Origin of the sequence: Providencia sp. M-27, from assembly GCF_011077905.1 — a bacterium.
GTDB classification, from domain to species: domain Bacteria; phylum Pseudomonadota; class Gammaproteobacteria; order Enterobacterales; family Enterobacteriaceae; genus Providencia; species Providencia huaxiensis.
Window position 1 is genome coordinate 402,135 of the sequence record NZ_JAALBT010000001.1, and the last position, 115,343, is coordinate 517,477.

The window sequence follows — 115,343 nt, forward strand, 5'->3', positions numbered from 1 at the left end:
GACTTAGGTGGCGCTGGTATGGGCGGCATGGGTGGAATGGGCGGTATGATGTAAGCCTTTGGCGACATCAAGCTCAAGTAGTTACTAACCCAGTTAGGACTACCCACCATAAGACCGGTATCGTTAGTGTTCCTAGCGGTGCCGGTTTTTTATTGGTTTTTAATAAATATATAACTATTAATTATTGATGAATGTATTTCCTCGAAACGATGTACAATTAATGCGTTATACGATTTATTTTTGCGTCAACGTTGCTTCGCGGGTTATATTTAACGTAAGGTAAATGGTTTGAATTCGCAAAGAATAGAGCAGGTTTTTGGTTAATTTGTGATAGACTCTATTCGGCTGGTGGTTTGCGGCAATGATGGTGCTGCATGTTAATCACCTCCTAGGTATTTCAATCAATAGGCTATTGGAACTAAAGCGATTTTCAAGCCAGCTGCAAAAACACAATGAAAAATGAGGGAAAACATGCGAATTAAAGTCTTGCTTGGTGCTGCTGCATTATTGCTTTTAGCTGGTTGTTCAACAACAACTAATTTGACTGCGGCAGGCTCACAAGTTCGTTTTGTTGAGAATCAACCTGGAAGTGATTGCCAACTTCTCGGTCAGGTTGCAGGGACTCAAAGCAACTGGTTGAGTGGAGTAAATAATGAATCTAGCTCAATGCGCAGCGCAGCAAATGATTTACGTAATAAAGCCGCGGCAATGGGCGGTAACGTGATTTTTGGTGCATCAAGCCCAAGTGAAACCGTGTTATCTAGCTTCATCCCATTAGATAGCAAAATGGTTGGCCAAGTTTATAAGTGCCCCTAAAATGAATTCATAGCGCCCAAATGGTTATTTGGGCGTTTTGCTTTCTAGTTCTGCCTTAAGTTCAGGTCAAGCAGCGTTTTACTTGGCTCTCCCCCAATTTCCCGAGCGAGCTTAGGCACAAGGTACCCTGAGACCTTACTTAATAATTGCTGTATTAATTGTCTAGCTTCAATATCACTCACTAAAAAGTGAGCAGCACCTTGGACTTTATCTAATACATGCAAGTAATAAGGTAAAATACCCGCGTCAAATAGAGCATTACTTAAATTCATCAGAGCTGTCACGTTGTCATTAACTTGGCGCAGTAATACGCTTTGGTTTAATAATGTCACACCTGATAACTTTAGTTTTTGCATTGCTGCGGTGAATGGTTCGTCGATTTCGTTAGCATGGTTAACGTGTGTCACCATAATGACTTGTAACCTTGAGCTAGCAAGGCGTTTACAGAGAGCTTCAGTGATACGTTCTGGTATCACTACAGGCAAACGAGTATGAATTCTAAGGCGCTTTATATGTGGGATTGCCTCTAATTGGCTGATAAGCCAATCGAGTTCATGGTCTTTTGCCATTAATGGATCACCACCTGAGAAGATGATTTCATTGAGTTCGGTGTGGTTTTTTATATAATCCACAGCCATCAACCAGTTATTTTTATTTCCTTTGTTGTCTTCATAAGGAAAATGCCGGCGAAAACAGTAGCGACAGTTGACTGCACAGCCACCTTTTACCAGCAGTAATGCGCGGTTGTGGTATTTATGCAGTAAACTTGGAATTTCATTATCCTGCTCTTCTAGTGGGTCAGTAGAAAAACCTGGATGTATATCAAACTCTGCTTTTGCGGTTAATACCTGCAATAACAGAGGGTCTAGTGGATCGCCTTTCTTCATGCGGGAAATAAAGGGCATTGGAACGCGTAAAGGAAATAATTTGCGTGCCTCACTGCCTTCTTTCGATGAAAGGTGGTTTTCTAGGTTAAGTATTTGCAGCAATTCATCTGGATTAGTGATTGCTTCTGCAAGTTGTTGTATCCAGACTTCTCTGGATGAGGTATTTTGAGTTACAATATCGACCATTTTTTGGCTATGCCATTTTTAGTTTATAAATTAGAGGATCACCATGGCTACTTATAGTACCAATGAATTCCGCTCAGGTCTTAAAATCATGTTAGATGGCGAGCCTTGTGTCGTTTTAGAAAGTGAATTCGTCAAACCGGGTAAAGGTCAAGCGTTCGCACGTGTGCGTATTCGTAAACTGATTTCTAACAAACTGTTGGAAAAAACATTTAAGTCTACTGACTCTGTTGACGGTGCAGATGTCATGGATATGAACTTAACTTACCTGTACAACGACGGTGAGTTCTGGCATTTCATGAACAACGAAACTTTCGAACAGTTAGCAGCGGACGAAAAAACCGTTGGCGATAACGCGAAATGGTTAGTTGACCAAGCAGAATGTATTTTAACACTGTGGGACGGCCGTCCTATCGCAGTCACTCCACCTAACTTTGTTGAGTTAGAAATTACTGATACTGACCCTGGCCTGAAAGGTGATACCGCAGGTACAGGTGGTAAACCTGCAACACTGAGCACTGGCGCAGTGGTTAAGGTTCCTCTGTTTGTTCAGATCGGTGAAGTGATCCGTGTTGATACTCGTTCTGGTGAGTATGTTTCACGCGTAAAATAACGGTTGATCCTATACTGAATCGTTAGAAATAAAAAGCCGTGGTCGAGTGCCACGGCTTTTTTTTGTCTATTTTTTAAGGCTTAACAGCACTTAAACCCACCTTTACCACCGTAGCGTGCATCTTGGCGCTCTTTGAAAAACTCTTCATAGGTCATGGGAGTTTGGTCAGGGTGTGTTTTTTGCATATGAGCGACGTAGTTGTCGTAATCGGGGACGCCGACCATCATTTTTGCCGCTTGGCCTAGGTAGCGGGCTGCTTTTCCCAGTTCTCCAAACATTTCTTTCTCCTTACATACTTCGCGCTACAGCGTTGTTGACTGCTCTCGGCCACCCAAGTCACATACTGTTATGTATGCTCCTAGTTTCTCCTTCATACTTCACGCTGTTGCTGCGTTGGCTTCATTCGCTAACCCTAGTCACATACTGGAGTATGCTCCTAGGGATTATCTTCTTTGCCGCCTTGCTCCAACGTGAATTATTTTGGAGAAAGAGTATATGCCCTAAACAGTGACAAGCTTTTTCCGCGAAAATCAATGATGGCGCGTATTTGCCACGATTTCTTCATAGTTGGCTGGCATTGGCTCGTAGGGTACTTCATTCGCAGTTGGTTGGTCAGATTTTAATGCCTTCAACGCAGTGCGGATGGAGAATAGAGCCAGTAATACCACAACAATCATAAAGAAAATAGTTAATCCTGCATCTAAGCGGTTATTGAAAATTAACTGAGTTAATTGAGATTCCGTATATTGAACAGGAATATTACCGCTATCAATCATTGCTTGGAATTTATTTGCGACAGCTAAGAAACCAACACGGGCATCTTCACTGAAGGTTTTCTCCCAGCCAGCAGTCATGGTACAGATTAACAACCATGCAGTTGGGACTAAAGCGACCCATGCGTATCTTTGGCGCTTCATTTTGAACAGTACCACAGCACACAGCATTAATGCCATACCCGCCAACATTTGGTTCGCGATACCAAACAGTGGCCATAAGGTGTTAATACCACCAAGCGGGTCGACAACACCTTGGTGGAGGAAATAACCCCAAGCTAGCACACACAGGGCAGTTGCTATCAAGTTTGCGGGTAACGAATCGGTGCGTTTTAAGGAGGGAGAAACCACACCCAGTAAATCTTGCAGCATAAAGCGTGCTGCTCGAGTTCCTGCATCCACTGCGGTTAAAATAAATAATGCTTCAAATAAAATGGCGAAGTGGTACCAGAAGGCAACATTCATTAGGCCGCCAAGGGCACCGTGGAGAATATACGCCATCCCAACAGCCAGTGTTGGAGCACCGCCGGCACGTGAAATAATACTGGTTTCACCCACATCATTAGCAATACTGTTGAGCTGTTCAGGGGTGATCTGGAAGCCCCAACTACTGACGACTTGGGCAGCTGAAGCGACGACATCTTGCGTACCCGCAGGCGCTAACATTGCCATAGGGCTATTCATGGCGAAATAAACACCCGGGTCAATCACACAAGCGGCAACTAACGCCATAATCGCCACAAAGGACTCCATCAGCATGCCACCATAACCGATAAAACAAGCTTGGTTTTCATTCGCCAACATTTTTGGTGTGGTGCCTGATGAAATCAGTGCGTGGAAACCGGATACTGCACCACAAGCAATGGTGATAAATAGGAATGGGAACAGATCCCCTGCCCAGACAGGCCCTGTACCATCAATATATTTCGTCAGTGATGGCATTTGTAGATTTGGATTGAGGATTAAAATACCAATTGCTAAACCAATAATAGTCCCAATTTTTAAGAAGGTTGATAGGTAGTCACGTGGTGCAAGTAGCAACCAAACGGGTAAAACGGCAGCAACAAAGCCGTATCCCACTAACATCCAAGTGAGTTGAACACCGGTATAGTCAAAATAAGGTGCCCAAGTTTCGCTTTCAGCAACCCAACCCCCAGAGATAATGGCAAATACGAGGAAAACTAGCCCTATAATAGAAACTTCACCAATGCGTCCTGGGCGTATATAACGGGTATAAATACCCATAAAAATAGCCAATGGGATAGTAAAGGCAACGGTGTAAGTTCCCCATGGGCTGTGAGTGAGGGCTTTTACGACAATCATGGCTAGTACCGCTAAGATGATCACCATAATCATAAAACAAGCGATTAAAGCCAACACCCCTGCGGTATTGCCCATTTCTTCTTTAACTAATTCACCCAGTGAGCGGCCGTCTCGACGTGTTGAAACAAACAGCACCATAAAGTCTTGTACGGCACCAGCTAGGACAACCCCGGCAAGTAGCCAAAGCATACCAGGTAAATAGCCCATTTGCGCCGCAAGCACAGGGCCGACAAGAGGGCCTGCTCCTGCAATGGCGGCAAAGTGGTGGCCAAATAATACTTTTTTGTCTGTTGGTACGTAATCTAAGCCATCGTTATGACGAATTGCTGGTGTCATACGAGTTGCATCAACTTGGAGTACTTTTTTAGCAATAAAAAGCCCGTAATATCGGTATGCAATCAGATAAATACACACGGCGGAAACAACGATCCACAGGGCATTAATCTGTTCACCTCGATTTAAGGCGATGTAACCCAGTGAAAAAGCACCAAGTAATGCGAGCACAATCCATATTAATTGTTTACCCATAGCCATCCCCATCTGTTCAGTTGATTACTTTTTGTTATTTGTTTAAGTAAAACTGAGAAAGATATAGCCATACTTAAGTTAAAGAAAAAGTAGCTAAAACGAGACACCTAATTGAAATTTGAGATAAATTTAATAATTGTTGCCAATATCACTAATTTAGGATGATTTATTGGATTTTATCTGGTTTTGAACTAGCAGTTATCGGCTTAATTGGTTTTTTATCTTAAATTGTTATTTATTTTGGAATTAATAACTGTTGGGGTGTTTTTGCTGATAAGGGCGAGGGTAAAAGGTTCGGGGAATAATCGGAAGGTAAAAAACTTCCGATTATTCATTGGCTAACTAGGCTCGCCTTAATTTTTGAATCATTTTTTTGCCAAAAAGCGTCGTAATTAGGCCAAGCATGATTAAAACGAGGCCAGCAACTTGTACGCCATTTATGTGCTCTCCAAGGAATAAAGCACTACTGCTTAAGCCAAAGACAGGAACCAACAATGAAAAAGGAGCAACTCGCCACGCTTCATAGCGACCAAGTAACACTCCCCAGATCCCATAGCCGACAAATGTTGATAAATAAGCTAAATAGATAATGACACCAAAGACTGACCAGTTAAAACTGGATAGCCCTTCTGTAATCGCTTCTTCACCTTCTAATATCCATGAACTAATTAAAAACGGGATAATTGGGATCAGTGCGCTCCAACTGACCAAAGATAGGGCACTGCATTTTTCAGCGCCTTCCTGTTTCATAATAATTCTATTGGTAATATTTCCACAAGCCCATGATAACCCAGCAATTAGTGTAAAAACCAACCCGAGTAATGGAATATCATCTAGTCCACCGGCGGTGGCACCATTGGCTAGCACAGTTAGCCCTGCAATCGCGATAAACATACCAATAAAGTGTGTCGGCTGTAATGATTCTTTTAAAATCATTGCGCCAAGTAATAGGGTAAAGAAAGCTTGGGATTGCAATATGACAGAGGTTATACCCGCAGGCATTCCAACTCGAATAGCACAAAATAAGAAGGCGAATTGACCAAAGCTAATCGTTAGCCCATAGAGAAGCAATAATTTGAATGGAATTTTAGGGCGCTTAAAAATAAAAATAGCGGGAAAGGCCACAAACATGAAGCGTAAGGCACCTAATAATAACGGTGGAAGTGCGGTCACACCGAGTTTAATGATAACGAAGTTAACTCCCCAAATGATTACCACACAAAGGGCGAGTAAGATGTCTCTGAGACTCATGCTATTTTCTCGATGTACTTGTCAGATAAGAGACCTACTTTACCTGCGTATAATTTTGAGTGCGATGGTTATGATGCTTAATTATAAAAAACGGTATAAAAAGGTTAAATATTATTGTTAATTTGCACTTATTTGTTATTTTTCGTTGTTTGAGTCTGGGTTTGTAAATGTTTATAATGTGTTCTCACATCACACGTATTCAGGACGACCTGAAATAACGTCATTTAAATATGGGGACGACCCCGATGAATTAACGGGAGCAACCAGCCATGGCTTGGGTAGTCCTTTTATTTGCAGGTTTATTAGAAGTGGTATGGGCTGTAGGGTTAAAATACAGCCATGGTTTTACCCGCTTAACGCCAAGTATCATCACTATTATCGCTATTATTGCGAGTATGGGGCTATTGGCTTATGCCATGCGTGATTTGCCTGTCGGCACCGCTTATGCAATTTGGACAGGTATTGGTGCAGTGGGTACGGCAATTGTTGGGATTATTTTCCTTGGGGAATCAGCGAATATGTTTCGCTTATTAAGCCTTGCCTTGATTATTACAGGGCTAATTGGCTTAAAAGTATCAAGTTAGCTTTCAAATTAAGTGTTTTTTAATTAAAAATAAATAATAAGCGGGTAGCAGAGAAAGTTACCCGCATTTTTTGATATTTTGGGCATAGAGAAAACTATTTTTATATTATTTTTCGTTATAACGCGATGGCCAAATTTCAGATGCCGGTATATCCAAAAATTCAGCAATAATTCTTTCTCCTTTAGGCCAACGTCTTGAAAGGGCATTATTTAATGTTGATGAGTTTAATCCTGCTTGCCGTGATATTTGAGAAAGAGAAGAGCCTTTTTTCTTTATCGCTGCAATAATATCAGCTGAATGCCAATCTTTTTTCATTTTATCTCCAATTATTGTTTGTTTAATAATTTAATTTGAATTTTTATTTCATATTAATATAAAGTTATCAGCCCTACATTTAATAGTCTCATTAAATAATACTTTGAATGTTTTTCATCCTATGATAAAGATACGTCTCTTGATGTTAATCATTTTTAAACTTAAAAGGATTTATTATGGATGTTAAGAATGTTTTTTTAGAAAAATCTTGTGCTGATTTGAAAGATATATTCTCTAATTATTTTGACTGGAATGATATTGATCTTTCTTTTTCTAGGGTTGATGTTAGTAATAAAAAGGTTAACATTATTTCGAATAACTATGAATGGCTATTGGTTTATTGGGATGCTGATTTAGATAAACTAATGAGTGAGCGGTTATCATCAGGGATACAATATTGGAATAATTACTCTAAAGCTTATATGGAAACTTTATTGAGAACGAAAAAGAATGAGTTGAAGGTGGATTTTTGTACCAAATATGGAAGTGTGTATGAAATAACCTCAATTAATTCAAAAAGAAAACTTTCAGTAAAGGAGATGCTCGCAATATATAAATGTCGTCCTACAATTGCTGATTACGCACATGGTATATGGAAATCAAATGATGATTATTTACCACTAAGAGAGAATATAGAGCTATTGGTAGAAAACAATCTGGATGATAATGAAAAAGAAACCGAGATTTTAGATATGCATCAATACATGCGGTTTGGGAATATTCGTTTCACCCGAAAAGAGGTTGTTACTATTAGGTTATTATTATCACATTGTAAAGTAAAAGAAATTAGCTATATACAAGGTTGTTCTGAAGTGTGTGAACATAAGAGAATTCAAAGAATTAAAGAAAAACTTGGTTGTCCACATGCTTCTTCTAGTGGTCTATTTATGGCATTAAAGGAAAATGGAATTACACTAGCCTGTTTAGAAACCTTAGTAAGCTATCCTTAAATTTAAATATATATTTAAATAATTAAAATACTTTATCATTTTTAAATGGATGTAAATATCAAAATGAAATGGAAATTTAGATTTGGTGCAGTCGCTGGTAATGCTTTGGAATACTATGATATTGCTGTTTTTGCAGCTATATCCACTTATTTAAGTATGGAATTAACTAAATTAGGTTATTCCCAAGCAACGGAAATGGTATGGGGGATTTTTGCATTACGTTTTTTAATTCGCCCATTAGGAGGGTATGTTATCGGCCGGTACGCTGATACGGTAGGAAAAAAATCTGCTTTGATATTAACAAGTATGATAACCGGCACGGCAACATTAATGATGGCACTGTTACCCATTGAATTATTAGGAGACTATACGCCACTAGCAATATTAATTTTACAATTGGCTCTTTCTTTTAGTTTCGCAGGTGAGTTTCCTTCTCTAATTACGTATTTATTTAAGGATTTAGATGGAAATATTCAATCTAGAGTTTCGTCAATTATTGTTGGTAGCTCTTTATGTGGGGTCATTGCATCATTAGTTATCGTTTTCATTCTAAAGAATACGTTATCTGAAGATACTATGCAGTCAATTGGGTGGAGGATCCCATTATTAATTGGTTTAATTAATATTTTAATTAGCTTTTGGTTTAGAGCTAAATTACCAGATTATAAAAATGATTTGAACAAAAAAATAATGTTCAGCTGGTACCATGTTTTTTGGGTGTTTTTATTTACCATCCCTGGGACTGTCACTTTTTACTCTCAAAATTTGTCAACTTCACTAATTATTCAACAATTAAAGATAGACGAGATAAAAAATTTTTATGAAATATTCTCATCCGGTTTATTGTTAGTTTTTATGATGATATGTGGTTGGTTAACAGATAAGTATAGTTCGGCTAAATCTGTTTTTAATATGGGAGTTATTGGGATGGTACTGTTTTCAGTACCCCTTTATTTTTTACTACAAATAGATAATTTACTTCTGGTTTTTTTAGCTCAAGTTGTTATGTCCACATATTCAGCAATGATATTATGTAATTTATCAGCAGTGCTGATGGATAAATCTAATGGGCAGGCAACAATATTAGGAGTGGGTTATAACAGTGCAGCTGCATCTATCGGTGGGATCACCCCTCTGATTGTTAGTTATTTAAGTCATTTTAACTTAGGCTATGTTGGGTTATTTATTGCGGGTTGTGGGCTTTCTTACTTTATTTCGACTTGGTTGCCAAAACCAAATCCTGTTTAGTGTCAGTCATGATTTAATCCCCCCCTTAGGGGGATTAAATCTTCATAAATGATAGGTCTACAGTAGGTAGAATGGCAGTAATAAAATATAAGATGTCTGCTCTATTAGCTATACAAATGTTTTGCGGATAAAAAGTAGCAATAAGAAGTACTAACAATGAAAAGTGTTACTTGATCAACTGGCTAAAACGTTGGTATAGGATTTCACCCAGAGTCTGTTGATTATACTCGGTACTATTGGCTAAATTATCAACAGCAGCATGCATGGAGTGGTAAATCATTGTCGCCATCAATTCTTGGGGCAATTCTGACCACGCTTTGTTTTGTTCACCGAAAGCTAGAATAGCTTTAATTTGTTCAACTGCACGGGTTTCATGGTCATTACTGCGCCCGTGGTATTCGTCGTGAAATAGCATGTCGTGAATGTTTTGTTTTTCAACATAGTATTTGACGCTATTTTCACACCATGATTTGAGTTTGGCAGATGCACTTTTTTGTGAGTCTACAGCGGATTGAATGTGGCCTAAATACCAGTCCATATAGCGAGAGCGTAAGGCTTCCATAATGTCATTTTTTGACTGGAAATAGTGATAAAAAGTCCCTTTTGCAACATCGGCAGATAAGACAATTTCGCTGACAGTTGTATTAACAAATCCTTTGGAAAGAAAGAGTTTTTCTGCTGCATTCATCAGGTCATCTAGCCTTTCTTCCGCAGGTTTCGTTCTTGGCTTTTTAGGTTGTATTGTCATTGAAATATCTCTTAACGTCATGTTCCAAAAGCAAATCTGATAAGGGTATCATAGCACTTAATATTGATATGCTAAAACTTAACTCCCCGATAGTTTTGCTGTTTCAACTATCGAGTTGTCGCTTTTATGAAAAGATAAACTAAATGCGATCAAGAAAACATACATTGTTGCTCCAATTAGCCACACCCAGCCATCCCAGTTTGCCAGTGTAAGGCCAAAAATAAAGCTAAATAATAATGGACCAATTACCCCCGTAGTATTGGTTAGACTCACCAATATTCCTTGTAGTTTGCCTTGGTTAGCTTGATTAACTTGAGCGGACATTAACCCTTGTAGCGCGGGTAACGCAATACTGCCACCGGCGAGCAAAATTAATGTAGGGAAAATCATCCAACCCTCTGTGAGTAATGACAAAATAATGAATGCGGTGCCATCTGCGATAAAACCGACAATAATTGTCACTTTTTCATTGAATTTTTTGGCTATCGCCCCGGCAATAAAGGCTTGAAATAGGGCATGCATGACGCCTAAACCCGCCAGAGATAACCCAACTTGCATACTGTCCCATTGAAAGCGACTTTCGGTAAATAACACCCAAGTTGTTGCAGGGATCTGGCCAATTAGCTGCGCCATAAAAAAGACAAAAAGGAGCATAATGACAGGTTTTATCAGCCGTATGAAGGAAACCGGCTGCTCTACAGTTTCATTTTGATCATTCTGTATAGCACGTCTGTTTTGATCTTTAAAAATAAGCAAGATCACGACAAAAGAGCACGCGTTCAAGGCGGCTGCAATAACAAAAGGTAAGTGTGGAGAGAATTGCCCTGCAAAGCCGCCAATCGCAGGGCCAGCGATTAGGCCAACACCAAATGCTGCACCTAGTCGCCCAAACCATTTTGTACGCTCTTGCGGGGCAGTGTTGTCAGCAATAATAGAAGCGGCAACAGCGCCTGTTGCCCCAGTGATCCCTGAAATTAAGCGGCCTAAATACAGTATCCAAAGTGAGCTGGATAAAGCCAGTAAAGTATAGTCGAGAGCGGCTCCCGCAAGGGAAAGCAGTAAGATAGCTCTGCGACCGAATTTATCGGACCATTTTCCCAGTATTGGAGCAAAAAACACCTGCATGACGGCATACAGGGCCAATAAGATGCCGTAGTGGTTTGCCAAATGTTCTATTGTTACATACTCACGAAGTAAGGCTGGCAAAACAGGCATGATTAAGCCGATCCCCATGGCATCTAGGGCGGTGATCGTTAAAGCGGTGATCGCAAACTTATTCATAATTGATTTCTCTATCAGTGATAGAGTTGGAATATATCCCTATCAGTGATAGAGTGTCAATAAAAATAGGGGAGCAATATGGCAAGGCTGGATAGAGAAACCATTATTAGTGCCGCATTAGATTTGCTGAATGAAGTGGGAATGGAAGGGCTGACAACTCGAAAATTGGCCCAAAAACTGGGCGTTGAGCAGCCTACACTGTATTGGCATGTGAAGAATAAGCGCACACTGTTAGATGCATTATCGGTTGAAATGCTAAAACGGCACCATGACCACCCATTACCTGCCGAGGGGGAAACGTGGCAGGAATTTTTGCGTCATAATGCATTAAGTTTTCGCCGTGCCTTACTTAGCTATCGTGATGGGGCAAAGGTACATTTGGGGACTCGCCCAAGTTCAGAGCAATATGCAACTGTGGAAAAACAATTACAGTTTATGGTTGATAACGGTTTTTCATTACAAAACGGTTTATATGCAATTAGCGCGGTGGGGCATTTTACGTTAGGTTCGGTGCTAGAACAGCAAGAACATATTGCCGCAATTAGTGAGCGGGATGTAGGACAAGATAGCTCAATGCCGTTGTTATTAAAGCAGGCGATACACATCATGGATAATGATGATGGAACGGCCGCTTTTTTATTTGGTTTAGAATCACTTATTCGAGGCTTTAAGCAATAGTTTTTAAGCTCTAAAAAAGAAAAGGTATGGCCATTGCTGCCATACCTTGTATTAAAATAATGTGTGATTGAATTATTTACAGTGTGAATACACCGATAATTGCAATAACGCTGATGATTGCTGAGCCGCCATAGAAAACCCATTTTGTCGCTGGGACATGGATTTTAAAGTCGTGCAAAGTATGGTGGATACGGTGCATACCACACCATACTGGCAAAATAATCATCAGTAATAAGAATACGCGGCCGATAAAGCTTTGGCTAAATGCCATAATACGCTCATAGCTCAGCATTTCTGGTGCAACGCCGAGAGGAATTAAAATCCCTAACAGAATGATAATAGCAGGGCCAATCACGGCACTCCACATACCACCAGCACCAAATAACCCCCAGAAAATCGGCTCATCGGAACGTTTAGGCGTTAGATTCATCAGATTCTCCTTAGATTAAAATAACAATGCGATTGCTAAGATTGCCGCAGTAACAACAATCGTGAGAGCCCAGAAGACTTTAACAATAGGCTCATCAGACATTTTCTTATCTTTTACAATAATACTGACGGCTTTTGGTGCAAGATTGAACCACGTAGTGGTGTGCAATAGTGTTGCCGCCAAAGTAATAATGTTAATGATAAGAATGATTGGGTTACTTAAGAACCCAACAAAACCTGCCCATGATTCAGGGCCACTTTTCAGCGCAAATACCCCATACAGGACTAAAATACTGAACCAAACTTGAAGGACTGAAGTACTTTCACGCATGATGTAAAAGCGGTAAAAACCCAACTTTTGCCACCAGTCGCCCTTCATTTCCCTAACATAGGGTTTACGTTTCGTTGTCATGACTTCAATTCTCCTTATCGTGGCTTCAGCATGGCGATAACAAAGTCTTGCGCACTGGCAACTTTACCTTGTTGGATCGCGCCCGCAGGGTCGACATGCTTAGGACAGACTTCAGAGCAGTAGCCTACAAACGTACAGCTCCAGACACCATTGTCACCATTTAACAAGGTCATGCGTTCTTTCGCACCATGGTCTCGGTTATCTAAATTGTAGCGCTCTGCCAATGTGATAGCGGCTGGACCGATGAATTCTGGATTCAGTCCAAATTGTGGGCAAGCTGCATAGCACAGACCACAGTTGATACAGCCTGAGAACTGATGGTATTTCGCCATCTGGGCAGGCGTTTGCTTATTCGGGCCTTCAGAAGGTTTACGGTCATTACCGATAATATACGGTTTGATCGCTTCTAAACGCTCGATAAAGTGAGTCATATCAACAACAAGGTCGCGCTCGATTGGGAAGTTACCTAATGGCTCAACTTTCATGCCTTGCGGGTATTCACGCAGGAATGTTTTACAAGCCAGTTTAGGTACTTTATCGACCATCATGCCACAAGAACCACAAATCGCCATACGACAAGACCAGCGGTAAGACAGGTCTGGAGCGAGGTTATCTTTGATATAGCCTAACGCATCTAACAAAGAAGTTTGCTCGTCGTAAGGGACATCATACGTCACCAAATGGGGCTCACTATCCGTTTCTGGATTGTAACGCATGATCTCCATTTTTAGGTGTTTCATATCATCCATTAGCTTGCTCCTTCTTCGCCTTATCTTGAGCTTCAGCTTCGGCACCGTAAACACGTTTAGCTGGCTGAGATTTCGTGATTTTCACGTCACTGTATTCTAAACGAGGGGAGCCCTCTGGGTTATAGAATGCCAAAGTATGTTTAAGGAAATTCACATCATCACGCTCAGTACAGCCTTCATCGAGACGTTGGTGTGCACCACGTGATTCTTTACGGTTGATTGCAGAGTGAGCCATACATTCAGCCACATCAAGGCCAAAGCCTAATTCAATGGTGTACAGTAGGTCAGTATTAAATACGCTGCTATGGTCGGTAATTTCGACGTGTTTGAAGCGTTCTTTCAGTTCAGCAATTTTATCAACGGTTTTTTGCATTAATTCAGGAGTACGGTAGATACCGCAGCCTTCTTCCATTGAAATACCCATCTCATCACGGATTTTCGACCAGCTCTCTTTCCCTTTTTGGTTCATGAGTTTACTAAGGTCAGCTTCGATATCACGGGTACGGGCTTCGATAGCATTTGCATTAGCTGGTGTTGCTTCAGCAGCATGGCGAGCGGCTTCTTCACCTGCTAGGCGACCAAATACCACTAATTCAGCTAATGAGTTAGAACCTAAACGGTTTGCACCGTGCAAGCCAACAGAAGAACATTCACCGACAGCAAATAGGCCTTTGATACGTGTTTCTGTGCGTTGATCCGTTTCGATACCACCCATGGTGTAGTGGGCGGTTGGGCGAACAGGAATTGGGTCTGTTACTGGGTCAACCCCCACGTAGGCTTTCGCCAACTCACAAATAAATGGTAAACGTTCATGCAGTTTTTCTGCGCCAAGGTGGCGAAGATCTAAGTAAACAACATCACCGCGGTGGGTACTGATAGTGCGGCCTGCACGCCATTCGTGCCAGAACGCTTGGGAAACTTTGTCACGTGGACCCAGTTCCATATATTTATTTTCAGGTTTACCCAGTGGCGTTTCAGGTCCCATTCCGTAGTCTTGCAGATAGCGATAGCCGTCTTTATTGACAAGGATCCCGCCCTCACCACGGCAACCTTCGGTCATTAAGATACCAGAGCCAGGAAGACCTGTTGGGTGATACTGAACGAATTCCATGTCACGTAAAGGAACACCATGACGGAATGCCATTCCCATCCCATCACCGGTTACAATACCGCCATTGGTATTATAGCGATAAACACGTCCAGCACCGCCCGTCGCCATGACGATAGAATTCGCACGGATCTGGACTTTTGTTCCTTCCATCATATTTAACGCGACAAGACCACGGACTTGGCCTTCATCAACAATGATATCGAGGACAAAGTGTTCGTCAAAACGTTGAATTTGTGGATATTTTAATGAAGTTTGGAACAGGGTATGGAGCATGTGGAAGCCAGTTTTATCAGCAGCAAACCACGTACGCTCAATTTTCATCCCACCAAAGCGGCGAACGTTAACTGAACCATCTGGTTTACGGCTCCACGGGCAGCCCCATAGTTCTAGTTGGGTCATTTCTGTTGGGCAGTGTTCGACGAAATAATCGACGACATCTTGCTCACACAGCCAGTCCCCACCAGCTACAGTATCATTAAAATGATAGTCATAGGAGTCATGAGCCTGAGTAACTGCTGCTGATCCCCCCTCTGCGGCCACGGTGTGACTACGCATTGGGTATACTTTTGAGACCAGAGCAATCTTGATATTGGGATTTGCTTCAGCGGCAGCAATTGCTGCACGTAAGCCTGCGCCCCCGGCCCCGATAATCGCTAAATCGGCATTGAAGGTTTGCACTGCGCTTCTCCATTGTTCAAGTGTAAAATTGATAAATTCTTTTAAATACTTTTGATAATTAGCTATGTCATTTTCAGTTCAACTTAAAGCTAAACTCCGAAATATCTGTTTTTTAATAGTAAATAATATAATAGCTAATAATGACTTATCATGCTGTGAATTATAGCGAATAGTACTCAAGATAAATTTGATATAGAGGGGGGTTTTGGCCAAATTTAGCTATAAAGTGTGAGGTGGATCTTCTTTTTGTAAATTGTTTTTACATTACTCGATTTTCTAGGCTGTTAACATCGAATAAAAAGGAATTTCAAATAATTATCATTAAATTTACATAAAATCTTAGCGTATAAAACCAAGGGAATTAGTCAGGTTTTACCAATAATAAGTGAATAATACTATTATTATAGCTGAAGGGTTTCATTCATATTGAATGCTAATTTGCGAGGAGTCTCACTGTTTATTTTTAGAGGAAGTTCAATTTCGAAGAGAAAATTTTAAAATAGATTGAGAAAGCGAATCGTTTCGCTTTTTTAGTAACAGCTATGTCACATAATATAAGAAATAATCATGTTTTAGGCTGTTTTATTTACGTCTTCCCATCAGCTTATGTAAAGCTAAAAGCAAAGGCTTTGCCTAATCGTATAAAGCAAGGGATAATCAGGCTATCCCTACTTACTCATTATGTCGACAGTTACAAGCGCTGACGCTCAGATAAATGCGCTTTATCAGTGTAAATGCATTGTGTGTTGCAAGTGAGGTGGGTACACTGCACGACTAAGTTTATTTTGGAGTCATCTTAATGAGTGATATAGCGAATTGGCAGCCAACCGCCCCCATCGCTAACCTGTTACAGCGCGCAAAAATAATTGCGGAAATCAGACGTTTTTTTACTGATCGCTGTGTACTTGAAGTCGAAACCCCCGCAATGAGTCAGGCTACAGTCACTGACGTTCATCTTGTTCCATTTGCAACGCGTTTTGTGGGCCCAGGTGCGGCACAAGGCATTAATTTATATTTAATGACTAGCCCTGAATACCACATGAAACGTTTATTAGCAGCAGGTAGTGGGCCTATCTATCAGCTAGGTCGTAGCTTTAGAAATGAAGAAGCAGGGCGGCATCATAATCCTGAATTTACCATGTTAGAGTGGTACCGTCCGCATTTTGATATGTATCGCTTGATTAATGAAGTGGATGACTTACTGCAACAAGTCTTAGAGTGCGAGAGTGCGGAGCTACTTTCTTATCAGCAAGCGTTTTTACGCTATTTGGATATTGACCCATTGTCTGCTGAGAAAAGTGAATTACGTGAGGTTGCTGCTCGTTTAGATTTAAGCAATATCGCGGATCACGAAGAAGATAAAGATACCTTGCTACAGCTGTTATTTACCATGGGTGTTGAGCCTCATATCGGTAAAGAAAAGCCTGTGGTGGTGTATCATTTCCCTGCGACCCAAGCTTCTCTTGCTGTAATTAGCTCGGAAGATCATCGTGTTGCTGAGCGTTTTGAGGTGTATTATAAAGGAATGGAACTGGCGAATGGTTTCCATGAACTCACCGATGCAAGCGAACAGCGCCAGCGATTTGAACAAGACAACCGTAAACGCGTGACAATGGGGTTACCTACTGCACCTATTGATGAGCACTTACTTGCGGCTTTAGAGCATGGTTTACCTGATTGTTCTGGTGTCGCTGTTGGGGTTGATAGATTGATTATGATTGCTTTAAATGCAGATAAAATCAGTGATGTGATCGCATTCCCTGTCACTATCGCTTAACTAATACGCCTAACTTGAAAATAATGCAGCCATTTGGCTGCATTATTGTTTTTGGTGCAGAAAACTATTTTTGTTTCTGTTGTTCTAAGAACTTAACACCTAAGTCAGGGAAGTCTGTAAAGGCGCCATCGACATCAGCTTGGTTATAAATGATGTCATAAAGCTGTTGCCCATCTTTGGCGTATTTTGGCAGCTTATCAACACGAATAGTGAACGGGTGAACCGCCATTTTATTTTCATGGGCTTCTTTGACCATGCCATTCACTTTGATGTTAGTTGGCGTAGATTCTTCACTAATTAGCATATGATAATCAGGGCCAATACCATCTGCATAGGTTGCAATTTCTTTCATGGCACCCGGTTTCATCATCCAATCGTAATTGTAGTTAACCCAAGTTCCGTCAGGTTTTTGCTCTTGAGTTTCGTTCCAATCGGTGTAAGCAATCAACTGAATTAATTTAAGATCCATTCCCATTTCAGGCATCAAGGTATTTTTAATACGTTTTAGATCATTTGGGTCAAATGATTGTAGATAAACGTTGGAATCCTTGGTGGTGTAACCATATTCTTTAAGAACTTCGAGTGTTTTCTTGGTGATATCTTTGCCTTCTTGCTGGTGGAACCAAGGGGCTTTAATTTCTGGGTAGATACCAATATTTTTACCTGTTGATTTGTTTAATCCTTGAACAAATTCAATCTCTTCTTGGAAAGTATGAACGCGGAAATCTGATTTGCCCATCGGGAAGCGGTTCGGATAGCTTTGGACTTTTTTACCATCAACAATATCAAATCCTTCTGTAAAATTGAGTGATTTGATTTCATCAAGGGTAAAGTCAATCGCATAATAACGGCCATCTTTATGCGCGCGGTCAGGGAAACGTTCAGCAACATCAGTCACGCGATCGAGATAATGGTCATGTAAGACCACGAGCTCGTTATCTTTCGTCATAACTAAATCTTGCTCAAGAAAATCAGCACCTTGTGCGTAAGCCATTGCTTTTGCAGGTAAGGTATGTTCCGGTAAGTAACCACTTGCACCACGATGTGCAATGACAACTTTACTTGAAGCTTGAGCTACAGCAGACACTGACATCACTAAAACCATACTAGCCACCAATGTTTTTAATGGAAAGCTCATGATTATATCTCCTTGGCACTTTATTTGGGTAAAAAAATGGGCTACATCATTTTTTGATATAGCCCACGAGTCTAGCGATTAACAATGAACATTTAATGAATGTTTATTGTGAGTTTGCTAATTCACGTTTATGTTTGCTTTCGCTCAACATGACGATAAACAGTAGAACAACAGCCAATGCTGAACCACCGATCATGACTGCGAAGCCACCGTCCCAACCGAAGTAGTCTACGGTATAACCAACGATAGCACTTGCTGCGACAGAACCACCGAGGTAGCCGAACAAGCCTGTGAATCCTGCGGCGGTACCTGCTGCTTTTTTCGGTGCAAGTTCAAGAGCGTGTAAACCAATCAACATAACAGGACCATAGATTAAGAAACCGATGATCAACATACATGCCATATCAACATTTGGGTTACCGGCTGGGTTCATCCAGAACACGATAGTTGCGATGGTTACCAGAACCATGAAGAACACACCAGTGGCTCCACGGTTACCGCGGAAGACTTTATCCGACATCCAACCACACAGTAACGTACCTGGGATACCTGCGTATTCATATAAGAAGTAAGCCCATGAAGATTTGTCCATTGCGAAGTGTTTAACTTCACGCAGGTAAGTTGGAGACCAGTCCAAAACACCATAACGCAGTAAGTAAACGAACACGTTCGCAATCGCAATCATCCATAACAGTTTGTTAGGGAAAACATACTTCATGAAGATTTCTTTTGCAGTTAATTCTTCTTCATCGGATGCTTTATAGTCTGTTGGATAGTCGTTTTTGTATTCTTCAATTGGAGGAAGACCACAAGATTGCGGGGTATCGCGCATTAACGCAAATGCAATGATTGCAACAAGAATAGCGGCCAATGCAGGCATATACAGAGCAGCTTTCCAGTCGTTAAACCATGCCATACCTAACATGAACAGTAATGGCGGGATACCACCACCGACGTTGTGCGCACAGTTCCAAACCGAAACGATACCACCACGTTCTTTTTGTGACCACCAGTGAACCATGGTACGTCCACAAGGAGGCCAACCCATACCTTGGAACCAACCACAAAGGAACAGTAATACGAACATTACCATGATGCTTGATGTTGCCCATGGTACGAATCCCATGACTAACATCACTACGGAGGCAAGAATCAAACCTGCGGGTAAGAAATAGCGCGGGTTTGCACGGTCGGAAAACGACCCCATGATAAATTTAGAAAATCCGTAAGCAATTGAGATCCCTGATAATGCGAAACCAAGGTCACCTTTAGAGAAACCTTGTTCAACAAGATATGGCATCGCTAACGCAAAGTTCTTTCGGACTAGATAATACGCTGCGTAACCAAAGAAAATACCCATGAAGATCTGCCAACGAAGCTTACGATAGACAGGATCTACCTTATCAGCTGGCAGCCTCTCTATATGAGGTGCTGGTTTAAAAATGCTTAACATATACGCCTCCGATGGCATGCTAATTTTTATTTACACTTCCATTCTCTGTTTCAGAGAGATTGAGTGTTTATTATTGGTGAAGTAACAAAAACGAAAGTATTCGAGTAATTTAAGAGTCTTTATTTTCTTAATTGCTCTAAATTGTAGTCGTTAAAAAACAATTTATCTGTAATCCAACGCACAATTATTGATTTTGTTTATGAAGTTGCATAGTAAATGACATTTGTGAATAGAATGGAACTGGAAATGTTAATTATTTTGTGATTTTCATCACGATTTTGTTCTTTGAGGTGCTAAAAATGTCGCAATTACTTTCGTTTTTGTTCCTTATCAAACATTGATCGCGTTTCTGGGCTATATTTAATAATAGATTATAAAAATAGAACCTATACTTATTTATTATAGAAACGTTTATTAATGTGAGGAATGCGACATGAATGGCTCATCTGTGACTGAAACGGATGTCATCATTATCGGTGGTGGCGCAACAGGTGCAGGAGTCGCTCGTGACTGCGCTCGCCGAGGCCTAAGAACCGTTTTACTCGAAAGACATGATATTGCGACTGGCGCGACAGGACGTAACCATGGATTACTGCATAGTGGCGCGCGTTATGCCGTCACAGATGGTGAATCTGCCAGAGAATGTATCGAAGAGAACAAAATTTTAAAGCGTATCGCACATCATTGTATTGAACGAACGGACGGTTTGTTTATTACTCTTCCTGAAGACAGCTTAGAATATCAGCAGCAATTCATTACGGCCTGCCAAGCGGCAGGTATTGATGCGACTGCGATTGACCCTAAAGAGGCTATTCGTCTTGAACCTTCTGTTAACCCGCATTTAATTGGTGCGGTTCGTGTTCCTGATGGTACGGTTGACCCATTCCGTTTAACTGCGGCAAATATGTTAGATGCCAGAGAGCATGGCGCAAAAGTGTTAACTTATCATGAAGTTATTGGTTTAATTCGTGATGGTGATACGGTACGCGGTGTGACGGTATATGATCATCATGCTAAGAAACAATATGATATTTACGCAGAAATTGTCGTCAATGCGGGCGGGATCTGGGGACAAAAAATTGCAGAATATGGCGAATTAAAAATTAAAATGTTCCCTGCGAAAGGGGCACTATTAATTTTAGGTCACCGTTTGAACAACATGGTGATAAACCGCTGCCGTAAACCTGCAGATGCCGATATTTTGGTTCCCGGCGATACGATTTCCCTGATTGGGACCACGTCGACTCATATTGAATATGACCAAATTGATAATATGTATGTCACCCCTGAAGAGGTGGATATTCTGATTCGCGAAGGTTCAATGTTGTCTCCTGCACTTGCGACAACGCGCATTTTACGTGCATATGCAGGCGTTCGACCATTAGTTGCTAGTGATGATGACCCATCAGGGCGTAACGTAAGCCGCGGTATTGTGTTGTTAGACCATGCTAAACGCGATGGCTTAGAAGGTTTTATCACCATTACAGGGGGTAAGTTGATGACTTATCGCCTGATGGCGGAATGGGCGACAGATAAAGTTTGCGAAAAACTTGGTCACAGCGCCAAATGTACAACAGCAGAAGCCCCATTACCGGGGTCGCAGCACAGCGCAGAAGAAGCCTTACGTAATGTTGTTTCTATCCCAGCCCCTATTCGTGGCTCTGCGGTTTACCGCCATGGTGACAGAGCTTCTGCAATTCTCAGTACGGATAGGCTCGATAAAAGTTTAGTTTGTGAGTGTGAAGCCGTTACTGCGGGTGAGGTGCGTTATGCCGTGAATTCATTGACGGTCAATAATCTGCTTGATTTAAGGCGCCGTACTCGTGTGGGTATGGGAACTTGCCAAGGTGAGCTATGTGCATGCCGCGCAGCTGGCTTACTCAATCGTTTTAATGTTACAACGCCCCATGAAACAGAGCAGCAATTAAGTCACTTCCTGAATGAGCGCTGGAAAGGTGTACGTCCAATAGCTTGGGGGGATGCGCTGCGTGAAAGTGAATTTACTAGCTGGGTATATCACGGGTTATGTGGCATGAATGAAGCGACACTAGGCAAGGATGCACAGAAGGAGGCAGATAATGAAATATGATGTAGTGGTAATGGGCGGCGGTTTGGCTGGATTAATGAGCGGTATACGTTTAACCCAGTCTGGCCTATCTTGTGCAATTGTTAGCGCAGGGCAAAATGCAATGCATTTTTCATCAGGCTCCTTAGATTTATTAACCCATTTGCCTAATGGGGAAGTGGCTGAAAAACCATTAGAAATGCTTGATGCGTTAAAGGAACAGTCGCCAGCTCACCCTTATAGTTTAATCGGAAAAACGCAGGTTACTGAATTAGCGCATATGGCGCAGTCGATATTGCAGCAAGCGGGAGTCCATTTAAAAGGCTCTTGTGAAGAAAACCATTATCGCATTACACCTCTAGGCCATAAGCGCATGACTTGGCTTAGTCCTAAATTTGTTCCAACGGCTGGCTTACACCATAAAATGGATGCTAACAATATTGCGGTGGTTGGTATCGAAGGTTTCTTGGATTTTCAACCCCAAATGGTTGCGGATGAGCTACAACGTGAAGGGCTACAAGCAACAGCGCACTATGTGCATTTACCATTATTAGACCGGTTAAGAGAAAACCCGAGCGAGTTTAGAGCCGTTAATGTTGCTCGCTGGTTAGACCGTCCAGAAAACATGGCTCAAATGGTAGCTGAAATTTCCCCGTTGGTCGCAGATGCAGACGCGATTTTCATGCCAGCGTGTATCGGACTCGACAGTGATGAACCTTTACAGGAATTACAAAGGAACTTAGGTAAGCCTATATTTTTATTGCCGACTCTTCCACCTTCTTTATTGGGGATCCGTTTACACGAAATGTTATTGCGTCAGTTTCGGCGCCAAGGTGGCATAGTGATGCCAGGTGATAAAGTCACTGCGGTAAACTGTGTGGATGGCCGAATTGAATCTGTCCAGACTCGTAATCATGGTGACATCTCTTTAAAAGCTAAGCATTTTGTTCTGGCAACGGGGAGTTTTTTCAATAATGGATTGGTGGCAGAGTTTGACCGTGTGTATGAGCCATTGATGCAATTGGACCTGTGTGAAATTTCAGAACGTGCAAAATGGACTAACAAAGAGTTTTTTGCTTCCCAACCTTATATGGCTTTTGGCGTGAAAACTGATGAAAAGCTGCGCGCACAAAAAGAGGGGAACGCTATTTCAAACCTTTATGTCGCTGGCGCTGTATTAGGCGGTTTTGACCCTCTCACCCAAGGTTGTGGGGCGGGTGTATCAATAATTAGCGCATTATATGCCGCTAATGAAATCATTAATGAACTGATTAAGAGTAAAACCATGCAGGTGGAGGTGGCACAATGAGTATTCAAGATGCAAGCTTTGAAAGCTGTATTAAATGCACGGTGTGTACCACTTATTGCCCTGTAGCAAAGGTTAATCCATTGTATCCAGGCCCTAAGCAAGCCGGGCCCGATGGTGAGCGCTTGCGCTTAAAAGACCCAATGTTATATGACGAGGCACTTAAATATTGTACAAACTGCAAGCGCTGTGAAGTGGCTTGCCCATCGGATGTGAAAATTGGCGATATCATTGCCCGTGCGCGTAATACTTACAGCCAGCAAAAACCGAAAATTCGTGATGCAATTCTCAGTCATACCGATTTAATGGGGTCGCTATCTACGCCATTTGCACCAGTTGTAAATACGATTACAGGGTTAAAACCTGTACGTCAAATCCTTGATAAAGCACTGAAAATAGACCATCGCCGTGAATTACCAAAATATTCATTTGGGACTTTCCGTCGTTGGTATGCAAAACAAGCCGCTGAACAAGCTAAATTTGAAGAGCAAGTTGCGTTTTTCCATGGTTGCTATGTGAATTATAACCACCCTCAATTAGGTAAAGACTTAATTAAAGTCTTCAATGGGATGAACATTGGCGTTCAATTACTTAAACGTGAAAAATGTTGTGGTGTGGCGTTAATTGCGAATGGCTTTATGAAACAGGCAAAACGCCAAGCCAATGTGAATTTAGAGTCATTACAAGAAACTATCCTTGAAAAACATGTGCCTGTTGTTGCAACTTCATCAACGTGTACGTTTACTATCCGTGATGAATATACACATGTCCTTGATGTTGATACTTCTGCAATGAGGGATAACATCGAGCTCGCAACACGTTATATTTATCGTTTACTGGAAGAAGGGCGTGAACTCAAACTGAAACATACGCCTTTAAAAGTGGCTTATCATACACCATGCCATATGGAAAAAATGGGTTGGACCTCCTACACATTAGAGTTAATTAAGCGTGTACCCGGTGTTGAGCTGATAGTGTTAGACTCACAGTGCTGTGGTATCGCAGGAACCTATGGTTTCAAAAAAGAAAACTATGAGGTTTCTCAAGGTATTGGTGCCGGGTTATTTCGCCAAATTGAAGAAAGTGGTGCTGATATGGTGATCACTGATTGTGAAACGTGTAAGTGGCAGATTGAGATGTCGACGAGTAAGAAGTGTGAGCATCCCATCTCACTTTTAGCAAAAGCTTTGTGATCTATTACTTATCGAATTGTAGGGTTGTTATTTGTTGTTTTAGCTCAGTTAATCTTATTTGGAGATAGCATTTAGCTATCTCCTTTTTTTGTTTTTAGTGTTGATTGACTAACTGCTTTTTATCTGAGTTTGCGAAGAAATATCTCAAGATAAAATTCAAAAGCACACCATAAGCAGGTAAGAAAAACAGCATACAAATAAGTAGCTTAAAGACATAGTCAACTAAAGCAATTTCTACCCAGTTTGCGGCCATAAATGGGTCGCTACTACGGAAAAATGCGATAAAGAAGAACGCGATAGTATCAATTAAGTTACCAAAGAACATGGCACAAGCAGGAGCCACATACCAACGTGCATTTTGACGTAATCGATTGAAAACACTGACATCTAATATTTGCCCCAGGACATAAGCCATAAAGCTAGCGGCTGCGATACGTGCGACAAATAAGTTAAATTCAGACAATGCAGTAAAGCCTTGCCATTCACCTTGGAAAAATAATGCTGAAATAACATAGGATATCAGTAATGCCGGCAGCATAACCGCAGTGATAATTCTGCGTGCAAGTGGCGCGCCATAAATACGGACGGTTAAGTCAGTTGCTAAGAAAATAAATGGAAAAGTAAATGCGCCCCAAGTGGTATGGAAACCGAAAATATTAATCGGTAATTGCACTAGGTAGTTACTAGAAGTAATAATTAAAATATGAAATAACGAAAGCCAAATTAACGCAGTGGCTTTTTGCTGCGCAGTAAAATTAAACATATTGTACCTTTTTAGTGACAATGGGGTGAGGGAACCCATGAAATTCATCCCAACAGTTGGGAACTGCGCATCATACGCTCGTTGCGCAACGAAAGCAAAACAGTTCATTCATCAAGACACGTTTTATTATATAATTCGATTATTGATCTCTCTTTAGAAGTGTTTATTTATGTCTGATTCTTTTGATAATGCTACTAAGACCCTTGACACACTTGGGTTGCGTTGCCCTGAGCCTGTGATGTTAGTGCGTAAAACGGTTCGTAATATGGCAGATGGGGAAACGTTGTTAATTATTGCGGATGACCCAGCAACCACACGCGACATTCCGGGCTTTTGCCGTTTTATGGGGCATGATTTATTAGCCGTAGAGGTTGATAATACCCCGTATCGTTATTTGCTGCGTAAAAAGTCGAGCTAATAGTTATTAGCTAATTTCATTTTGTACGTTAATTCCTGCCAAGAAGTAGGGATTAACGTAGGTTTAATACTTCCTGATAGCTCAGCCCTGTAAGTTGACAGATAAGTTCAATACTTGTACCAAGTTGTAAACCTTTAAGAGCAATTTCATGTTGTTTTTTGTTTGCTCCGATATCAATGCCCCTATTTACACCGATATCAATGCCTCTATTTACACCGATATCAATGCCTCTATTTACACCGATATCAATACCTTCTTGTAATCCTTGGTTTTTTAATCGTTGTGCGATGTTCATGATATCCTCTTGGTTATTTTCTAGTTGGTATATAAGTTGATTGACCACTGTTTCAAAATGCGGTGAATCCATAGTAATAAATAAGTAATTGAAAATAGTAATTATGTCATCACTATGATGATAGTTTCGATTCATCGCTTCAGCTAGTAATTGCGTAATTTTTTCTATGTTATCTCTTAGGTCTCTATGTTTCATAGCAAGTTCCATGACGGCAACTTTGCGATGGTTTACGAGCTCATTATCATCAATAACAGTAATATCGACGAGAGGAAATGGCTGACTGTATAAGTTTGACGCAATTTCAGGCCACGGAAAACAGTGTGTCCACGGCTTAGCATATGGGTAAGGGGTTATTTTCCCATGATAAAATAAAACTGGGACAACTAGTGGTAAATCACGATGACCTTGTTGTAAGTGCTGATTCATGGCAAGGAACGCATAATGCATCATCCTCCAACCCATTAGTTTATCGGGTGTTGATTGATGTTCAACTAACATATAAATATATCCTTCACCTTGCTGTGTCTCGACAGTGTAGAGAACATCTGAAAGACGAGTACGTAGCTGATTATCAATGAAAGATGAATTTGTTATCGCTAATGTTTTGAAATCACATAATTGCTTAATATGATTAGGTAAGTGAATATCAAAAAAATCACGTGCATTATCAATTTTAGACATAAACCCTTTAAATGCAGCATCATGCGGTGTTGAACTGTGATTTTTTACCATACTCAGTACCCACTAAACGTTATACCAAAATAATCTATTGATAAAACGTATTCTAGCGAAAACTGAGGTTTATGGAGAAAAAGTTAGTCCTAATTCTTTAATTGAATTTGCATTTAACATATTGTAATACAGGTATTTATTGGAAATGTTGTAAATGAAAAACGCCACTTAACGCGGCGTTTAAATTGGTTGATTGAAACTCTGTTAATTAAAGCTATTTTTTCACTTGGGGTAATTTAACGCGTAATAGACGCACTGCGTTCGCTGTGACGAGTGCTGTTGCGCCTGAATCAGCAAGTACAGCGACCCAAAGGCCTGTAATACCTAATAAACTTGTGACAAGGAATACGGCTTTTAACCCCAAGGCAATCGCGATATTTTCACGAATGATTTTTCGCGTTGCACGAGAAAGCGCGATGATTTCAGCTAGCCCCGTTAAACGGTTATGAGTTAATGCGGCATCGGCGGTTTCTAACGCAACGTCCGTACCACTTCCCATGGCTACCCCGATACTGGAGGCTTTCATCGCAGGCGCATCATTAATACCATCTCCAACCATCATGGTGCTGTGGTTACGATTAAGTTCCATTACTGCGGTAACTTTATCTTCAGGTAACAAGCCAGCACGGAACTCCATGCCTAGTTGCCCTGCAATGGCACTCGCAGCACGAGGATTATCACCCGTTAGCATCACCGCATTAACGTTAAGCGCTTTAAGCAAACTCATTGCGTCATTTGCATCATTGCGTAGTGTATCTTGTAGCGCGGTTAAACCAATTACACGGTTATCTTCTAGTGTGACAACAACCGTTTTCCCTTCGGCCTCAAGTGCCTCAACTTTACCTTGCCATTCGCTATTTAGCGGGGTATCAAGGCGGTTTGGTGCACTAACCAGTATATGTTTATCGTTCAAAACACCTTCAACACCTTTCCCTGCCAGTGCTTTTCGGTCTTGAGCTTCGGTTACTACCAACGATAATGCTTCGGCTTTATTCACTACCGCCTTAGCCAGTGGGTGATGGGAGCCCACCTCAACGGAAGCGGTTATCCGTACTAATTCGCTTTCTGTCATGCCTTCTTCAGGGACAAGGTCAGTGACATGCGGTTTACCTTCCGTTAGTGTGCCTGTTTTATCTAAAGCAATTGTTGTGATAGTACCCAGTTGTTCAAGTGCTGCGCCGCCTTTAATTAATGCACCGCGCCGTGTCGCCGTTGCGAGTGCAGAGGTGATTGCGGCAGGGGTCGAAATTACTAAGGCACAAGGACAACCGATTAATAGCAGTGTCAAACCGCGGTAAATCCATGTTTCCCATGATGCATCAAAGAAAATTGGTGGAATAATAATCACCAATGCAGAAATAAGCATAATGATTGGTGTGTATATGCGACTAAAGCGGTCAATAAAGCGTTCTATTGGAGCGCGGCGTTCTTCAGCTTCTTCAATTAGCTGTAAAATACGGTCGATGGCATTTTGGCCTTGCTCTGACACCACTTTCATCTGCACGGCTCTATCAACGGATAAACAGCCAGCAGCAACTTTTTCGCCTGCATTGCGTTCGATGGGAACAGATTCACCTGTTAGCGCACTCTCATCAAAGCTGGCAAAACCTGAGACTAATACGGCATCGGTAGGTAAACGACCACCCGGTGCGATTTCAATAATATCACCAGGGCGTAATTGTGCCACAGGTATGGTGGTTTTTTGTCCATCCTTGATCAAAACAGCATCTTCTGGAACCAGTGCCATTAAGGCGCTAACCCCTCGTCGGGCTCTTCCGGCAGAATAAGACTCCAACATTTCGCCTAACATAAACAGTAAGATAACCATTGCGGCTTCTTCTGTGGCTTGAATAAAGATTGCACCTACCGCGGCAACGGTCATCAAAGTTTCGATAGCAAAGGGTGAGCCAGTACGAATTAGGCGCAACGATTTACGAGCAATAGGGTATAAACCAAACAGGGTTGTCAAAATAAAGGCGATGTTACCAATTTTTGGGCTGAATGATTCAATACCCCAGCTAATTGCCATTAAAATCGCTAATATAATGACGGGCTTAGCTTCACTGAGTAAGCTTTGTGGTGGCGCAATAGCCGCCGCACTATTACCAGTCACTTCGAGCAATTCATAGCCAGCAGCTTCAACCGTGGAACGAACCGCCGCGCTAATATCCGTATTGGCATCAACCACTAATTTTTCAGTAGCGAACAATACCTTAGCTTGTTTAACTTCACTAATTTGGCCGACTGCGGTTTCAATTTTATTGGCACAACTAGGGCAATCCATACCGCGAATAACCCAACTGAATCGTTGCCCTGCGGCTTGGGTTGGCTCAACGTCATTGATGATATTCGCGCTTAACCCACAACTATCACCGTGTTGGTGGTCATGGCCTGCATGGCTATGGTTATGGTGCGTATCGTCGGTATCATGCTCATGGGATGAATGGCATCCTTGATGCTGGTGAGATTCTTCATCGTCATCAGAGTGTTGCTTTGTATAGCCATGTTCGTGAGTATGTGAGTCATTACTCACTTCTTTGCTGTTCTCTGTGATTACAGAAGAACAAGTAGCGCTATTCGAGCAGCAAGAACTGGTATGTGTATGATTTTCTTTATGAGAGTGTGAGTGCATAAGCGCCCCCTTATCTAACAATAATTCGTTTCATTATTCATTGCAGATAAGTTTACACTCTGGAGTCTACTCCAGAGTCAAACTAAAAGAGGGGCTGCCAACTGATAAAATTCTCAAATAGCACTTTTTATCAATTGGCATGGTGTTTACTAAAAAGGGGTTATAAATAAATTGCTCGGACAATAAAGAACTGCCCAAGGAAATAGAGAGCAGCAACAACGGCTTTTGAAGCTTTAAATGGGATACGGAATCGAGCAATTAGCCAAACACAGTTAGAAAGAAAGAGCAGTGATGCACCAACCATGATTGAAAAATTGTATTCACGACCGAGACCAAAATATTGGTCACCAGCAACCCATGCCATAATCATACACATTATTAATGATGCAAAAACAATGGCTTGAAGATTTTCAAGTTTGCCCCAGATAAATACTAAAGTAATGGCAGCGACAATCAGAGGGGCGGCTAGCCAAGGTAGATAGAGCCCGAAATTGAGTTGCATTCCGAAGCTGATGGTATAAATCAGGTAACTCAAGAACATCAACGCAACGGAAGCTAGTAAGTGCTCACTTGAAAGCATACGAGACAGATCCGCGACGAGCGAGACTAGTAGCCCCGCAAGAATGAGGTAATTTTGCAGGTTAAGATCGTCGGAACTCCAGCCCCAAAGTAATAAAAGTAGCAGTGTGATCGGGCGAAATAACCACCGTTGCCACCCGGGTCCTCGATAGGCGGCATCGACATATAACCAACCAGAAAAGAGTACTGCGAGGAATGGCCAACTAATCATATACACATCCTTATATGTTCAATGAATGACACGACAGTGATCCGGCAACTTATACTCGTTTACTTCAAGCTATGTAGAGTATAGAAGCGTGTCCAACTTAGTTAAATAAGATAAACTATAGCGACTGACTTTTTAAGTGAAAAGCATACATTATGAATAAGCCCATATTATTGATCATTGTTTTAGCGATCATTGCTGTTCTAGCAACCAAGCGTTTTTTTGATCAACGCAAGCAAAATGAAATCAACGATAACGCCTTGCCTGTGAGTTACTTAGTCAAGGTTGATAGCAAAAAAGACTATCCATACCCAAATATGCGCTCTCGAGAGCGGGATGTTGTTTCCCCTGAAACTTTTCGCTATGAGATTCACTTTAAGACGCTATCAAGTGGCGAAATTATTAAAACTATTGTAACTGAAGAACAGTATCAAGGCGTTGAACTTGGCCATGAAGGTAAGCTCATTATGCAAGGTACCCGCTTTATTCGTTTTGAGCCAGCGTAGAATAGGTTACTCGCCTAATTGTTTTTTCTTCGCTTTTTCTAAATCAGCTTTATTTTTTTTCTGCATCGCTAGCATTTCGAATACACCAAAAAAGAAAATGCGCAGTTGAACTAAACCCGATATTTTTTCCCCTTTTGGTAGCGTTGCTTTTAGGAAAATAGTTTGTAATGCGTGCATGAAAATCATAAAAACCATTGCAATATCCATAAAGTATTTCAATGGTTTAGGGAATGGATGGACGAGGTTAAAGACCATAAAACTCCAAACGCAAATCATGAGTAGGCGTCCAATATTGATAAACATGTTTTTGTCCCTAAAGTGAAGTTCGAATAAAAAGGCGATATGCGACTTGCCCCGCTATTTTTTCGCGATGAAGTTGCCAATTAGCTGGAATGTCAGTAAGTGGTGACTCCGCTTCTGACTCAACGTATATCCAGCTTTCTTCAGCTAACCATTGGTTTTTTTCTAACAATTGAATAGTTTCATTGAGTAGCCCTTTGCGAAATGGTGGGTCAATGAAAACGACATCAAAAGGTGTACCTGCTTGACTTAAAAAAGTTAGGCTATTGTGATTCACTACAGTTGCGTTATCTGCTTGTAAGCGAGCTTTGTTTTCAGTTAACAGTTGTGCGTTTTGTTTATCGAGCTCAATAAAGGTGACCGTTTCTGCAAAACGAGAAAGTGCTTCAAAGCCGAGTGAGCCACTTCCTGCGAAGCAATCTAAGCAACGAGCATCTCGAATAATTGGCATTAACCAGTTAAATAACGTTTCTTTTATTCTGTCTGTAGTTGGACGTAAGCCCTCACTATCACGAACTGGCAGCTTTCTTCCGCGCCATTTTCCACCGATAATACGAATTTGCCCTAAAGAGGGGGATTGTGGTTTTTTTGCCATAATGTTTATTGTTGCTTAACGGGTTTATGTACTTAAATTTGATTGTTACTATTGTATACCTGTCAGGCGATAAGTTGCAGTGTTGTTATCTCTGATTGGTCATTTTTCAATTATAGAACTTTATTTTCACCGTTTTAACACTGAAATTCAGATTAAATTGGCAGGATTTTTCTTTCAGATATGTGTTGCTGAGCGATGAAATGGTAGACTGCATATAATTTTATTGCGATTTGATTATCGAGTGCCATATTTTTACCGCGAGGAGTGTAGTGGCAAATGGCTAAAGACAAGAAAAAAGGTTTTTTCTCATGGTTGGGGTTTGGGCGTAAAAATGAAGAAGAAACCCAGCAACAAGAAGCTCAACAGCATGATAATGATGTAGTCAAGGACGTTGAAAACCAATCAACCCATGAAACTGCGGTAGATGCCGCAACAGCCGAAGCGGAACGTCAACATCAAGCAGAGCAGGCCGCTATTAAAGCCGCTGAAGATGAAGCTGAGCGCCAGTATGAAGCGCAGCAAGCTGCGATTGATGCGGCAACCGAACAAGCAGAACGTGAGCGAGAAGTTAAATTAGCAGAACTCCAAGCGGCCCAAGAGCAAGCGGAACAAGCGCATCAGGAAGCCCAAGAGAAAATATTAGCGGAAGAAAAAGCGGAGCGTGAACGCCAAGAAGCTGAAGCAATACGTATTGCTGAAGCAGAAATGGCACGTCAGCGTCAAGTTGAGTTAGCTGCGATCCAAGCAGCAGAAGAAGCTGAAGAACAACGTCGTCAAGCTGAGTTAGCTGCAATCCAAGCGGCAGAAGAACAAGCGGAACGTGAACGCCAAGCAGCAGAAGCCGCACGTTTAGCTGAAGAACAAGCAGAACGCGAACGCCAAGCAGCAGAAGCCGCGCGTTTAGCGGAAGAACAAGCGGAACGTGAACGCCAAGCGGCAGAAGTTGCACGTTTAGCGGAAGAACAAGCGGAACGTGAACGCCAAGCAGCAGAAGTCGCGCGTTTAGCGGAAGAACAAGCAGAACGCGAACGCCAAGCAGCAGAAGCCGCACGTTTAGCCGAAGAACAAGCGGAACGTGAACGCCAAGCGGCAGAAGTCGCACGTTTAGCCGAAGAACAAGCGGAACGCGAACGCCAAGCGGCAGAAGCCGCGCGTTTAGCGGAAGAACAAGCAGAACGTGAACGCCAAGCGGCAGAAGTTGCGCGTTTAGCGGAAGAACAAGCAGAACGTGAACGCCAAGCGGCAGAAGTTGCGCGTTTAGCGAAAGAACAAGCGGAACGTGAACGCCAAGCGGCAGAAGCCGCGCGTTTAGCCGAAGAACAAGCCGCTGAAGAAGCGAGAATTGCAGAGGAAGAAGCTGAAGCTGAGCGTTTACGTTTAGAAGAAGAAAAAAATAATTCACCAACTGAGCAAGAAAAACCTAAAAAAGCAGGTTTCTTTGCTAGGCTAAAGAAAGGGCTATTAAAAACTCGACAGAATTTAGGTTCAGGCTTTTTTGGGCTGTTCTCAGGTAAAAAAATTGATGATGACTTATTCGAAGAGCTCGAAGAACAGTTATTGATAGCGGATGTCGGGGTTGATACCACGCGCAAAATCATTGACAACTTAACGGCACATGCGAGCCGTAAAGAACTCAAAGATGCAGAAGCGTTATATGGCAAATTGCGTGAGGAAATGTCTGATATTTTAGCGAAAGTGGATAAACCACTCGTGATCGAAGACAAAAAACCCTATGTTATTCTTATGGTTGGTGTTAATGGGGTCGGGAAAACGACTACAATTGGTAAATTAGCACGTCAATATCAGTCGGAAGGAAAAAGCGTCATGTTAGCCGCGGGGGACACTTTCCGTGCAGCAGCCGTTGAGCAACTTCAAGTATGGGGTGAGCGTAATAAGATCCCTGTGGTAGCCCAACATACTGGTGCAGACCCTGCATCTGTTATTTTTGATGCGATTCAATCAGCACAAGCGAAAGGGGTTGATGTTTTAATTGCAGATACCGCTGGACGTTTACAAAATAAATCGCACTTGATGGAAGAGCTGAAAAAAATTGTCCGGGTAATGAAAAAACTCGATGAAAATGCTCCCCATGAAATTATGTTAACGCTAGATGCAAGCACTGGACAAAATGCGGTAAGTCAGGCAAAACTTTTTGATGATGCGGTCGGTCTGACAGGTATTACATTGACTAAGCTAGATGGCACAGCAAAAGGTGGCGTAATTTTCTCTATTGCCGACCAATTTGGTATTCCAATTCGTTATATTGGTATTGGTGAGGGTATTGAAGATTTACGTCCATTTAAAGCAGATGACTTTATCGAGGCTCTATTTGCCCGAGAGGAATAATTTTCGATGATTCGCTTTGAACACGTTAGTAAAGCTTATCGCGGTGGCCGCCAAGCACTCCAAGGGGTTGATTTTCATCTTCAACCTGGAGAAATGGCATTTCTAACAGGCCACTCAGGCGCAGGTAAAAGTACATTACTTAAACTGATTTGTGGTATTGAACGCCCAAGTGCGGGTCATATTTTATTCAATGGTCATGATATCAGCCGCTTGAAAAATCGAGAGATCCCATTTCTGCGCCGGCAGATCGGGATGATTTTTCAGGATCATCACCTGCTTTTTGATCGAACGGTATATGACAATGTCGCAATGCCGCTAATCATTTCTGGTGCCAGTACCGAAGATATTCGTCGGCGAGTTTCTGCGGCATTAGATAAAGTCGGGTTATTGGACAAAGCTAAAAACTTTCCAATTCAGTTATCTGGTGGGGAGCAACAGCGTGTCGGTATTGCCCGAGCGGTGGTGAATAAGCCAACGATGTTATTAGCGGATGAGCCAACAGGTAACCTTGATGGTGAATTGTCTGAAGGGATAATGCGTTTATTCGAAGAGTTCAACCGTGTGGGGGTGACTGTTTTAATGGCGACCCATGATATTGCATTGATTGAGCGTCGTAACTACCGTGTTCTTACATTAAGTGAAGGTCGTATGCTTGGAGGTCAACATGGCTAAGAATGTCCGTAAAAGCAAGCCGGAACGAGCCAAGCAATCGAAAAGTAAAGCATTAAAAGGCGGTTGGAAAGAGCAGTGGCGTTATTCGTGGTTGAATGCGCTCGCTGATATGCTTAGGCAGCCTTTAGCCACTTTTTTGACAATCATGGTTATTGCGATTTCACTCACATTACCGAGCCTTTGTTATATTGTGTGGAAAAATGTTTCGCAAGCCGCGGAACAATGGTACCCAACACCTCAACTCACTGTTTATTTAGATAAATCTCTTGATGAACAAGGTGGGCAAAATGTGGTAACACAATTACAGGCTCTTGATGGTATTGACCATGTGAATTACCTTTCTCGTGACCAAGCCATGAGTGAGTTTCGCAGTTGGTCTGGTTTTAGTACCGCACTCGATATGCTAGAGGAAAACCCACTGCCTGCAGTCGCAATAATTACACCTAAAATTGATTTTGAAGGTTCTGATGTATTAACAACACTGCGTGATAGAGTCAGCCAAGTCGATGGAATTGAAGAAGTTCGCATGGATGATAGCTGGTTTGCTCGGTTAGCCGCACTCACGGGCTTGGTTGGGAAAGTCGCTTCTGTCATTGGGATTTTAATGATTGTGTCACTGTTCCTTGTGATAGGTAATAGCGTTCGGCTCAACATTTTTGCTCGCCGCGATACAATTAATGTGATGAAACTAATTGGTGCTACTGATGGGTTTATCATGAGGCCATTTTTAAATGGTGGTCTTGTATTAGGCGCATTAGGTGCCATTATTTCCTTGATTATGACCTTTCTACTTGTTTGGCAGTTAGCAGACGGTGTGGCAAAAGTGGCTAGTGTATTCGGTACACAATTTCAGATTGAAGGGTTGTTATGGGAAGAGTCTTTATTGATCCTATTATTATCCGCTATGGTTGGTTGGATAGCGGCATGGTTGGCAACACTTCAACATTTACGACACTTTACACCTGAGTAATGCATTGTTTTTTCGTCATTTTTATCAAAGAGTCATGATTTGATTATATCATGACTCTTTGATTCTATTGCAAATTTGCGTTAAAAATGAACTTAGTCTGAATTGTTTTGTCCTACATTGACCTACTGTTAACAAATTTTGTATATAATTTATTTAACGCGGTTAAACTGGTAGACTTAAAGTGTTTACCTCATGGTTAACCAATGCGGTTATCAATACAAACTAATCTGTTTCCTATTATTTTATTGAGGATCTGAATGACCAAAGACATGCAATCATTAGCTCTTGTTCCACAAGGAAGTATTGAAGCCTATGTTCGGGCCGCTAATGCTTACCCGATGCTTACCGCTGAGGAAGAAAAGGAACTTGCTGAACGGCTGCATTACCATGGTGATCTGGATGCTGCAAAGCAACTGATCTTATCGCATTTACGCTTTGTTATTCATGTTGCTCGTAGTTATGCAGGATATGGTTTGCCGCAAGCTGATTTAATTCAGGAAGGTAATATCGGCCTGATGAAAGCGGTACGTCGTTTCAATCCTGAAGTTGGCGTTCGCCTTGTTTCCTTTGCGGTTCACTGGATCAAAGCTGAAATTCATGAATACGTTCTACGTAACTGGCGTATTGTGAAAGTCGCGACGACAAAATCGCAACGTAAGCTATTCTTTAATTTAAGAAAGAATAAAAAACGTCTTGGTTGGTTTAACCAAGATGAAGTCGATATGGTTGCCCAAGAGTTAGGTGTAAGTACTAAAGATGTGCGTGAAATGGAATCACGTATGGCTGCACAAGACATGGCATTTGATATGTCAGATGACGACGACAGCAGTGATTTTGGTGGCCCAGTAGCCCCGGTCTTATACTTACAAGACAAAGCATCAGACTTTGCCGGCTCAATTGAAGATGATAATTGGGAAAGCCATGCAACTGACCGCCTTACAGAGGCATTAGACTCTTTAGACGAGCGCAGTCAGGATATCATTCGAGCTCGTTGGCTAGACGATGACAACAAAACGACGTTGCAAGAACTTGCTGATAAATACGGTGTTTCTGCAGAGCGTGTTCGTCAGCTTGAGAAGAACGCCATGAAGAAGTTACGTTTGGCGATGGAAGAAGACGAAGACAGCGAAATGTGATTTATTACTGGCCAATTCGTTGTTCACTAAAATTATCTGCATTTATTACCCATTAAGCGGTGGATAAATGCAGATAATCATTTCTACTTTTATATTTTTGATTGTTCAATTAATCACTGTATAACTCTAGCGGTAAGCCATCTGGGTCTGTGAAAAATGTAAAACGCTTTTGCGTGTAGGGGTCAACCCGTATTGTTTCACAAGCCACCCCTTGTTTAGTTAAATAAGCGACCCATTTATCTAAATCATCGACACTGAAGGCTAAATGACGCAGCCCTGTGGCTTCGGGGTAACTCAGCCTTGCTGGCGGGTTAACAAAACTGAATAACTCAATTTGGTAATGTTCACCAAAGGCTAAGTCCGCTTTCCACGAATTATTCGCTGGGCGGTAATGTTCTTCAAGTAAATTTAAACCCAAAATACGGCAATAAAAATCCTTACTGATTTCAAAATTGGATGCGATAACAGCAACATGATGAATTTTATTTAACTTCATGCTGTTTTGTCCATATATCAGGTTGTGTGGTGGCATTGAAGCCATTAGCAGCCAAGAATAGTTGCATCACTTCTTTTTCTTGTAGCGCTACCCCGCTAATATCAAATTTCCATAGTGTAATGTCAGGGATGGCTTGGCAAATTTCTTCTAATAAATATGAGCCAACACCTCGTCGGCGAGTAACCTCTCGTACACAAAAATCGTGCAAAGTGGCTGCGTTATGATCCACGGTAATTTTTGCGGCACCAAGAAGTCGGTCATTAAAGCGCGCAGCGTAAAATTGATGGCCTGCTTTGTACATTTTTGCCAGTTCAAAAGGGCTCTGGTCAGGCCAGATTTTATGTAAGTCCAGATATTGTTGCTCAGTAGGATTGACCAGCGGGATAATAGTGAGTCTCATGATATTTTGTTTGTTTCCCTGTAAGAGTTGCAGTTACTCATCCTGCCAGAGTGATCTACAACCGATTTTTTGATTTTAGAGAGAAAAATTTGGTGATACTGAATTTTCCGAATTTCACTCGGATTAATTTAAATTTAACCCGAATATAACACTAGTATTTACAAAAAAACCACTTTAACACATCAGTTTTTTATTCTGCTTCTAATGTAAAAACCTACCATATCCATTTGCTATTTAGCATAATTATCTTGTTTAATGTTATGAAATATATAGCCTTATTCGCTGTATTTTGAAATATCAGGCATTGTACCTGTCAACCATAATAATCTACTACAAATCAAACACAAACACTCAGAACCATGAAGACGGGGACGATAAAATGAAGAATATGAATAAAGCATTATTGGCGGGCTGTATTGCGATGGCGTTCAGTTCTGCAGGATGGGCAAAGGAAATTAAAATAGCGGTTGTTGGCGCGATGTCAGGGCCTGTGGCGCAATATGGTGATATGGAATTTACAGGGGCACGCCAAGCGATAGCAGACATTAATGCTAAAGGTGGCATTAATGGAAACACATTAGTGGCAGTTGAATATGACGATGCCTGTGACCCGAAACAAGCGGTTGCGGTGGCAAATAAAGTCATTAACGATGGTATTCGCCATGTCATTGGGCATTTATGTTCCTCTTCAACACAGCCTGCATCCGATATTTATGAAGATGAAGGTGTCATTATGATCACCCCTGCAGCCACTAATGCGGATTTAACCACGCGTGGCTACCAGATGGTGCTTCGTACAACAGGTTTGGATTCAGACCAAGGACCAACTGCAGCTAAATTTATTATGGAAGATATCAAACCAACTCGTATTGCTGTTGTGCATGACAAACAACAGTATGGGGAAGGTTTAGCCCGTTCTGTGCGTGAAAGCCTCAATAAAGCGGGCATTAAAGAGGTCATGTTTGAAGGGGTAACCGCGGGAGACAAAGACTTTTCCGCTTTAGTGGCAAAATTGAAGAAAGAGAACGTGGATTTTGTTTACTTCGGGGGATATTACCCAGAAATGGGGCAAATTTTACGCCAAGCGAAACAAGCTGGGTTGAATATTCGCTTTATGGGGCCTGAAGGCGTCGGTAACTCTTCATTATCAAATATTGCAGGCGATGCCTCTGAGGGCATGTTGGTAACTTTACCAAAACGTTATGACCAAGTTGCGACTAACCAACCGATTGTTGATGCCATCAAAGCGAAGAAAGAAGACCCAACGGGCCCATTTGTTTGGACAACTTATGCTGCTATCCAAGGTTTAACAACAGCAATGGAGCGTACTGGCAGCATCGAGCCTGAAGATTTGGTGAAAGACCTGAAAGCAAATCCAGTCGAAACCGTTATGGGAACATTAAGCTGGCAGCCAAACGGTGACCTGAAAGGGTTTGAGTTCGGCGTATTTGAGTGGCACAAAGATGGGACATCCACCTCTGTAAAATAGTACTCAGCAGTGTTCCAGCATAGTGAATAAGAACCGGAAGTGAGTAACTTGCTTCCGGCTTCTGTTCTCTATATAGGACAAGTAGTTCGAAAGGATAGTCTTATGTCAGATCAAATTCTCTATTTTATTCAGCAGCTTCTGAATGGTTTAACCCTCGGCAGTACCTATGCATTGATAGCCATCGGATATACGATGGTATATGGCATCATTGGGATGATTAACTTTGCCCATGGCGAAGTGTATATGATAGGCAGCTATGTCTCTTTTATTGTGATCGCAGGCTTGATGATGCTTGGGATCGATATCGGCTGGATCCTTGTTGCTGCTGCCTTTATTGCCGCGATCGTGGTCTCTAGCGCCTATGGTTGGAGTATTGAGCGGGTTGCTTATCGGCCAGTGCGTCATTCTAAACGTTTGATTGCACTGATCTCAGCGATCGGGATGTCTATTTTCCTACAAAATTATGTCAGCCTGTCACAAGGTTCGCGTGATTTAGCCCTACCGAGTTTGATCACTGGGCAATGGGTTCTGGGTGAAAGCGATGGTTTTGAAGCCACGGTGACTAAGATGCAGTTGACCATCTGGGTGGTTACCGTGCTTGCGATGTTAGCTTTGACGTTATTTATTCGCTATTCAAAAATGGGTAGAGCCTGCCGAGCATGCGCAGAAGACCTTAAAATGGCCAGTTTATTAGGTATTAATACGGATCGCGTTATTTCATTGACCTTCGTTATCGGTGCGGCAATGGCTGCTGTAGCCGGTGTATTGCTGGGGCAATTTTATGGTGTGATTAACCCATACATTGGCTTTATGGCAGGAATGAAGGCATTTACTGCGGCGGTATTAGGGGGAATTGGGAGTATTCCCGGTGCTATGTTGGGCGGCTTAATCTTAGGTGTCGCAGAAGCGATGACCTCTGCATATTTAAGTACAGAATATAAAGATGTTGTGTCATTTGGTTTATTGATTGGTGTGTTATTGATCATGCCAACCGGCATTCTGGGACGCCCGGAGGTCGAAAAAGTATGAGAAAAGAAAATTGGATTAATGCCATTGTGGCTTCAGTGACTTTTTTCGTATTGGCACTGTTTATGATGGGGCTGCAGCTCGCACTGGATGGCACGAAACTGGTTGTGACGGTTGGGGACTCCGTGCGTTGGAACTGGATCATTGCCGGCATTGTTGTGATCTTTGTGTACCAGTTGGTTCGTCCAACCTTAAGAAAAGTGTGGCAAGGAGTGCCTAAGAAAGCGTGGGCTATTCCTGATTTTGATGGTTCGACAACTAAGCAAAAAATCCTTGCGGTTATAATTATTATTGCTGCAATTATTTGGCCGTTTATTGTTTCTCGTGGAAGTGTGGATATTGCAACCTTAACGCTAATTTACGTGATGTTAGGGCTAGGCTTAAACGTGGTGGTTGGGTTATCTGGCTTATTGGTTTTAGGCTACGCAGGCTTCTATGCGATAGGGGCTTATACCTTTGGTTTATTAAATCATTACTATGGTTTTGGGTTCTGGGAAAGTTTACCGATTGCAGGGTTAACCGCTGCATTAGCGGGCTTTTTATTGGGGTTCCCTGTTCTAAGGCTACGTGGGGACTATCTCGCAATAGTGACGCTTGGGTTTGGGGAAATTGTTCGTATTTTATTACTGAATAATACCGAAATCACTGGTGGGCCAAATGGGATCAGCCAATTACCGAAACCGACTTTTTTTGGTTTGGAATTTAGCCGTACAGCAAAAGATGGCTGGGACACTTTCCATAACTTTTTCGGCTTAGATTACAGCCCAGGTGACCGAATTATCTTCCTGTATTTTGTCGCTTTGTTATTAGTGGTTTTAACTTTGTTTGTTATCAATCGGTTACTGCGTATGCCATTAGGTCGTGCGTGGGAAGCATTACGCGAAGATGAAATTGCCTGCCGCTCATTAGGGTTAAGTCCAACTCGAATAAAATTAACCGCATTTACTATTAGCGCAGCCTTTGCGGGGTTTGCGGGGACGTTATTTGCTGCACGGCAAGGGTTTATCAGCCCTGAGTCCTTTACCTTTGTGGAATCAGCATTTGTGTTAGCCATTGTTGTTTTAGGGGGAATGGGCTCACAAACTTCTGTAATTTTAGCCGCAATTATCTTAGTTGTATCACGGGAAATGATGCGTGACCTTAACCAATACAGCATGCTGTTATTAGGGGCGCTGATGGTGCTGATGATGATCTGGCGACCACAAGGCCTATTACCGATGAAACGTCGTCAAATGCAGGTGAAAAAAGTCCCTGAAGGGGAGGGCGTATGAGTCATAAAACAACGCCTTTGCTACAAGTTAATGGCTTAACGATGCGTTTTGGTGGGCTACTTGCCGTTAATAATGTTGAGCTAACCATTAATCAAGAGGAAATAGTTTCACTGATTGGCCCGAATGGGGCGGGTAAAACCACTATTTTTAACTGTTTAACGGGTTTTTATAAACCGACCAGCGGCACTATTTTATATCGTGAAAAGCACCTTGAAGGGCTGACAGGGCAGGCGATTGCTCGTCTCGGAGTGATAAGAACGTTCCAACATGTGCGGCTATTTAAAGAAATGACGGTGATTGAAAATTTACTCGTGGCGCAACATCAACATTTAAAAAGTGGCATTTTTTCTGGGTTATTGAAAACGCCTGCATTTCGTCGTGCAGAATCAGAAGCGCTTGATAATGCAGTAAAATGGCTGGAGCGCATAGATTTACTACCCTTTGCAAACCGGCAGGCTGGCAATTTGGCCTATGGGCAGCAGCGTCGGTTAGAAATTGCTCGCTGTATGGTCACTCGCCCTGAAATTTTAATGTTAGATGAACCTGCTGCGGGACTTAACCCTAAAGAAACCAATGATTTGGATGATTTAATTGCCGAATTACGTGCACATCATAATGTTTCAATTCTATTAATTGAACATGATATGAAATTAGTCATGGGGATTTCAGATCGCATTTATGTCGTGAATCAAGGAACGCCATTGGCAAATGGGACACCAAGTGAAATTCGTCAACATCCTGATGTGATAAAAGCCTATTTGGGGGAAGCTTACTGATGCTTGAATTTAAAAAAGTTTCTACCCATTATGGAAAAATACAAGCGTTACATGAAATTAGCTTGAATATCCAAAAAGGTGAGATTGTGACCTTAATCGGAGCAAATGGCGCAGGGAAAACAACGTTGCTCAGTACCCTTTGTGGCGACCCGCGTGCATCGGAAGGCCAAGTCATCTACCGAGGTGTGGATATTACTCAATTGCCAACGTCCAAAATTATGCGTGAAGATATTGCAATAGTGCCAGAAGGGCGACGTGTCTTTTCTCGTATGACAGTGGAAGAGAACCTCGCAATGGGGGGCTTTTTTGCAAATCGCCAACAGTACCAAGAACGTATTGAGCGGGTTTATAAGCTGTTTCCAAGGCTGTATGAGCGCCGAAGTCAACGTTCAGGAACGATGTCAGGTGGGGAGCAACAAATGCTAGCGATAGGCCGTGCTTTAATGAGCCAGCCAGAGCTGCTGTTGCTTGATGAGCCGTCCCTAGGCCTTGCCCCCATTATCATTATGCAAATTTTCGATACAATCCAACAGCTACGCGAGGAAGGTATGACGATTTTCCTTGTCGAACAAAACGCCAATCAAGCGTTGAAACTCGCAGACCGTGGCTATGTGTTGGAAAATGGGCATATTGTGTTGGAAGATAGTGGAAAGGCGCTTTTAGCCAATGAAGCGGTAAGAAGCGCGTATTTGGGTGGATAGTTAAAAATGCTATACTGCGAACTATAGATAACTATAGCTCGCAGTATTCATTGCTCAATATTTTCTATATTATTTTTTGTGATTTTGATTTTAAGCTCATCTTTCTTATTATTTGTAAGCTTAAAAATATTTTTATAATTATTTGATTTGGTTTCGTTTTTATTTTCTTTATTTAAATGTGTTTTTCGTTCTACTGAAATTGAAAGATCTGGTAATGGACTACCAAATTCATCACCTGTGTTTATATATTCAAAGTTTTTATTTGCTGTAATAATACAACTTCCATTCTCTGTTTCTTTAATAGTAAAATTGGTTCTCATACTCTCAATTGAACTGTTATTTTTAGACTCTTGAGTAGCCCTTACACCTATATTGTAATGCTCATTTTTATTTATTTGATGTAAAAGAATTGTTGGTTCTGCAAGAAAGCCTTGATGAGCAATTTGCGATATCAGCTGGGCATTCTTCAACCCGAATTTTGCACTGAGAAACTTTGCATCTTTTATTTCTACTGAGTTTTCTTGGCGGTATGGTGTGTGTAAATAAATATTCATTCTATTGAAATCTTTGTTGAATTTATCAGATAGTTCTTTATCAAAAGTAAATTCATTAGATTCATAAATGTGACCAAGATGAGTAGATGTATAACTATCGTCCTTGTTCGGTTTGAATCCTGCTATTTTTGTTCTCAATATAATAGAAGTTGATTTTTCATCATGAATGATTTCTTTTTTATATTTATTATTAATGCTGAAATATTCTTTAATAAAAACAATATTATTTTCTAAATTTAATTCGCGTTTTCTATTTTTTATTGGCGATTTGAATAATTTCCAAAATGGTTCTAATGCTGTATTAATTCGGCAGATAAAACGGGCGAATCGATTTTTATTCGGTGTTTTACTATTTATTGTTTGAGGGTTTTTCGTAGAGTAAAGCATATTGTTATTAATTTTAGTCATGAACGCTCACTTAGAGGTATATTTAAGTTCAGGTTAGGGTATCTCACTGGGATAATAAATTATTGCATAAATAGATAGTACCTAATCAGGGGATGATACGATGGTATGGCAGGTGATAATCTTATGAAGACGAATTTTAGTCATTTTAACTGTTAACTTTTCTACTTTTCTAGAATGTGAGGTATCTCCCATTTCAGCTATTTGCTTGTTTCTATGTGAAAAATTAAATGTATATACAACTTTTTCTCTAGAAACAGGGATCTACTTGTTGTTGTATAACTCCCTTGGTATTCCAACCTTCACACTTCCTACAAAATTTCAAATTTAAATGTATATACTTTGTGAAGTAAATGTATATATATTTAAATCATCGATAAACACTCTCAATGAATAGATAGTCTCGAGCAAGTTGATAGAAAATTAATTAGTTGATTTATAATCAATTAATTGGTTTGAAGACGCAGGTGCATCGCCACTAACTAGGTATCTCGCAGATTATTACAAATAAAATTGTTAATTTAAAGTTAATTAAAAATGGATGATAGGGGATACAACCATGTTAAATCGTACTGACTCAACTCGAGTGATCCGCGCACCACGTGGCAGTGAGAAAACCTGTAAAAGCTGGCTGACAGAAGCGGTATACCGCATGATCCAAAATAATTTAGACCCGGATGTTGCTGAGCACCCTCAAAGCTTAGTGGTCTATGGTGGCATCGGCCGTGCGGCACGTGATTGGGAATGCTATGACAAAATTTTAGATGTGCTAACAACGTTGGAAGATGACCAAACTTTGCTAGTGCAGTCAGGTAAGCCCGTCGGTGTGTTCCCTACCCATCCAGATGCGCCGCGTGTATTGATTGCAAATTCAAATATTGTTCCTCACTGGGCGAATTGGGATCACTTTAATGAATTAGACCGCAAAGGCTTAATGATGTACGGCCAAATGACGGCTGGTTCTTGGATCTATATTGGCTCTCAAGGGATCGTTCAAGGCACCTATGAAACCTTTGTTTCGCTTGCTAAACAGCACTTTAATGGTAACGCTGCAGGGCGCTGGATCTTAACTGGTGGCCTTGGTGGGATGGGCGGGGCGCAGCCGTTAGCAGCAACCATGGCGGGTTTTAGCATGATAGCGGTCGAATGTGATGAAAGCCGTATCGATTTTCGCCTAAGAACCCGTTATGTAGACAAAAAAGCGACTTCGCTTGATGAAGCCCTGCAATATATCGAAGAAGCCAAAGCCAATGGCCAACCCGTTTCTGTTGGGCTATTAGGTAATGCGGCTGATGTTTACAGTGAACTGGTGAAACGCAATATTACCCCTGATTCAGTCACCGACCAAACGAGTGCCCATGACCCAGTACACGGTTACTTACCACAGGGCTGGACACTCGCCCAATGGCGTGAAAAACAGCAAACTGCACCTGCCGAGGTAACCACAGCGGCGAAAAAAAGTATGGCCGTACAAGTGGATGCGATGCTAACGATGCAAAAACGAGGCTCAGCGGCTTTTGACTATGGCAACAATATTCGCCAAATGGCAAAAGATGAAGGGATTAGCAATGCCTTTGATTTCCCTGGTTTTGTTCCTGCTTATATCCGCCCACTATTTTGTGAAGGTGTTGGTCCATTCCGTTGGGTTGCGTTATCAGGTGACCCAGAAGATATCTATAAAACAGACCAAAAAGTAAAAGAATTATTACCCGATGACAAACACTTACATAATTGGCTCGATATGGCACGTGAACGTATTGCATTCCAAGGGCTTCCTGCTCGTATTTGTTGGGTAGGCTTAAAAGACAGAGAAAGATTGGGGCGTGCTTTCAACGAAATGGTGAAAAGTGGCGAGTTAAAGGGCCCGATTGTCATTGGTCGTGATCACTTAGATTCAGGCTCTGTTGCAAGCCCACACCGTGAAACGGAATCCATGAAAGATGGCTCTGATGCCGTATCAGACTGGCCTTTATTGAATGCACTGTTAAATACCGCTGGTGGTGCAACATGGGTCAGTTTACATCATGGTGGTGGTGTTGGAATGGGCTTCTCACAGCACTCGGGGGTTGTCATTGTGTGTGATGGAACCGATGCTGCAGATAAACGTTTAGCGCGTGTTTTACATAATGACCCTGCAACAGGTGTTATGCGCCATGCAGATGCAGGTTATGACATCGCCATTAACTGTGCGAAAGAGCAAGGGCTTAATTTGCCTATGGTGAAGTAATGTCGTGTGCCAGCTGAAATTGAGCTGGCATCTTTCTGAAATAGAAGGAATTCAGTATGAATGCTGCGTTAACTCAGAAAAGACAAGGGCCACTGGCGGGGATCAAAGTGATCGATTTAAGCCGTGTGTTAGCCGGCCCTTATTGCACGGGTATGATGGCCGATCTCGGTGCTGAAGTGATCAAAATCGAAGTTCCCAACCACGGTGATGATAGCCGCCATTTAGGGCCATTCATTGATGGTGAAAGTGTTTATTACGGTTTGATTAACCGAGGTAAACGCAGTATTGAATTGGATCTTAAAGCGGATGAAGACCGAGCTATTCTATTCCAATTAATCCAAGAAAGTGATGTGGTAGTTGAAAACTTTCGCCCTGGTGTGACTCAACGACTTGGTATCGATTTCGATAGCTTGAAGCAGCACAACCCCCAATTAATCTACGCCAGTATTTCTGGTTTTGGACAAAATAGCCCATTAGCCAGTTATCCCGCTTATGACATCGTGGCACAAGCGATGTCGGGCCTTATGAGTGTCACGGGTTTCCCAGAAACGGGGCCAACACGTAGCGGTGAGTCAATTGGCGATGTGTGTGCAGGGATGTTTGCATCATGGGCGATAAGCAGTGCGTTATTTGCGCGAGAGCGTCATGGCGAAGCGGCACAGTATATTGATGTGGCGATGGTGGATGTCTTATTAAGCATGCAGTTAACTGGGCTTTCAAACCTATTTGCGAATGATAAGGCCCCGAGCTTAGTGGGGAACCGCCATCCAGTATCCACGCCATTCGATACCTATCAAGCAAAAGACGGTTTAGTGGTTATCGCGATTGCCAGTGAAAAGTTATTTCAACGCTTTTGCGAGTGTATGGAAAAACCGCAGTTATGCCACGACCCACGTTACCTTAATGACCCGAGTCGAACACAGCACCAAGCTGAGCTTCGAGAAGAAATCGAAAGTTGGACATGCCAAAAAACCGTTGAAGAGGTATGCGACATATTATTAAACGCGGGTGTGCCTGCCTCACCAATCCATAATTTACACCAAGCCACACAAAGTGAGCATGCCCAAGTGAGGCAAGTGCTAACACACCTGAATGACGGAGGAACGCCATTGGTTTCTCAACCGGTTTTTTTTAATGGAAAGAAACCTCATTCGACCCACCGGGCTCCGAAATTAGGTGAGGCAAACGCAGTTTATAAGCCAGCGAAAACAACAATTAAAAATGCGGAGACGATGCAATGAGTTTTGATATTAATGAAACAGAACAAGCCGTTGTGGATGCGATAGAAAAAGTCTGTCACGACATTTTACAGCCGAATGCACAAAGATACGATGAAACCGAAACTTTTTGCGCTGAAAGTTTACAAGCGTTGGGGGAAATGGGCTGTTGGGGAATTAATTTACCTGAACAGTATGGCGGTTTTGGTATTGGTAGTGTAGCGATGAGTAAGGTGGTAGAAGCGGTTGCAGCGGCTTGTGCTTCGACTTCATCGGCTCTAACAGCGCATTTTTTAGCGACAGATTCAATTCTGATTGGCGGTACAGAAGAGCAAAAACAGCATTGGTTACCAAAAGCCGCAGCTGGGGAATTATTAGGTGCATTTGGCTTAACTGAGCCAGCTGCTGGCTCTAACCCTGCAGATATGCGAACCGTGGCAACTCGTGAAAATGGTGGCTGGCGCATTCGGGGTAATAAACACTATATTACTAACGCCAAAGAAGCTGATTTCATCGTGTTATATGCGAAAACGGATGTAGAAGCAGGGGCTCGCGGGATCAGCGCATTTATGATCCCTAAAGGCACGGAAGGTGTGGCATTTTCTCAACCTGAAAAAACCATGGGGTTACGGGGTAGCACCATTTATGAATTAGCACTGAATTGTTGGCTACCTGAATCTGCATTACTGGGAGAGGAAAACAAAGGGTTTCATACCGCCATGGAAGTTTTAGATAAAGGGCGCGTCGAAGTGGCCGCAACCTCACTAGGTATTGCTCGAGCCGCGATGGAAAGTGCTTTAGGCTGGGTAAAAGAACGCCAAATTGGTAAAAAGCCATTAGCGGCTTACCAAGGAACCCAATGGCGTATTGCGGATATGCACACGCAATTGGAAGCTGCTCGTATGTTGACTTGGCAAGCTGCGGAATTACGTGATTCAGGGGAACGTTTTAGTTTGCAATCTGCTACGGCAAAATTGTTTGCAGCTGAATGCGCAGGTTTTGTTACGGATGCAGCATTACAGCTTCACGGAGGCTACGGTTATATTCGTGACCTGCCTCTCGAGCGTTATGTGCGGGATGCACGAATTTTACGAATTTTTGAAGGGACGTCAGAAATACAAAAAATTATTATTTCACGTGCCGTTTTAGACGCCCATTAAGTTATTTATCAGTATTGAGCCAGTAAGCGGGACAGGCGTTTACTGGTTTATGGAGCACCATAGGAAGCACTACCTGACAACAGGATCATGGAATTAAAAACACAACAACAATCAGGTTTAAGAATGTATTTCAATTAGTTATTCAGGGTGAATAACAGATAAAACATCACCCAGCGTAATGCTTAATAACTGTACCTTACAACTGTAGTTATTGCGGTTCCATTACGATTAATTGGTTCATTCTTTAAGCCAGCCTTGCTTAAAGAGGAGTTACCATGACAGTTTCAAACGACATCGCAACAGGGCAAAAAGCCCGGCAGGAGAATGTACCTTTAATCGAAGCGCGTTCCATCGACTACATTCCAGAGTCCGAGCGCCACGGCACCTTATCAAGCCAATTCACACTTTGGTTTGGTTCTAATTTGCAAATAACCGCAATTGTCACTGGGGCCTTGGCTGTGGTACTGGGTGGCGATGTATTCTGGTCATTAATAGGCTTATTTATTGGCCAATTATTAGGTGGTGCGGTGATGGCCTTGCATGCGGTGCAAGGGCCGAAATTGGGGTTACCACAAATGATTTCGAGCCGTGTACAGTTTGGCGTATACGGTGCAGTTATCCCTATCTTACTGGTTTGTATGATGTATGTCGGATTTTCTGCTAGTGGTACTGTGCTGGCAGGGCAAGCGGTTGGTCAGTTATTACATGTGACGGATTGGGTTGGAATTATCATTTTTGGTGTGGTGATAATCGGCATCACAATTTGTGGTTATCGCATCATCCATATTTTAGGGAAAGTGGCGAGCGTTATAGGCGTAATTACGTTCTTCTATCTATTTTTCCGTCTGTTTTATATGAATGATGTCTCAATACTACTCGAAAACCGCCATTTTAGCTGGACGAACTTTCTATTAGCGATGTCATTGTCCGCTTCTTGGCAAATTGCATTTGGGCCTTATGTTGCTGACTATTCTCGCTATTTACCGACTAAAACCCCGACAATTAAAGCCTTTTTGGCCGTCGGTTCAGGTACAGTGATTGGTACGCAAGCATCAATGATTTTAGGGGTTTTTGCCGCAGCACTTGCCGGCAATCAATTTGCAGGTAACGAAGTCTCTTATATCGTAGGGTTAGGTAGCACAGGTTTAATCGCGGCGTTGCTGTACATCAGTATTTTTTATGGGAAAGTGACCATAACTGCACTGAATGCTTATGGTAGCTTTATGTCTATGGCAGCGATCTGGTGTGGTTTCCGAGGGAAAAGCCAAATTTCTCGCGGACAAAGGTTATTTTTCATTATTCTGATGGTGAGTTTCTCGACCGCTTTAGGGTTAGCAGGCCAGCACTCATTCTTAAAGTTATTCTCTGCCTTCTTACTGTTTTTACTCGCATTTTTCACCCCTTGGAGTGCAATTAATCTCGTTGACTACTATTGGGTCACTAAAGGCCGCTACGATGTACCTGAGCTAGCTAATCCAAATGGCCGTTATGGACGTTGGAATAAAGTTGGGATTATCACTTACATCGTTGGGGTATTGATTCAATTGCCATTTATTTCCACGGGCTTCTATACCGGGCCTTTAGTCGAAAAACTGGGCGGGGTTGATATCTCATGGATTGTGGGTTTAGTCGCAACCAGCGTTATTTACTATGTGGCGATTAAAAAATGGCCTATGTCAGTGGCAGACAGATTGATATTACCTACGAGTAAATAACCATTTCATAAAAAATTAGCATTCAAAATAGTAAAAATTGAGATAGCCAGTAGCAGTGTGAATATCACTGTTACGGTTTCTCTCAACCTAAAAAACGATTTTAGAACATTACCATACCCACCAATCGCTGAAGAATTGGGATAGGAGTTGCTATGAAAATTTTAGTCGCAGTGAAGCGAGTGATAGACCATAACGTCAAAATAAGAGTGAAAGCCGATGGTTCAGGAGTTGAGCTGGCAAATGTCAAAATGGCCATCAACCCCTTCGATGAAATTGCTGTCGAAGAAGCTGTACGTTTAAAAGAGGCGGGAAAAGCGGCAGAAGTTATTGCTGTTTCCGTTGGTGATATTAGTTATCAAGATACATTACGCAGTGCGATGGCGATTGGGGCAGATCGCGGGGTTTTAGTCCAAAAGCCTGAAGAGTTAACCTTAGAACCACTGGATATTGCACGTTTACTTCAACAAATTGTGCAAAAGGAACAGCCAGATCTTATTTTATTAGGTAAACAAGCGATTGATGATGACTGTAATCAAATCGGCCAAATGCTTAGTGCATTATTGGACTACCCGCAGGCAACATTTGCCTCACAAGTGAAGCTTGAAGGCCAATTATTGCAAGTGACAAGGGAAATTGATGGTGGCTTAGAAACGTTAGAGATGCCATTACCAGCGGTTATCACAACGGACTTACGGCTCAATGAACCTCGTTATGCTACTTTGCCTAATATCATGAAAGCTAAGAAAAAAACGTTAGATATTATCGATATTGCTGAGATGGATTTTACGCCATTAGGGCAAATTAAGACGCTGAGTGTCTCAGAACCTAAAAAACGAGCGGGGCAATGCACATTGTTAAGCAGCGCGACAGAGCTAGTTAGTGCATTACAAGCGAAAGAAGTGATTTAATCGAGGAAAATATCTATGAGCCAAATATCGGTATTAGTGGTTGTCGAACATGATAATCAAACAATAAAAACATCTACTTATCATAGTATTAACGCTGCAAAGCAACTTCTCACAGCTGGTGGTCATTTGCACTTATTAGTTGCAGGAAGTGAGACGGAACAGGTCGCTCAGTCAGCTGCAAGTATACAGGGCGTGAGTAAAGTCCTAGAAATACAATCAGATAACCTTAAAAACCAACTTGCAGAGCCGATGGGCCATGCAGTGGCAAGTATCGCAAAAGAATATACCCATTTACTGTTTCCAGCGACGACATTTGGTAAAAACATTGCTCCACGGGTTGCGGCAACGTTAGGGATCGCACAAATTTCAGACATTACCCAAGTTATTGATCCTCAAACTTTTATTAGGCCTATTTATGCAGGAAATGCGTTAGCAACAGTACAAAATAATGGCCAGCAGGTGGTCATTACAGTGCGTAGTTCGGCATTTTCTGGGGGATATGAAGCGCAAAATCATGCTGAAATTGAAAAAGTCTCCTTTGCTGATATTCCCTTGCGTAGTCAGTTAAAAAGCCAATCTCTAACCCAAGTAAGCCGTGCGGAATTGAGCTCTGCAAAAGTGGTTATTTCAGGGGGGAGAGGTTTGAGTTCAGGTGACAACTTTGCGTTATTGGAAACGATAGCTGACAAACTTGGCGCTGCGGTGGGTGCTTCACGTGCTGCGGTAGATGCTGGTTTTGTTCCAAATGACTACCAAGTAGGACAAACAGGGAAAATCGTTGCACCCGATTTATATATCGCAGTAGGGATTTCCGGGGCAATTCAACATGTTGCTGGTATGAAGGAAAGTAAAGTGATCGTTGCTATTAATAGTGATCCTGAGGCACCGATTTTCCAAGTCGCGGATTATGGCATTGTTGGCGATCTATTTGAGATCTTACCGGAATTTGACAAAGCATTAGCGTAAGAGGTGGACAAATGGCTATCGACAATATTGATAAGATAAACGAGGCTCCCGAGCGGGAATCGATGGAGTTCGATGTCCTGATTGTCGGTGGTGGACCCGCAGGGTTATCTGCAGCAATACGATTAAAGCAGCTAGCAGCAGAGAAAGGCACAGAGATATCAGTTTGTTTAATTGATAAAGGTGCGCAGATAGGTGCTCATATTTTATCTGGCGCGGTGATAGACCCTCGGGCTCTTGATGAATTGCTGCCAGATTGGCAACAAAAGGTGTCGGCTTCTTTAACCCCTGTAAACCATGACCGTTTTTTATGGTTGAAAGAAAATAAAGCGAGCCATTTACCTCTATCTTTATTGCCAAGCTGTTTGAAAAATAATGGCAACCTCATTGGTAGCTTAGGGCAGATAAGTGCTGCACTTGCCGTTGAGGCTGAAAGATTAGGTGTTGATGTTTTTGCCGGATTTGCTGCCACTGACGTGTTGTTTGATGATAAAAACCAAGTAATAGGTGTCACCACCGGAGACATGGGGCTGGATAAATCAGGCAACCCAACAGCGATGTACCAACCAGGTATGAATTTACTGGCAAAAATGACCTTTTTTGCGGAAGGGTGCCGTGGCCAGCTAGGTAAGAGATTGATAAATCATTTTAATTTAGCGGCAGAGAGCGGTAAACAAACCTATGGCTTGGGCATCAAAGAGATTTGGCAAATTCCCAAAGAGCAACACCAAGCAGGGCTGGTTGTGCATTCTGTTGGTTGGCCCCTAGATAACCACACCTATGGCGGCGGCTTTGCTTATCACTATGGAGATAACTTAGTCGCAGTGGGTTTGGTGGTCGGGTTAAATTATGAAAATCCTTATTTATCACCGTTTGATGAGTTTCAGCGTTTAAAGACCCACCCTGAGTTTAGTGCTTTTTTATCAGGGGGAGAGCGTATTAGCTATGGCGCTAGAACGATGGTGGCCGGTGGGCTGGCCGCGTTACCTGAATTGAGCTTTCCCGGTGGTGTACTAATCGGTGATGATGCAGGTTTTCTTAATGCAGCTCGAATTAAAGGTACACACTGTGCAGTGAAAAGTGGGTTATTAGCAGCAGAAGCCTGGTTCAGTGCTAACCAGAATGGAATGGTTGACTATTCACAGTTTAAAAAACAATTTCGCCAGCTATTTGAAGAGAGCTGGCTATATCAAGAACTTTATCAAACACGCAATTTTAAACCCTATATGAAAAAAGGGTTAGTGATTGGGTCAATGTTATTTGGTGCGGAACAATTGTTATTAAAAGGCCGTAGTCCGTGGACTTTAAAGCTAAAACACGCAGACCATGAAGGAATAAAAGAAGCACGAAATTTTTCGCCAATAAATTACCCAAAACCCGATGGAAAATTAATTTTTGATAAGCCTTCTTCCGTGTTTTTATCGAATACGAATCATGAAGAGGAACAACCCTGCCATTTAAAACTAGCGGATATTAATGTCCCTATCCAAGTTAATTTAATGAAATATGCTGCGCCCGAGACGCGTTATTGTCCCGCGGGAGTCTATGAAATTGTAGAGGATAAGAGCGAAGAAAAACTGCAAATTAATGCGCAAAACTGCCTACATTGTAAGGCTTGTGATATTAAAGACCCGTTACAGAATATCACTTGGACAGCCCCTCAAGGAGGCGAAGGCCCTATTTATCAGGGAATGTAAAACGAATTTGTTGTGATGTAGTTGTGCTTGATATTTTTTGTTTTATCAGTCGCTTTGGGGCAATTTTGCCCCATTTTTTTATTTTGCATTAATTCTCAATTCGCGAATGTAATTTTAATTTGTAACGCGAGCCAGCTGTGATCATATTAACGTAGCTAATTAGAGTGCTACCTGTCCAAGTGCGACGGCTAAGTTGTAAGCAAGGTGAGTTTTCTTTAATTGATAATGATTGAGCAATGGATTTTGTGGCTAATGCGGCTTCAATGGTATGTTCCATTTCACTAACAGGAAAATGGCGTTGTAAATAACCGCTCGGCGTTTCAGTGTCACCATATTTTTGCTTAACAAAATCAGGCACAATGGCATGATTAACATAGCGTTCTTCTAACATTAAAGGAATATCATTTTCAAAATGTAGGACTTTACAGTAACCCACATCACTTCCTTCACTAATTCCTAGCTGTAGTGCGATTTCTGCTGATGCCGAAATAATTTTAAGTTGTAATTGGTGACCGCTATATTTATTACCGCTTGTTGAAATTTCATCAAAAATATCAAATGCTTTTGTAACGGGGAGTTCATGTTTTTGAGTGGCAACAAATGTGCCTTTTCCTGCAATACGATTCAAGATCCCTTTTTGGCTTAACTCGGAAATGGCCTTATTCACCGTCATACGGCTCACATTAAATTGAGCGCACAGCTCAAGTTCTGTGGGAATTTGAGTTTCAGGCTTAAAAATTCCTAAATCAATACTGCGTAAAATGTAAGACTGAATTTGCTTATATGCAGGTTGTGATGTCATCGCTGTCATTCAAAATTATTGTTAAAGGAAGGAGTGGTAAAATTGTTTTATTGCCACATTTCACTCACAAACTTTGTATGTAATGCAGTTTATCAGTAATTATGGGCTTTGCTAGTTATTATACTCGTCATACTTCACGTTGCCGTGTTGTTGACTGCACTCATTCGCACTAGTCACCTACTGGTGTAGGCTCCTAGCGTCTCATTCATTTGTCGCCTAACTGCACCATGAATTATTTAGAGTATAACGCCTAAGATAATTGGCGGTTAAAGGCGTTAATCATTGTCTGAATTATTTTATTATAAGGTAAGTTTTGCTAGGGCTATATACCTTTATTTATTATCATAATGTTAAATTTACTTAGCAAATTAGGCACTATTCATGCGAGCTCAATATTTCCATGTCAATCTTACTCAGTGTGATTATCGAAATGTCAGCCCAATGGGGATGGTAAGACTGATTGCTTGTGAAAAAGTATTTTTCTTTAATCAGGATGATTTTTCAAATAGCGAAATTTTTTTAGAGCGCATACAGCAAGGTGACTCATTGATAATTTGCGCAGAAGAGATGAACGATGGAAGCTATTGGGGTAAATGGGTTTACCATGAAAAGCATGGTCGTTTAGAGCCTGACAGAACAGTCGGTTTTACTCGAAAGTTAGGAATACAATATTTAGTTTCATTGTTGTTAATGATGCTAATTCCTGCAGTGTATTACTGTTTTATTAATGCAGATGATAGTTTCTTAATGATCATCCTAGTGGCAATTCTAGGTTTAGCAGCTTTCGGCGGGATCGTTCTGTTTGGCCTTGCATTAGCCGAAACAAAATATATTTTAAGTCCAAAACGAAAGCGAATTTTAAAGGCGTTGGATTTGGTTATTGATGGGCAATACCAAAAAAGCGAGCAAGAGCAGGAAATTAACATTCCAGGGATTAAAACCTCGAAAGCCAAAGCCCGTAAATTGCGTCAATCAGTCGATAATTATCGTGATAAAGCGTCATTACTCACCACTCGTGGGAAGGTTAATATTACCTCAACCCTTAGCTTAACCGTTGCAAGAGGGGATACAGAACAAAAGCTTAATCATGTCGGCTTGCAGATTAATAAAAGCCATATGGATGTTCTGGTTTCAGCCAATGAGCCGTTATTTAACAACCATAATCTCTTTATTGCTCAAGGTGACGAACTTGAGGTTTTTCATAAAAATATCCAAGCGCATTCAAAAGATCAGGTAATTTTTGGTATTTACAATCACCAAGACGGACTTGCCTATAGCTTGATTGGTAAGGGGGCTCCTCAAGAACGAGGTTTTTATTTCGGGCTGTGGGGGTTCGTTTGCTTACTTTTAATGTTCTTTGTCTTTATGGCCGGAGGGTTATCAATTTCCGAAACCCTAGAGAAAGGCGGATATTGGGATTATTGGGACTGGGTTAATATTGTGGATACAGGTGTGCTATTTATCAGTTTCGCAGTAACGATTTTATTCGGTATCAGTTTTCTTATTGCTTTGTGCGTGGCGATATATTTTAAATTATCTCAGCGTGGAAGTGGGTATTATCAAGCGCAATATATTTTGAAGCATTTACGTCGTAATAATGGCCAAACGGATTATGTGACGGAGGTGCGCTCATGAACCCATTTCTGAGTAAACGTTTTCTCTTTTTGGCTTTGGTGTTTGCACTAAGTCTCGCTTTCACTTTTATTATTTTTATTCGTGCTGGTACGGTTGATTGGCAGTGGAAAAACCACAATGAAAATAGCTTCCCGATTAGTAGTTATGATTTTGCAACAACATTTCCAGCAGAAAATGGGATGCTAATTGTAGCTAAAAAAAGTGGCCGTTCTAATTATTATTACTCTTCTTATAATACTTATATGCCTTCAAGCGAATATGATAACCAGATTTTATTTGCAGATAATAATGGCGTGCATTTTATTACTCATAGCGATCAAAGTTTCTATAATGCGGTTTGTGAAAGAAAACAATGTTTAATGATGTTCAGTGATGGCTATCAAAAAATTAACTTAACTGATTTTTCAGTGAGTGAATTTACACCTTGGAGTAAAAAAACTGGCAAGCTATTTTCAACGTTGATTATGGGAAAAATCTACTTATCTAAAAGCTCTCCTTTCTATGTTGTTGCGGATAATGAAAATATTTTTATCAGTGCTGATAAAGGAATGACATGGGAACATTTTATGAATGTTCGAGATTTAGCCAAGTCATTATATCCTGAAGAAATTGAAGGAAATTCAAATTTTTCTTATGCAACATATCGAGATAAAATAGTGATGTGGTATAGCTATGGCAATCAAATGGGATCATTAGAAGTTATTATGGATATCTCAACAAAACAGGTTATTAGCAGTAAATGGCTGCCTGTCAGGATCAATGAATCAGCACAAAATCGTAATGGTGATATTTTTGTAGTTGCTCAAGAGCCCTCACGTCGCTTATTTTCTTTGATGCAATTTCATACTAATGGTAATTTTGAGGTGATGGCAGAAAGCGGTTATAACCACATGAACAGCTTAGAAGTCGGCAATCAAGGTTTAATTGTTTCGAATATAGTTAGAGGTTCGCAACAATATTTAATGATGGATTTTGCCACGAAAGAGATCCGTTATCGTCCTCAGTTTCCTTTGTATAACAAAATATACAATATGGCGGACCAATCCTTAATTGAAATAGAAAGTACTTATTCGAATGAAGATAAATTAACTAAGGGAGCTCAAGTTTCTTATCAATCTTTGCATTGATACCTAGTGATGGTTTAATGCGTTCTCATTCAAGAAGGATAGGGGAAAACCCTATCCTTTTTGGTCATTATAGTGCGCGTTGTTTAGGTAACAAAATAACCGCGGTAGCTGCGATGACGGCAACGATAGCAAAAGCAATAAAATTCCAGCTAGTGGCAATCCCCAGGCTAGCTATATAAGCACCAAACATAGGGCCTGTCATTGCGCCAATTCGAGAAAAACTGAGGGCCCAACCTGTTGCGGAAGCTCGTGCATTGGATGGATAATAATTGGCAATATAACCCGTTAATATGAGTGCGGCAGAAATACTTCCAACACCTGCAAAAGCCACGAGAACGTAATTCATATAGATATTTTGCTTGAATATCAAGCAACCCACACCGATTGCACCCAGTAAAAAGAAAAATGCGACAGAATTACGTACGCCATATTTATCTGCAATTTTTCCGAGAAATAATCCACCTAATGCGGAGGCTAAACTGAACACAATTAAAAATGTTAAACTAGAGCCAAGGTTATAACCTTCTTTTCGCATAATAGATGGCAGCCAAGTATTTAACCCGTAAACTAATAGCATCCCACAGAATAATGCAACCCAGAAGCAAGCTGTGGCACGCAAATGACGCCAAGCAAATACAACTGCTACAATCTCTTTAATACTTTGTGATTTATGTTGCACATATTCTGAAGATGATTGGTAATCAATGTCGAGTTTTTTAGCGAGAGCTTGAGCTTCAGAATGTAAGCCCTTGTGTGTCAAATATTCTAATGACTCAGGCAGAATACGCGCCATTGGCCAAATAAGTAATAGAGGTAATGCACCAAATGCAATCACGCTACGCCAACCAAAGTGTTCTAATAACCACATTGCGACGAGCGCGGCACTTAATATACCTAATGAATATCCTGAATACATAATTCCATAGTTAAAAGAGCGTTTTTCTGTTGGGGAATATTCAATCGTGAGTGCCGCTGCAACAGGAATAACTCCTCCTAAACCAATGCCACCAATAAAACGCATTAAACCAAAAAGCCAAGGCGTTGGTGCGAATGCTGCGCCTAACATGGTCAATGAAAATAAGGTAACACAAGCGAGTAACATGCGGCGCCGACCATACAATTCACTCAAAGTACCGATGATAAACGCGCCGAAAAACATCCCAACAAGCGCATAGCTACTCAAAGCACCTAGTTCTAGAGGAGATAAATTCCACTGTTTATATTCAGCAAGTGTAGGTAAAACTGCCCCCATAACACCGACATCATAACCTTCAAATAAAATACTCATCCAACAAATGAGTAAAACTTTAGATGTTGTTTTTGTAGAACCAAATGATTTCACTGCGATTGTTTGCATTGTCATGGCTAACTCTCTTATGGTGAGGGTTTGATTTTTTTAATTACAAGCCTATTTCTTGAGTCCAAGGTGACTTAGTTACACTCAACGTTTCTAAGGTAAAGTACAATGCTTAATGTTAATTAAAGGTTAAATTAATGCAGGAAATGGATATAGTTTGCAGTAAATCTGCACATGCAAGATGAGAAAGGTCTCTTTCCAATGACACATTGAAAAAATAGACAACTTTAACTTATTATATGGAAATATAACCGCTAATTAGGAAATTATAATTAGAATCCAATAAATACAGTTAATACTATACATTACTAATTATACGTGGCCATATTAGATATCATCACTAAAGATTACTAATTAAATCATTTCCTCTAAATCTATCAATACATAATCAAACGGTTGATTTTATTTTGGAAAACCATTTTAGTAAACCCTAGTTACTTTATGAATACTATAGTAATTGAAAGTAAAACTAAATATAAGATAAAAAATAAGTAATCTTGACTAGATTCGGTTTTTCATTTAATGCAAAATAACAATGCAGAAATTAATTCTAATTCTAATTTTCTTTTAATTGAGATAGCTAAATGAATATATCCAAAATCAGCATTGCATCAATTTTTATTGCAAGTGCATTATTAACCGGTTGTGCTAAAGAATCTTCTCGTTCCTTAGCCGTAGAAAAAGTTGCAACATATAACACGCAATATTCAGGTCCTAAAAGCCCAATATCAATAGGGAAATTTGATAATCGTTCTAGTTATATGAATGGCATTTTCTCTGATGGCGTTGATCGCTTAGGTAATCAATCTAAAACTATTTTGATGACACATTTGCAGCAAACGGGGCGTTTTAATGTATTAGACCGTGCAAATATGCAAGAACTTAAAGAAGAAGCTGGAATTAAAGGCCAATCGCAACAGTTAAAAGGTGCAACTTACGTGATTACTGGTGATGTGACTGAATTTGGGCGAAAAGAAGTAGGAGATCGCCAATTATTCGGTATTTTAGGGCGTGGAAAATCACAAGTCGCTTATGCCAAAGTTAATTTAAACGTTGTTAATGTTCAAACATCTGAAGTGGTATTTTCTTCACAAGGTGCTGGTGAATATGAATTATCAAATAGGGAAGTGATTGGTTTTGGTGGCACAGCCAGTTATGACTCAACTTTAAATGGCAAAGTATTAGATTTAGCAATTAGGGAAGCTGTAAATAACTTAGTTTCTGGTATTGAAAGTGGTGCATGGCAGCCAGCTAAATAAGGGAATAACATGAAAATTAAATTATTGGCTGTTTTAGCCGGTACTATTTTATTAAATGGCTGTGCTAATGAACCAAAACCGCTATATCACTGGGACGGTTATCAAACAACGGTTTACCAATATTACCAACAAACAGAAACTGGCCCTCAAGAACAAATTCAAACTTTGAAAAAGAATTTGGAAATGAGTAAAGCAAATGGTTTGGCAACTCCACCGGGGCTGCATGCGCATTTAGGGTTATTGTATTCAACAACCGGAGCGATTGATCTTGCAATGCAAGAATTTACTGCAGAAAAAGCATTGTATCCAGAATCTGCGGCTTACATGGATTTTCTCATGAAGAATAAAGGAAAAGTAAAATGAAACATTTACTTATAGTCTGTGGATTGATAATGACATGGTTATTAACGGGGTGTGCTCAGCCAACGAAAGTTGATTACACGGCATTTAATCAAAGTAAGCCCAAAAGTATTCTGGTACTGTTACCACAAAATAGCTCACCAGAAGTACAAGCCAGTCATGGATTATTATCACAAACGACGCTTCCTTTAGCTGAAGCGGGTTATTATGTTTTCCCTGTTGCTGTTGTTGAAGAAACATTTAAGCAAAATGGGATAACAAATGCGGGCGATATTCAGGCTGTTCCACCTGCAAAATTGCGCGAAATTTTTGGTACTGATGCAGTACTTTATTTGAATATTACTGAGTATGGTACAAGTTATCAGGTCATTTCTAGTGACACTCGTGTCACCGCGGATGCGAAATTAGTTGATGCCAGAACAGGGACATTATTATGGAGTGGCTCCGCGACGGCATCGAGTGCTGAAAATAATTCTTCCTCAAATGGTATTATTGGAGCATTAGTTTCAGCGGTTGTTAACCAAATCGTAGATACAATGACGGACAAAAGCTATGCAATTGCGGGTATAACAAGTGTCAGGTTATTATCTGCAGGTAAGCCTAATGGTATCTTATATGGGCCTAGATCACCTAAATATGGCAAAGATGCTCAGTAATTATTAATTGATTGAATAATGGGTAAAATAAAAAATATTTTACCCATTTAACTTAAGTTGAAATAAATTTAAGTTAAATTAACCTGTCTAATTATCTAATTACATTATTTATGCCTATCTTAATTGGTGTGATTAAGCGAAAAATCATCATATTAAATTCTTAATTTGATATAGAGATTAATACTGTGATTTGAGTCAAGTTGTTCTGGCCTATATCAAGAATAGTGTGATATAGGTACAATATTATGACAATGGCGATTACTTTGGTAATACAACTGTTATATATATAACAGCAGTCGGTTGTACTAATTCCTCGTTGATAGGAGTCATAGTATGTTCTTGTTAAACGAATCACTTATATCAAGGTATTTCTTCTATATGAAGAAATGGTTCAATATTGATATTTCCTTAGCCTTCTTCTTTCCAAATAAATAACCTTTCTTTTTTCTTTCCTTAAAGTTTTTTTAACTTATTTCATTATAGGTTAAATCTCTAATATTTATTATTTAATGAAAAATTAAAGGTATTATCATGGCTAAAAGAATTGTAGAACCATTCCGTATTAAAATGGTAGAAAATATCCGTATTCCATCAAGAGAAGAACGCGAAGCAGCGCTAAAAGAAGCTGGATATAACCCATTTTTACTGCCAAGTAGTGCGGTTTATATTGATTTATTAACTGACTCAGGCACCAATGCGATGAGTGACCACCAGTGGGCAGCAATGATCACTGGTGATGAAGCATATGCAGGATCTCGTAACTATTATGATTTAAAAGATAAAGTGAAAGAGATGTTTGACTATGATTATATCATTCCTGCTCACCAAGGTCGCGGTGCTGAAAATATGTTGTTCCCTGTATTATTGAAAGTTAAACAGGAACAAGGCGGCGCGAAAAAACCTGTATTTATTTCTAACTTCCACTTTGATACAACAGCAGCGCACGTTGAATTAAACGGTTGTAAAGCAATTAATATTGTTACCGAAAAAGCCTATGACTCGGATACTTATGATGACTGGAAAGGTAACTTTGATATTCAAAAATTAAAAGATAATATTGCAAAGCATGGTGCAGAAAACGTTGTGGCTATCGTTTCTACAGTAACTTGTAATAGTGCGGGCGGTCAGCCAGTATCTATGGCTAACCTAAAAGAAGTTTATGAAATTGCAAAACAACATAATATTTTTGTTGTTATGGACTCTGCGCGCTTCTGTGAAAATGCGTATTTTATTAAAGAACGTGATCCTAAATATAAAAATTCTACTATCAAAGAAATCATTCTCGATATGTATAAATATGCTGATGCATTAACAATGTCAGCGAAAAAAGACCCATTATTAAATATTGGTGGGTTAGTCAGTATTAAAAATGATGAAAAAATCTTTACCTTAGCAAGACAGCGTTGCGTACCAATGGAAGGTTTCGTGACTTATGGTGGTCTTGCAGGGCGTGATATGGCAGCAATGGTACAGGGGCTTGAAGAAGGGGCTGGAGAAGAATATCTGCATTATCGTATTGGCCAAGTTAAATATTTAGGTGACCGTTTACGTGAAGGTGGTATTTCAATTCAGTATCCTACAGGCGGCCATGCGGTATTTGTTGACTGTAAGAAACTTGTTCCACATATTCCAGGTGATCAGTTCCCAGCTCAAGCGGTAATTAACGCACTTTATTTAGAATCAGGTGTTCGTGCGGTTGAAATTGGTTCATTCTTATTAGGCCGTGATCCTGAAACGGGTAAACAAAAACATGCTGATATGGAGTTTATGCGATTAACGATTGCTAGACGGGTTTATACCAATGACCACATGGATTACATTGCAGATGCTCTGATTGGCTTAAAAGATAAATTTGCAACCCTAAAAGGGCTAGATTTCGAATATGAACCGCCAGTATTAAGACACTTTACTGCGAGATTAAAACCAATTAAATAATAGGTTGTTCTTATGGTTCCCGTGCAATGCGGGAACCTCATCCTTATTCTTAAGGTAAACACCATGAATAATTCGGCAGCCAAGAAAGAACCCTCCATAATGGTAGGGGGTTTTGTGCTAGGCGGTGCCATGATAGGGGCAGGAATGTTTAGTTTGCCTACTATTATGGCAGGAGCTTGGTTTATTAACTCTGTAGTTATTTTATTAATTGTTTGCTTTTTTATGTTTCACTCTGGAATATATATTCTAGAATGTATATCAAAATATGGTTCAGGAACGAATTACTTTTTTATATCTAAAGAACTATTACCAAAATGGGCATGTTACATTGCCAATATAGCATTAATATTTGTACTTTATATATTAATATATGCCTATATATCTGCAGCAGGTTCAGTTATTAAAGAAGCCGCTGCCATTTACGGATACAGCATAAATCTAAGATTGATATTTATTTTATTCACCTTAATCTTAGGCGCGAGTATTTGGTGGAGTGGTATCGGGGCAAGTCGTTTAACATCACTATTTTTATTTATCAAAATAATTTTGTTTGTACTGGCTTTCTCTGGACTATTTCTTATTGTTAAAACAGACTTACTGTTAACCTCACCAGTAGAAGGTGGGCAAGCATCATTACTACCATTTGTTTTTATTATTATTCCCTATGCAATCACATCTTTTGGTTATCATGGTAACGTTTGTAGCTTATATAAGTTATACCATGAGAATGAAAGAAAGGTTGTTAAGAGCTGTATTATTGGTTGTGTTTTGGCATTGGTTCTCTATTTTCTATGGATATTAGGAACGATGGGAAACCTACCCAGACCTGAGTTTTTAACCATTATCAATAAAGGTGGTAATTTAGATGCATTTATTGAATCACTATATGCAGTACTCAATAGCAAAAATATCGCAACATTCTTACTGTGGTTCTCTATTAGTGCTGTATTTTGTTCATTCTTAGGCGTCGCAATTGGGTTATTTGATTACATTCTTGCTTCGTTGAATTTTAAGGACAACCCATCGGGTAGAATGAAATCTGCATTATTATGCTTCTTGCCACCACTTATTCTTTGCATGTTATTCCCAAATGGTTTTTTAATCGCTATAGCTTATGCAGGTATGGCTGCATGTATCTGGGCAATTATTTGCCCTGCTGTTATGGCATTAAAAGTAAGAGAACGTTTTCCTGATTCTAGATTCAAAGTGTGGGGCGGAAAAGGGTTAATTTATGCTGTTATCGCCTTTGGAGTCGTCGGCATTATTTGCCAATTGTTAGCGCAGTTTAATTTGTTACCGATATACCGTTAATTTTTCAAAACACAGGCTGTAAAATAACTGCAAAGGTACAGTGAGGGTTCGCTGTACCTTTTTTCCTATCCAACGATACGATGGTTTGTGGCTAATATTGAAAGATGACGGTTTTTTTAAAATACATTTTAATATTTTGTCCTTGATAAACAATGGGCTTAAAGACCATTTTTTTAATCGCTTTAACCGCTTCTTCTTTAAAACCTAAATCAGGAATTTTATTATTTAGTATTTCAACGGACTCAATTTGACCATCTAATCCAACTAATAGCCGGAGTTGTACTTTAACCACTTTTGTATAACCTAAGGAGCGAGCCTCTTTTGGATACTTAGGGGTTGCATCCTGTAAAATTGTATAGGAAATACCACTCGAACCGAGTGCAGTATAACTTCCATCACCATTAGCCGAAAATTGGCTATTACCAGATAATACATTATTCCCTTTACCACTTTGATTACTCTCTGAAGCGGATGGGTTTGCGGAAGAATGATTTTCAGCAGTTAAATTAGATGGCATTTCTTTAGCCGTTTCTTGTGAGCCTTGTTGCATCTCATGGCTTATCTTATTAGCAATAAGTTGATTTTCTGTGTTATTTCGAGAGTTATTGTTCAGTAATTTACTTTGCTTTTCTTGTTTTTTTCCTTGTACGGACTGACTGATTTCCGGTTTTGTATTTACTTTTGTTTTTTGCGTGAGTAAAGGCGATTCAATCGTGTTATCAACGGGAACATTCACCGGAATCAATGAATTTTTAAGTTGAGCTTTTGAAGGTATTTTACTTTCATTCGGTTGAGACTTGCTAACCTGCTTCTGTTGGGAAGCAGCTTCAGCCTTCGAGGGGGATTCTGATACAACTTCTTGTAATTGCGCTTGTTTCTTACTACTTTGTTCTCCTGTGCCCCCTGAAGAGCCCATTGCTCCCCCTAGAGATAAAGTTATCGTTTCCGTCCCTTCCACTATAGGTACCGCCCTACCTATTTGTAGGGCGATAAACATAATGACAATGATATGGATAACGAGTGACAGCGCTAAAGCAAGTTTATAACGAAAAAACGGGTGTATAGTCACTGAAACGTTTCCTGTTTAAATCAGTAGGTAGCTTTAATACCTGCGAAGAATGAGCGCTCATTTCCAGGAATCAATGAACCATAACCTGCAGTAACATAGTCGTAGTAAGTTTTATTCATTAAGTTAGTGACGCCACCATATAATTCGATATGTTCAATTGGTGTGTAACGAACACTGAGGTCAATGAGCTCACGTGATTTAACAACGCCATCTTCCTCTTTATTGGCATCAGAAAGGAAATTATTGTACGAACCGTAATAGGTGTACTGAATATCTCCCGATAAATCTTCGGTGAAGTCGTATTTTACTTTTAGCTTAACGGAGTGCTCTGGCACTTTAGTTAAACCACTTTTTGTGTAATCAATGGTATTTTTGCCGTTTTCTTCCAAAAACTGACGGCCATGGTTGTTATAATCAGAACGCCCTCTGAGCCATGAATAGGATTCTTGGAAAGTGAAATCACCGAGTGTCTGTTGGAAGTCAACATCAGCTCCCCAGCGACGAGTTTTTAACAAGTTCATTGTCTTCGCATCATTGACGCTAGTGAGATAAATACGATTTAGCTGGTTATTCGTATTGGATGTCCAGAACGTGACATTGACAGTACTAAACGCTAATTTGTCTCTTAAACCGACTTCAAATAAGTCATATTTTTCATCTTCGGCCTTAGTGGGAGTGTAAATTTTCTCACCATTGACGACAGATTGGTCGCTGATTTGCAAGCCATCGGGAAGGGTGTAGCCTCGTTCGTATCGCCCATAAATTCGGCCAGTATCGCGATAAAGGTAAGCAAGAGAAAGTTCAGCTGCGGTATTCCAACGGTCTGAAGTACCAGACCCATTTACTGTGCCACTTTTATCAAATGACCATTCCGACAATTCACGTCTCAACCCTTGAGTAAATACAAATTGATCTGATTTCAGGCTATTAAGGACATAAACTGCCTTTGTTGTTTTATCATAATCAAAATTATGAGGAACCCCATAATATCGGCCTTTACTGTCTTTTTTATAGCTCCCAATATAATGAATAGAAGCCTTTTGTTTTGCATAATCTACGCCAAAAAGTAGATTGCTATCATCGAGATAGCCGATATCTAATTTGATTTTTGTTCCATGGCTTTTTTGATTAACTTTTTGTTCCCAGTTGGCATTATTAGTATAAAAACCATCAGTGTAGAAAACATCTGTAGCAAAATTGAGTTTTTCAGTAAGTGCATTTTGGTAACTTAAATTATAGCTATCGACTTCGCGGTCACCGATCAGATAACCGCTGATTGTTTTTTTAATTAGTTTACCATTCTCATCAATACCGACAGTGACGGTTTTGTCTGGTGGAACGTAGTCTTTACCATACTTTTTGATATTACGTGATGTGAGCGTTTTCACGTATTGAGAACTTTCAGTGAGATGACTTCCTTGTAACATGAGGCTTTGATCTGGGGTAAGATCCCATCTTCCACCTAATGAATAATATTCTGAATTACGGTAGGTATCTTTATAGTAAAGATCACGATTTAGTTTACTGGCAGTACCTAAAATTGAAAACTTATCATTAACCCGAGCGCCCAAATTGGCATTTAAGCGATATCCTTCTGAGTTCCATTCAGATAAAACACTTGTTTTTGGATCAGCCATACTTCTCAGATTTGAAGTGATATTAATGACGCCACCGGCAGTCCCTGAGCCGTAAATAACGCTTCCACCACCGGGAATGATCTCAATACGCTCAAGTTGTTCAACGGGAATAATATCGTAGTTAGTGGTATAAGGGTGATTTGCTAATGTGGTAATTGGAGCCCCATCAAGTAATACTTGTAGGTTACGTTGTGAGGTTTCAGCCCCTTGTCCCCGCAAGTCAATATTACCTTGTCCAGAGGTATCGACACTAATACCAGGAACGGATTTAAGCACATCAGAGATTGTGCGGTTTCCTTTGCCTTGAATATCTTCTTTTGAAATAACAATAATTTGTTTGGTGTCTCGTAAACGTTCTATTTCAACATAGTCAGGTCGTGCATAACTATCTTGTAGCTCAATAGCATCAGTTGTTTCTTGAAGTTGTGGTGATTCAAGTTCTTTATTGGCTGCATGTGTCGTAAAAGAAAGTGTTGATAAAATAATGAAACAAATAAAATTTGGCTTAAATTTAACCATATTGTTTCCAACGGAGGAAATGTTTTTCATTGGAGTAGGCTTGCCTTTTGTAATGATAATGCAAATGATAATCAATCTTATTATATTATTGTTAGTTTCAAGATCAATTAATTTAAACAAATTTATTCTGTAGCTAATTATTTGATTTAAGTAAAAATAAGCTGTTGACTTATCGGAGTGTCTAATTGAGTGGGTAGCAATTTTTGCACTAGGTTAGGTGTGATAATAGCGATAAGGATGGTTCATTTACCCAGGTTGGATGTTTGCATTTAGCGATCTACTTCAAATTCCTCATATTAATCTCAAATTTTTATTATTCTTTGATTTCCAAAATCAAATAGTAACCCTTTGAAATATAAGTGCTTTTACTTATTTTGGGTAAAAATCAACCAAATACAGTGGTTAAAATATTTCTCTATAGTGCCGATAAAGTTAAATATCCTTATTTTATCCCAGCGAAAGAGAAATTCTATGCAGAAACTTCGAAATTACTCAATCCGCACTGTGGTCTTCGTATTATTAAGTATTTTGTGCCTGATCTTGGGGGGAACGAATGTATACAGTGGTTGGTCACTATCACGTATCGCAGATGGAAATGACATCGATAGACAATTAGTGCAGCAAATGACGGTAATTAGTCAGGGAAATGACCAATATTTTCGTTTTGTCACTCGGTTAACCCGAGTAATGGAAAGTAAAAGTGAAGGGAAAACGGTGGATTATGGCCCAGTCAAAGAAGCGATGTCCAATATGGAAAAATATTTAGAGCAGATGAAATTGATTTCCCCTGGGCCAATGACGCCTGAAATAGCAGAACAGGTAATTAATAACTGGCAAGCACTACTTGATGATGGGGTAAAACCTCAATTAACCCTTAGTATGGAAAGTGATACCAATAAATATTTATCTCACGCCCACAATGTCACTCCTGCATTGAGCCGAACGTTTGGTGCATCAATTCAAAAATTCAACCAAACTGCAGAAGAGTTGATTAGCCAAGCTCGAAATCATGTTGATAACGTGATGGATATTACGCGAATGGTTATGATTATCACGGCAATATTAGGGATCTTCATGCTCATTTTTACGGATCGCTATATGGCAGAGATGATGCAAAAACCATTAGGCTTATTAAGGCAGCATTTTATCGATATCGCCAAAGGCGATTTAAGCCATCCTATACAGCCATTCGGAAATAGTTGTGTAGGAAAATTGTTTCCAATACTTGAAGGGATGAGAAAAGACTTAAGTGAATCGGTCAATTCAATCCGGCAAGGAAGTGAAAATATTTATCTGGGAGCAAGTGAGATTTCAAATGGTAATAGCGACCTTTCATCACGAACAGAAGAGCAGGCCGCTGCTTTGGAAGAGACAGCTGCGAGTATGGAGGAAATTACCGCAGCAGTTCAACTGAATATGGAAAACACACATCAAGCTAATCAACTTGTAGGCGAAGCGTTTGTGGCCGCTAATAAAGGGAATAGCATTGTTGATTCGGTTGTCGTGACCATGACTGAAATCTCTCAAAGCTCACAGAAAATCGCTGATATTATCAACATGATTAACGATATTAGTTTCCAAACTAATATTTTGGCGCTCAATGCTTCCATCGAAGCCGCTCGTGCTGGTGTGCATGGACGCGGCTTTATGGTAGTCGCTGCAGAAGTACGCAAGTTAGCGAGCCACAGTGCGGAAGCTGCGATGGAAATTGAACGGCTTATCGCAGATTCAGGAACTTGCGTACAAAAAGGAACGGGGTTGGTGAATGAGATGGGGAAAACGATGGAGCATATTTTACAGGGAGTCAATGAAGTGACTGCAATTATGGCGCAAATCACGGTGGCTTCAGAAGAGCAGAGCAAAGGGATAGCCCAAGTTGGGGTCGCTATTACACAGATGGACGGTGTTACGCAGCAAAATGCGGCTTTAGTTGAGCAAGTGGCTACAGCGGCCAGTTCATTAGCGGAGCAAACGCAAGAATTACAACAAGCTGTTCAGCAGTTCAGTTTATCCACCCAAATGGCCTAGCACATTATTTTGGCAACCAGCCATTATTTTTGCAAATAAAAAGCCCTCACTGCGTTACAGTGAGGGCTCACAAAAACACTGCATTAACCGACTAGGATTAGTTCATGCCGTATTTTTTCAGTTTCTTACGCAGAGTTCCGCGGTTGATACCCATCATCAGGGCTGCACGGGTCTGGTTTCCACGGGTATATTGCATAACCATGTCCAACAAAGGCTGTTCTACTTCAGCCAATACCAGCTCATATAAATCATTAACATCTTGATTATTTAATTGAGCAAAATAGTTCTTCAGTGCTTGCTTAACTGAGTCACGTAACGGTTTTTGAGTTACTTGATCTTGTGAATTTACAGTAGCAACGGTTAGTACGTCAGAATTTACGCGTTGTTCGAACATAGTTCTGTCAGCTCTTATCTTTATTTACGCAAAAATTTTCAAAAAATGCCTCCAACACCTCCAGCTGTTCGCTGGCATCCTCAATGGTGTTGAATGAGCGCCGAAACTGGTCATCAGGTGCATGTTCTTTTAAATACCAAGAAACATGTTTGCGCGCTATACGGGCTCCTTTGCCTTGACCGTAAAAGTCGTGCAATTCCTGTACATGCGCTAGCATAATACGCCTTACCTCTGCCACTGGCATTGGTGGCAATATTTCACCTGTGTCCAGATAATGCTGGATTTCCCGGAAGATCCAAGGTCTTCCCTGAGCCGCTCTGCCTACCATCAAGGCATCCGCCCCTGTGTAGTCTAAAACAGCCCTGGCTTTTAGCGGGTCAGTAATGTCGCCATTGGCAATAACCGGAATGGTAACAGTCTGCTTAACTGCCCGAATGTTGTCGTATTCAGCTTCCCCATTAAACAGACAGGCTCTAGTTCTGCCATGAATAGTGAGAGCTTGAATGCCGCAATCTTCGGCCAATTTGGCAATCTCTATGCAGTTTCGCTCTTCAGGTGACCAGCCTGTGCGGATCTTAAGGGTAACTGGCACATCCACTGCTTTGACGACACCTTCAAGAATCGATTTCACGATTTCTGGGTAGCGTAGCAGTGCAGAGCCTGCAAGCTTACGATTCACTTTTTTAGCTGGACAGCCCATGTTGATATCAATGATTTGAGCGCCACTCTCAACGTTAATTTGAGCCGCGGCAGCCATTTCATCGGGATCATTGCCAGCTATTTGCACGGAACGAACCCCAAGTTCATCGCGATGAACCATTCTAAGTCTAGATTTGTCGGTCTTCCAAACTTGAGGATTAGAAGAAAGCATCTCTGATACTGTCATCCCAGCACCCATGTCATAACAGAGCGACCTAAACGGCTTATCTGTAATGCCTGCCATGGGGGCAGCAATAAGACAGTTTCTCAACTGATATTGTCCGATTCGCATAACTAAATGGGGGCCATACTGTGACTGCAAGGGCGCGTATATTACGCATTTTTTACGAGATATGAAAGGACAAACTTTGAGCAAACGGTTATTTATCACTAATTTTTTTATCTTGCATTTTTGCAAAAATAAAATTAGTTATATTTAACAAATAGTTAAGTTCATCCTATAACGATTTATTAAAATAACGGTTGTGCTGTTCAAATCTCGTGCAGAACAGATTATCGCCAGCTATTGAGCAATATTTGAGCTATAAGATAATCTATTCTGGCGTTGTTTTCAAAGAAATTATTCTCTAATTTTAATAAAAAAACTCACTAAAAATGCTTGACACCCGTAATCCGGCACCATTCTTCTTTTTCAGCAACAGGGTCGATTTCAAAAGTGGAACGATAAGCATCAGCCACTCCTTCTGCTTGAGTGGCGAGCACGCCAGAAAGTCCTAAGAACCCACCCGGACGAGGTAGAACGCTAATCATAGGGGCGAGTTCACGCAATGGGCCAGCAAGGATGTTAGCAACCACGACATCAGCTTGTAAGTCATCAGGCTGGTCTTTTGGTAGGTATAGAGATAAACGCTCTGAAACACCGTTACGCTGCGCATTATCGCGGCTTGCAGTGATAGCCTGAGGGTCGATGTCGATCCCAATCGCGTGAGCAGCACCTAATTTTAAGGCGGCAATCGCTAAAATACCGGATCCACAACCAAAGTCGATCACGGTTTTACCTTCGAGATCAAGACTGTCTAGCCATTGAAGACACAATGAGGTCGTTGGATGCGTACCAGTACCAAAAGCAAGGCCAGGATCTAACATTACATTGACTGCGGTCGGGTCGGGCACATCGCGCCAACTTGGGCAGATCCACAAACGTTCCCCAAAGCGCATTGGATGAAAATTATCCATCCATTCTCTTTCCCAATCTTTGTCTTCTAATTGTTCGATTTTATGGATAAAACCTGCATTCAATAGAGGACTATTTTCTAGTTGAGCAACGACAATTTTCATGTCGGTTTCTGCGTCATATAGGCCAATGACATCGGTATCACCCCAAAGGCGGGTTTCCCCCGGAAGCGGCTCAAAAACGGGCGTGTCGTGGCTGTCTTGAAAAGTGACGGATACCGCCCCTGTTTCTATCAGTTCATCGCCAAGCGCTTCTGCCTGTTGAGCGGTGGAGTTAATTTTAATTTGGATCCAAGGCATTATTTTTTCTCTATTTATTCGTTTATATCAGGTTGAGCAAAATCACTTGCCTATAATAGGCGTTAGTGCGTGCTAGTTACCTGCTCAATTGGCGTCGATTGTACGGGATTTTTACCGAAAAGGTTACCCACTAAGAAAGCCACAAGGCTAAAAACCAGTGAGGGAACGATGGCATGGAAACCCATGATCTCAATTTTAAAGCTAGCCAGTATGGCATAACTGACGCCTCCGACGACCATCCCACTGATAGCGCCTGTTCCATTGGCTTTTTCCCAATATAGCCCGAGGACTAATGGCCACAAGAAAACAGCTTCTAAACCACCAAAAGCCAGTAAATTCAGCCAGATAATCATCTGAGGCGGGTTCCATGCTGCAACTAAAAGCAATGCACCTAAGACCAAAGTGGAAAGGCTAGAGATGCGCGCAAGACGCTTTTCATTTTTGATTTGTGTTGGCACGGTATTTAGATAGATATCTTTTACGATGGTTGCCGAAGATTGCAGTAGTTGTGCGTTGATCGTCGACATGATCGCAGCCATTGGTGCCGCTAGGAAAATCCCTGCTGCGAAAGGTGGCAGCACTTGCACCATCAAAGTTGGGATCACTTGGTCTGGGATCGTCAGGTCAGGTAAAATTGCGCGACCGAGTGCCCCCGCAAAGTGCATGCCAAACATCAGCATGGCCATGACGATCGTTCCTAAGATAATTCCACGGTGAACCGCTTTACTGTCTTTATATGAAATACAACGTACTGCGGTGTGAGGTAAACCAATCACCCCAAAACAGACTAAAACCCAAAACGAAGCTAAAAATGGCCCGCTTAAAATGTCATCTGCACCTTCAGGCGATACCAATTTAGGGTCTATGCTATGCATTTTTTCTATCGCGGCAGGTAAACCACCTGCATGGTAAATAATCGCGACTAACAGGATCACCGTACCTAAAAGCATTACAAGCCCTTGTAGCGCATCATTTAGGACACTGGCCCTAAACCCGCCAATTGCGGTGTAGAGTGCGATGGATACCCCAAAAATCATTAACCCATAAGTATATGGAATACCTGCTGCGGTTTCTAATAGGCGCGCCCCACCAATAAATTGCACCGTCATGGCGCCAAAAAAGGCAATGAGCAGGCTGACACTGGCAAACCATACTAAAAACCGGCTTTGATAGCGTGCATACAGCATATCGTTAAGCGTAACGGCATTATAGCGACGCGCCAAAATAGCAAATTTTTTACCTAGCACGCCGAGGGAAAGCCAAATAGCAGGCAGTTGGATCATCGCCAATAGCACCCAACCTAGGCCATATTTATAGGCAGCACCTGGCCCACCAATAAATGAACTCGCACTGATATAAGTCGCTGTGATGGTCATCGCAAGGACAAAGCCGCCCATTGAACGATTACCTAAAAAGTATTCATTTAAGAACTCGCCTTTTGTTCGTTTTTTATATGCATAAATGGATAGCAAAAAAACGAGAGCTAGGTAGCCGACGAGAGGCAGGAGAACTTCAATCTGCATCATTCTCCTCCAGAGAAATGTCTTTAAAAATCAGTTTAACCATCATTATGCAGAGCAAAATAAAAATGATGGGTAAGATGAGACAAGACCATTCAAACCACAGTGGTAGTCCTGTAACTCCAAGCGTGTTGTCCGGTAGGTAGGCACTAATAACCCAGCCAATTAGATAGGCGATAGTCAAATAAAATGACCAGCGTGCTTCTTTATTTGATTGAAGAAAACGTTTATCCACCCGTTCTTCCCCTTCATTCCCATAAAAAAATAATCAGCAATTGTACGATAATCCGTAGGCTGAGTGTGAAAAATACCAGAAGAAAAGTGCAATAAAGCGTATTTAACACAAAAAAATACCGCAACGCAGCGCGTTACGGTATCGATTGACGATGAGCCAAACAGGTTATCGCTGACTTATTCAGCAATCCCCAGTTTTTTCTCTAAATAGTGGATATTAGTGCCACCTTTTTGGAAGTTTTCATCGCTCATAATCATTTGGTTCAATTCAATATTGGTTTTAATACCATCGACGATTAATTCGTTTAATGCATTTTTCATACGAGAAATAGCGATTTCACGAGTTTCACCATAAGTAATTAATTTACCAATCATTGAGTCATAATACGGAGGTACAGTGTAGCCTGCGTAAATATGAGATTCCCAACGTACACCAAAACCACCTGGTGAGTGGAAACGGGTGATTTTACCTGGACTTGGGATGAAGGTATTCGGGTCTTCTGCGTTGATACGACACTCAACAGCATGACCATGTACCACGATATCTTCTTGCTTCACAGATAATGGTAACCCAGAGGCAACACGCAGTTGCTCTTTAATCAAGTCTACACCCGTGATCATTTCAGTGACTGGGTGTTCAACTTGAATACGGGTATTCATTTCAATGAAGTAGAACTCACCGTTTTCGAATAAAAATTCGAAGGTACCTGCGCCGCGATAACCGATTTCAATACATGCATTAGCACAGCGTTCACCGATATTACGGCGAATTTCCGGCGTAATGCCTGGAGCTGGTGCTTCTTCAACCACTTTTTGGTGGCGACGTTGCATTGAACAGTCACGCTCAGCTAAGTAAACCGCATGGCCTTGGCCATCAGCCATGACTTGAATTTCAATATGACGTGGGTTTTCAAGGAATTTTTCCATGTAAACCATATCATTATTAAAAGCGGATTTCGCTTCAGCACGCGTCAAGTTGATAGAAGATTCTAAATCTTTCTCATTGCGTACCACACGCATACCACGACCACCACCACCACCAGATGCTTTGATGATGACAGGGAAGCCGATACGTTTCGCGATGGCTTTATTTTTTTCAGTGTCGTTCCCTAATGGGCCATCAGAACCCGGAACGCAAGGTACGCCAGCTTTTTTCATCGCGTTAATCGCAGAAACTTTATCACCCATTAGGCGGATGGTTTCAGCTTTTGGACCGATAAAAACAAAACCAGAGTTTTCAACTTGTTCTGCGAAATCTGCGTTTTCAGCCAAGAAACCATATCCTGGGTGAATCGCTTGAGCACCTGAAATCTCCGCTGCGGAAATAATCGCAGGGATATTTAAGTAACTTTTTGCTGATGCTGCTGGGCCGATACAAATTGTTTCATCAGCCAGTAACACGTGTTTTAGATCGCTATCTGCCGTAGAGTGAACCGCTACTGTTTTGATGCCGAGTTCTTTACAGGCACGCAAAATACGTAATGCGATTTCGCCACGGTTAGCGATAACAATTTTTTCCAGCATGGAAACGCCTCGTTATTCGATGACAACTAATGGCTCGTCAAATTCTACTGCATCACCGTTTTGCAACAGAATGGCTTTAACAACGCCTGCTTTATCTGCTTCGATTTGGTTCATCATTTTCATCGCTTCAACGATGCAAAGTGGGTCACCAACGCTGACCGTTTGGCCAACTTCAACGAATGATTTCGCTTCTGGGCTTGGCGCGCGGTAGAAAGTACCGACCATTGGTGAGCGAACCTGGTGACCTGCAACTGCTGCAGGTGCAGCTGGCGCTACCATCGCTTCAGATGGTGCAACCGCATTAGCCAGAGCAGGTTGCTGTGCAACCGGTGCTGAGTAATATTGTTGAGGTGCAGCCATAACCTGAGAAGCAGGTGAAACGCGGCTGATACGTACTGACTCTTCACCTTCAGAAATTTCCAGTTCAGAAATGCCAGACTCTTCGACCAGCTCGATCAGCTTTTTAATTTTACGAATATCCATGGATATGATTCCGTACTCTTATATTTGGATTGAATTAATTAGGCGCAGACGGTTAACCGCTGCCTGTAAAGCAAAACTATAACCATCAGCACCTAGACCACAAATTACACCGATTGCTTTATCGGAGAAATAAGAATGTTGGCGAAATGATTCCCTAGCGTGCACATTAGACAGGTGGATCTCGATAAACGGGATACTCACCGCGAGTAATGCATCACGTAGTGCAACACTGGTATGTGTGAATGCAGCCGGATTGATGAGAATAAAATCAACATCATGACGTGCAGCATGAATTTTATCGATGAGTTCAAATTCTGCGTTTGACTGAAAATGACTCAGTTTTACCCCTAGTTGACTAGCCTCTGCCCCAAGGTTGGATACGATATCGGCAAGAGTTTGGTTGCCGTATTTATCGGGTTCCCGTGTACCTAGCAGGTTTAGGTTTGGCCCATTCAAGAGTAAAATGTGAATATCTTCTGCCATTATGCTGCTAACTCCGACGATATTATCAATAGCCCGACAACATAACGCGATGCTAAGCGTTTGTCATCTTTTATCATAAAAATAAATGGATTTTCTACTGACAAGGTTCGTCATTATAATTATTTCGTGACATATAGCAGCAAAATACTGGTCTTATCAGAGAAAATACCCGAATTTATTTTAGAAAATGTGCGGTAATCCCTATTTAGGCGAAAGTACCGCGACAAGTTGGTGATTAACCTCGCAGGTTAACTAGCGTACGCCCAGTCACTTCATTTTTTAAGAGTTTTTTTGCATATTCGACAGAATCTTCTAACGTGATCTCATTGCTGACTTGCTCATAGAAAGAAGATGGGAGAAGTTCCGTGAGCCGTTGCCATACTTTAGGACGATTTGCAGCAGGGTAGTAAACGGAATCGACACCTTGTAACCGAACATTACGTAAAATAAATGGCATGACACTGGTGGGTAAATCGAAGCCACCGGCTAAGCCACAGGCAGCAACCGCACCATTATAATGTATTTGTGCAAGAAGATTGGCGAGTAACTCACCGCCTACAGTATCAATTGCACCGGCCCACAGCTGTTTGTCTAATGGTTTAGCGGGATGAGTGAAATCACTACGAGGTAATACCCTCTTGGCACCTAAACTTTTTAGGTAATTACTGTTTTCTGCTCGACCTGATATCGCGACAACGTCATAACCTAATAACGCAAGTATTTGCACAGCGGTGCTGCCAACACCACCACTTGCTCCACTAACAATGATTTCACCTTTATCTGGTGTCACACCTGCGTCTTCTAAGGCGTTTATGCAGAGCATAGCGGTAAAGCCGGCAGTGCCAATTATCATTGCTTGCTTTAAAGATAAATTTTCTGGAAGGGGTGTTAAGTATTTGGCCGGGACTCTGGCTTGAGAGGCTAAGCCTCCCCAATGCGTTTCACCAACTCCCCATCCAGTGAGTAGCACATGTTGACCAACTTGGAAGCGCGGGTCTTCACTGTGATGGATCACGCCTGAAAAGTCGATACCGGGTACCATTGGATATTGGCGAACAACACCTGCTTTTCCACAAATGGCTAATCCATCTTTATAATTGAGTGTGGACCAATGAATATCGACTACAATATCTCCGGCTGGAAGCATTTCTGTAGTTAATGGTTGAATGCCAGAGACGATTTTTTCGTCAGTTTGTTGTAGGACGAGAGCTTTCATCTTTCACTCCTATATAATGATTAAATATGTATTTTGAAAATTACTAAAATTTGAGTGCATTTCATTGACGTAGTAACAGTATTTAAGCTATTAATATTGTAATTAATTTGTAAAAATTTATTTTTTTCTGGCATAAATAGGCTTTTATCATGCAAAATATCGCATCCTGACGGATTCATTTTGTATATTGACATAAATTTGCCGCGTTTCTGGTAGATAATAGAGCGAACACTCAGCGAATTCACCCAATTTGTATTGGAAATAGCCAGTGTGTAGCAATAATAAAAAGAACTAAATAATATTTGAACTTGTTGCCCCAATAGCTTGTCACACTGGGAAGAAAAAGATGGAGTATATAACAACCAAAGAGTAGAAATTTTTTTGTATAATTTTATCCTGTCGGTAAAAATGCAATTAATCTCTGTTTTTGGGGTTTTTATCTGCTTCGTTTATATAAGAAGCATGTACAGTACGGTACGTGAAAAATAGATGAATTAACCATATTTGTAGAAGCAGCTCATTAACGCCTTGAGACCGCTTCAAGTGGTTGGTAGAGTAGACGGGTTTAAATTCGTCCCCAGCTTGCAGGATAACTCTTTCGTTATGTTTAAAAAATTTCGTGGCATGTTTTCTAATGACCTGTCTATTGACTTGGGTACGGCCAATACCCTTATTTATGTCAAAGGACAAGGCGTAAAATTAAATGAACCCTCTGTAGTTGCTATTCGTCAAGACCGCTCTGGATCGCCAAAAAGCGTTGCTGCTGTCGGTGGTGAAGCGAAGCAGATGCTGGGACGTACACCAGGTAATATTTCGGCAATCAGGCCAATGAAAGACGGTGTTATCGCTGACTTTTTCCTGACAGAGAAAATGTTACAACACTTCATCAAACAAGTTCATAGCAACAGTTTTTTACGCCCAAGCCCGCGAGTGCTTGTTTGTGTTCCCGTTGGTGCAACACAAGTTGAGCGTAAAGCCATTCGTGAATCAGCATTAAGTGCAGGTGCGCGTGAAGTCTTCTTAATCGAAGAACCGATGGCTGCGGCGATTGGTGCTGGGTTGCCTGTATCAGAAGCGACGGGTTCAATGGTTGTTGATATCGGTGGCGGTACAACAGAAGTCGCTGTTATTTCTCTAAATGGCGTTGTTTACTCTTCATCTGTACGTATTGGTGGTGACCGTTTCGATGAGTCCATCATTAACTATGTACGCCGTAATTATGGCTCACTAATCGGTGAAGCGACAGCCGAGCGCATCAAACATGGGATTGGCTCTGCATTCCCGACAGATGAGGTCTACGAGATTGAAGTTCGCGGTCGTAACCTTGCAGAAGGTGTGCCTCGCGGATTTAAGATGAATTCAAATGAAATTTTAGAAGCACTGCAAGAACCGCTTACAGGAATTGTCAGTGCAGTCATGTTAGCACTTGAACAGTGTCCTCCTGAATTGGCCTCAGATATCTCAGAACGCGGTATGGTCTTAACCGGTGGTGGCGCGCTTCTTCGTAATTTAGATCGCCTATTGATGGAAGAAACGGGTATCCCTGTTATCGTTGCTGAAGATCCTCTAACTTGTGTCGCTCGTGGTGGCGGTAAAGCGTTAGAAATGATCGATATGCACGGTGGTGACCTGTTTAGCGAAGACTAAATGGCCTTTTAGAAACAGTTGGAGACGGTTCTCCAACTGTTTTGACTATTTTTTGTTCCTCTGACATTAGCGAAACTTAGCCACACATGAAGCCAATTTTTAGGCGAGGTCCATCCCTACAGTTACGCATTTTTTTTGCGGTAATCATTGCACTTGTACTGGTGGTGATTGACCATCGTTTCGAGCCTTTCAATAAAGTCCGTAACTACTTAGACACGGCGGTTAGCCCATTCTATTTTTTAGCGAATGGCCCACGCCAATTCCTAGATAATATCTCTGAAAGTTTCTCTTCAAGGGACCAACTGCAATTTGAAAACAAAGCGTTACGCCAAGAGTTATTACTGAAAAAAGCGGATAACTTGCTTTTAGAGCAACTTAAGCAGGAGAATGCGCGCTTAAGGGAGTTGCTTGGCTCGCCACTTCGTCAAGATGAACACATGATGGTAACGCAAGTGATTTCAGGGGCAAATACACCCTATCGTGACCAAGTGGTTATAGACAAGGGCAGTAACGAAGGGGTGTATGAAGGGCAGCCCGTTATTAGTGATAAAGGCGTTGTTGGCCAAGTGGTTGGGGTGAGTAACTTTAATAGTCGTGTCTTGTTAATTTGTGATACTGCCCATGCCTTACCTGTACAAGTATTACGTAATGATGTACGTGTTATTGCGGCGGGTTCTGGATGTGCCGATGATCTACAATTAGAACCGTTACCTGAAAATACCGATATTCGTGTTGGTGATGTCCTTGTCACATCGGGGTTAGGGGGGCGTTTCCCTGAAGGGTATCCAGTTGGGGTGGTATCAGCCGTAAAACATGACACACAACGAGCTTATACGATCATAAGCGCGAAGCCGAGCGCTGAATTACAACGTTTACGTTACCTGCTGTTATTATGGGGAAATGATAACGATCCTAAAACGCCACTACAGCCTTCGGAAGTTTATCGTGCAGCAAATGAACGCTTAATGAAAGTGTTGCCGCAAGTATTACCTAACCCGAATGAAATTCAGGGGCCTCCATTGCCACCATCAATGGCTCCGACGTCACAACCATAAGTAGAGGAAACACAGTATGGTTATGGGCAAGAGAGTAAATTAGCATGGATGAGTATCGTGGAAATGGCCGTGCCATTATTTGGTTATCATTTTTTATTGCATTGATTTTACAAGTCATGCCTTGGCCGGAGCAACTCAGTTTTTACCGACCATCATGGCTTCTGTTGATTCTCACTTATTGGGTGATGGCGTTACCACACCGAGTGAGTGTTGGCACAAGCTTTATCTTAGGGATTATCGTTGATTCCATTCAGGGCTCCGCACTAGGAGTGCATGCTCTCTCTTTTAGTATTATTTGTTATCTCGTCTCTTATAAGCACCAGCTGTTGCGCAATATGGCGTTGTGGCAGCAAGCGTTGGTGATTATGTTGCTTACTATCATTCAAGATCTTGCTGTTTTTTGGGCTGAATTTCTATCATCACAAGTATTATTCCATCCGCAAGTATTTTGGAATAGCTTAGTGAATGGTATTCTATGGCCATGGCTATTTTTGCTTTTACGTAAAATTCGCCGGCAATTTTCAGTATGTTAGAGTGCTAGTTGTCGGTCTGACTGGAAATTCAGTTTATGTGTTTAATTTATCTTGCGTCCGGTTCACCCCGTCGACGTGAACTTGTTCAGCAACTTAATTATACCTTTGAAATTTTGCGTCCAGAGGTAGAAGAACAGTGGCAAGAGGGGGAGACGCCTCAAGACTATGTTCAGCGTCTTGCACGAGATAAATCTTTAGCTGGTGTTGCGATAGCACCCGATAATCAGCCTGTTTTGGGCGCTGATACTATCGTTGTTCTCGCAGGTAAAATTTTAGAAAAACCGCAAGATAGCCAGCACGCAGAAGCGATGCTAAGTGCATTATCGGGAAGAACCCATCAAGTCATGACGGCGATTGCCTTATCCAGTCGTCAACAGACGATGCAGTCACTAATTGTGACAGATGTGACATTCCGCGAGTTATCTTTGCTCGAAATACAGGATTATATACAGTCAGGTGAGCCAATGGATAAGGCAGGCGCTTATGGAATACAAGGAATTGGTGGGCGTTTTATACGTAAAATTAATGGCAGCTATCATGGGGTTGTTGGTTTACCACTGGTTGAAACAGACGAGCTAATTCAGCGATTTTTAGCGTTAAGTGATGGTAAGGGGAAGTCATGACAGCGGAACTATTAGTGAACATTACACCATCTGAAACGCGCGTTGCTTATATTGATGGTGGGATATTACAAGAAATTCATGTTGAACGAGAAGCGAAAAGAGGGCTAGTAGGGAATATTTACAAAGGCCGTGTGAGCCGCGTCTTACCAGGAATGCAGGCGGCCTTTGTTGATATTGGTCTAGATAAAGCGGCTTTTTTGCACGCGTCTGATATTATGCCTCACACGGAATGTATTGCGGGTGATGAGCAGAAAAACTTTCATGTCAGGGATATTGCAGAGCTGGTTAAGCAAGGACAAGATTTAATCGTCCAAGTCGTTAAGGACCCTCTTGGTACTAAAGGCGCTCGCCTTACTACGGACATTACTCTTCCTTCTCGCTATTTGGTCTTTATGCCAGGGGCTTCCCATGTTGGCGTTTCACAACGTATTGAAAGTGAAGATGAAAGAGAACGCTTAAAAGCCTGTGTTTCACAGTATTGTGATGAAAATGGCGGTTTTATCATCCGTACGGCAGCAGAAGGGGTCGGGGAAGAGGAAGTTAAACAGGATGCTGCATTCTTAAAGCGCCTGTGGGCGAAAGTGATTGAGCGAAAAAAACGTAATGTGACTCGCACAAAAATTTATGGTGAATTAGCGCTTGCCTTCCGTATTATCCGTGATTTTGCAGGCGCTCATCTTGACCGCATTCGTGTTGATTCTCGTTTGACCTATACTCAATTACAAGAGTTTATCGAAGAGTATGTGCCAGAAATGACAGCTAAGCTCGAACTCTATCAGGGAAATCAGCCGATATTTGACTTGTTTGACGTTGAAAACGAAATTCAGCGAGCAATGGATCGAAAAGTGGAATTGAAATCAGGTGGTTACTTGATTATCGATCAAACTGAAGCCATGACGACTATTGATATCAATACAGGGGCATTTGTTGGGCATCGTAACCTTGAAGAAACCATCTTCAACACTAATATCGAAGCCACTCAAGCGATAGCAAGGCAGCTGCGTTTACGCAACTTAGGCGGTATTATTATTATTGATTTTATTGACATGGCTGACCCAGAACATCGTCGCCGTGTGCTAGCATCATTAGAGCAGGCATTGAGTAAAGATAAAGTCAAAACAACCATTAATGGTTTTTCGCAGCTAGGCTTAGTCGAAATGACGCGCAAGCGCACAAGAGAAAGCTTAGAACATGTGTTATGCGATGACTGCCCAACTTGCCAAGGACGTGGAACCGTTAAATCAGTCGAAACAGTATGTTATGAAATTTTACGTGAAATAGTTCGCGTGCACCGCACGATAGATGCCGATAGGTTCTTGGTTTATGCCTCTCAAGCGGTGGTAGATGTCCTTAAAGGGGATGAGTCACACGCTCTTGCAGAAGTTGAAATCTTTGTTGGGAAGCAAGTTAAAGTTCAGACTGAGCCTCTTTACAGTCAGGAACGTTTTGATGTCGTGATGATGTAATAAAGGAGATATGAGTGAGACGACTGCCACGTGTAGCACTGGTGACGACTGCGGTTATATTATTGCTGTGCGCATTAGTGTTGTCAGGGCTGCGTTTTCTTCTGCCAAATATCGATAATTATCGGCAAGACTTGGTCGATTACGTTGAAAAAAAGACCGATATGTCCGTGCAGCTTGGTAAAATCGAAGGGGCTTGGCAATCTTTTGGTCCTGCACTGACGTTATCTGATGTGGTTTTACAGAATCAAGCCATCGATGTCACAGCGAATACTATTAGAGTTGAATTAGATATCTGGAGCTCGTTATTTTCTCTACGCTGGCGTTTTCGTGACTTAACCTTTTACCAATTAAATGTGGATTATAAAATTCCTTTTAGCTTTGGAGACTCGTCGGAAGGCGGCTCTTTAGATGGGATTGAAGATCTATTTTTAAGGCAATTCGACCATTTCGTATTAAAAGAAAGCCAATTAACCTTTCTCACACCTTCTGAACAAAAAACAACGCTGATTTTACCTGAGCTTTCATGGCTTAATGACAATGAACGGCATCGTGCTCAAGGTTTTGTAAGCCTTGAAACCATTAATAAGCAGCATGGTTATCTGCAAGTAAAGCTTGATGTGTTAGATAAAAATGGCGTGTTAAGTGATGGGGTTTTTTATTTGCAAGCGGATAATATTGACATGCAGCCATGGCTTAGCCGCTGGCTGCGTGATAATACCTCATTGCGGGATGCCAATTTTAGTTTGTCTTCTTGGGTAACCCTGAAAAATAACCGGATTGATAGTGGCCTTATTCAACTACGGCAAGGTGAAGCTAACTGGGGAACGGGCGAATTAGCGCAAAACTTGCAAGTCAATGATTTGCTTTTGCGAATGAAAAGGCAGGGGAATGGGTGGTTATTTAACATTCCTGAGCTTGATACTTTGAAAACCAATGAGTTTATCTGGCCGCAAGGGAGCGTCTCTGTCTTGTATTTGCCTGCCAGCAAGAAATATCAGGATAATGACCATTGGCGCATCCGTGCAAAAGATATTGAACTTGAACGTTTAAGCGAAGTTTTACCCACATTTTCCTTTTTAACCCCTGAAATGGTACAGGATTGGCAACACCGCCAACCAACGGGTGTGGTGAGTGAATTTGCGCTTGATATCACGCCAAATCTGCCTGAAAACGTACAATTTAACATGGACTGGCAAAATGTTAGCTGGAAAAAATGGAAAGAATTACCTTCGGTTAACCATTTTTCGGGGGCTTTAATTGGTGGAATGCAAAGTGGTGGTGCCACAGTTCGCTTACAAGATAGTGAAGTGGATTATCGTGATGAATTTAAAGCCCCTTTTTTGATAAAAACGGCAACAGGTCAATTCCATTGGGTCAATAATGACAGTGAATTTAAATTGTGGAGCCCATCATTAGATGTACAAGCTCAGTCTCTTTGGGCAAATGGTGAGTTTCGTTACGCAAAAGCGAAAAAAGGAAATTATGCGGATCTCGCGATCCTCGCAGGAATTCGTTTAGATGATGCGGGGGATGCATGGCGTTATTTCCCCCAAAAATTAATGGGCCAAGATGTGGCAGATTACCTGACGAAAGCGATTATCGCAGGTAGTGTAGATAACGCGACTTTAGTCTATAAAGGTGATCCTGCTCATTTTCCTTATGATGACAATGATGGGCAATTCCAAGTTTACGTCCCTCTGCGTGATGCCACATTTGAATATGACAGCGAATGGCCTGCGTTATTGAACTTGGATATGGATTTAGACTTCAGGCGTGCAGGGCTATATATGCATGCACCAACTGTGAAATTGGCGGATGCCACCGCAACCAATCTTGATGCCAATATCCCGGATTACACTAAAGAAATGTTGTATATCAATGCGGATATCAGTGGGACAGGAAAACAAATCCAACAATATTTTGTGCATACCCCGATGAACCACTCAATTGGCGATACGCTTGAAGAGTTACAAATTGGGGGAACAGTTAATGGGCAGTTGGGATTATCTATTCCACTGGTAGCGGGTAAGGACGTTGTTGCCAAAGGGAAGGTCAATCTCAATAAAAATGATTTATACATTCAGCCGATTGATAGCACTATTTCCGCTTTAACGGGCAGTTTTGAGTTTAACAATGGCGATTTACGCGGTGAAAACCTGCGGGGCCATTGGTTTGAACAGCCGATAACTGTCGACTTCACCACCACAGACCAAGCAAAAAATTATTTAGTGGATGTGAATATTAACGGAAACTGGGCAGTGAATAAATTGGCAATGTTGCCTACTGAAATTAAGCAAAAAGTGTCAGGAACCACTGACTGGAAAAGCCAAGTCGCCATTACCATTCCAAATACGGCAAAAGAGCCAGTAGGTTTACAAATAGACGTCACCGCAGGGCTAAAACAACTGAAAAGCCAGCTACCCGCTATTGATAGCGCTCTATTAGCCGAGCTTGGGCAAATCAATGTTCAGGCGAAAGGAACGACAGAGCAGTTGGTGGTTGGTGGTGATATTGGTAAGCGCATTGGTTTTAATACTCAATGGGGGCTGAGTGATAAGCCTTTAAGCTTATTAAAAGCCCATGTTGCCCAATGGCGTAATGGCATTCCTGAATTACCTAAAAGCTCGACTTTTGTCGTTAATTTGCCAGCTATTACCGATATGAACTGGGAGAAATTAGCAGGGCTGCTAGTGTCTTCCCATAGCCGAGAAGGCGGTATGAATATTCGCTTACCTGACATGCTCGAGGTCAATATTCCATCTATTTATCTCGTAGGGCAGCAATGGAATGCAGTCAACTTTTCCTATGATCTACAACGGGCTGAGCAACTGGTTCATATCAATAGTGAAAACCTGAAAGGTTCGTTACAAATATTTGCTTCACAGCCTTGGCAGGTTGCCATTGATTATTTGTATTACAATCCCAGTGCTTCTACGAGCGCCCAAATTAATGACCTTGCCACAACCCAATTTGATTTTAGCCAATGGCCGCAATTACAGTTGCACTGTAAAGAGTGTTGGGTTGCTGGGCAGAAACTGGGGGAGATTAGCGCGAATATCCAACCTAAAGGGTCATTATTGCAATTGACGGGCGGTACGCTAGATAACAGTGTCACGAAATTAAAGCTAGATGCTATTTGGGACAGCAAAAAAGGCAACAAAACACAAGTTGCAGGCTCATTAACGGGTGATGCTTTCGACGAAACAGCGGCCTATTTTGGTATATTAGTTCCTATTATCCAATCACCTTATACTATTGAATTTGATTTAGATTGGGACGATTTGCCTTGGTCACCCGATATTGCCTCTTTAAATGGTAAAATGTCTGTGAAATTGGGTAAAGGTGCGATTGCCCAAATGGGCGGTGGCCGGGCAGGGCAAATATTGCGTCTAGTCAGCTTTGACGCCTTGTTACGTAAACTACGATTTGATTTTAGCGACACGTTTAGTAATGACTTCGATTTTGACTCGATTAAAGGTGATGCGACGATTAAAAATGGTGTGTTGGTTTCGAAAAATACCTATGTTGATGGTTTAGTTGCAGACATTTCATTTGATGGTCAAATTGACCTTGTTAAACGCCAAATTAACGTTGAAGCCGTCATCACACCAGAAATATCTGCTACAGTAGGAGTAGCAACCGCGTTTGTGGTAAATCCATTTGCTGGGGCTGCGGTATTTGCAGCAACGAAAGTGCTCGGTCCATTATGGAGTAAAGTTTCTGTTATTCGTTACCGAGTAACAGGTAGCTTGGACGAGCCAAAAATTGATGAGGTATTACGTCAACTTAAGGAGACTCAAGAGTAATGAAAAATGGCAACGTTGCACTTTTGCAGTTATGTAGCGGAAATAATACTAAACACAATTTGGCGCAAATAGAACAACAAATCAAACAGTTACCCGAAACTGTTGAGTTAGTACTGACACCTGAAAACGCACTGTTATTTGCGGATGCAGCAACGTATCGCAAACAAGCGGAAGAGCAAGGAAAAGGCCCTTTGCAAAATGCGATCAGCGAAATGGCCAAACGTTATCATGTTTGGATTTTAATTGGCTCAATGCCAATGGTTAGCCGTGAAGATCCTGAGCGTATTACAAGTAGTAGCTTATTATTTGATTCAGAAGGAAATATTAAAGCACGCTACGACAAAATTCACATGTTTGATGTCAATATCGAAGACGAGCAAGGCACTTATAACGAGTCTGTAATTTATCAACGCGGTGAACATATTACCGTCGTTGATACACCCGTTGGTCGCCTTGGCATGACAATTTGTTATGATTTACGTTTTCCTGGTTTATTCCAAGCATTACGTGAGCAAGGCGCAGAAATTATCTCTGTACCCGCTGCATTTACCCGTTATACCGGCCAAGCACATTGGGAGCCATTATTACGCGCTCGTGCGATAGAAAACCAATGCTATATTTTAGCGCCTGCTCAAGTCGGTGTGCATGGTACCCGTCGCACATGGGGGCACAGCCTTGCAGTTGATGGGTGGGGTAAAGTGATGAAAAAGAACGTCGATGCAGTCGCTTCTACGGTACTGAATATTAAAACAGACAGCTTAAGTGTCATGCGTGAGCAAATTAAAGTGGTAAAACACAACCGCTTTAGACCGCAATTGACATCATTGATTAAAAAAGAAACCAAAGAGTAACGAATATGAGTTTAGCTTCTGTCAGCGAACATTTGCTGGCCGCCAACCGCCTTGGGCAAGAAAATCTGTATGACATTTTAGGTTTGTTATCTGAGCGCCATCTGGATTATGCGGATCTGTTCTTTCAATCGAGCTTCCATGAATCGTGGGTGCTTGAAGATAGGATCATCAAAGATGGCTCTTACAATATCGACCAAGGTGTTGGTGTGAGAGCTGTCAGTGGTGAAAAAACCGGGTTTGCATACGCAGACCAAATTTCGCTACATGCGCTGACACAAAGTGCGACTGCTGCACGCAGTATTGTGAATGAGCAAGGTTCTGGTAAATCACAAATTCTAACTAACGTTGAATATAAAAAACTGTATTCAATGGCAGACCCACTGCAAAGCTTATCGCGGGAACAAAAAATTGATTTACTGCATCGTGTTGACCAAATTGCTCGCGCAGAAGACCCGCGTGTCATTGAGGTCAATGCCAGTTTAACCGGTGTTTATGAGCAAGTGTTAGTCGCTGCAACAGACGGCACCTTAGCGGCAGATATTCGCCCATTAGTGCGTTTATCGGTCAGCGTGCTGGTGGAACATGACGGCAAGCGCGAACGCGGTGCGAGTGGCGGCGGTGGCCGTTATGGCTACGAGTATTTCTTGGAAATTCATCAAGGGCAAGTGGTTGCTGAGCAATATGCACGTGAAGCGGTGCGTATGGCGCTGGTGAACTTGTCTGCAATTGCCGCTCCTGCTGGAATGATGCCAGTTGTGCTGGGCGCTGGTTGGCCGGGGGTTCTATTACATGAAGCGGTGGGCCATGGCTTAGAAGGTGACTTTAACCGTCGCGGCACCTCTGTTTTTTCAGGTCAAATAGGTGAACAAGTGGCATCACCACTGTGCACTGTGGTGGATGATGGCACGATAGCAGGCCGTCGAGGCTCCCTTGCCATTGATGACGAAGGGGTACCCGGGCAGTATAACGTCCTAATAGAAAATGGTATTTTACGTAATTATATTCAAGATAAACTGAATGCACGCCTGATGGGAGTTGCTCCAACAGGTAATGCACGCCGTGAATCTTATGCACACTTACCTATGCCGCGTATGACCAATACTTACATGTTAGCAGGGGCATCAACGCCAGAAGAAATCATCGCAAGTGTGGATAAAGGCATATATGCACCAAACTTTGGTGGTGGTCAGGTAGATATCACCTCAGGTAAATTTGTATTTTCGACATCAGAAGCTTACCTGATTGAAAAGGGTAAGATTACTTCTCCTGTGAAAGGGGCAACGTTAATCGGCTCTGGTGTTGAAGCTATGCAGCAGATTTCAATGGTCGGTAATGACCTAGCGCTAGATAAAGGCGTTGGTGTTTGTGGTAAAGAAGGCCAAAGTGTGCCTGTTGGTGTGGGGCAGCCTACATTAAAACTGGACAAACTGACCGTTGGTGGTACCGCTTAATTTTCACGGTTATGATATAAATTAGGCTTTGCTCGCCCTTGTGACAAACTCTTGGAGATGTTGTGACTAGGGCGTTTGTGTGTCTGCAAAGCACAAAACAACTGAGGTGTTATGAATAAACGTATTTTACCCGTCGTGTTGATGGCTATTTTGATTGTGATTAGCCTGTATTTTAATGGTGGAGATAAAACCCCATCTGAGCCACCGGTTAATCAAAGTAATCCACCTTCTCGTGAAGCGATAACGCCAAAAGAAACAGCACAACCGATTGATAAACTAACCGCACAAGATAATGTCGTTAGTTTTATGGAAAAATATCAAAAACTTCCCGCTTTTTATATGACAAAGAAGCAAGCCCGTGAAGCTGGATGGGATGCGAAAAAAGGCAATCTTTGCGATGTATTACCAGGAAGAGCGATTGGCGGCGACCGTTTTTCTAACCGTGAGAAAGGGTTACCCATTGCACAAGGGCGCCAGTGGTTTGAAGCTGACATTAATTATCGCTGTGGCCATCGTGGGGCAGACCGTTTGCTATACTCATCTGATGGGATGATTTTTGTGACGCATGACCATTATAAGAGCTTTACACAAGTCAACTAAAGGAAAATCGTGATGAGCAAACAGGTGAGCTTTGATTTCAGGCAGATAAACTCATTGAATGATTTTTATGACCAATTTGCTCGGCAATTTTCTCTTCCTGACTGGTTTGGTCGTAATCTTGATGCCCTGTGGGACATGGTTTCCGCAGGCATTGAGTTACCTGTAACTATCACGTTTTCACACATGACTGCGGAACAACGTATCCAATTCGCAGATGTTATTGATGTGATGAATGACGCACAAGATATGTGGGAAGAAGAGTTCATTTTTGCTTTAGATATAACAAAAAGCTCTAACTAATATTCCTATCACTCATGGTAAAGTCTAAATAAGATAACTGAGCTGATAGGGGTCTTTAGGATGAATAACGTTACCTGTACTGCATTTCCGCTAAAAGAAAAAAAATTCCTGATTGTTCACGGCTATACCGCATCCCCTGAAAAAAACTGGTTTCCATGGTTGAAATCAGAGCTCGAAGCTTTAGGCGCTTTTGTTAACGTGCCTACCATGCCTGACTCATTAGCCCCCAACCCTGAAAGATGGCAGCAGCGCTTACAACACTTGCCTTTTGATATTGATGAAAATACGGTTTTGATTGGCCATAGCTTAGGTTGTGTTACCGTATTACGATTTCTTCAAAATGCAGGGCAGCCGGTAGCGGGTTATGTATTGGTATCAGGGTTTGATGAAGAACAACCTACATTGCCTGAATTACAGCACCACACAAGCGAACCATTGAATTATGATGAACTCATACAAGTGGCAAATAATCGAATATCGATTATATCAACCAATGATGAAATTGTGTCACCAGAGTCTTCGAAAGCATTGGCTAATGCCTTAAAAACACAGGTTATTATTGAAGGCTCAGCCGGTCATTTTCTTGATAGAGAAGGCTATACTGAGTTCAGAACACTACTTGATACGATCAAAACGCATTTTAGCTAGTTATGGTTGGTAAGAATACTCGGCACACTGGTTTTGAGTATTTCAATCAACTCTGGGTCCATATAGGGGTAATCATCAGGAATATCCAGAACATGAAGCGGTTTGTATTCCAAAAGGCGGGGGAAATCTGCTCTTAAGCGGTTTTTATGTTTTTGCTCCATCACAAAAATTACATCTGCCCAGCGGATTAAATCCGCATTAACAGGGCGCCTCGCATTGCGGCTCGTTCCCGCTGAACGGGTGACCCAACTTTCATGGTTGCGCCAGATCTGTTCAGCGGTTGGACTACGCCATTGGTTTTTACTGCAAATGAATAAAATATTCACGAGTTATTGTGTGTCTCTTCAAGGCTAATACGGGCAAGCTGTATATTACTCACTTGCGGGTATGCCATACCTAATTGGGCTGCACGGATCATTTTTTCGCTTCGACCGTACATCTGTTTCCAGTTTTTTTCAGGTGTATAGCAGTCAACTAGGCGTGAATTTAGTTGATCGCGGGATTTATTGATCCGAGCTTTGGCTCTGCGCCATGCTCTATTTCGGGTATTATCCATATCTTCCTCATTATTTATCGGGGTTCAGCAGCCGCGATAATACGGGTCAGAGTATGACTAACAATGGCATGATAGGTTGTTTCGGCAGCGCTATCAACACGCTGTTAGGTTTTTCAGATTATTGCTTAATTTACAAAGAAAAATCCCCTAGCCGCAGCATAGGGGATAATTCATTAAGCCATTTCAGAGAGATCTTTCAAGTATTGAAAGATTTGTCGATAGGCTTTTGGTGGTTTGTTACCTTCACGCTCTTTTTTCGCATTACGGACTAATGCACGCAGTTGTTGCCTGTCTGTTTGTGGGAACAGGGCAACCACGTCTTCAATGACTTCATCACCGCCATCTAATAAACGGGTACGTAAGTCTTCCAGTTTATGTAAAATGACCACTTGCTGGTTGTGACGGTTTTTAAGCTTATCCAGAGCCTCTGTAATTGGCTCAACTTCACGTGAACGTAATAATTTACCGATCAGTTGCAATTGGCGACGACGGCCTTCACGTTTGATTTTTTGGGCAAGTTCAATGGCTTCAAGTAATTGAGTATCTAACGGGATGCGCTCTAACTCACTTTTACTTAAATCTACGAGCTCAGCCCCTAACTTTTTGAGGATCTCAGCATCGCGTTTAATTTCGCTTTTACTGACCCAAATGATTTCCTCGTCTTCTTCGTCTTGCGGCGCTGGGATATCATCCAGCCAGTCATCAGGCTGTTTGGCCATATCGATTTTCCTTTTTACCGAACACAGTGGTTTAATTACGCGTAATTAATATGATTTACTGTGTTGTGAGTGTTAACATTCATCTATTATATATTGTAACTGGGAAAACCCCTCTATGACTACCTAGCATTTGCTTGTTAGGGCAGAAAATCACGTTTCCCCCACATTATTGATTGGACTAAAGCATGAGTGTAACTGAACAAGTCACCGAACAACGCAAAAAACTCGAAGAAGCCGTCGCACACGCATTAGAATTTGCCAAAACACGTTGTGATGCCGCGGAAGTCGCAGTAAACAAAAGCACAGGGATTAGTGTGAGTACCCGCCAAGGGGAAGTCGAAAATGTTGAGTTTAACAGTGATGGCGCGCTAGGGATCACTGTTTATCATCAACAACGTAAAGGCAGTGCGTCTTCTACAGACTTAAGCCCTGAAGCCATTGAACGGACTGTTCAGGCGGCAATTGATATTGCTAACTACACCTCAGAAGACCCGTGTGCAGGGCCAGCAGACAAATCTTTGCTGGCTTTTGAAGCACCAGACCTCAACCTGTTCCAAGCGAGTGAGCTTTCTCCTGAAGAAGCGATCCGCTTAGCGTCGATTGCGGAAATGTCAGCATTAAATGCAGACTCACGCATTGTAAACACGGAAGGTGGAAGTTTTAACGGCCACTATGGGGTTCGCGTATTTGGTAACTCCCATGGCATGTTGCAAAGTTACTGTTCTAGCCGTTATTCAATGTCGAGCTGTGTGATTGCTGAGCAAAATGGTGAAATGGAGCGTGATTACGCTTATACGATTGGCCGTAGCTTAGGGGCATTACAGTCGCCTGAGTGGGTTGGGCAGGAGTGTGCCCGCCGTACTTTATCTCGTTTATCGCCACGTAAATTACCGACAATGAAAGCCCCTGTTATTTTTGCAGCAGAAGTGGCAACCGGTCTATTTGGTCATTTAGTCGGCGCCATTAGTGGTAGCAGTATTTATCGTAAATCCTCTTTTTTATTGGATAGCTTAGGAAAGCAAATTTTACCAAGCTGGCTAACTATCAATGAGCAACCTCATTTAATGGGTGGGTTGGCGTCATCTCCTTTTGATAGCGAAGGTGTTCGTACCTGTGAACGCAATATTGTTGAAAATGGTGTTTTGCAAACGTGGTTGATGACCAGCTATTCCGCAAGAAAGTTAGGTCTGCAAAGTACGGGTCACGCGGGTGGCATCCATAACTGGCGTATTGCAGGGCAAGGCCTTTCTTTCGATGCATTGCTGAAACAAATGGGAACAGGGCTAATTGTTACTGAATTAATGGGCCAAGGGGTTAGTGGTATTACGGGGGATTACTCTCGTGGGGCTTCAGGTTTTTGGGTCGAAAACGGTGAAATTCAATACCCTGTGAGTGAAATTACCATTGCTGGGAACCTAAAAGATATGTGGGCGAATATGGTCACTATCGCTGATGATATTGAAACTCGTAGCAATATTCAGTGTGGTTCGGTATTGATCCCTGAAATGAGTATTGCGGGAGAATAGTTTTCTACTTTGCTCATTTTAAAGCAACAAAAAAGGCACTCAATTGAGTGCCTGAATATGTTAGAGGACTTACCAGAGTTTTTTAAATAAAACTTTTTTCGCTAAGCCTTCCTTAATTCAGCCGTTGTCGAGATTAACGGTGAAACTCACCAGCCGCTTCTGGCTGATAAACAATTTCAAGTACGCGAACACGTGTTTGAACGCCGTTTGGCAGTTCCCAGCTGATTTCATCGTTGACATGCAAGCCTAATAAGGCCGCACCAATCGGTGCCATAACAGACAGCTGCTCTGCGCTATCTTTCAGTGACGCCGGGTAAACTAAGGTACGTGTGCGCTCTTCGTTGCTGATTAAATCCAAAAAGCGAACGGTACTGTTCATCGTGACCACATCAGCAGGCATTTCTTGTGGGGTCAGAATATCCGCACGGTCAAGTTCATCATTGAGCGCATCGGCAACCGGTGTGCCCGCATAAGCCGGCTGTTCCATAAGTGCATCTAAACGTTCAGCATCTAAATCATTGATAATAATTGTTGGCTTTGTCATACCACACTCCAATAGAGACATACAAAGCAAACACCCCCCACCCATAAGGTAGGGGGTGTCGCTAGAAATAAGTTTGTTTAAAATATTAGGCGCTATACGCTTTAAAGGGAAGAGATCATGATCACGATCTCTAAGCCTACCTTTGTAAAAAATACAGATTGATATTTTTATCGTTAGGTTTGAATTGACTACTCTTCGTCAAACCCACTTTCGAACAGGTTAATAATTGCGGATAATGCCTGATTTTCATCTGGGCCGCTAACCTCAATATCAATATTACTGCCTTGTTCTGAGTCTAACATCAACATCGCAATAACGCTATCGGCCTCAGCCTCAATTTGATTATTATTACGCAAAATAACTCTTGAGTTAAATTGTTTAACTAAATCATAGAGTAACATAGCAGGCCTTGCATGCATTCCAAGCCGATTTTTGAGCGTTATTGTGGCTTTTACGGTCATTGCTGTTACTTGCGTTTTTCCAACGTTCTGTGGCGTGACTGCACATTTTTACCACGAGAGCGGAAATAGTCGGCAAGTTGTTCAGCGACATACACTGAACGGTGCTTACCCCCGGTACAGCCAATTGCGACAGTCAAGTAGCTACGGTTATTGGTTTCTAACATCGGTAACCATAATTCTAAATAGCTACGGGTTTGGTAAATGAAGTTATGGACTTCAGTATGCCTATCTAAGAATGCAGCCACGGGTCTATCAAGGCCTGTCATTGGACGCAATTTCGGATCCCAGTGCGGATTGGGCAAAAAGCGCACATCGAATACATAATCTGCATCAATAGGAATACCATGTTTGAAGCCAAAAGATTCAAACACCATTGTCAGTTCACGCTCACGTTTGCCCATCAAACGTGTTCTTAGCATCTCAGCTAATTCATGAACGGACATTTCAGAAGTATCGATAACTAAATCAGCCCGAGAGCGTAAAGGCTCAAGTAGCTCATTTTCTTCATCTATTGCGCTTTCAAGTGAAAGATTTTTACTTGAAAGCGGGTGTAGTCGACGAGTATCACTGTAACGGCGAATAAGCGTGTTACGATCGGCATCTAGAAACAATAATTGAGGAGAGAAGGTTGAAGGTAATTTATCAATCGCTTCTTCGAAAATCTCTGGATTGTCGGGCATATTACGCACGTCGATGCTTACCGCTGCTGAAATATTACGATCAGCCAGTGAATTCGCTAACTCCGGTAGTAATACAACCGGTAGGTTATCTACGCAATAGAAACCCATATCTTCCAGCGCACGTAAGGCAACGGATTTCCCCGAACCGGAACGGCCGCTGACTATCATCAGCACCATGAGCTTGCTCCCTTTTGTTTCCTAATAATGTGCTTCTTGAAAAGCAGTATTTGCCAAATAATATTACTTAGAAACCATAACAATATCATTTGCATATGGCAAGATACATAATTTATCACTTACTCTGTAATTATGCGGTATAGCTCTTCATCACTTTGTGCACTGCGTAGGCGTTTACAGAGCGTTTTATCGGCTAATTTTTTGGCGATAAGCGACAATGTATGCAAGTGCGTTTTACATTGGTCTGATGGCACAAGTAACGCGAACAACAAGTCAACAGGCTGATTATCAATTGCATCAAACGCAATCGGCTCCTCTAAATGCAAAAAGACACCGACAGCACGGCTACTTTCACCTTCGTTCAGCTTTCCATGAGGAATGGCAATACCACCACCAATACCTGTTGTGCCAACTTTTTCTCTGGTTAATAACGCTTCAAATACCGTATTTTCAGGTAATTCCAATTCAACGGCAGCCAGCTCACTAATAATTTCTAAAGCTCTTTTTTTACTGGTGCACACAATATTATTACGTGTACAGGCTGATGATAAAACAACGTTTAACTGGATTTCTATATCACTATTCATTTTATTGTTCACTTAGGACTACAAAACCAGATGGTGTATCCCACCATCTGGTTTGAAACATTATCCGGCTCATTAATAAGCCGTATCAATGTATTAATGTTGTCTCAGTTTTTCTTTATGTTTGGTTAATTGGCGCGACAGTTTGTCTACGAGTATATCTATAGCGGCGTACATATCGTTTTCTTCCGCTGATGCGTGGAGATCCGCTCCATTGACTTGCACGGTTGCTTCCGCAATTTGCTGAACTTTTTCAACTTTCAAGACAACTTGGATATTATTAATACGATCAAATAATTGTTCCAATTTTTTGAGTTTTTTCTCAACAGTCTCGCGCAATGCAGGAGTAACTTCAATATTGTGTCCAGTAATCTGAAATTCCATACAATCTTCCTTATTTTATCAATTAAACCAGTTGTTTACGCTGGTTAGAGGGCGGAATGGATAACGATTCTCGATACTTAGCAACAGTTCTGCGAGCGACTTGAATGCCTTGTTCAGCCAGCATACTCGTCAATTTACTGTCACTCAATGGTTTTGCTGGGTTTTCAGCAGCAACCAGTTTTTTCACCAATGCTCGAATTGCGGTTGAGGAGGCTTCGCCACCTGTGTCCGTATTAACATGGCTGGAGAAAAAATATTTCAACTCAAAAATGCCTCGTGGGCTATGGAGAAACTTTTGAGTTGTCACTCGTGAGATAGTTGATTCATGCATGTCCACTTGATAGGCGATATCGGCCAGTATCATTGGCTTCATGTACTCCTCTCCCAGCTCAAAGAATTCTTGTTGCTGTTCTACAATACAAGTCGCGACTTTTAATAGTGTCTCGTGGCGGCTCTCAAGGCTTTTAATCAACCATTTTGCATCTTGCAGATGACTACGAATATATTGGGAGTCATCTTCACTCGCTGAATTATTCAGCATCGAAGCATAATGGTTATTAATGCTTAGCTTAGGGATGCTATCTGTATTTAACTCAACTTGCCAGTGCCCTGCGATTTTTTTCACTAAAACATCAGGAATGACGTATTCCGATTCCCCGGTATTGATAGATTGGCCAGGTTTTGGATTCAACGTTAAAATCAGGTCTATCGCGGTTTTGAGCGCATCTTCTTTTAAGCGAGTTAATTTACCTAACTGGCGAAAATCACGGTTAGCCAGTAAATCAATATGGTTACTAATAATGAGCTTCGCATCTTGTAGCCCATCAGTTTCTTTAGGGTAGAGTGACAATTGAATTAATAAACACTCTTTTAAGTCTTGTGCTGCGACACCCAGTGGGTCGAAATGCTGAATACGTTTAAGGACAGCAATGACTTCCTCAATACTAATCTCTGGGTTATCAATCCCTTCATGTATATCAGAAACTGCTGTTGTCAGGTAACCGGAATCATCTATTGAATCAATAATAGCGGTGGCTATTGCCCTGTCCGTATCAGTAAAAGGGGTCAGCTCAGCTTGCCACGTCAGGTAATCTTGCAATGTTTGCGTTGTTTCACCTTGGTAAACAGGGAGTTCATCAAAATTATAATCATTACTGGTCCCTGACGGTGTTCCTGCCGTATATATTTCATCCCAATTAGTATCTAAAGGGAGTTCATCTGGCATATCATGGTTTTCGAGCGCGTCTTTAGTATCGAGCTCACTGGTATCGGCATTTTCATTTAGGGAGTCAATAGATTCAGACTCGGAATTTAACTCTTCTTGTTCAAGAAGTGGGTTGGTTTCCAAGGCGAGTTGAATTTCTTGCTGAAGCTCAAGTGTAGACAGCTGCAACAAGCGAATGGCTTGCTGCAATTGAGGGGTCATTGCAAGTTGTTGACTGACTCTAAGCTGCAAGCTTTGCTTCATGAATCTGTTTTACTCTCCCTAAAAAATAACGATACGCTAATTTATAACCGGAAACCTTCACCCAAGTATACACGTTTCACTTGTTCGTTCTCTAAGATCATGGTTGGTGACCCATGAGCAATTAAGTGTCCTTGGCTGACAATATAGGCTCTTTCACATACATCTAAGGTTTCACGCACGTTATGGTCGGTGATTAATACACCGAGGCCGTAATCCCTTAAGTGCTGAATGATTTTTTTGATATCTAAGACGGAAATAGGGTCAACACCCGCAAAAGGTTCGTCTAATAAAATAAATTTTGGGTTAGCTGCAAGTGCTCGAGCAATTTCAACACGGCGGCGTTCCCCACCGGATAGCGATTGCCCCATGCTGTCCCGAAGATGGGTAATACTAAATTCTTCCATCAGCTCTTCAGCACGCTCTTTACGTTGCTGAGAATTCAAATCTTCGCGAATTTCTAACACAGCCATTAGGTTATCATAAACACTGAGGCGACGGAAAATGGAGGCTTCTTGAGGAAGATAGCCAATTCCACGGCGTGCACGTTCATGCAACGGTAGAAGGCTGATATCTTCACCATCAATCATAATTTTGCCAGCATCCCGCTGAACAATACCCACAACCATATAAAAGGTCGTTGTTTTACCGGCCCCGTTTGGTCCCAACAAGCCAACGATTTCACCTGATTTAACTTCCAGGCTGACATCTTCAACGACTTTACGTTTTTTATAGGCTTTAGCTAGATTCTCAGCGGTTAGTGTCGCCATAACAGTTATTTACTCTTACTTTCTGATGAATTTTTATTCGCTGCAGGGCCTTTTTCTTGCAATTGGGCTGGCAGTATTACGGTAGTGACGCGTTTGCCTTTATCACTAAATGCTTCCATTTGTTGCGTTGGCACGATATAGGTAATTTTGTCACCCTGAATATTGCTGTCTAATTGCTCAAGATAGGCATTGCCTGTTAATGTGACGAGTTGTTTATCAACCTCATAACGGGCTTTACTGGCATGGCCTTTAATTGGCTTGCCATCATCCTGCAACTGGTAAAAGGTAACTGGGGTCCCGAAGGCCTCAATCACAATTTTATCTGAGTCACTACTTGGGCGTGTAACAACCACTTTATTGGCTCTGATATCAATAGAGCCTTGTTTAATAACAACATCATCTGTAAAAGTGGTGACGTTTTTTTCTAAATCAAGAGATTGTTTGACCGAATTAATCGTCATTGGCTGCTGCGTATCACTTTTTAATGCCATCGCAGGTAGGCTAAGAGCCAAAATTGCACTGGCAACAGCTCCTTGAATAAAACGTTTCTTAGTTACTTGATTCATTTTAATGCTCTTCTGGTTGTAACACATAATGAGTTTTTACATCTTCGATTAATTCAGCCGTTCTTGTACGAAGGTTTCCCTTCATTTTCATACCAGTAGAATTGAGACCTTGTCCAACAATGGTCACTTTATCATCAGATGAAACGTCTTGTGTTGTCAAATTGACAACTGCACTCTCAGTTGTAATTCGTTGGATCTGCGAGTCTTTAGTTAAGCTATCAACTTGAACATCGCTATATAAATAGAGAATTCTATCGTTCGTTAACCTTGCTTTGAAAGCCTTAACTGTCCAGGTAGGCTCACCGGCTTCGTTATAAGTGGTTAGAACAGGTTTCGAAAACCACGTGATTTTTCCTTCAGTGTAGTTATCTATTTTATCTGAAACGAGTTTATACGCTAAATTACCCGTTGGATTATAGACAAAAGTCACTGAATCATCAGTTTGATAATTAGGTTGCCCATCATTAATTACTTTATCCTCTGCGCTGTCGGAATCATTACCCGCTAAATTCCAACCGATAAGTCCTAATACCACTAAGGATAAAATAATAATTAACCACTTCTTCGCATTGCTCATGAATTCAATCTATTCGTTATATTGATAAACCTTTTGCTTCTTCTAGTTTGTCTTGAGAAAGCAAAATAAGGTCACAAAGTTCGCGGACTGCACCTTTTCCCCCGCCAATACGAGTCACGTAATCCGCTTTCGGTAATAGCAAAGGGTGGGCATCAGCGACGGCGACGGATAAGCCTACTTTAGCCATAACAGGCCAGTCAATCAGGTCGTCCCCAATATAAGCTATTTCTTCATCTGATAATTGTAGTGTATCTAACAGTTCGTGATACGCCAAAAGCTTATCGCTTTGGCCTTGGTAAAGATATGTAATGCCTAATGTTTGGGCTCTATCTTCAAGAAGCTTCGCTTTTCTTCCTGTAATGATGGCGACTTCAATACCGGACGTTAATAAGCAACGTATCCCATAGCCGTCACGGACATTAAAGGCCTTGAGTTCTTCGCCATTATTTCCCATATAGACCAAGCCATCGGACATGACACCATCAACATCGCAGATCAGTAATTTGATTTTTTCTGCTTTGATTAAAACAGTATCGGCAACAGGGCCATAGCAGGTTTCCAAAAAGGTAGACGTCATGGTATTTCCTTCTGTTATACAACACCTGCTTGTAGCAGATCGTGCATATGTAGCACACCAACTAATTTGTTATCATTTGCGACTAATAACGAAGTCACGTGTCGAGACTGCATTAAATTGAGCGCTTCAACCGCTAACATGGTTGGCGATACCCGAATTCCACCCGGGGTCATTAAATCAGCAATTTTAGCGTTATTCAGGTCGATACCCATATCAAAAATACGGCGTAAATCCCCATCAGTGAAAATACCTTCAATATTCATGTCATCATCACAAATGACTGTCATACCCAGTTTTTTGCGGGTAATTTCCACTAAAGCCTCACGTAAAGACGCGCTTTTAGGAATATGGGGGATATCATCACCCGTATTCATTAAATCACGAACGAGGAGTAAAAGTTTGCGCCCAAGTGCGCCACCCGGATGCGAAAGCGCAAAATCATTAGCCGTGAAACCGCGCGCAGTTAATAAGGCAATCGCTAATGCATCTCCCATCACGAGTGTTGCTGTTGTACTCGTGGTAGGTGCAAGCCCTAAAGGGCAGGCTTCTTGAGGCACTTTGATGCACAAATGCACATCTGCATATTTTCCCATATTACTTTCAGGGTTGTTAGTCATACAGATTAAAGGCACTTTAATTCTTTTTAAAACAGGGAGTAAAGCTAAAATTTCCCCTGACTCCCCAGAATTTGAAATGGCTAACACAACATCTTTATGCGTAATCATCCCAAGGTCGCCGTGGCTAGCTTCTCCTGGATGAACAAAAAATGACGGCGTACCTGTGCTCGCTAGTGTGGCAGCAATTTTACGCCCAATATGCCCCGATTTCCCCATTCCCATTACGACGACTTTGCCTTCACAGTTAAAAATAAGCTGGCAAGCGCGGTCAAAATCAGTATTGATATATTGTTCTAGGTTTTTTAAACCTTCATGTTCGATATGGAGAACTTCTTTACCTACTTTCTGAAAATCGAAGTTTGACATTTCTAGTTCCATGCGTAGCTTTTAAGTTAATCGGATTAGCGAAATCAAATTGTATAACGAATACTTGGTATCAGTAAGTATTTTGTCAGTTAAGCACTTTTTAATGTTAGTTTTAGACTTAATAAGTATTTTTTGGCACTTCGATGTAGAATTTAATACGTATAAGATGGTTTTATTAGCATCTTGAACCAAAAAAAGATAGGCAAATTCGCGTATCCTCAGTTAGGTAAATCATAGCATTCTAAGAGCTATCTGCTGTTAATAGCGAAAGCTTTTGCTGACTATAAAGAAATTATATTGTTTTTTCTCTGTTTCCTTTAGGTAAAAACAAAGTTGTAATACTAAAAGTCATATTTTCGACGCTATAATACTATAAATTCTATTTTGTTGTGATATTTGACGATTTTCAGTTTATCTTTCGGTAACATCTGAACGGATAAAAATATTTACGCGTGGTGTATAACGAGTTATTTAACAATGCAAGCACAGACAGACAACTTAATTGAAGTACGGAACATGTCATTTACTCGAGGAAATCGGAAAATATTTGAAAATATTAATCTGACCGTTCCTCGTGGGAAAATTACGGCAATTATGGGGCCGTCAGGGATCGGTAAAACCACATTACTGCGCTTGATTGGTGGGCAATTACGGCCAAATGAAGGTGAAATTTGGTTTGATGGTGACAATATTCCTGCACTGTCACGCTCAAAACTGTATCAGTCTCGTAAAAAGATGAGCATGCTGTTTCAGTCGGGGGCGTTATTCACAGACATGGATGTATTCAATAATGTGGCTTTCCCGTTGCGTGAGCACACTAACCTGCCTGAATCGCTGATCCATACTACAGTGATGATGAAATTAGAGGCGGTTGGCTTGCGAGGAGCCGCAAAATTAATGCCATCTGAGTTATCGGGAGGTATGGCTAGGCGGGCAGCTTTAGCGCGTGCTATCGCTCTAGATCCTGATTTAATCATGTTTGATGAGCCTTTTGTTGGTCAAGATCCGATTACTATGGGTGTTTTGGTTAAATTGATTGATGAGCTTAATCAAGCATTGGGTGTCACCTGTGTCGTGGTTTCCCATGATGTTCCAGAGGTATTGAGCATTGCAGATAATGCTTATATTGTTGCGCAGCAGCATGTCATTGCTCAGGGAACGGGTGAAGAATTGCGTGAAAACCAAGACCCTCGTGTGCGACAATTCCTTGATGGTATTGCGGATGGGCCTGTTCCATTTCGTTTTCCCGCCAATGATTATCTAGCTGATTTATTAGGGTAAATAAAATGATAATAAAGGCGATTGCAGCCTTCGGACGCCGATGGATTGACATATTTTCCGCGTTTGGTCGAGCAGGCTACATGCTGTTTCGCGCCTTACTTGGCAAACCAGAGTTTCGTAAACAATGGCCATTATTGATGAAGCAATTGTACGCCATTGGTGTGCAGTCATTGCTGATCGTTGCCGTCTCAGGGTTATTTATTGGGATGGTTTTAGGGTTACAAGGTTATTTGGTTCTCACGACGTTTAGTGCTGAAGCTAGCTTAGGTATGATGGTGGCGCTTTCACTATTGCGTGAACTAGGCCCTGTTGTGACTGCCTTGTTGTTTGCCGGACGAGCGGGTTCAGCGTTAACAGCTGAAATTGGCTTAATGAAAGCGACTGAACAGATTTCTAGCCTTGAAATGATGGCAGTTGACCCTCTTAGGCGTGTCATCGCCCCACGTTTTTGGGCTGGTTTTATTAGTATGCCATTGTTATCTCTAATTTTTGTTGCTGTCGGTATTTTAGGTGGTGCATTAGTTGGGGTTGACTGGAAGGGTATTGATGAAGGCTTTTTTTGGGCTTCAATGCAATCTTCCATTGATTGGCGGCTAGATTTAGTCAACTGTGTGATCAAAAGCTTAGTCTTTGCCATCACGGTTACTTGGATCGCATTATTTAATGGCTATGATGCCATCCCAACTTCGGAGGGGATAAGCCAAGCTACAACAAGAACAGTTGTACATGCGTCATTGTCTGTTTTAGGACTGGATTTCGTACTTACCGCACTGATGTTTGGGAACTAAGTCATGCAAAGTAAAAAAAGTGAAATATGGGTTGGTTGTTTTATGTTGCTGGCGATTGCCGCAATTATCTTTTTATGTTTAAAAGTCGCTGATTTAAAATCGATAGGAAGCCAATCCACCTATCAAATATCAGCATCTTTTGAAAATATTGGTGGCTTAAAAGAAGGCTCTCCAATCAAAGTGGGCGGTGTGGTGATTGGTCGAGTTGCCAGTATCACATTAGATAAAAAAAATTATGTTCCTGAAGTGAAAATTGATTTATTGAGTGAATACGACAATATTCCTGATTCGAGCTCACTTTCAATTCGCACATCAGGTTTGTTGGGTGAACAGTATATTGCAATGAATATCGGCCCAGATGATGAAGAATTAGGTATCGCAATCTTAAAAAATGGCGGGCGCCTTGAAGATACGAAGCCAGCTATGGTATTAGAAGACTTAATTGGCCAGTTTTTATATAAAAGTGGTGATAGCCAAGGTGCAGAGCCAGAGTCAACTGCACAGTAATTTGATGCTCCCTTTGAAGAATAAAGGAATGAATTATGTTTAAACGTTTAATGATGGTTGCTATGTTGGCAATTGCGCCATTTGCCATGGCAGTAGACCAAACCAACCCTTATAAATTAATGGATGAAGCGGCGGCGAAAACGTTTAACCGCTTGAAATCAGAGCAACCAAAAATTAAGCAAGACCCCGAGTATCTCAGAACAATTGTTCGTGAGGAACTATTACCTTATGTACAAGTTAAATATGCAGGGGCTTTGGTGCTAGGAACCTATTATAAAGGGGCTACCCCTGCCCAGCGCGAGGCTTACTTCAACGCGTTTGAAGATTACCTTGAGCAAGTTTATGGCCAAGCATTGGCGATGTATCATGGCCAAACGTATCAAATTGCACCAGAGCAACCACTGGGTGATAAAAACATTGTGGCTATCCGTGTGACGATTATTGATACCAACGGTCGTCCTCCCGTACGTTTAGATTTCCAATGGCGAAAAAATAGCAAAACAGGTTATTGGCAAGCTTACGACATGATTGCAGAAGGCGTGAGCATGATTACGACTAAGCAAAATGAATGGGGTGATATTCTACGTAAGCAGGGTGTCGATGGCTTAACAAAACAGTTAGAAATCAGTGCAAAAGCGCCAATTACTTTAGAAGAGAAAAAGTAATATGAGTCAGTTGTTAGCATGGGAACTCAATGAAACAACACTGTATCTCACCGGGACATTAGACCGTGATTCGTTAATGTCGTTTTGGGATAAAAAAAACTCATCGCTGGAACAGGTTGAAAATATAGATGTTTCTGGTCTTAAGCACGTGGACTCAACAGGGTTAGCGATGCTGGTTCGCTTAAAAAGTGAACTCCAAGCTAAAAACCGTTCACTGAATATTATCGGTGTCAGTGATAACTTGAATACATTGATTGAACTATATGGGGTTCAAGCGATTATCCTCAATTAGGTTAAACATCCTAAATTGGGTCAAGTTATGTAAAAATAAGCGCCTCTATGTGCTTTTCGGCACGAGAGGCGTTTTCTTTGGTTTAAGTGTTGAGCCTAATCCTTTAGGATAGGGGATTAAGCTCTGAGTATTCTTATTGGGATGCTTCTGTACGCTATGCATGCAATTTGCACTATTTAGAGTAAAATTATAAATCACAAATAATTAATAAATTGAGTCATTATGGATACCAACGAAATTAAGCAAGTATTGATGGAAAAACTGTCTCTGAATGAGGCTATTGTTACTGGTGATGGTAGCCACTTTCAGGTTATTGCTGTCGGTGACATGTTTGACGGTATGAGCCGTGTTAAGCAACAGCAAGCAATTTATGCGCCTTTAATGGAGTATATTGCGGATAACCGCATCCATGCTCTGTCTATTAAAGCGTATACCCCTGCGCAATGGGAGCGCGATCGTAAACTTAGTGGTCTTTGATTTCAAAGCCTAAGCGAACAGACTGTAAAATTCGACATACGAGAATACTTGAATGGATAAGTTTTTAGTTAAAGGACCAACCCGCTTACAGGGTGAGGTCACTATATCTGGCGCAAAAAATGCGGCATTACCAATCCTGTTCGCTGCTCTATTGGCTGAAAAGCCAGTAGAAATACAGAATGTCCCTCATTTGAGGGACATTGACACAACGATTAAATTATTGAATCAACTAGGTACTAAAGTTAAACGCAATGGCTCAGTTTACGTCGATGCAAGCACTGTAACGACATACTGTGCGCCTTATGACCTCGTTAAAACCATGCGTGCATCCATCTGGGCTTTAGCGCCATTGGTCGCTCGTTTTGGCCACGGTGAAGTTTCTTTACCTGGAGGCTGTGCTATTGGTGCTCGCCCAGTTGATTTACATATTTCTGGTTTAGAGCAATTAGGCGCAAAAATTGTTTTAGAAGATGGTTATGTGAAAGCCACGGTTGATGGTCGCTTGAAAGGTGCTTGCATTGTGATGGATAAAGTCAGTGTGGGCGCGACAGTCTCTATTATGACGGCTGCGACCTTAGCTGAAGGCACCACAATCATCGAAAATGCGGCACGTGAACCTGAAATTGAAGATACAGCCAACTTCTTAAATACTCTTGGCGCAAAAATCACAGGCGCAGGTACTGACCGTATTGTTATAGAAGGTGTTGAACGTTTAGGTGGGGGAGTCTATAAAGTACTGCCTGACCGTATTGAAACGGGAACATTTTTAATTGCTGCAGCGGTTTCACGTGGCAAAGTCATCTGCCGTAATGCACGTCCAGATACACTCGATGCAGTGTTAGCTAAACTACGTGAAGCAGGGGCTAAAATTGAAATCGGTGATGACTGGATTAGCTTAGATATGGAAGGCAAGCGTCCAAAAGCGGTGACATTACGTACAGCACCACACCCTGGGTTCCCAACTGATATGCAAGCACAGTTTAGTTTACTCAATCTTGTTGCTGATGGGGCGGGGATGATCACTGAAACCATTTTTGAAAATCGTTTCATGCATATCCCTGAGCTAATTCGTATGGGGGCTCACGCTGAGATTGAAAGCAATACTGTGTTATGTCACGGTGTTGAAAAATTAACCAGCGCACAGGTAATGGCAACAGATTTACGCGCTTCTGCGAGTTTAGTTATTGCTGGCTGTATTGCTGAAGGGACAACAACAGTTGACCGTATTTATCATATTGACCGTGGTTATGAGCATATCGAAGATAAACTACGTGGCTTAGGTGCTGATATTCAGCGCGTGCATTCAGATGATTAATGCTTTGAAAAGGTGAATGAAGTGTTGGCTTCATTCATCTATTTGATAAATCAAAAAAGGTTGTTCGATATCGAACAACCTTTTTTACGAAAGACCGTTTTAAAATGATTATCCTGCCTGTTCATCAGGAATTTCTTCGATAATCACATCAATATTTTTAATTTCGCCATCTCGTAAAATCTGTACTGCGGTTTTGCTTCCAGGGCGGATTTCTGCAACTAAGTCCATGGTTTCTGCGGCTGAAATAGCCGGTTTGCCATCAACGGATAAAATGATGTCTCCTTGCAATATCCCCGCTTTGGCTGCGGGCCCGTTTGGGGCAACCTGGAAAACCCGTAACCCTTGTATTTGGTTAATATTATTGTTATTTGACCTAATTTGAGGCAGTTCGCGTGCTGTAATACCAATATAACCACGGATAACTCGACCATCACGAATTAGTTTATCCATGATTTTAGTCGCAAGGGCAGTAGGAATGGCAAAGCTTAAACCTTCAGAGCTAATGCCCTGGCCAGCAGTGAAAGAAAGCGTGTTGATTCCGACTAACTCACCTTCGGTATTAATTAATGCCCCACCAGAGTTACCCGAGTTGATTGAGGCATCTGTTTGCAGGAAATTTTGCCGGCGAGTAGAGCTTAGCCCTACGCGACCTGTTGCACTGATAATCCCCTGAGTAACAGTTTGACCTATATTGTAAGGGTTACCGATTGCAAGTACGACATCACCAACATGAGTGACTCGTTGTGTATTAATTGGAATAACAGGTAGGTTATCAGCGTCAATTTTCAGTACGGCGAGATCAGTTAATGGATCAGAACCAACCAATAGGGCATCAAAAATAGAACCATCTTGTAAAGCCACTAAGATTTGGTCTGGGTTATCAACGACATGTTTATTCGTGATAATGTAGCCATTTTGGCTCATGATCACACCTGAACCGAGAGACTTTAATTCACGTCCTGACTGGGAGAAGCTTCCTTTTGAACTGCTGTAAACATAGACCACTGCAGGTGCAGCACGACGTACAGCTTTGTTATAACTGACGGGTTCACTGCTTGTTTTACCATATAGTAAATCGGCTAAACCTTGAGGGCGCAAAGAAGGAACCGCAACGATAATAATCAATGCAGTCAACAGGCCAAGCATGACAGATAAAGTTAGCTTCTTCACCATAGGATATAGAATATTTAGTTATTGCTTAAACATGTTCTGAGCATAACACAAAAAAAAGGGTACAGCAGAGTGATACTGTACCCGTTTATTGATTTTCAGAGGGTTTTTGATGAATTAATTTTTCATCAGTAAATATAAGGTTTCACCATCACGTAATACTTTCATTGCTAACACCGGAGGTTTAGCGTCGATAATCTTACGGAATTGCTCAATAGTCTCAACACGAGCGTCGTTGACACCAAAGATTAAATCACCTTTTACGAGGCCAATGGCTGCGGCTGGCGATTTTGGCGCCACGCTGTCAACTTGTACACCTTTAGTGTTGCTAACGGTTGCATTAGAAATTGTTGCACCTAATAACGATTCACTCAGTTTTTCTGCTTTTGTTGCTGAGCCTTCGTCGTTCTCAAGAACCACTTTGACTTCCATCGGTTTGCCTGAGCGAATTAAACCAATAGTGATCTCTTTACCAATTTGGCTGGTACCGATTTTAGCTCTTAACTCAGCAAAGCTATTAATGCGTTTACCATCAACAGAGACTAAAACGTCACCGGATTTAATACCTGCTTTAGCAGCCGATGATTTAGGTAAAACTTCACTTACGAAAGCACCACGCTGTGCATCAATATTAAATGCTTTAGCGATATCGGAGTTCATCTCAGTACCTTTGATACCTAAGATCCCGCGTTTTACTTCACCATGCTTAATTAACTGCTCGCTAAGGTTTTTAGCCATATTACTTGGGATCGCAAAACCGATACCGATATTACCGCCACCTGGTGCCAAAATAGCGGTATTAATACCGATTAATTCACCATTTAAGTTAACGAGTGCACCACCAGAGTTACCTCGGTTAATGGAAGCATCGGTTTGGATAAAGTTTTCTAACCCTTCAAGGTTTAAGCCACTACGCCCCAGCGCAGAGATAATCCCTGATGTAGCTGTTTGGCCTAGGCCAAATGGGTTACCAACCGCAACAGCGAAGTCACCAACACGTAATTTGTCGGAGTCTGCAATACTAACCGCAGTTAAGTTTTTGATATCTTTTGCATTGCTTATTTTCAATAACGCGATATCGGTTTGTGGGTCTTTGCCAATTAAGTTAACCGCAATTTCACGGCCATCATTTAATTGAATTTGAATTTTGTCAGCACCATCAATTACATGATTGTTAGTTAAAATATAACCTTGCTGGGCGTCAATAATGACACCAGAGCCCAAGCCTTCAAATGGACGCACGCTTTGTTGTTGCTGTGGTATATTTGGGCCAAAAAAGAATTTAAGTTCTTCTGGAATTTGTTGGTTCTGTACGCGAGTACCAGACACATGAATATTCACTACAGCAGGCAATACTTTTTCAAGCATAGGGGCCAAGCTAGGCATGTTCTGGCTTTGTGCTGTAGCCGGTAAAGTGGCGGGTAATGCTGCACTGCTAACAGCAGGAATAGCCGCTAAAGATAACCCTAAACTCATTGCTACTGCGGTAAGAAAAAAGTTTTTTCTTTTCATAATTCAGTCGATTCTCTCAAGAATAAATTATTAACTCACTGTGAATGCAATTTTAGAAGAAACACAATGCGTTGATATAATATTGGTTGGTATCAGATTCAATTTTACTGATGACTATGACTACCGATTATGCGCAAAAGTTCCCATGACGGGTAGCGAATATCTACTCTTTTACATCTATTTACATGTGCTTTAAGTGAAACTTTAACTTCTATACATTATATAAATGAATTGTTAAATTATATTTGGATGGAAATCTTGTTCAGAATTATTAAATAAAAATTTAATAATGGAAGACATACGGAAAGTGACTAAATTTAGTGCGTTTTATAGAAAATCACCAGTAAGTGGTGCTTACTGGTGATAAAAGATAAAAATTTACTTTTCTTTCTCTTCGATAGGACGGAAAAGACCCGAAGCACCATCTGAGTAATCTCTTGGTGGCATTTTAACTGGCGCTTGGTCGTTATCCGCTTCAGATTCGGTTAAACGATAGTTAAATGGGTTGTCTTGTGCTGGCATATCAGGCATTAATTCAGATGAACTTTGTGCCATGTGTTGATATAGCTGACGGTAGTCACGCGCCATTTTATCCAATAATCCTGCGCTACGAGCAAAATGGCTAACAAGTTCTTTACGGTACTCTTCGAGTTCAGTACTTTTTTTGTCTAGCTCAGCTTGCGCTGTTTTTTGTTGGCGAAGCTTTGGGTTGCCATAGCGCACAACTAATGCACCGATGATAAAACCCACAATCAATCCGATTAATGCATACTCCCAGGTCATGCTGACTCCTTCATTACTTCAATGTTCACAGATTCAATGTTCGCAGAAATTAGTGTTGTTACCGTTACTATACCTTAAATAATTCAAGTTGCATGTAAGCGTCAAGTAAAGCACCTTAACATATTGTAATCTGACTAGTTAAGTGATGACAAAATCTACAAGCCTTGAAGTCGACAGGTTAAATTAGCCAACAACTTATTAAGAGTGGAATCTTAAATCGAATTTCCTTACTCTATAGCGGCTCGTTAACCGAAAGTTAAATGATAACTGAATCTGGTTATAATAAAGGCAGTGTATATCAAATAACGGTAAAAAAACCGAAAAATTTTTAAGGATTATTCAGTTAATGTCGCCGATGACCCCTACAATGCGTTATCAACAAGCGCTTGCTGATGGTAACTATCAGCCAGATGACGTCCAAAGGCTCGCTGTGGAACGCTTGGATAAAATATATCAGCAGCTTGTTAATGCAACTTCTTCCACTTTACAAGATAAGCCTTCAGGTTTAAAGCAACGCTTTAGTCGTCTTTTAGGTAAAACGTCAACAGCACCAATTATTCCCGTGCAAGGGCTCTATATGTGGGGCGGGGTTGGGCGTGGGAAAACATGGCTAATGGATATGTTTTACGAAAGTTTACCAGGTACTCGTAAACTTCGCTTACATTTTCATCGCTTTATGAAAAAAGTACAAGAAGATTTGATAGCATTGCAAGGGCAAGAGAACCCGCTAGATATTATTGCGGATGAGTTTAAAAAACAAACAGATGTGTTGTGTTTTGATGAGTTTTTTGTGTCAGACATTACCGACGCTATGATCCTTGGCACTTTGCTTGAAGGGCTCTTTGCTCGAGGCATTACACTGGTCGCTACCTCAAATATCATCCCTGATAATCTCTATCGTAACGGTTTGCAGCGAGCGCGTTTCCTGCCTGCTATTGAGCAAATTAAAAAATACTGTGATGTGATGAATGTCGATGCAGGCATTGATTACCGCTTAAGGACTTTAACTCAAGCACATCTTTTTTTATCCCCGATTAATCCTCAAAACCGCCAGCATTTGGATGAGGTTTTCATTAAATTGGCAGGTAAGAAAGGAGAACAACATCCCGTCTTAGAGGTTAACCATCGTAAGATGCAAGCTATTCATGCAGCGGAAGGGGTGTTAGCCATCGAGTTTAAAGTGTTGTGTGAAGAGCCTCGTAGTCAAAATGATTATATTTACCTATCAAATTGCTACCACACCGTGTTGTTGTACAATGTGCCCGTGATGGGAACAACAGATGAAAACCCAGCACGTCGTTTTTTGGCATTAATTGATGAGTTTTACGAACGAAAAGTTAAATTGGTTATTAATGCGGAAGTGCCAATGGAATCGCTGTATCAAGGGAAACTTTTGGCTTTCGAGTACCAGCGTTGCTTGTCTCGATTACAAGAAATGCAAAGTGAAGAGTACTTGAAAATACCGCATTTAACTTAAGGGAGTAATCAAACAGGGTTGTTAGCAAAAGTTACCTGGATTGCATAATTTAAGTACAAAATGCGATGTTTATTCGAGCAAACGTAAAAAAAATGCATTTGGGGTCGATTTTTGTTTCTGACTTCTCTATAATCTTGCGACCCCACGTTACAGCGTTATTTTTTATTTCCCAAAAAATAACGCATAAATGCCAGTTAGGCTGCTCGAAGGGGTAGGTTTACTGGACAAAGAGTCGTGTGAACCTCAGAAAGCTTATGAACATGAGTGTTCACCAACGTGTAACTTCAATATTGGGTAAGTTTTAATGAAAACTTTTACAGCTAAACCAGAGACCGTAAAACGCGACTGGTACGTTGTTGATGCAGATGGCAAAACTTTAGGCCGTCTTGCAACTGAAATTGCTAGCCGTCTGCGCGGTAAGCATAAAGCGGAATACACTCCGCACGTGGATACTGGTGATTACATCATCGTTCTGAATGCAGAAAAAATTGCTGTTACCGGCAATAAACGCGAAGACAAAATCTACTATCGCCACACTGGTCATGTAGGTGGAATCAAGCAAGCAACTTTCGAAGAAATGATTGCTCGCAGTCCTGAGCGTGTGCTTGAAATCGCGGTTAAAGGCATGTTGCCAAAAGGACCTCTGGGTCGTGCAATGTACCGTAAACTGAAAGTTTACGCAGGTAATGAGCACAACCACGCGGCTCAACAACCGCAAGTTCTTGACATTTAATCGGGATTATAGCAATGGCTGAAAATCAATACTACGGCACTGGTCGCCGCAAAAGCTCATCTGCTCGTGTCTTTATTAAGCCGGGTAGCGGTAACATCACAATCAATCAACGTACACTGGAACAATACTTTGGTCGCGAAACTGCGCGCATGGTAGTTCGTCAGCCGTTAGAATTGGTTGAAATGTTGGAAAAATTGGATCTGTACATCACTGTTAAAGGTGGTGGTATTTCAGGTCAGGCAGGCGCAATTCGTCACGGTATTACACGTGCACTGATGGCTTATGATGAGACTCTTCGTTCTGATCTGCGTAAAGCTGGTTTCGTTACCCGTGATGCGCGTTCTGTTGAACGTAAAAAAGTGGGTCTACGCAAAGCACGTCGTCGTCCACAGTTCTCCAAACGTTAATTTATTACCCTTTGGGTATAAAATTGATGAAAAAACCCGTCTTAATGACGGGTTTTTTATTGTCTATTGTTTTACTTATATTTTTATTATTAATGATAGAATAACTGCGTCTAATCATGATGCTTTATAAAAGAACGAATATATAGTTTAAAGAGAAAATAATAGTTTAGCCTAAAATTAAAAATAATTATTAGTTAACTGAATTGGCATATCTTTAATGAATACGACTCAAACCATGGAGTTAACTTTAGGGTTTTTATTCTTTATTTTTGATTTAATATTTAATTAAATTCTAGTTTTCTTCCTGTTTCTTTCTTGTTATGAAATAAATCTATGATTTTTTCGATGTGCCGCCCCTAAGTTGTACAAAATCTGTTAGAATATGCCCCTGTTTTTTTATTTCACATTTCTCGCCTTTACTGTGCGGGAGGGTTGTGTTGACTTTCAATATGGATAAATGAAAGTTAAACACAGGGGATTTTAAAATGGGTAATGGGTAATTAAAAATTAATTACATTTCGTCCATTTTGTATTTTGGAGGTTTTAATGGCTGTCGCTCCTAATAAACGTTCGGTAATGACATTGTTCTCTGGCCCTACTGACATTTTTAGCCATCAGGTACGTATTGTGCTGGCTGAAAAAGGGGTAAGTGTTGAAATTGAACATGTCGAACCCGGTCATCTGCCTCAAGATCTGATCGATCTCAACCCATATCAGAGCGTTCCAACATTAGTTGACCGTGACCTGACTCTCTATGACCCACACATTATCATGGAATACCTTGATGAGCGTTTTCCTCATCCGCCATTAATGCCAGTTTACCCTGTTGCGCGTGGTACTAGCCGTCAATTGATGCACCGCATTCAAAATGATTGGTATTCATTAATGAGTAAAATAGAGAACGGCAGTGCGCAAGAAGCCGCAAATGCTCGTCGTCAGCTGTCTGAAGAGTTGATCGCTGTTTCTCCTGTTTTTGCTGAAATGGAATTCTTTATGAGTGAAGAATTCAGTCTCGTAGATTGCTATTTAGCACCATTATTATGGCGTTTACCTGTTCTTGGTATTGAATTGAACCCATCTAGCAGCAAATACTTGCAGTTATATATGCAACGTGTGTTTGCACGTGACGCATTCTTAGCATCGTTGACTGAATCTGAGCGCGAAATGCGTTTGTCTACAAGAGGCTAAAAGAATGATGGAAATGACAGCAATGTCACCACGTCGCCCTTATTTGTTACGTGCCCACTATGAGTGGTTGCTTGATAACGATATGACTCCGCATTTGGTGGTTGATGTCACCGTTCCTGCTGTTAACGTTCCTATGGAATTTGCCCGTGATGGGCAAATTGTGTTGAATGTTGCGCCAAGAGCTGTTGGTAATTTTGAAATAACCAATGATGAAGTGCGTTTTAATGCTCGTTTTGGTGGAATACCTCGCCAAGTTTATGTCCCTATGGCCGCAATTATGGCGGTATATGCACGTGAAAATGGGGCTGGAATGATGTTTGAGCCTGAAGCTGCTTATGATGCAGAGTTATCAGCAGGTTTTGAACACGTTGAAGAACCTGAAGACAACATTACTCTAGTTCATGAAGCTGAATCTGTGGATGAAAAGTCACATGAGCCATCAGGGGATGAACCACCACGACCACCAAAAGGTAGGCCTTCTTTAAGGGTTGTTAAATAACTCATTAGGCGGGTTAGCAGCAAATTAAGAACAGGGGGGAAACCCTCTGTTTTTATATTCCCTCTATGTTCAAATAAATGGATAACTAAACCCCTAGAAATAACAAAATACCTTCAGCAGCATTACGCCCATCATCAATCGCAGTCACAACAAGATCTGAACCTCTTATTATATCTCCACCAGCAAACACTTTTTCATGTGAAGTTTGAAAAGGGATGGGACTATTACGGTTTGCTAAAATATGACCATACTTATCACGCTTGATTAACGCGTTATTCAACCAAACTTGGTCATGAGGTGCAAATCCATAAGCCACAATTACGGCATCGACTTCGATAAAAAATGTTGAATCATCAATGAGTTCTAATTGATAGCGGCCATTTTCTAATTTGCCATTTTGTGTGCGAGTGGCGTAAACCCCTGTAAGCTGTTGTTGCTCATTAACGACAAACTGAGTGACTTGCAAATTAAAGTGGAACTGAGCGCCTTCATCTAATGCATTGACGACTTCTTTTCGTGAGGCTGGCAGACTTTGTTCATCTCTACGATAGAGACAACTAACTTGCTTCGCTCCTTGGCGAATAGCGCTACGAACACAATCCATCGCGGTATCTCCACCTCCTAATACGATAACGCTTTTTGAGTGTAAATTGATATAGGGCTCATCATTAGGAGTAGGAAGTTGTATTAAATGGCGCGTATTTGCGATTAGGTAGGGGAGTGATTCAAAAACGCCTTGAATCGGTTTTTTAGGCACGTTGCCTCGAATTGCTTGGTAAGTACCAGTACCAATAAAAATAGCGTCATAAGTGCAAAGAAGCTCATCTAGAGAGATATCTGTACCCACCTCGGTATTCAATTGAAACTGAATGCCCATTTCTGTAAATATTTCTCGTCTTTGGACCATTAATTTCTTTTCTAACTTAAATGAGGGAATGCCAAAAGTTAGTAATCCCCCTATCTCAGGGTGTTTATCAAAAACGACGACATTTACACCATTTCGAATAAGTACATCAGCGCAAGAAAGGCCTGCAGGGCCTGCACCAACAATGGCGACACGTTTGTTTACAGAGCGAATAGGGAAAGAGGTTGGACGCCATCCCATCTCAAAGGCGGTATCATTAACATATCGTTCAATATGACCGATAGTAACAGAACCTGTTGTATCATGAAGTACACATGCTAATTCGCAGAGTTTTTCTTGTGGGCAAACGCGCCCACAGATCTCAGGTAAGCTATTGGTATGATGAGATAATTCAGCCGCTTCAATTATTTTTCCTTCAGCAGCAAGTTTGAGCCACTTTGATATTGG

The 115,343-nt window shown here is 41.4% G+C and carries 114 protein-coding genes (2 of these 114 cut by a window edge); 61 read left to right on the plus strand and 53 right to left on the minus strand.

The genetic code is table 11. The features are described from left to right. A protein-coding gene (gene groL / locus G6Q48_RS01845) for a chaperonin GroEL (protein ID WP_102138010.1) crosses the window boundary here: on the plus strand, window positions 1–54 show its 3' end. 1,590 nt of this gene lie to the left of the window's left edge; the window shows 54 of its 1,644 coding nt (coding positions 1,591–1,644); its start codon lies off the left edge, out of view; it ends in the stop codon at window positions 52–54. A 417-nt stretch (window positions 55–471) separates the two neighbouring features. Continuing rightward, window positions 472–816 carry a DUF4156 domain-containing protein gene (locus G6Q48_RS01850; protein WP_004908089.1) on the plus strand — a complete coding sequence of 115 codons (345 nt, stop codon included), beginning with the start codon at window positions 472–474 and terminating at the stop codon, window positions 814–816. A 44-nt stretch (window positions 817–860) separates the two neighbouring features. On the opposite strand, the gene epmB is transcribed toward G6Q48_RS01850, so the two are convergent. Continuing rightward, window positions 861–1,889, minus strand: coding sequence for an EF-P beta-lysylation protein EpmB (gene epmB, locus G6Q48_RS01855; RefSeq protein WP_166264238.1), 1,029 nt, complete (start codon window positions 1,887–1,889; stop codon window positions 861–863). 43 nt (window positions 1,890–1,932) lie between these two features. Between epmB and efp the strand changes: the two genes are divergently transcribed. Beyond that, window positions 1,933–2,499: an elongation factor P gene (gene efp / locus G6Q48_RS01860; protein ID WP_102138007.1), complete on the plus strand. Its 567-nt coding sequence runs from the start codon at window positions 1,933–1,935 to the stop codon at window positions 2,497–2,499. Window positions 2,500–2,579: 80 nt separating this feature from the next. Here the strand turns inward: efp and G6Q48_RS01865 are convergent, their stop codons facing one another. The 3 genes from G6Q48_RS01865 to G6Q48_RS01875 form a co-directional block, all read right to left on the minus strand. Beyond that, entirely contained in the window at window positions 2,580–2,777 is a 198-nt protein-coding gene (locus G6Q48_RS01865; RefSeq protein ID WP_004258665.1) for a YbdD/YjiX family protein, read from the minus strand. 252 nt (window positions 2,778–3,029) lie between these two features. Further along, window positions 3,030–5,123: a pyruvate/proton symporter CstA gene (gene cstA / locus G6Q48_RS01870; protein ID WP_166264240.1), complete on the minus strand. Its 2,094-nt coding sequence runs from the start codon at window positions 5,121–5,123 to the stop codon at window positions 3,030–3,032. A 342-nt stretch (window positions 5,124–5,465) separates the two neighbouring features. Then, window positions 5,466–6,374, minus strand: coding sequence for an EamA family transporter (locus tag G6Q48_RS01875; RefSeq protein ID WP_166264242.1), 909 nt, complete (start codon window positions 6,372–6,374; stop codon window positions 5,466–5,468). Window positions 6,375–6,643: 269 nt separating this feature from the next. On the opposite strand from G6Q48_RS01875, the gene sugE reads away from it, so the two are divergent. Continuing rightward, window positions 6,644–6,958 carry a quaternary ammonium compound efflux SMR transporter SugE gene (sugE, locus tag G6Q48_RS01880; protein ID WP_102138004.1) on the plus strand — a complete coding sequence of 105 codons (315 nt, stop codon included), beginning with the start codon at window positions 6,644–6,646 and terminating at the stop codon, window positions 6,956–6,958. 105 nt (window positions 6,959–7,063) lie between these two features. Here sugE and G6Q48_RS01885 read toward each other — a convergent pair whose 3' ends face one another. Next, window positions 7,064–7,273, minus strand: a complete 210-nt coding sequence (locus tag G6Q48_RS01885; protein WP_102138003.1) for a helix-turn-helix domain-containing protein — start codon at window positions 7,271–7,273, stop codon at window positions 7,064–7,066. A 176-nt stretch (window positions 7,274–7,449) separates the two neighbouring features. Here G6Q48_RS01885 and G6Q48_RS01890 point away from each other — a divergent pair, with 176 nt between their 5' ends. Continuing rightward, window positions 7,450–8,223 (plus strand): hypothetical protein, encoded by a 774-nt coding sequence (locus G6Q48_RS01890; protein WP_166264244.1) that lies wholly within the window; start codon window positions 7,450–7,452, stop codon window positions 8,221–8,223. A gap of 63 nt (window positions 8,224–8,286) precedes the next feature. Next, window positions 8,287–9,471 (plus strand): MFS transporter, encoded by a 1,185-nt coding sequence (locus G6Q48_RS01895; RefSeq protein ID WP_166264246.1) that lies wholly within the window; start codon window positions 8,287–8,289, stop codon window positions 9,469–9,471. Window positions 9,472–9,637: 166 nt separating this feature from the next. Here G6Q48_RS01895 and G6Q48_RS01900 read toward each other — a convergent pair whose 3' ends face one another. Beyond that, a complete protein-coding gene (locus tag G6Q48_RS01900) occupies window positions 9,638–10,219 on the minus strand; it encodes a TetR/AcrR family transcriptional regulator (protein ID WP_166264248.1) in 582 nt (193 codons plus the stop codon). Window positions 10,220–10,297: 78 nt separating this feature from the next. Next, window positions 10,298–11,500 (minus strand): Tet(A)/Tet(B)/Tet(C) family tetracycline efflux MFS transporter, encoded by a 1,203-nt coding sequence (tet, locus tag G6Q48_RS01905; RefSeq protein ID WP_166264250.1) that lies wholly within the window; start codon window positions 11,498–11,500, stop codon window positions 10,298–10,300. Between the two features lie 78 nt (window positions 11,501–11,578). Between tet and tetR the strand changes: the two genes are divergently transcribed. Further along, complete coding sequence (gene tetR, locus G6Q48_RS01910; RefSeq protein WP_166264252.1) at window positions 11,579–12,178, plus strand: tetracycline resistance transcriptional repressor TetR; 600 nt, start codon at window positions 11,579–11,581, stop codon at window positions 12,176–12,178. A 76-nt stretch (window positions 12,179–12,254) separates the two neighbouring features. Here tetR and frdD read toward each other — a convergent pair whose 3' ends face one another. Genes frdD through frdA form a run of 4 tightly spaced genes read right to left on the minus strand, consistent with a single transcriptional unit; the run spans window position 12,255 to window position 15,557 of the window. Further along, a complete protein-coding gene (gene frdD / locus G6Q48_RS01915; RefSeq protein WP_004258620.1) occupies window positions 12,255–12,608 on the minus strand; it encodes a fumarate reductase subunit FrdD in 354 nt (117 codons plus the stop codon). Window positions 12,609–12,623: 15 nt separating this feature from the next. After that, window positions 12,624–13,019, minus strand: coding sequence for a fumarate reductase subunit FrdC (gene frdC, locus G6Q48_RS01920; protein WP_166264254.1), 396 nt, complete (start codon window positions 13,017–13,019; stop codon window positions 12,624–12,626). 14 nt (window positions 13,020–13,033) lie between these two features. Beyond that, window positions 13,034–13,768 carry a succinate dehydrogenase/fumarate reductase iron-sulfur subunit gene (locus tag G6Q48_RS01925; protein ID WP_004258616.1) on the minus strand — a complete coding sequence of 245 codons (735 nt, stop codon included), beginning with the start codon at window positions 13,766–13,768 and terminating at the stop codon, window positions 13,034–13,036. Further along, the gene (gene frdA, locus G6Q48_RS01930; protein WP_102137997.1) at window positions 13,761–15,557 is read right to left on the minus strand and encodes a fumarate reductase (quinol) flavoprotein subunit; all 1,797 of its coding nucleotides are present in this window, start codon (window positions 15,555–15,557) and stop codon (window positions 13,761–13,763) included. The genes G6Q48_RS01925 and frdA overlap by 8 nt, the downstream gene beginning before the upstream one ends. Before the next feature lie 799 nt (window positions 15,558–16,356). Between frdA and epmA the strand changes: the two genes are divergently transcribed. Then, entirely contained in the window at window positions 16,357–17,334 is a 978-nt protein-coding gene (gene epmA, locus G6Q48_RS01935; RefSeq protein WP_102137996.1) for an elongation factor P--(R)-beta-lysine ligase, read from the plus strand. A 64-nt stretch (window positions 17,335–17,398) separates the two neighbouring features. Here epmA and glpQ read toward each other — a convergent pair whose 3' ends face one another. Both glpQ and glpT read right to left on the minus strand, forming a co-directional pair. Beyond that, window positions 17,399–18,472, minus strand: coding sequence for a glycerophosphodiester phosphodiesterase (gene glpQ, locus G6Q48_RS01940; protein WP_166264256.1), 1,074 nt, complete (start codon window positions 18,470–18,472; stop codon window positions 17,399–17,401). A 103-nt stretch (window positions 18,473–18,575) separates the two neighbouring features. After that, window positions 18,576–19,925, minus strand: a complete 1,350-nt coding sequence (gene glpT, locus G6Q48_RS01945) for a glycerol-3-phosphate transporter (protein ID WP_102137994.1) — start codon at window positions 19,923–19,925, stop codon at window positions 18,576–18,578. Between the two features lie 433 nt (window positions 19,926–20,358). On the opposite strand from glpT, the gene glpA reads away from it, so the two are divergent. Genes glpA through glpC form a run of 3 tightly spaced genes read left to right on the plus strand, consistent with a single transcriptional unit; the run spans window position 20,359 to window position 24,489 of the window. Beyond that, the gene (glpA, locus tag G6Q48_RS01950) at window positions 20,359–22,014 is read left to right on the plus strand and encodes an anaerobic glycerol-3-phosphate dehydrogenase subunit A (protein ID WP_004258606.1); all 1,656 of its coding nucleotides are present in this window, start codon (window positions 20,359–20,361) and stop codon (window positions 22,012–22,014) included. Then, entirely contained in the window at window positions 22,004–23,299 is a 1,296-nt protein-coding gene (glpB, locus tag G6Q48_RS01955; protein ID WP_166264258.1) for a glycerol-3-phosphate dehydrogenase subunit GlpB, read from the plus strand. Before glpA ends, glpB begins: the two co-directional genes overlap by 11 nt. After that, a complete protein-coding gene (gene glpC, locus G6Q48_RS01960) occupies window positions 23,296–24,489 on the plus strand; it encodes an anaerobic glycerol-3-phosphate dehydrogenase subunit GlpC (protein WP_004258601.1) in 1,194 nt (397 codons plus the stop codon). Before glpB ends, glpC begins: the two co-directional genes overlap by 4 nt. A 94-nt stretch (window positions 24,490–24,583) precedes the next feature. Here the strand turns inward: glpC and G6Q48_RS01965 are convergent, their stop codons facing one another. Further along, a complete protein-coding gene (locus G6Q48_RS01965; protein ID WP_102137991.1) occupies window positions 24,584–25,252 on the minus strand; it encodes a 7-cyano-7-deazaguanine/7-aminomethyl-7-deazaguanine transporter in 669 nt (222 codons plus the stop codon). 169 nt (window positions 25,253–25,421) lie between these two features. Between G6Q48_RS01965 and tusA the strand changes: the two genes are divergently transcribed. Then, window positions 25,422–25,670 carry a sulfurtransferase TusA gene (gene tusA, locus G6Q48_RS01970; RefSeq protein ID WP_166264260.1) on the plus strand — a complete coding sequence of 83 codons (249 nt, stop codon included), beginning with the start codon at window positions 25,422–25,424 and terminating at the stop codon, window positions 25,668–25,670. Between the two features lie 52 nt (window positions 25,671–25,722). Here the strand turns inward: tusA and G6Q48_RS01975 are convergent, their stop codons facing one another. The 3 genes from G6Q48_RS01975 to G6Q48_RS01985 all read right to left on the minus strand — a co-directional run bounded on the left by G6Q48_RS01975 (window position 25,723) and on the right by G6Q48_RS01985 (window position 30,119). Then, on the minus strand, window positions 25,723–26,697 hold the full coding sequence (locus G6Q48_RS01975) for an Rpn family recombination-promoting nuclease/putative transposase (protein WP_166264262.1): 975 nt from the start codon (window positions 26,695–26,697) through the stop codon (window positions 25,723–25,725). A gap of 214 nt (window positions 26,698–26,911) precedes the next feature. Then, window positions 26,912–29,329 carry a zinc/cadmium/mercury/lead-transporting ATPase gene (locus tag G6Q48_RS01980; RefSeq protein ID WP_166264264.1) on the minus strand — a complete coding sequence of 806 codons (2,418 nt, stop codon included), beginning with the start codon at window positions 29,327–29,329 and terminating at the stop codon, window positions 26,912–26,914. A 160-nt stretch (window positions 29,330–29,489) separates the two neighbouring features. Then, window positions 29,490–30,119, minus strand: a complete 630-nt coding sequence (locus G6Q48_RS01985) for a lysoplasmalogenase (RefSeq protein WP_102137987.1) — start codon at window positions 30,117–30,119, stop codon at window positions 29,490–29,492. A 152-nt stretch (window positions 30,120–30,271) separates the two neighbouring features. On the opposite strand from G6Q48_RS01985, the gene G6Q48_RS01990 reads away from it, so the two are divergent. Beyond that, a complete protein-coding gene (locus G6Q48_RS01990) occupies window positions 30,272–30,622 on the plus strand; it encodes a DUF2500 family protein (RefSeq protein WP_102137986.1) in 351 nt (116 codons plus the stop codon). Window positions 30,623–30,628: 6 nt separating this feature from the next. Here G6Q48_RS01990 and G6Q48_RS01995 read toward each other — a convergent pair whose 3' ends face one another. Both G6Q48_RS01995 and rsmD read right to left on the minus strand, forming a co-directional pair. Then, window positions 30,629–30,925 (minus strand): DUF1145 family protein, encoded by a 297-nt coding sequence (locus tag G6Q48_RS01995; protein ID WP_102137985.1) that lies wholly within the window; start codon window positions 30,923–30,925, stop codon window positions 30,629–30,631. A gap of 10 nt (window positions 30,926–30,935) precedes the next feature. Next, window positions 30,936–31,517, minus strand: coding sequence for a 16S rRNA (guanine(966)-N(2))-methyltransferase (rsmD, locus tag G6Q48_RS02000; protein WP_166264266.1), 582 nt, complete (start codon window positions 31,515–31,517; stop codon window positions 30,936–30,938). A 276-nt stretch (window positions 31,518–31,793) separates the two neighbouring features. Between rsmD and ftsY the strand changes: the two genes are divergently transcribed. The 4 genes from ftsY to rpoH all read left to right on the plus strand — a co-directional run bounded on the left by ftsY (window position 31,794) and on the right by rpoH (window position 36,641). Next, window positions 31,794–33,863: a signal recognition particle-docking protein FtsY gene (gene ftsY, locus G6Q48_RS02005; protein ID WP_166264268.1), complete on the plus strand. Its 2,070-nt coding sequence runs from the start codon at window positions 31,794–31,796 to the stop codon at window positions 33,861–33,863. A gap of 6 nt (window positions 33,864–33,869) precedes the next feature. Then, the gene (ftsE, locus tag G6Q48_RS02010; protein ID WP_004258545.1) at window positions 33,870–34,535 is read left to right on the plus strand and encodes a cell division ATP-binding protein FtsE; all 666 of its coding nucleotides are present in this window, start codon (window positions 33,870–33,872) and stop codon (window positions 34,533–34,535) included. Next, the gene (ftsX, locus tag G6Q48_RS02015; RefSeq protein ID WP_166264270.1) at window positions 34,528–35,505 is read left to right on the plus strand and encodes a permease-like cell division protein FtsX; all 978 of its coding nucleotides are present in this window, start codon (window positions 34,528–34,530) and stop codon (window positions 35,503–35,505) included. Before ftsE ends, ftsX begins: the two co-directional genes overlap by 8 nt. Window positions 35,506–35,762: 257 nt before the next feature. Beyond that, complete coding sequence (rpoH, locus tag G6Q48_RS02020) at window positions 35,763–36,641, plus strand: RNA polymerase sigma factor RpoH (RefSeq protein WP_166264272.1); 879 nt, start codon at window positions 35,763–35,765, stop codon at window positions 36,639–36,641. Between the two features lie 109 nt (window positions 36,642–36,750). Here rpoH and gloA2 read toward each other — a convergent pair whose 3' ends face one another. After that, window positions 36,751–37,137 (minus strand): SMU1112c/YaeR family gloxylase I-like metalloprotein, encoded by a 387-nt coding sequence (gene gloA2, locus G6Q48_RS02025; protein WP_102137980.1) that lies wholly within the window; start codon window positions 37,135–37,137, stop codon window positions 36,751–36,753. Then, window positions 37,124–37,537, minus strand: coding sequence for an aspartate 1-decarboxylase autocleavage activator PanM (gene panM, locus G6Q48_RS02030; RefSeq protein WP_166264274.1), 414 nt, complete (start codon window positions 37,535–37,537; stop codon window positions 37,124–37,126). The genes gloA2 and panM overlap by 14 nt, the downstream gene beginning before the upstream one ends. Window positions 37,538–37,916: 379 nt before the next feature. On the opposite strand from panM, the gene G6Q48_RS02035 reads away from it, so the two are divergent. From G6Q48_RS02035 to livF, 5 genes are all read left to right on the plus strand, one after another. Beyond that, window positions 37,917–39,026 (plus strand): branched-chain amino acid ABC transporter substrate-binding protein, encoded by a 1,110-nt coding sequence (locus tag G6Q48_RS02035; RefSeq protein WP_166264276.1) that lies wholly within the window; start codon window positions 37,917–37,919, stop codon window positions 39,024–39,026. A 102-nt stretch (window positions 39,027–39,128) separates the two neighbouring features. Beyond that, on the plus strand, window positions 39,129–40,055 hold the full coding sequence (gene livH, locus G6Q48_RS02040; protein WP_004258523.1) for a high-affinity branched-chain amino acid ABC transporter permease LivH: 927 nt from the start codon (window positions 39,129–39,131) through the stop codon (window positions 40,053–40,055). Then, a complete protein-coding gene (locus G6Q48_RS02045) occupies window positions 40,052–41,323 on the plus strand; it encodes a high-affinity branched-chain amino acid ABC transporter permease LivM (protein WP_102137978.1) in 1,272 nt (423 codons plus the stop codon). The genes livH and G6Q48_RS02045 overlap by 4 nt, the downstream gene beginning before the upstream one ends. Then, complete coding sequence (gene livG, locus G6Q48_RS02050; RefSeq protein ID WP_166264278.1) at window positions 41,320–42,099, plus strand: high-affinity branched-chain amino acid ABC transporter ATP-binding protein LivG; 780 nt, start codon at window positions 41,320–41,322, stop codon at window positions 42,097–42,099. The genes G6Q48_RS02045 and livG overlap by 4 nt, the downstream gene beginning before the upstream one ends. Next, window positions 42,099–42,800: a high-affinity branched-chain amino acid ABC transporter ATP-binding protein LivF gene (livF, locus tag G6Q48_RS02055; protein ID WP_102137976.1), complete on the plus strand. Its 702-nt coding sequence runs from the start codon at window positions 42,099–42,101 to the stop codon at window positions 42,798–42,800. Before livG ends, livF begins: the two co-directional genes overlap by 1 nt. Before the next feature lie 47 nt (window positions 42,801–42,847). Here livF and G6Q48_RS02060 read toward each other — a convergent pair whose 3' ends face one another. Continuing rightward, window positions 42,848–43,762 carry a hypothetical protein gene (locus G6Q48_RS02060; protein WP_102137975.1) on the minus strand — a complete coding sequence of 305 codons (915 nt, stop codon included), beginning with the start codon at window positions 43,760–43,762 and terminating at the stop codon, window positions 42,848–42,850. Window positions 43,763–44,318: 556 nt separating this feature from the next. Between G6Q48_RS02060 and hutU the strand changes: the two genes are divergently transcribed. The 7 genes from hutU to G6Q48_RS02095 all read left to right on the plus strand — a co-directional run bounded on the left by hutU (window position 44,319) and on the right by G6Q48_RS02095 (window position 53,646). Beyond that, window positions 44,319–45,986, plus strand: coding sequence for a urocanate hydratase (hutU, locus tag G6Q48_RS02065; RefSeq protein WP_166264280.1), 1,668 nt, complete (start codon window positions 44,319–44,321; stop codon window positions 45,984–45,986). Between the two features lie 56 nt (window positions 45,987–46,042). Then, window positions 46,043–47,227, plus strand: a complete 1,185-nt coding sequence (locus G6Q48_RS02070) for a CaiB/BaiF CoA transferase family protein (protein ID WP_166264282.1) — start codon at window positions 46,043–46,045, stop codon at window positions 47,225–47,227. Then, complete coding sequence (locus G6Q48_RS02075; RefSeq protein WP_166264284.1) at window positions 47,224–48,363, plus strand: acyl-CoA dehydrogenase family protein; 1,140 nt, start codon at window positions 47,224–47,226, stop codon at window positions 48,361–48,363. Before G6Q48_RS02070 ends, G6Q48_RS02075 begins: the two co-directional genes overlap by 4 nt. A gap of 275 nt (window positions 48,364–48,638) precedes the next feature. Then, window positions 48,639–50,078 carry a purine-cytosine permease family protein gene (locus G6Q48_RS02080; RefSeq protein ID WP_102137971.1) on the plus strand — a complete coding sequence of 480 codons (1,440 nt, stop codon included), beginning with the start codon at window positions 48,639–48,641 and terminating at the stop codon, window positions 50,076–50,078. 152 nt (window positions 50,079–50,230) lie between these two features. Then, on the plus strand, window positions 50,231–50,986 hold the full coding sequence (locus G6Q48_RS02085; protein WP_166264286.1) for an electron transfer flavoprotein subunit beta/FixA family protein: 756 nt from the start codon (window positions 50,231–50,233) through the stop codon (window positions 50,984–50,986). 15 nt (window positions 50,987–51,001) lie between these two features. Beyond that, the gene (locus tag G6Q48_RS02090; protein ID WP_166264288.1) at window positions 51,002–51,952 is read left to right on the plus strand and encodes an electron transfer flavoprotein subunit alpha/FixB family protein; all 951 of its coding nucleotides are present in this window, start codon (window positions 51,002–51,004) and stop codon (window positions 51,950–51,952) included. Window positions 51,953–51,963: 11 nt separating this feature from the next. Beyond that, window positions 51,964–53,646, plus strand: coding sequence for an electron transfer flavoprotein-ubiquinone oxidoreductase (locus tag G6Q48_RS02095; RefSeq protein WP_102137968.1), 1,683 nt, complete (start codon window positions 51,964–51,966; stop codon window positions 53,644–53,646). 88 nt (window positions 53,647–53,734) lie between these two features. Here G6Q48_RS02095 and G6Q48_RS02100 read toward each other — a convergent pair whose 3' ends face one another. Then, entirely contained in the window at window positions 53,735–54,448 is a 714-nt protein-coding gene (locus tag G6Q48_RS02100; protein ID WP_102137967.1) for a UTRA domain-containing protein, read from the minus strand. Window positions 54,449–54,829: 381 nt separating this feature from the next. Between G6Q48_RS02100 and G6Q48_RS02105 the strand changes: the two genes are divergently transcribed. Together G6Q48_RS02105 and G6Q48_RS02110 are read left to right on the plus strand one after the other, a co-directional pair. Continuing rightward, window positions 54,830–56,083, plus strand: coding sequence for a hypothetical protein (locus G6Q48_RS02105; RefSeq protein WP_242685771.1), 1,254 nt, complete (start codon window positions 54,830–54,832; stop codon window positions 56,081–56,083). After that, a complete protein-coding gene (locus tag G6Q48_RS02110) occupies window positions 56,080–57,210 on the plus strand; it encodes a hypothetical protein (RefSeq protein WP_166264290.1) in 1,131 nt (376 codons plus the stop codon). The genes G6Q48_RS02105 and G6Q48_RS02110 overlap by 4 nt, the downstream gene beginning before the upstream one ends. Window positions 57,211–57,277: 67 nt before the next feature. On the opposite strand, the gene G6Q48_RS02115 is transcribed toward G6Q48_RS02110, so the two are convergent. Then, window positions 57,278–58,573: an MFS transporter gene (locus tag G6Q48_RS02115; protein ID WP_166264292.1), complete on the minus strand. Its 1,296-nt coding sequence runs from the start codon at window positions 58,571–58,573 to the stop codon at window positions 57,278–57,280. A 578-nt stretch (window positions 58,574–59,151) separates the two neighbouring features. Here G6Q48_RS02115 and G6Q48_RS02120 point away from each other — a divergent pair. From G6Q48_RS02120 to G6Q48_RS02140, 5 genes are all read left to right on the plus strand, one after another. Beyond that, a complete protein-coding gene (locus G6Q48_RS02120) occupies window positions 59,152–59,826 on the plus strand; it encodes a CsgG/HfaB family protein (RefSeq protein ID WP_102137964.1) in 675 nt (224 codons plus the stop codon). Window positions 59,827–59,835: 9 nt separating this feature from the next. Next, on the plus strand, window positions 59,836–60,189 hold the full coding sequence (locus tag G6Q48_RS02125; protein WP_166264294.1) for a DUF4810 domain-containing protein: 354 nt from the start codon (window positions 59,836–59,838) through the stop codon (window positions 60,187–60,189). Further along, a complete protein-coding gene (locus G6Q48_RS02130) occupies window positions 60,186–60,842 on the plus strand; it encodes a DUF799 domain-containing protein (RefSeq protein ID WP_102137962.1) in 657 nt (218 codons plus the stop codon). The genes G6Q48_RS02125 and G6Q48_RS02130 overlap by 4 nt, the downstream gene beginning before the upstream one ends. Before the next feature lie 531 nt (window positions 60,843–61,373). Further along, window positions 61,374–62,777 carry a tryptophanase gene (locus tag G6Q48_RS02135; protein WP_102137961.1) on the plus strand — a complete coding sequence of 468 codons (1,404 nt, stop codon included), beginning with the start codon at window positions 61,374–61,376 and terminating at the stop codon, window positions 62,775–62,777. Between the two features lie 63 nt (window positions 62,778–62,840). Next, window positions 62,841–64,088 (plus strand): aromatic amino acid transporter, encoded by a 1,248-nt coding sequence (locus tag G6Q48_RS02140; protein ID WP_102137960.1) that lies wholly within the window; start codon window positions 62,841–62,843, stop codon window positions 64,086–64,088. A gap of 91 nt (window positions 64,089–64,179) precedes the next feature. Here G6Q48_RS02140 and G6Q48_RS02145 read toward each other — a convergent pair whose 3' ends face one another. Continuing rightward, complete coding sequence (locus G6Q48_RS02145; protein WP_166264296.1) at window positions 64,180–65,004, minus strand: energy transducer TonB; 825 nt, start codon at window positions 65,002–65,004, stop codon at window positions 64,180–64,182. Between the two features lie 173 nt (window positions 65,005–65,177). Continuing rightward, window positions 65,178–67,313, minus strand: a complete 2,136-nt coding sequence (locus tag G6Q48_RS02150) for a TonB-dependent receptor (RefSeq protein WP_242685772.1) — start codon at window positions 67,311–67,313, stop codon at window positions 65,178–65,180. 471 nt (window positions 67,314–67,784) lie between these two features. Between G6Q48_RS02150 and G6Q48_RS02155 the strand changes: the two genes are divergently transcribed. Then, on the plus strand, window positions 67,785–69,341 hold the full coding sequence (locus tag G6Q48_RS02155) for a methyl-accepting chemotaxis protein (RefSeq protein WP_166264301.1): 1,557 nt from the start codon (window positions 67,785–67,787) through the stop codon (window positions 69,339–69,341). Between the two features lie 97 nt (window positions 69,342–69,438). Here G6Q48_RS02155 and fis read toward each other — a convergent pair whose 3' ends face one another. The 9 genes from fis to acuI all read right to left on the minus strand — a co-directional run bounded on the left by fis (window position 69,439) and on the right by acuI (window position 77,388). After that, window positions 69,439–69,735, minus strand: a complete 297-nt coding sequence (fis, locus tag G6Q48_RS02160) for a DNA-binding transcriptional regulator Fis (RefSeq protein ID WP_004258438.1) — start codon at window positions 69,733–69,735, stop codon at window positions 69,439–69,441. 7 nt (window positions 69,736–69,742) lie between these two features. Further along, window positions 69,743–70,726: a tRNA dihydrouridine synthase DusB gene (gene dusB / locus G6Q48_RS02165; RefSeq protein ID WP_102137956.1), complete on the minus strand. Its 984-nt coding sequence runs from the start codon at window positions 70,724–70,726 to the stop codon at window positions 69,743–69,745. A 317-nt stretch (window positions 70,727–71,043) separates the two neighbouring features. Next, on the minus strand, window positions 71,044–71,928 hold the full coding sequence (gene prmA / locus G6Q48_RS02170) for a 50S ribosomal protein L11 methyltransferase (protein WP_166264303.1): 885 nt from the start codon (window positions 71,926–71,928) through the stop codon (window positions 71,044–71,046). 62 nt (window positions 71,929–71,990) lie between these two features. Then, entirely contained in the window at window positions 71,991–73,451 is a 1,461-nt protein-coding gene (gene panF / locus G6Q48_RS02175; RefSeq protein WP_102137954.1) for a sodium/pantothenate symporter, read from the minus strand. Continuing rightward, window positions 73,441–73,683, minus strand: coding sequence for a DUF997 family protein (locus G6Q48_RS02180; protein WP_102137953.1), 243 nt, complete (start codon window positions 73,681–73,683; stop codon window positions 73,441–73,443). Before G6Q48_RS02180 ends, panF begins: the two co-directional genes overlap by 11 nt. Before the next feature lie 176 nt (window positions 73,684–73,859). Continuing rightward, window positions 73,860–75,206, minus strand: coding sequence for an acetyl-CoA carboxylase biotin carboxylase subunit (accC, locus tag G6Q48_RS02185; protein ID WP_166264305.1), 1,347 nt, complete (start codon window positions 75,204–75,206; stop codon window positions 73,860–73,862). 12 nt (window positions 75,207–75,218) lie between these two features. Continuing rightward, window positions 75,219–75,689, minus strand: a complete 471-nt coding sequence (gene accB, locus G6Q48_RS22050; protein WP_102137951.1) for an acetyl-CoA carboxylase biotin carboxyl carrier protein — start codon at window positions 75,687–75,689, stop codon at window positions 75,219–75,221. 18 nt (window positions 75,690–75,707) lie between these two features. Beyond that, window positions 75,708–76,172, minus strand: a complete 465-nt coding sequence (gene aroQ, locus G6Q48_RS22055; RefSeq protein ID WP_102137950.1) for a type II 3-dehydroquinate dehydratase — start codon at window positions 76,170–76,172, stop codon at window positions 75,708–75,710. A 235-nt stretch (window positions 76,173–76,407) separates the two neighbouring features. Continuing rightward, the gene (gene acuI / locus G6Q48_RS02195) at window positions 76,408–77,388 is read right to left on the minus strand and encodes an acrylyl-CoA reductase (NADPH) (RefSeq protein ID WP_166264307.1); all 981 of its coding nucleotides are present in this window, start codon (window positions 77,386–77,388) and stop codon (window positions 76,408–76,410) included. 603 nt (window positions 77,389–77,991) lie between these two features. Between acuI and G6Q48_RS02200 the strand changes: the two genes are divergently transcribed. The 11 genes from G6Q48_RS02200 (at window position 77,992) to G6Q48_RS02250 (ending at window position 90,368) form a co-directional block, all read left to right on the plus strand. Beyond that, window positions 77,992–79,035, plus strand: coding sequence for a rod shape-determining protein (locus G6Q48_RS02200; protein WP_004908213.1), 1,044 nt, complete (start codon window positions 77,992–77,994; stop codon window positions 79,033–79,035). 86 nt (window positions 79,036–79,121) lie between these two features. Beyond that, on the plus strand, window positions 79,122–80,090 hold the full coding sequence (mreC, locus tag G6Q48_RS02205) for a rod shape-determining protein MreC (protein WP_102137948.1): 969 nt from the start codon (window positions 79,122–79,124) through the stop codon (window positions 80,088–80,090). A gap of 44 nt (window positions 80,091–80,134) precedes the next feature. Further along, window positions 80,135–80,623 (plus strand): rod shape-determining protein MreD, encoded by a 489-nt coding sequence (gene mreD / locus G6Q48_RS02210; protein ID WP_004258382.1) that lies wholly within the window; start codon window positions 80,135–80,137, stop codon window positions 80,621–80,623. Between the two features lie 35 nt (window positions 80,624–80,658). Further along, complete coding sequence (locus tag G6Q48_RS02215) at window positions 80,659–81,246, plus strand: Maf family protein (protein ID WP_102137947.1); 588 nt, start codon at window positions 80,659–80,661, stop codon at window positions 81,244–81,246. Beyond that, window positions 81,243–82,712: a ribonuclease G gene (gene rng / locus G6Q48_RS02220; protein ID WP_102137946.1), complete on the plus strand. Its 1,470-nt coding sequence runs from the start codon at window positions 81,243–81,245 to the stop codon at window positions 82,710–82,712. Before G6Q48_RS02215 ends, rng begins: the two co-directional genes overlap by 4 nt. Window positions 82,713–82,726: 14 nt before the next feature. Beyond that, window positions 82,727–86,518, plus strand: a complete 3,792-nt coding sequence (gene yhdP / locus G6Q48_RS02225; protein WP_166264309.1) for an AsmA2 domain-containing protein YhdP — start codon at window positions 82,727–82,729, stop codon at window positions 86,516–86,518. After that, window positions 86,518–87,369 carry a deaminated glutathione amidase gene (gene nit1 / locus G6Q48_RS02230; RefSeq protein ID WP_166264311.1) on the plus strand — a complete coding sequence of 284 codons (852 nt, stop codon included), beginning with the start codon at window positions 86,518–86,520 and terminating at the stop codon, window positions 87,367–87,369. Before yhdP ends, nit1 begins: the two co-directional genes overlap by 1 nt. A gap of 5 nt (window positions 87,370–87,374) precedes the next feature. Further along, complete coding sequence (tldD, locus tag G6Q48_RS02235) at window positions 87,375–88,820, plus strand: metalloprotease TldD (protein ID WP_102137943.1); 1,446 nt, start codon at window positions 87,375–87,377, stop codon at window positions 88,818–88,820. 111 nt (window positions 88,821–88,931) lie between these two features. Next, on the plus strand, window positions 88,932–89,420 hold the full coding sequence (locus G6Q48_RS02240; RefSeq protein ID WP_102137942.1) for a ribonuclease domain-containing protein: 489 nt from the start codon (window positions 88,932–88,934) through the stop codon (window positions 89,418–89,420). 12 nt (window positions 89,421–89,432) lie between these two features. Next, window positions 89,433–89,720, plus strand: coding sequence for a barstar family protein (locus G6Q48_RS02245; RefSeq protein WP_102137941.1), 288 nt, complete (start codon window positions 89,433–89,435; stop codon window positions 89,718–89,720). A gap of 60 nt (window positions 89,721–89,780) precedes the next feature. Further along, window positions 89,781–90,368 (plus strand): RBBP9/YdeN family alpha/beta hydrolase, encoded by a 588-nt coding sequence (locus G6Q48_RS02250; protein WP_166264313.1) that lies wholly within the window; start codon window positions 89,781–89,783, stop codon window positions 90,366–90,368. On the opposite strand, the gene G6Q48_RS02255 is transcribed toward G6Q48_RS02250, so the two are convergent. The 3 genes from G6Q48_RS02255 to yjgA form a co-directional block, all read right to left on the minus strand. Continuing rightward, on the minus strand, window positions 90,365–90,694 hold the full coding sequence (locus G6Q48_RS02255) for a low molecular weight protein tyrosine phosphatase family protein (RefSeq protein ID WP_102137939.1): 330 nt from the start codon (window positions 90,692–90,694) through the stop codon (window positions 90,365–90,367). The genes G6Q48_RS02250 and G6Q48_RS02255 overlap by 4 nt on opposite strands. Continuing rightward, complete coding sequence (locus G6Q48_RS22730) at window positions 90,691–90,924, minus strand: hypothetical protein (RefSeq protein WP_102137938.1); 234 nt, start codon at window positions 90,922–90,924, stop codon at window positions 90,691–90,693. Before G6Q48_RS22730 ends, G6Q48_RS02255 begins: the two co-directional genes overlap by 4 nt. A gap of 173 nt (window positions 90,925–91,097) precedes the next feature. After that, a complete protein-coding gene (gene yjgA, locus G6Q48_RS02265; protein WP_004258329.1) occupies window positions 91,098–91,643 on the minus strand; it encodes a ribosome biogenesis factor YjgA in 546 nt (181 codons plus the stop codon). 185 nt (window positions 91,644–91,828) lie between these two features. Here yjgA and pmbA point away from each other — a divergent pair, with 185 nt between their 5' ends. Further along, window positions 91,829–93,169 (plus strand): metalloprotease PmbA, encoded by a 1,341-nt coding sequence (gene pmbA, locus G6Q48_RS02270; protein ID WP_102137937.1) that lies wholly within the window; start codon window positions 91,829–91,831, stop codon window positions 93,167–93,169. A gap of 133 nt (window positions 93,170–93,302) precedes the next feature. Here pmbA and rnk read toward each other — a convergent pair whose 3' ends face one another. The 11 genes from rnk to kdsD all read right to left on the minus strand — a co-directional run bounded on the left by rnk (window position 93,303) and on the right by kdsD (window position 100,937). Then, window positions 93,303–93,713, minus strand: coding sequence for a nucleoside diphosphate kinase regulator (gene rnk / locus G6Q48_RS02275; protein ID WP_102137936.1), 411 nt, complete (start codon window positions 93,711–93,713; stop codon window positions 93,303–93,305). Between the two features lie 188 nt (window positions 93,714–93,901). After that, on the minus strand, window positions 93,902–94,174 hold the full coding sequence (npr, locus tag G6Q48_RS02280) for a PTS phosphocarrier protein NPr (RefSeq protein ID WP_102137935.1): 273 nt from the start codon (window positions 94,172–94,174) through the stop codon (window positions 93,902–93,904). A 5-nt stretch (window positions 94,175–94,179) separates the two neighbouring features. After that, window positions 94,180–95,031, minus strand: coding sequence for an RNase adapter RapZ (gene rapZ, locus G6Q48_RS02285; protein WP_004258318.1), 852 nt, complete (start codon window positions 95,029–95,031; stop codon window positions 94,180–94,182). Between the two features lie 119 nt (window positions 95,032–95,150). Then, entirely contained in the window at window positions 95,151–95,618 is a 468-nt protein-coding gene (gene ptsN, locus G6Q48_RS02290; RefSeq protein ID WP_102137934.1) for a PTS IIA-like nitrogen regulatory protein PtsN, read from the minus strand. Between the two features lie 93 nt (window positions 95,619–95,711). Then, window positions 95,712–95,999: a ribosome hibernation promoting factor gene (gene hpf / locus G6Q48_RS02295; RefSeq protein ID WP_102137933.1), complete on the minus strand. Its 288-nt coding sequence runs from the start codon at window positions 95,997–95,999 to the stop codon at window positions 95,712–95,714. Window positions 96,000–96,021: 22 nt separating this feature from the next. Next, window positions 96,022–97,467: an RNA polymerase factor sigma-54 gene (gene rpoN / locus G6Q48_RS02300; protein ID WP_166264315.1), complete on the minus strand. Its 1,446-nt coding sequence runs from the start codon at window positions 97,465–97,467 to the stop codon at window positions 96,022–96,024. 41 nt (window positions 97,468–97,508) lie between these two features. Further along, entirely contained in the window at window positions 97,509–98,234 is a 726-nt protein-coding gene (gene lptB, locus G6Q48_RS02305) for an LPS export ABC transporter ATP-binding protein (protein ID WP_166264317.1), read from the minus strand. A 5-nt stretch (window positions 98,235–98,239) separates the two neighbouring features. Then, window positions 98,240–98,800, minus strand: coding sequence for a lipopolysaccharide ABC transporter substrate-binding protein LptA (lptA, locus tag G6Q48_RS02310; RefSeq protein ID WP_102137930.1), 561 nt, complete (start codon window positions 98,798–98,800; stop codon window positions 98,240–98,242). A 1-nt stretch (window position 98,801) separates the two neighbouring features. After that, complete coding sequence (gene lptC / locus G6Q48_RS02315; RefSeq protein ID WP_102137929.1) at window positions 98,802–99,377, minus strand: LPS export ABC transporter periplasmic protein LptC; 576 nt, start codon at window positions 99,375–99,377, stop codon at window positions 98,802–98,804. A 16-nt stretch (window positions 99,378–99,393) separates the two neighbouring features. After that, window positions 99,394–99,954, minus strand: coding sequence for a 3-deoxy-manno-octulosonate-8-phosphatase KdsC (gene kdsC / locus G6Q48_RS02320; protein WP_102137928.1), 561 nt, complete (start codon window positions 99,952–99,954; stop codon window positions 99,394–99,396). Between the two features lie 14 nt (window positions 99,955–99,968). Continuing rightward, window positions 99,969–100,937 carry an arabinose-5-phosphate isomerase KdsD gene (gene kdsD / locus G6Q48_RS02325; protein WP_166264319.1) on the minus strand — a complete coding sequence of 323 codons (969 nt, stop codon included), beginning with the start codon at window positions 100,935–100,937 and terminating at the stop codon, window positions 99,969–99,971. Between the two features lie 477 nt (window positions 100,938–101,414). On the opposite strand from kdsD, the gene mlaF reads away from it, so the two are divergent. The 7 genes from mlaF (at window position 101,415) to murA (ending at window position 106,262) form a co-directional block, all read left to right on the plus strand. Further along, window positions 101,415–102,218 (plus strand): phospholipid ABC transporter ATP-binding protein MlaF, encoded by an 804-nt coding sequence (gene mlaF / locus G6Q48_RS02330; protein ID WP_102137926.1) that lies wholly within the window; start codon window positions 101,415–101,417, stop codon window positions 102,216–102,218. A 5-nt stretch (window positions 102,219–102,223) separates the two neighbouring features. Further along, window positions 102,224–103,006 carry a lipid asymmetry maintenance ABC transporter permease subunit MlaE gene (gene mlaE / locus G6Q48_RS02335; RefSeq protein ID WP_102137925.1) on the plus strand — a complete coding sequence of 261 codons (783 nt, stop codon included), beginning with the start codon at window positions 102,224–102,226 and terminating at the stop codon, window positions 103,004–103,006. Between the two features lie 3 nt (window positions 103,007–103,009). Further along, window positions 103,010–103,513, plus strand: a complete 504-nt coding sequence (mlaD, locus tag G6Q48_RS02340; protein WP_102137924.1) for an outer membrane lipid asymmetry maintenance protein MlaD — start codon at window positions 103,010–103,012, stop codon at window positions 103,511–103,513. Window positions 103,514–103,548: 35 nt separating this feature from the next. Then, a complete protein-coding gene (gene mlaC / locus G6Q48_RS02345; RefSeq protein ID WP_102137923.1) occupies window positions 103,549–104,178 on the plus strand; it encodes a phospholipid-binding protein MlaC in 630 nt (209 codons plus the stop codon). 1 nt (window position 104,179) lies between these two features. After that, window positions 104,180–104,470, plus strand: coding sequence for a lipid asymmetry maintenance protein MlaB (gene mlaB / locus G6Q48_RS02350; RefSeq protein WP_102137922.1), 291 nt, complete (start codon window positions 104,180–104,182; stop codon window positions 104,468–104,470). 222 nt (window positions 104,471–104,692) lie between these two features. Next, entirely contained in the window at window positions 104,693–104,947 is a 255-nt protein-coding gene (ibaG, locus tag G6Q48_RS02355; RefSeq protein WP_004258269.1) for a BolA family iron metabolism protein IbaG, read from the plus strand. Between the two features lie 52 nt (window positions 104,948–104,999). Beyond that, complete coding sequence (gene murA / locus G6Q48_RS02360) at window positions 105,000–106,262, plus strand: UDP-N-acetylglucosamine 1-carboxyvinyltransferase (RefSeq protein ID WP_102137921.1); 1,263 nt, start codon at window positions 105,000–105,002, stop codon at window positions 106,260–106,262. Between the two features lie 108 nt (window positions 106,263–106,370). On the opposite strand, the gene degS is transcribed toward murA, so the two are convergent. From degS to zapG, 3 genes are all read right to left on the minus strand, one after another. Next, complete coding sequence (degS, locus tag G6Q48_RS02365) at window positions 106,371–107,435, minus strand: outer membrane-stress sensor serine endopeptidase DegS (RefSeq protein WP_102137920.1); 1,065 nt, start codon at window positions 107,433–107,435, stop codon at window positions 106,371–106,373. A gap of 114 nt (window positions 107,436–107,549) precedes the next feature. Next, entirely contained in the window at window positions 107,550–108,944 is a 1,395-nt protein-coding gene (locus G6Q48_RS02370; RefSeq protein WP_102137919.1) for a Do family serine endopeptidase, read from the minus strand. A gap of 378 nt (window positions 108,945–109,322) precedes the next feature. Next, complete coding sequence (gene zapG / locus G6Q48_RS02375; protein WP_166264321.1) at window positions 109,323–109,727, minus strand: Z-ring associated protein ZapG; 405 nt, start codon at window positions 109,725–109,727, stop codon at window positions 109,323–109,325. Between the two features lie 346 nt (window positions 109,728–110,073). Here zapG and zapE point away from each other — a divergent pair, with 346 nt between their 5' ends. The 5 genes from zapE to sspB all read left to right on the plus strand — a co-directional run bounded on the left by zapE (window position 110,074) and on the right by sspB (window position 114,031). Beyond that, window positions 110,074–111,204, plus strand: coding sequence for a cell division protein ZapE (zapE, locus tag G6Q48_RS02380; protein WP_166264323.1), 1,131 nt, complete (start codon window positions 110,074–110,076; stop codon window positions 111,202–111,204). Window positions 111,205–111,508: 304 nt separating this feature from the next. Further along, window positions 111,509–111,937: a 50S ribosomal protein L13 gene (rplM, locus tag G6Q48_RS02385; protein WP_004258237.1), complete on the plus strand. Its 429-nt coding sequence runs from the start codon at window positions 111,509–111,511 to the stop codon at window positions 111,935–111,937. Between the two features lie 14 nt (window positions 111,938–111,951). Beyond that, window positions 111,952–112,344, plus strand: a complete 393-nt coding sequence (gene rpsI, locus G6Q48_RS02390) for a 30S ribosomal protein S9 (RefSeq protein ID WP_004258235.1) — start codon at window positions 111,952–111,954, stop codon at window positions 112,342–112,344. Between the two features lie 546 nt (window positions 112,345–112,890). Then, the gene (gene sspA, locus G6Q48_RS02395) at window positions 112,891–113,532 is read left to right on the plus strand and encodes a stringent starvation protein SspA (RefSeq protein ID WP_004258227.1); all 642 of its coding nucleotides are present in this window, start codon (window positions 112,891–112,893) and stop codon (window positions 113,530–113,532) included. A gap of 7 nt (window positions 113,533–113,539) precedes the next feature. Further along, a complete protein-coding gene (gene sspB / locus G6Q48_RS02400; RefSeq protein ID WP_181490174.1) occupies window positions 113,540–114,031 on the plus strand; it encodes a ClpXP protease specificity-enhancing factor in 492 nt (163 codons plus the stop codon). An 85-nt stretch (window positions 114,032–114,116) separates the two neighbouring features. On the opposite strand, the gene G6Q48_RS02405 is transcribed toward sspB, so the two are convergent. Next, window positions 114,117–115,343, minus strand: partial view of an FAD-dependent oxidoreductase gene (locus G6Q48_RS02405; RefSeq protein ID WP_166264325.1) — the 3' portion only. Its footprint extends 180 nt past the window's final position; the window shows 1,227 of its 1,407 coding nt (coding positions 181–1,407); its start codon lies beyond the right edge, outside the window; the stop codon is at window positions 114,117–114,119.

Coding starts and splice junctions, on each gene's coding strand:
- sspA (WP_004258227.1), top strand. CDS start 112,891: ATGGCTGTCGCTCCTAATAAACGTTCGGTAATGACATTGTTCTCTGGC.
- rsmD (WP_166264266.1), bottom strand. CDS start 31,517: ATGGCAAAAAAACCACAATCCCCCTCTTTAGGGCAAATTCGTATTATC.
- lptB (WP_166264317.1), bottom strand. CDS start 98,234: ATGGCGACACTAACCGCTGAGAATCTAGCTAAAGCCTATAAAAAACGT.
- nit1 (WP_166264311.1), top strand. CDS start 86,518: ATGAAAAATGGCAACGTTGCACTTTTGCAGTTATGTAGCGGAAATAAT.
- G6Q48_RS02100 (WP_102137967.1), bottom strand. CDS start 54,448: ATGACATCACAACCTGCATATAAGCAAATTCAGTCTTACATTTTACGC.
- G6Q48_RS01900 (WP_166264248.1), bottom strand. CDS start 10,219: ATGACAATACAACCTAAAAAGCCAAGAACGAAACCTGCGGAAGAAAGG.
- cstA (WP_166264240.1), bottom strand. CDS start 5,123: ATGGGTAAACAATTAATATGGATTGTGCTCGCATTACTTGGTGCTTTT.
- accB (WP_102137951.1), bottom strand. CDS start 75,689: ATGGATATTCGTAAAATTAAAAAGCTGATCGAGCTGGTCGAAGAGTCT.
- G6Q48_RS01975 (WP_166264262.1), bottom strand. CDS start 26,697: ATGGTAAAAAATCACAGTTCAACACCGCATGATGCTGCATTTAAAGGG.
- G6Q48_RS02370 (WP_102137919.1), bottom strand. CDS start 108,944: ATGAAAAGAAAAAACTTTTTTCTTACCGCAGTAGCAATGAGTTTAGGG.
- epmB (WP_166264238.1), bottom strand. CDS start 1,889: ATGGTCGATATTGTAACTCAAAATACCTCATCCAGAGAAGTCTGGATA.
- ibaG (WP_004258269.1), top strand. CDS start 104,693: ATGGATACCAACGAAATTAAGCAAGTATTGATGGAAAAACTGTCTCTG.
- glpT (WP_102137994.1), bottom strand. CDS start 19,925: ATGTTAAGCATTTTTAAACCAGCACCTCATATAGAGAGGCTGCCAGCT.
- kdsD (WP_166264319.1), bottom strand. CDS start 100,937: ATGTCAAACTTCGATTTTCAGAAAGTAGGTAAAGAAGTTCTCCATATC.
- G6Q48_RS01995 (WP_102137985.1), bottom strand. CDS start 30,925: ATGTTTATCAATATTGGACGCCTACTCATGATTTGCGTTTGGAGTTTT.
- mlaE (WP_102137925.1), top strand. CDS start 102,224: ATGATAATAAAGGCGATTGCAGCCTTCGGACGCCGATGGATTGACATA.
- lptC (WP_102137929.1), bottom strand. CDS start 99,377: ATGAGCAATGCGAAGAAGTGGTTAATTATTATTTTATCCTTAGTGGTA.
- G6Q48_RS02125 (WP_166264294.1), top strand. CDS start 59,836: ATGAAAATTAAATTATTGGCTGTTTTAGCCGGTACTATTTTATTAAAT.
- ftsE (WP_004258545.1), top strand. CDS start 33,870: ATGATTCGCTTTGAACACGTTAGTAAAGCTTATCGCGGTGGCCGCCAA.
- G6Q48_RS01895 (WP_166264246.1), top strand. CDS start 8,287: ATGAAATGGAAATTTAGATTTGGTGCAGTCGCTGGTAATGCTTTGGAA.
- acuI (WP_166264307.1), bottom strand. CDS start 77,388: ATGAAAGCTCTCGTCCTACAACAAACTGACGAAAAAATCGTCTCTGGC.
- ftsY (WP_166264268.1), top strand. CDS start 31,794: ATGGCTAAAGACAAGAAAAAAGGTTTTTTCTCATGGTTGGGGTTTGGG.
- G6Q48_RS02075 (WP_166264284.1), top strand. CDS start 47,224: ATGAGTTTTGATATTAATGAAACAGAACAAGCCGTTGTGGATGCGATA.
- frdC (WP_166264254.1), bottom strand. CDS start 13,019: ATGACAACGAAACGTAAACCCTATGTTAGGGAAATGAAGGGCGACTGG.
- lptA (WP_102137930.1), bottom strand. CDS start 98,800: ATGAATCAAGTAACTAAGAAACGTTTTATTCAAGGAGCTGTTGCCAGT.
- fis (WP_004258438.1), bottom strand. CDS start 69,735: ATGTTCGAACAACGCGTAAATTCTGACGTACTAACCGTTGCTACTGTA.
- glpB (WP_166264258.1), top strand. CDS start 22,004: ATGAAATATGATGTAGTGGTAATGGGCGGCGGTTTGGCTGGATTAATG.
- efp (WP_102138007.1), top strand. CDS start 1,933: ATGGCTACTTATAGTACCAATGAATTCCGCTCAGGTCTTAAAATCATG.
- tusA (WP_166264260.1), top strand. CDS start 25,422: ATGTCTGATTCTTTTGATAATGCTACTAAGACCCTTGACACACTTGGG.
- mlaD (WP_102137924.1), top strand. CDS start 103,010: ATGCAAAGTAAAAAAAGTGAAATATGGGTTGGTTGTTTTATGTTGCTG.
- G6Q48_RS02145 (WP_166264296.1), bottom strand. CDS start 65,004: ATGGGCTCTTCAGGGGGCACAGGAGAACAAAGTAGTAAGAAACAAGCG.
- G6Q48_RS02155 (WP_166264301.1), top strand. CDS start 67,785: ATGCAGAAACTTCGAAATTACTCAATCCGCACTGTGGTCTTCGTATTA.
- rpoN (WP_166264315.1), bottom strand. CDS start 97,467: ATGAAGCAAAGCTTGCAGCTTAGAGTCAGTCAACAACTTGCAATGACC.
- G6Q48_RS02060 (WP_102137975.1), bottom strand. CDS start 43,762: ATGACTAAAATTAATAACAATATGCTTTACTCTACGAAAAACCCTCAA.
- accC (WP_166264305.1), bottom strand. CDS start 75,206: ATGCTGGAAAAAATTGTTATCGCTAACCGTGGCGAAATCGCATTACGT.
- G6Q48_RS01850 (WP_004908089.1), top strand. CDS start 472: ATGCGAATTAAAGTCTTGCTTGGTGCTGCTGCATTATTGCTTTTAGCT.
- npr (WP_102137935.1), bottom strand. CDS start 94,174: ATGACCGTAAAAGCCACAATAACGCTCAAAAATCGGCTTGGAATGCAT.
- tet (WP_166264250.1), bottom strand. CDS start 11,500: ATGAATAAGTTTGCGATCACCGCTTTAACGATCACCGCCCTAGATGCC.
- rng (WP_102137946.1), top strand. CDS start 81,243: ATGACAGCGGAACTATTAGTGAACATTACACCATCTGAAACGCGCGTT.
- G6Q48_RS01985 (WP_102137987.1), bottom strand. CDS start 30,119: ATGATTAGTTGGCCATTCCTCGCAGTACTCTTTTCTGGTTGGTTATAT.
- G6Q48_RS02105 (WP_242685771.1), top strand. CDS start 54,830: ATGCGAGCTCAATATTTCCATGTCAATCTTACTCAGTGTGATTATCGA.
- G6Q48_RS02200 (WP_004908213.1), top strand. CDS start 77,992: ATGTTTAAAAAATTTCGTGGCATGTTTTCTAATGACCTGTCTATTGAC.
- epmA (WP_102137996.1), top strand. CDS start 16,357: ATGAGTGATATAGCGAATTGGCAGCCAACCGCCCCCATCGCTAACCTG.
- dusB (WP_102137956.1), bottom strand. CDS start 70,726: ATGCGAATCGGACAATATCAGTTGAGAAACTGTCTTATTGCTGCCCCC.
- mlaC (WP_102137923.1), top strand. CDS start 103,549: ATGTTTAAACGTTTAATGATGGTTGCTATGTTGGCAATTGCGCCATTT.
- frdD (WP_004258620.1), bottom strand. CDS start 12,608: ATGAATCTAACGCCTAAACGTTCCGATGAGCCGATTTTCTGGGGGTTA.
- panM (WP_166264274.1), bottom strand. CDS start 37,537: ATGAGACTCACTATTATCCCGCTGGTCAATCCTACTGAGCAACAATAT.
- G6Q48_RS01925 (WP_004258616.1), bottom strand. CDS start 13,768: ATGGATGATATGAAACACCTAAAAATGGAGATCATGCGTTACAATCCA.
- G6Q48_RS22730 (WP_102137938.1), bottom strand. CDS start 90,924: ATGGATAATACCCGAAATAGAGCATGGCGCAGAGCCAAAGCTCGGATC.
- prmA (WP_166264303.1), bottom strand. CDS start 71,928: ATGCCTTGGATCCAAATTAAAATTAACTCCACCGCTCAACAGGCAGAA.
- G6Q48_RS02115 (WP_166264292.1), bottom strand. CDS start 58,573: ATGACAATGCAAACAATCGCAGTGAAATCATTTGGTTCTACAAAAACA.
- rpsI (WP_004258235.1), top strand. CDS start 111,952: ATGGCTGAAAATCAATACTACGGCACTGGTCGCCGCAAAAGCTCATCT.
- zapG (WP_166264321.1), bottom strand. CDS start 109,727: ATGACCTGGGAGTATGCATTAATCGGATTGATTGTGGGTTTTATCATC.
- tldD (WP_102137943.1), top strand. CDS start 87,375: ATGAGTTTAGCTTCTGTCAGCGAACATTTGCTGGCCGCCAACCGCCTT.
- panF (WP_102137954.1), bottom strand. CDS start 73,451: ATGCAGATTGAAGTTCTCCTGCCTCTCGTCGGCTACCTAGCTCTCGTT.
- zapE (WP_166264323.1), top strand. CDS start 110,074: ATGTCGCCGATGACCCCTACAATGCGTTATCAACAAGCGCTTGCTGAT.
- mreC (WP_102137948.1), top strand. CDS start 79,122: ATGAAGCCAATTTTTAGGCGAGGTCCATCCCTACAGTTACGCATTTTT.
- G6Q48_RS02110 (WP_166264290.1), top strand. CDS start 56,080: ATGAACCCATTTCTGAGTAAACGTTTTCTCTTTTTGGCTTTGGTGTTT.
- aroQ (WP_102137950.1), bottom strand. CDS start 76,172: ATGGCAGAAGATATTCACATTTTACTCTTGAATGGGCCAAACCTAAAC.
- G6Q48_RS01980 (WP_166264264.1), bottom strand. CDS start 29,329: ATGCACTCACACTCTCATAAAGAAAATCATACACATACCAGTTCTTGC.
- hutU (WP_166264280.1), top strand. CDS start 44,319: ATGTTAAATCGTACTGACTCAACTCGAGTGATCCGCGCACCACGTGGC.
- pmbA (WP_102137937.1), top strand. CDS start 91,829: ATGAGTGTAACTGAACAAGTCACCGAACAACGCAAAAAACTCGAAGAA.
- G6Q48_RS01990 (WP_102137986.1), top strand. CDS start 30,272: ATGAATAAGCCCATATTATTGATCATTGTTTTAGCGATCATTGCTGTT.
- G6Q48_RS02090 (WP_166264288.1), top strand. CDS start 51,002: ATGAGCCAAATATCGGTATTAGTGGTTGTCGAACATGATAATCAAACA.
- gloA2 (WP_102137980.1), bottom strand. CDS start 37,137: ATGAAGTTAAATAAAATTCATCATGTTGCTGTTATCGCATCCAATTTT.
- G6Q48_RS02120 (WP_102137964.1), top strand. CDS start 59,152: ATGAATATATCCAAAATCAGCATTGCATCAATTTTTATTGCAAGTGCA.
- G6Q48_RS02080 (WP_102137971.1), top strand. CDS start 48,639: ATGACAGTTTCAAACGACATCGCAACAGGGCAAAAAGCCCGGCAGGAG.
- G6Q48_RS02070 (WP_166264282.1), top strand. CDS start 46,043: ATGAATGCTGCGTTAACTCAGAAAAGACAAGGGCCACTGGCGGGGATC.
- G6Q48_RS02095 (WP_102137968.1), top strand. CDS start 51,964: ATGGCTATCGACAATATTGATAAGATAAACGAGGCTCCCGAGCGGGAA.
- G6Q48_RS02150 (WP_242685772.1), bottom strand. CDS start 67,313: ATGGTTAAATTTAAGCCAAATTTTATTTGTTTCATTATTTTATCAACA.
- G6Q48_RS01885 (WP_102138003.1), bottom strand. CDS start 7,273: ATGAAAAAAGATTGGCATTCAGCTGATATTATTGCAGCGATAAAGAAA.
- sspB (WP_181490174.1), top strand. CDS start 113,540: ATGGAAATGACAGCAATGTCACCACGTCGCCCTTATTTGTTACGTGCC.
- mlaF (WP_102137926.1), top strand. CDS start 101,415: ATGCAAGCACAGACAGACAACTTAATTGAAGTACGGAACATGTCATTT.
- livH (WP_004258523.1), top strand. CDS start 39,129: ATGTCAGATCAAATTCTCTATTTTATTCAGCAGCTTCTGAATGGTTTA.
- glpA (WP_004258606.1), top strand. CDS start 20,359: ATGAATGGCTCATCTGTGACTGAAACGGATGTCATCATTATCGGTGGT.
- G6Q48_RS02045 (WP_102137978.1), top strand. CDS start 40,052: ATGAGAAAAGAAAATTGGATTAATGCCATTGTGGCTTCAGTGACTTTT.
- G6Q48_RS01865 (WP_004258665.1), bottom strand. CDS start 2,777: ATGTTTGGAGAACTGGGAAAAGCAGCCCGCTACCTAGGCCAAGCGGCA.
- livG (WP_166264278.1), top strand. CDS start 41,320: ATGAGTCATAAAACAACGCCTTTGCTACAAGTTAATGGCTTAACGATG.
- ptsN (WP_102137934.1), bottom strand. CDS start 95,618: ATGAATAGTGATATAGAAATCCAGTTAAACGTTGTTTTATCATCAGCC.
- kdsC (WP_102137928.1), bottom strand. CDS start 99,954: ATGACGTCTACCTTTTTGGAAACCTGCTATGGCCCTGTTGCCGATACT.
- G6Q48_RS02085 (WP_166264286.1), top strand. CDS start 50,231: ATGAAAATTTTAGTCGCAGTGAAGCGAGTGATAGACCATAACGTCAAA.
- livF (WP_102137976.1), top strand. CDS start 42,099: ATGCTTGAATTTAAAAAAGTTTCTACCCATTATGGAAAAATACAAGCG.
- mreD (WP_004258382.1), top strand. CDS start 80,135: ATGGATGAGTATCGTGGAAATGGCCGTGCCATTATTTGGTTATCATTT.
- G6Q48_RS02250 (WP_166264313.1), top strand. CDS start 89,781: ATGAATAACGTTACCTGTACTGCATTTCCGCTAAAAGAAAAAAAATTC.
- G6Q48_RS02035 (WP_166264276.1), top strand. CDS start 37,917: ATGAAGAATATGAATAAAGCATTATTGGCGGGCTGTATTGCGATGGCG.
- murA (WP_102137921.1), top strand. CDS start 105,000: ATGGATAAGTTTTTAGTTAAAGGACCAACCCGCTTACAGGGTGAGGTC.
- G6Q48_RS02240 (WP_102137942.1), top strand. CDS start 88,932: ATGAATAAACGTATTTTACCCGTCGTGTTGATGGCTATTTTGATTGTG.
- G6Q48_RS02130 (WP_102137962.1), top strand. CDS start 60,186: ATGAAACATTTACTTATAGTCTGTGGATTGATAATGACATGGTTATTA.
- glpQ (WP_166264256.1), bottom strand. CDS start 18,472: ATGAGCTTTCCATTAAAAACATTGGTGGCTAGTATGGTTTTAGTGATG.
- rpoH (WP_166264272.1), top strand. CDS start 35,763: ATGACCAAAGACATGCAATCATTAGCTCTTGTTCCACAAGGAAGTATT.
- tetR (WP_166264252.1), top strand. CDS start 11,579: ATGGCAAGGCTGGATAGAGAAACCATTATTAGTGCCGCATTAGATTTG.
- G6Q48_RS02245 (WP_102137941.1), top strand. CDS start 89,433: ATGAGCAAACAGGTGAGCTTTGATTTCAGGCAGATAAACTCATTGAAT.
- ftsX (WP_166264270.1), top strand. CDS start 34,528: ATGGCTAAGAATGTCCGTAAAAGCAAGCCGGAACGAGCCAAGCAATCG.
- hpf (WP_102137933.1), bottom strand. CDS start 95,999: ATGGAATTTCAGATTACTGGACACAATATTGAAGTTACTCCTGCATTG.
- rapZ (WP_004258318.1), bottom strand. CDS start 95,031: ATGGTGCTGATGATAGTCAGCGGCCGTTCCGGTTCGGGGAAATCCGTT.
- mlaB (WP_102137922.1), top strand. CDS start 104,180: ATGAGTCAGTTGTTAGCATGGGAACTCAATGAAACAACACTGTATCTC.
- G6Q48_RS02215 (WP_102137947.1), top strand. CDS start 80,659: ATGTGTTTAATTTATCTTGCGTCCGGTTCACCCCGTCGACGTGAACTT.
- G6Q48_RS02135 (WP_102137961.1), top strand. CDS start 61,374: ATGGCTAAAAGAATTGTAGAACCATTCCGTATTAAAATGGTAGAAAAT.
- yjgA (WP_004258329.1), bottom strand. CDS start 91,643: ATGGCCAAACAGCCTGATGACTGGCTGGATGATATCCCAGCGCCGCAA.
- G6Q48_RS01965 (WP_102137991.1), bottom strand. CDS start 25,252: ATGTTTAATTTTACTGCGCAGCAAAAAGCCACTGCGTTAATTTGGCTT.
- G6Q48_RS01875 (WP_166264242.1), bottom strand. CDS start 6,374: ATGAGTCTCAGAGACATCTTACTCGCCCTTTGTGTGGTAATCATTTGG.
- glpC (WP_004258601.1), top strand. CDS start 23,296: ATGAGTATTCAAGATGCAAGCTTTGAAAGCTGTATTAAATGCACGGTG.
- G6Q48_RS02140 (WP_102137960.1), top strand. CDS start 62,841: ATGAATAATTCGGCAGCCAAGAAAGAACCCTCCATAATGGTAGGGGGT.
- rnk (WP_102137936.1), bottom strand. CDS start 93,713: ATGACAAAGCCAACAATTATTATCAATGATTTAGATGCTGAACGTTTA.
- G6Q48_RS01890 (WP_166264244.1), top strand. CDS start 7,450: ATGGATGTTAAGAATGTTTTTTTAGAAAAATCTTGTGCTGATTTGAAA.
- degS (WP_102137920.1), bottom strand. CDS start 107,435: ATGGTGAAGAAGCTAACTTTATCTGTCATGCTTGGCCTGTTGACTGCA.
- sugE (WP_102138004.1), top strand. CDS start 6,644: ATGGCTTGGGTAGTCCTTTTATTTGCAGGTTTATTAGAAGTGGTATGG.
- rplM (WP_004258237.1), top strand. CDS start 111,509: ATGAAAACTTTTACAGCTAAACCAGAGACCGTAAAACGCGACTGGTAC.